Source organism: Mesorhizobium sp. M1348 (assembly GCF_040317925.1).
Lineage (GTDB): Bacteria > Pseudomonadota > Alphaproteobacteria > Rhizobiales > Rhizobiaceae > Mesorhizobium.
The window spans coordinates 1-114994 of the sequence record NZ_JAMYLH010000009.1 but is presented as its reverse complement, the minus strand read 5'-3'; the positions used below and the strand labels follow the sequence as shown (position 1 = coordinate 114994).

The following is a 114994-nucleotide window of genomic DNA, read 5'->3' as shown; positions in this document are numbered from 1 at the left end:
AAGCGTTCCGCGGCGAGAACTGGCTTTTGACGCTGGCGCTTGACGGCGGGCAAGAGGTTCTTGTCTGCATTCCGGCAGCGCTGGCCGGCGGCTGCGCCGAGCTTGCCGCCGGTCAGCGGATGATTGCATATGCACCAGCAGCGAAGGTACACGCGATACCGGGAGCGATGGCGTGACCGTCGTCCGGGATCCGGCGCTCGCGGCGGATGCGCGGCGCGAGCGGCGGTTTTTTCTTTCACTTTCGCTCCCGGCGCTGTTCATCGTTGGACTGGCGGCGATACTGCCCATCCTTTGGATCATCCGGCAATCCTTCCTGACCACCGGGGGTGAGTACACCGTCGGCAATTACCAGAAGGTCCTTTCGAGCGGACTGACATGGTCGGCGCTCGTCACGACCCTCGAACTGTCCTTGGGTACGCTGGCGGCCTGCATTGTTCTCGGCACCCCTCTGGCGCTGGCTCTGGCCAGCGTCAGACCAAGGCTGGCCAACGTGCTCATGGCGTTCGTCATGCTGCCGCTGTGGACCTCCATTCTGGTGCGTACCTATGGTTGGCTGGTGCTCTTGCGGCGCGATGGCCTGATCAACGCGGCTTTGACCGGTTCAGGCCTGACGGCGGAGCCATTGCCGCTGGTCTACAACTTCACGGGAACGCTCATCGGCATGGTTCACTACATGCTGCCGCTCTTTCTGCTGCCTGTTTATGCTGCGATGCGCGATATCGACCCAAATCTCATTCGCGCGGCAGCGAGCATGGGAGCCACTCTCAGGCAGGTCGTCCGCACAGTCATTATGCCGCTTTCGGCGGGCGGCATCTTCTCGGGTTCGATCATCGTCCTCATCTACGCCATAGGTTTTTTCATCACGCCGGCGGTGCTTGGCGGCGGCAAGGTAAATCCGCTCTCTACCCGGATCGAGCGTACACTATCGACCTTTCAGGACTGGGGGTCGGCGAGCGTCCTGGGCATTCTGCTCCTCGTTCTTATGGCGCTGATCGGTGTGATGTTGCTGGCGGCACGCCGCCTGATGGCCCAGAACACGGTGGAAGCCTCCCATGCTTGAAGCCTATCCGCAAAACAGGCTCGCCCGCATTTTGCTCTGGAGCTTTGCCGCTCTTGTCATGGCATTTCTGATGCTGCCGACGCTCGTGGTGGTGCCGCTTTCGTTTTCGGCGTCGAATCTCCTCGAGTTTCCGCCGCACGCCTACTCGTTGCGCTGGTATGAGAACTTCTTCGGCTCGGCAACGTGGATGGCTGCGCTCAGAACGAGTTTGATCCTTGGGACGTTGACGGCGTTGATCACGGTGCCATTTGCGCTGCTCGCCTGCATTTCGATGAATCGGCTGGGCGGAAAGACCGCTGCGACGATCCAGAGCGTCCTGCTAACCCCCTCGATCACTCCAGGAATCCTGCTTGCGATCGGCCTCTTCTTTGTGTTGGCTGCACAACATCTGATCGGAACGCTATTCGGTGTGCTGGTCGGACATGTGGTGCTGGCCGTTCCGGTCGCCTGCATTGTGTTGCTACCCGCGCTCGCCCGCTTTGACTGGAACCAGGTTCAGGCGGCGCGCAGCCTCGGTGCAAACTGGGCCAGAGCCATTGGCGGAATAATCGTTCCGCAACTTCGGATCAGCTTGCTGTCGGCGACATTGATGGCGTTCCTGACTTCGCTTGATGAGTCTGTGATTTCGATCTTCGTCGCAAGTGGTCGCAACAGCACGATGCCGAAGCTTATGTTCCTGTCGCTGCGCGATCAGATCGATCCGACCATTGCGGCGATATCGACATTGTGGACCGTCATCGTCGTGGCCGTCGTCCTGATTGTGACCCTTCGCCAAAAGTCCTGACCGAGACTGGAAACATGCCCACCAATCACCACGCAGCCGACGATCTGACGGATCATTCGACCGACATCCCTCAGGTAGGGTTGGCCATCATCACCGGGTCGGCAAACTGGGGGCTTGCCTTCCCGGAAGATGTCGAATTCGATGGTGTGCGCACCTTGCGGCGCGACATGAGTTTTGAAACGCCTTTCGGTCGCACCGACAACTGGAAGCTGCTCGAGTTCGATGCGTCGATCACCGCCGAAGGGAGAGCGAAGCGCGCGCTGTGCATGTACTCGCACGGCAATCCCCGCGACCGTATCGACCATTCCTGCCATCGCCGCGCGTTCTGGGTATTGATGCGGGCGGGTGTACGGCAAGTTCTCGCCTGCTCGACTGTAGGCGCCGTCAACAAGGCGATCCAGCCGGGCGACATGGTGGTGGCCGCCGACATCATCGAACTGACGCAGACCCCGTTTTCACTGCTTCCAGACCGCCAGAGCTTCGACTGTTCGGGCAAGCAAATCGTGTGTCCAAGATGTGCGGCGGTTCTGGTTGAAACGGCCCGCCGTCATTGGCCAGCCGAATGCCGCGTTTATGGCATCGAACAGCAGTTGGTGGCTGCCCATTGTTATGGACCCCGACTGACAACGCCAGCCGAAGCCTTGGCGTATCGGGGCATGGGGGCGGATGTACTCAACCATTCCATCGCCCCTGAGGCGACCCTGTCGCGCGAGATCGGCGCGTGTTTCGTGCCTTGCGCATTCGTGACGGCGGGCTTCAACGACTATATGGATCGCAATCGCCAGAAATTGCTGCAGGAGGACGTGCTGCCCAATCTCTCCATGACAGCCTCGCGGGTCGCCCTGGAGACCGCCGCGCGACTTCCCGCTGACCCGGAATGCTCCTGTCACGGCTTGAAGTCGCCTCAGCCGCAAGAACGCTCCAGCCGGTTCTGAGATAACCCTGGTGCGCCGGATAGCTGAAGCTCTGCCGCCGACCACGGACCCCGAGGGCGCTGCGCTGGGCATGTTCGCGACGCTCATCGGCGCGCTTCAACTGGCCCGCGCCTAGAAGGGACGGAATTGTCGGATCGTGTCCTTACAGCGGGAGCAGATGCCGCAAAGGCGCTGATGCGGGCGGGTTCATGACGAAGTGGCGTCCCGAGAGCCGTGGCCAAGGCCCGCGCAACCGAAGCGCAGGCCGCCATGCTCGAGGCGCTCGCCGCCGCCTAACGGCAAAACTCAATTAGCCACCTGCCGCCAATGGCCGAAATGGCCGAAACCTGTCGTTTGAATTGTCGTCAGAAACCATTCAGAGCACCAGGAGCGGACACGCCGTTGCCATCGGCTTCCGGCCCTTTGGCGTACATTGACTTGCCTCCTCCTTGATGGTTTCTGGTTTCCCGGAGGATCGAGATGGGTCTCTCAGCAGTGGTCTACAAGAGCGCCTCGGCTTTGGAAAAAGAGTTCCCCGGATATCACTTTCGGTGTGAACCGACGTCGGGAGAATGCGAGGTTATTTATCCTGACGGTGCACGAATTCCTCAGGATACCGTAACTGCCTGCGAGCGAAGGTTTGGGAACATCTCTCATATTGGAGTACTAAGGGAGACGATATTTGGATATCTCGGCAAGGGATCGGCTTTGGAGCGGCTTGTTCTCTATTCCGGCAGCCATGCCGGGGACGTGATCAAGGGTGCAAGCTTCGACGACCTTGAAGGAGAACTGAGACTTATCGAATCCAGCCCCGAAGCAGTTGTCAGGGAATTCGCCGATGAATTACTGGCGTTGATCAGCATGGCACGGCTTGAACAAAACCCCATCGTGTTTGTGTGAGCCGCCCAGCGTTGCAATCCTCTCAAACCGCTTTTTGACCCACTTGAGCCGTCGAGTGCAGGTTCGTGAATGTCCGCACTGGGTCAACTTGCGTCGCCAGATCAAAAGGTCCGACAAGAGTTCGAATTCGGTCGTTCGCTAAGGCAGCCTGAACCGGTATTCCGTCACATGATGGTAGATCTGGCCCGGCCATAGCGTGGCTTGCGGGAAATACGGCCGGTTCGGCGCATCCGGCCAGATTTGCGGCTCCAGGCAGAAGCCTGAAAACGCCTTGTACTGGCGTCCGCCCAATCCAGGCGAGGACGGCGCCAGATACTGGCCGGTATAGAGCTGGACGCCCGGCTCGGTGGTCCAGAGTTCCATCTCGACGCCGGAATTCGCCCCTTGCGCCCACGACGCCTGCTTCAGCGGACCGCGCGTCGAGGCGAGGCAGAAGTTCTGGTCGTAGGGGAGCTGCTCGCCTTCGGTCTCCATGCGCAGCGGCCGTGCCTGGCGAAAATCGAAGGGGGTGCCGTCGACCGGTTTGACCGTGCCTGTCGGGATCAGATCCGCGTCGACCGGCAGATAGGCGCCGGCATTCAGCATCAGCCGGTGGTCGAGAATGTCGCCGGTGCCGCCGTCATCCAGGTTGAAATAGGAATGCTGGGTGAGGTTGCAGAGCGTCGGCTCCTCGCAGGTGGCGGTCAGTTCGACGCTGAGCGTGCCGGGGATCTTCAGCCGGTAGGTGCAGGTCACGTCGAGCGCGCCGGGAAAGCCCATCGTGCCGTCCGGGTCATGCAGGGTCAGCGTGACAAAATCCCTGCCATGCAGCGAAACCGCCCAGGCGCGGCGCGAAAAACCTTGCGAACCGCCATGCAGCGTGTGCTTTTCGAGGAAATTTCGCTCGGTCTGGTAGCGTTTGCCGGCAAGCGTGAAGCGACCGTCGCGGATACGGTTGGCATAGCGCCCGACGACAGTGCCGAAGAAGGCGGTATCCGTCTCATAGTGCTCGAAACGGTCATAGCCGAGCACCAATGGCGCCTCGTGCCCGGCCAGGTGCAGATCCTGGATGATCGCGCCCAGGCCGATAATGTTGGCGGTGAGGCCGCCGCCACGGATGGTGAAGCGGCGGACTTCCTCGCCCGCCTGCGTCGTGCCGAAAACCTCGCCGTCCTTCATTGCCATGCTCGCAAGTTCGTTGCTCGATGCCAGCCTGGCCTTCCGAAGCGGCCCAGGATCGTTTTCGGCATTACCGCATGAGGCTTCTAGAGACCAAGTCCGCCGATACAGACATATTTGGTGTCGAGATAATCCTCGATGCCCTGATGTCCGCCTTCCTTGCCGAGGCCCGATTCCTTGACGCCGCCGAACGGTGCCTCAGGCGTGGTGATGAGCCCTTCATTGACGCCGACCATTCCGTACTTCAACCCTTCCATGACCCGGAAGGCGCGGCCGAGATCGCCGGTGTAGAAATAGCAGGCCAGGCCGAACTCGGTATCGTTGGCGAGTGCCACGGCCTCTTCCTCGGTCTCGAACTTGAACACCGGCGCCACCGGGCCGAAGATTTCTTCCTTCATGAAGCGCATCTTCGGCGTCGCATTGGCGATCACCGTCGGCTGGAAGAACGAGCCGCCGAGCGCGTGGCGCTTGCCGCCGGCGACGACCTTGCCGCCCTTGGCGGTAGCGTCGGCAATCAGCTCCTCGACCTTCTCCACCGCCTTCTCGTCGATCAGCGGTCCCTGCTGGACGCCGTCTTCGAGGCCGGAACCGACCTTCAGCCCGTTGCTGGCAGCAGCCAGCTTTTCGACGAACTGGTCATAGATGCCGGCCTGCACCAGGAAGCGGTTGGTGCAGACGCAGGTCTGGCCGGAATTGCGGTACTTGGCGGTGATGGCGCCAGCGACAGCCCGCTCGAGGTCGGCATCGTCGAAGACGATGAACGGCGCATTGCCGCCGAGCTCCATCGACACTTTCTTGACGGTCACCGACGACTTCTGGATCAGGATCTTGCCGACCTCGGTCGAGCCGGTGAAGGTGATCTTCTTGACCAGCGGGTTGGCACAGATCTCGTCGCCGATCTCACCGGCGGCGCCGGTCAGGATATTGATCACGCCATTGGGGAAGCCGACTTCCTCGGCAAGCGCGCCCCAGGCAAGGCCGGAATAAGGTGTCTGCGACGCCGGCTTGACCACGGCGGTACAGCCGGCGGCAAGCGCCGGACCGAGCTTGCGGGCCAGCATCGAGGATGGGAAATTCCACGGCGTGATGGCGGCGATGACGCCGACCGGCTCCTTGGTCACCAGGATGCGGCGGTCCGCCCAGGGTGACGGGACGACGTCGCCATAGGTGCGGCGGCCCTCTTCGGCGAACCACAATATGTAGGACGCGGCCGAGCCGATCTCGCCCTTCGATTCGAACAGCGACTTGCCCTGCTCGATGGTCAGCAGTTCGGCCAGCACGTCCTGATTGTCCATCATCGCGTCGTGCAGCTTGCGCAACAGCTTCGAGCGTTCGAGCGCGGTGGTCTTGCGCCATGTCTTGAAGGCAGCGTCGGCGGCTTCGATGGCGCGGCGGGTCTCGGCCTTGCCCGATTTCGGCACGGTTCCGATCTTGAGGCCGGTGGCAGGATTGTTGACGTCGACCGTCTGGCCTGAATCGGCCTGCACCCATTGGCCATTGATGAGATTGGCCTGCCGCATGAAATGGCTGGTTTTCTGAAGCATGATCTCGCCTCCGTTCGGCACCTGGCGGGCCGGTCGCTGATTTCGTGAATGGACGTGCGCGATAGCATCGCTAGAGCCACTGCTCTTAGCCCAGGGCAAGCCCCGCAAGCAATCACAAGATGGCATATAGGGTTTGGGCCAGCCAAAGCGAGAGCGATGCAGCCAAGGCTCCAGGGTATGTTGAGATTCAGGTCAGGCCGAGTCGAGAATGGTGGGTTCCGAGAACCGGAACGGAGCGGACATTGGGTCCGTGAGTACCGGAAGCGCAGGAAACCGCCGTTCGCAGGCCGGCATCACCTGAATATCAACATGCCCTACCCAAAAACATGGACGACCACGGTCAGCCAAAACGCAGTGGTCACGACCGCACAGGCGGTGGCGATGGTCATCTGGTTCGATGCCAGCGCCTGGCCGGTGTTGAACTGCACCGCGATGAGATAGGAATTGATGCCGGACGGCAACGCTGCAACCATGACCGCTACCTTGGCCGTCAATGGCGGCAGGCCGATCAGCCAGACCAGGCCGAGAACCAGCGCCGGCATCAGGAACAGTTTCAGCGCCGACAGCGCCAGCGCCGGCTTTACATTGCCGGAAATGCCGAAACGGCGCAGGCTGAGCCCCATGGCGAACAGCGCCACCGGGGCGGCCGTGCCGGCCAGCGCGTCGCTCAGCCGCGTCGCAAGCGCCGGCAGCGGCGCACCGGTGAAGCGCCACGCCAGCCCGGCCAGTATGCCGATGATCAGCGGGTTGATGAATACCCTCCTGAGAAAGCTCCTGACGACGCGGAGCGGATGCACAGGCTCGCTGCCGCCGCGGCCGAACATCTCGAACAGGATGATCGAGGCCATCATCATCACCGGCAGGTGAATGGAAACGAGCAGTGACAGCACTTCGAACCCGGCCGGCCCGAACACGCCGATGATGAAGGGCGCGCCGAGCAGGACAACGTTGGAGTAGGACGACGACACGCCGCCGACGACGCCGGCGCGGGCGTCTCGCCCGAAGACGCGCGTAATGACCAGATGGCCGGCGGCCCAGGTGAGCGCGACCGCCGCGAAATAGGCGCCCCATAGCGACCACGGCGCCACGCCGTGGAAATCAGCCTTTATCATGGTCTGGAACAGCAACAGCGGCATTGCCACGTTGATGGCGAATTCGGATACGCCCTCGCCGCTCGCCGGCTTCAGATAGCCGGTGAACCCGGCAAGATAGCCGAGCCCGACGAGACTGAAGACGAAAAGGACGGTTTCGGTAAGCGGAGACATAAACCTGAGGTAACGGCTTGTAATCTAAAGAGAAAAGTTATTGGTTCTATTGTCTTTCCAAAGCGCTTTCCAATAGGCGAACTTCTATTATCTAGCACCATTGTAACCACCACAACAAAAACCCCGCGCGAGGCGGGGTTTTGTCGTTGCGGTGCGGAAACGGGTCAGGCGGCGACCAGCACCTCGCCGAAAATCAGGAGGTCGCGCACCTCACATTCTTCGTGCCGCCGTACGCCATAACCCTCATGTCCCTTACTGCTACGCACTCGTGTCAGGACCTCGTGTCAGGACCGTTGAGGGGACTCTGAGGAAGCCCGTTCCTGCCACCACTCACCTGCCCGACGGCGAAGCAGGCATCATCGAAAACAACGAGATGTAGGGAGCGTGGCAGCAGTGGCCTACACCGTCAAGCACGCCCGACCGCCAAGATCATCAGCGCCATCCCAGGCATCGCGAAACGGATGTGGAGGGAACGCCACATGCAGCAACCGAACAACCCGCCGCACATCGTGCCGATGCGGAGGCGCGCATGAGCGTGGCCCTACTGATGCCGCGCGATCCGGTCCATGGGTGCGTTTGCTTCGGCCAACCTAGCCACCGCTTGCTCGACTTTTTGAGCCGAGGCGTCAGTGCGGCTGATGTGCCGGATCATTTGCTGCCTCAGCAGCGCGAGCCTTTCGGCGCGATAAACGTCGCCGTATCTCGCAGTTTCAAGGTGGAGGGTCGCGAGCCTCATGGCTACCGGCTCAAAGTGACTATCTGGGACAGCTCGGCGATGTCGCCATAGATCATCGAACCTTTGACGAGAAAACACTTGTCACCTAACACTTCGAGGAGCGAGTTTGACGCGGTGCAAACCGGCAGGTTCTTCGAATTGGCATACGTACCGCGCGTCGCGGTTTCGACCCTACGGTCCGCAGCTTCGGCATAGCTGACGCTGGTCGCGAGGATAGCGATAGCAAGGTGGCTCGGGGGTAAGTAAGGTCGCGACATGCATCAAATTTAGCACCGGCCCTTGATGGGCTTCGTCCATCGATTGGATGAAGCGTCACCTATATTAGCTACCACTTGACTGAGGCGCTGGCCGCTCCAGACTCATGGAATGGCGCGGGGCATGGGGATTGGAGATCTGGTGGCGATCAAGGCCACCGTCCGCAGACGGGTCACAGAGGACCACGTTAGCGTATCAATCCCTTCTTTGCATCAGGCCAAAGGGGGGCCCCTTTCAGCCCCCTCGTTCGAAAGTTGGCTTCCAATCGCGATTGCGCTGCCCGCTGCTGGCTTCGTAGTCAGGAATGATTGTGAAGAAGCATGGCGATGGACCGGCTGACGATCAGTATCGAAGCAACGGCGGAAAGCGCCATGATGGGTTTGAGATGGATGGACTGTTTAACGGTTCTCAGCAACCTTCCGCCCTCAGGGATCGCACCATTCGCACCACAATCGGATCGTACGGGATTTTTTCATCGCTGCTGTAATTTATGACAAAGAGCGCGGCACGGTCGTTGCAGACCGCAATGGCGCGGACGTATCGGATCTGTTCGTTCTTGATACCCGAGTAGCTGGCCCATCTCGGCGTGACGCGCCTATAGGTCAGTTTCCAGCCCTCCTTTTCATCCTCGACCATGCGGTGCTCGATCTCGGCGCGAAAACTGTGCGTGCCGAGCCTTGCGCCCCACACGGTAAGAAGGGCATCGTTTTCACCCCGAAATTCCGCGCCCTGATCCGAACGCTGCATCAGGACAAAGCCAGGGGGGACATCGAATATGAAGCCAAACTGCCTGAAGCCGAAAAGCTGCCACGCTTGCGCTTGGAGAAGCGTGCAGCAAAATAAAATCGAAACGAGGCTCAACAGAAAACGTGCCATTGGCATTAAATTAGCGTCGCGTCATATACTGTGCAGACCGGACAAGATTGGCGACAAAGAAAAAGTAGCAGACGACTTGCCGCTGAATTTCAGCCTCGTGCGCGAATGAAGCGGCCCGCTGCCGGGAGCAGCGAGCCGCACGAATTGGCCGGAAGACGGAGGGACCGGCCAGGGCACCAACGCGACGCATGCTCTGCTGGAGAAGGTTGGATTTCGGTTACTCTCCCTCCGCCAGATGCCATTCGCGTCGCAGCGTGGACAAGATGCGCGCCGCGCTCGAAGCGGCCGGTGTCGAGTTCATCCCGGAGAACGGCAGCGGCGCCGGCGTGAGGTTACGGAAATGACAGAGGCACTGCCCTATCTCGCCATCGTGACAAGCCTAGTGGCAGCCTGTCTCGGCATCCGTGCAGCAATTTCAGTTCGCGATAGCATGGACCATTTTATTGCCGATCTGCAACGTCAAGGCCGCTGGGCCGGGTGGGCAGCCGCGATGGCTGCAATATCGGTCGTGTTCCAAGCTGTGGATCGCCTGGCGCAATAGACCATCCTTGCGGGGGCGACGCTTTTAACGTTCTGTGCATGTCGGGGGGAAACACCATGCGCAAACGCTATATCTTCGTGGCTCTGGCTGTTGCCGGATGCCAGTCAACACCGGCTTATGTGGTCTTCAAGCCTGGTGTTGATCTCAACACAACCCAGACCGCGACAGATCAATGCAAAATCAACTCGTTCAGAGAGATTCCGCAGTCGCTGGCGACCGACGTTAACCCCGGCTACAACAATCCGGGCACGATCCAATGCAACACGTATGGCACTATGACGACCTGCAACCGGGTCGGAGCCATAAACATCCCCGCTTCGAGCACGACCTATGACGTGAATGCCGAACTGCGAGACCGGTACATTGTTCGCTGCCTGGAGGGCCAAGGATTCGGCGTCAAGCTTGCTAGGGCATACGCCCGCTGCACCTTGCTGCGTTTCTCATGCGCCAGGGCAGGCTCGGCCAACTCGTCTGGATACCCACCATCTTGCGCCCATGTGCGGAATGACGTGCGGAAGCCATGCACCGTGAATTTTTCCTTCGCAAGCAACTTTGCCATGGCAACTTCGCCGATCGGTCGACCGCGTCGCGCGCCCTTGAATACTAGCCCCTCGCCCGCCTCGCCAAGCGTGGCGATGGCTGCTTCGGTGAGCGGTATGCGGTGCTCGCGCGGTTCCTTCATCCGCGAAGCCGGAATAACCCAAACCTTCGCATCCATGTCGATCTCCGACCAGTCGGCGAAACGTACCTCCCCTGTACGGTTGGCATTCAGGATGAGGAACCGCAGCGCCCGCCCAGCCACAGTGTCAGGGATGCCGGCGAAGAACTTCGGCAGGTCGGCGTACGACATGGATTCATGGTTGCCCGCTGCTGCTTGAGTCCCGAGCGCCTTCTCGCGGGCTTTTGCGTCCATGCGTGCCGGGTTCGGCCCCGTGCGAAGCTCCATATCGGTAGCAAGTTCAAGCACTGCGGCGATGCGATCCAGCGTCTTTTTCGCCGTCTCGGCCTTCGCGTGCCATATTGGTTTCAGGACCCGCACAACATCGGCCCTGCGAATCTCGTTGATGGGCAGCTTTCGCAATCCTTTAGCGTGCACCTCGAGCGATGACTTCCAGCCGATCTCAGTCTTCCCGCCTCGCCATTGCGGCGCGTGATCTTTTATGTATTCGTCGGCATAGGTGCCGAACAAGGGGACGCGCTTGTCGACCTGCCGGAAGGATGCCTCCCTGAAGGGATCCTTCCCCGAATGGAGAAGCTTGCGCACCTCGTCGGCTTTCTCGCGCGCATCAGCCAGGCTCACCGCCTCCAGCGGACCGAGACCCATTTCCCGCCGCCGGCCATGACGTTGATAGATGAACACCCAGTACTGCTTGTCACCGCGGGGCATCAGCCACAGCCCGCCACCGTCGCCGATTCTGCCCTTTGCGGCTTTGACCATTCCGGCCGTTAGCTTGTAGCGCGCCATTATCTCTTCCTAATTCCTTTCCTAAGCTTACGATGGCATAGGCCAGGACGGGCCAAAAGGCAACAAGAGGGAAACATTATTGTAAATCAATGCGATGATTAGCATCTACGTCTTGCCGAGTGTCCCTCGTGGCCCGTTGCGGGCTGGTGCGTGGCCCCGGTAAGCGGAGACATTTTTCCCGTGATAGGCGAGCCCTGATCGCGGCGCAATCGCCCTTCCCTGACGAATGTACCGGCCAACAATCCGGCCGCTCGGATCTTGCCCGAATTTGCTCATGGTTGGATGCCAGCGCTATACAGGGCTGTAGGGGGAACACGCGGCGAATGGGCGCTGTCGGAAATCGGCATTTCTTCAAGCAGGGATGGCTGACGGCCTTCGTCGGCGCCCTGCTTTGCCTCGTGGTGGCCTCGGCTCATGCTTCGGAGCCGGCGAGCCTCAAGGGCGTGGCGCTGATCGTCGGCCAGTCGAGATACCAGCACATAGCGGCTCTTCCCAACCCCGCCAACGACGCCCGCGACATCGCCAAGATGCTGACCGATCTCGGCTTCGACGCGCGCAGCGTCACCGACCGCGATGCGGCAAAACTGAAGCGCGACCTCGAACGTTTCGCCGAGGATGCCGAGGACGCCGACGTCGCCTTGATCTACTATTCCGGCCACGGCATCGAGGCCGGCGGCGAAAACTATCTGGTGCCGGTCGACGCCGACGTTTCTTCATTGAAGGACGCCGATCAGGCCCTGGTGCCGATTTCCGCCGTCATGGACGAACTGAAGACGACCGTGCCGGTAACGATCATGCTGCTCGATGCCTGCCGCACTAACCCGTTTCCCGCGGATGCGGTGCTGCGCCGGGCGCCCACGGCCTCGGCCTCGCCGATCGGCGCCGGCGGGCTGGAGCCGGTGCGCGGCGCCAGGGCACTGGCGGACGCGACCGCGACGGAAAATCTGGGAACGGTGATCGGCTTTGCCGCCGAGCCAGGGCGGCCGGCACTCGACGGCATCGTCGGCGAAAACAGCCCCTACGCAGCGGCACTTCTGCGCCACCTCGCGGCAATGAAGGGCACAGAGTTCGGCTCGGTCATGCGCATGGTGACCGAGGAGGTCTATCTCGACACCAAGGCAAAGCAGCGGCCATGGGTCAATGAAAGCCTGCGCCGGCTGCTCTATTTCGGCGTAGCACCGCAGGAACCGACCGGCGACGACGGGCTGATCACCGGCGAGCGGCGGCAATTGCTGCTGACGATCGCCGAGTTGCCGAACCCCAAGCGGGCACAGGTCGAACTGGCCTCGCTGCAGGACGGCGTGCCGCTCGACGCGCTTTATGGCGTGTTGAAGGCGCTCGGCACCGAAAAGATGCCGGAGGACCCCACCGACCTGCAAAAGCTGCTCGATGCTCAGGCCGAGCGCCTGAAGAAGATGATCTCCGAGCGCAACGCGATGCGCACCGACGACCCCGAGATCAGCCGCCTTGTCGCCTCGGCCGACAAGGCGATCGGCCAGGGCGCTATCGTCACTGCGCGCAACTTCCTCGACCAGGCAGTGGGCCGGGTCGAGCAGGCCAGCGGCGTGGTCGACCAGGCAGAGGATCTGGTCAGGCAGAAGCGTCTTGCCGACGCGGCGATCTATGCCAGGCGCGCCGACGCTTCGGCGCTGGTCTTCGACTATCTGTCGGCCGCCAACGATTACGGCAAGGCCTTCTCGCTGGTCGAGAAATGGGACGACAGGCTGCGCTGGAACTACAAGAACCAGGAGGCGGAAGCGCTGAACGCGCATGGCAACGCCACCGGCGACAGGCAAGCGCTGCAGCGCGCCATCGACGCCTACCGTGTCATCCTGAACTTCATCCCTAATGGCGAGCAGAACCGCGATTGGGCGATCACCCGCAACAACATGGCGGTGGTGCTGCAGACGATCGGCGAGCGCGAGCGCGAAACCGACCGGCTCGAGGAGGCCGCGAAAATCTTTCGCGATTCGCTTGCCGTGTTCGAGCGCGAAAAGGACGACATCAACTGGGCGGCGGCTCAGAACAATCTGGCCAATGTGCTGCTGAAGATCGGCGAACGCGAGAGCGACCCGAAACGCCTGAACGAGGCGGTGGTGGCGATGCGCGCCACGCTGGAGAAGCGGCCGCGCGACAAAGTCCCGCTGGACTGGGCCGCCTCGCAAAGCAACCTTGGCCTTGCGCTTTACGCGCTTTCGGAGCGCGAACCGGGCGGCGAGCGCCTGACCGAGGCCGAGGCCGCCTACCGGCTGGCGCTTGAGGAATACACGCGCGAGAAGGCCCCCGTTCAGTGGGCGATGGTCCAGAACAATCTCGGCAACACACTGGTGTCGCTCGGCACGCAACGCAACGACAAGGCGAAAATCGACGAGGCAGCCGACGCCTTCCGCGCCGCGCTCGAAATCCGCACCCGCGACACCTTCCCGCTCTCCTGGGCAAGCAGCCGTCTCAATCTCGGTAACGCGCTGAGCAGTGCTGCCCGTTTCGACCTCGGCACCGGCCTGCTCGAAGAGGCGGCTGCCGCCTATGGCGACGCGCTGACCATATTCACACGCCAGCGTTTTCCGACGGATTGGGCTTCAGCGGAGAACAATCTCGGCTCGATCTACCAAACGCTCGGCCAGCGCACGCGCGACGCTGCCAAACTTGAGCAATCGGCCGCCGCATATCGGGCGGCACGGCGCGTCTATACCAAAAAGCAATTTCCGCTCGACTGGGCGATGACCCACTACAATCTCGGCAACACGCTGCAACTGCTCGGCGGCGTGACCGACAAGCCGGTGCACTATGAGGAGGCGATCGAGGCCTATCGCGATGCACTGCGCGAATACAAGCGCGAGACGACGCCGCGGCAATGGGCGCTGGCGCAGGCCGGCCTCGGCTCGGCGCTGCAATGGCTGAGCATGAGCGAGGCCGATCCCGGCAAACTGGCCACTTCGATCGCCGCGCGCCGGGCAGCGCTGGAGGTACTGACCTTCGAGACCTCGCCCGTCGACTGGGCGAACGCGCAGAACGGCATCGGCATGAGCCTGATCAATCTCGGCAATCTCGAACGCACCGGCAAATATCTGGATGAGGCCGAAGCCGCCTTCGAGGCGACACTCAAGGTCTTCACCCGCGAAGGCCAGCCGATGCAATGGGCCTTCGAGCAGAACAATCTCGGCGACGTCCACTGGAACCGCGGCAGCTATGGCGGCGGCAATGCCGAATACCACAAGGCGATCGAATTCTTCGAGAACGCCAAGCAGGGCTTTACCGAAGCCGGCTACACAATCCCCATCCCGCTGACCGACCGCAAGATCGATCTGGTGAAGAAGCAGATAGCGAAGAAATAGGCGTTTCGGCCGCAGGTTGCACTCGGCTTGTCTTTCAGCCGGCTTTGCCGTCCCTATATGCCGGTCACCGGGGACCTGCCTGCCGGTCACCCGAAAAGGATGTCTGATGCTTCGATTTGTGCTGGCGCTGCTGTTGCTTGCCGTTTCCGCCACAGCCCATGCGACGGAAGCCGGCTGGGCGCTGCTGCGCGACGGCGGGCATGTGGTCCTGCTGCGCCATGCCATGGTCACAGGCACCACCGATGCAGCCAATTTCGACCTCGGCAAATGCGCGACCCAGGTCAATCTCTCGGAGCGCGGCAAGCAACAGGCGCGCAAGATCGGCGCGCTGTTTGGCGCCCGCGCGGCACCGGTCGAGCGCGTGCTGTCCAGCCGCTATTGCCGCTGCCTCGAGACCGCCCGCATCGCTTTCGAAAGCGAGCCGGAGCCGTTCGCACCGCTTGACCTGCTGAAGACCGACGAAAAGGAGAAGGCCGCCCAGATCGCCGCGATCGTAGCCGAAATCCGCGGCTATTCCGGATCCGACAATCTGGTCATGGTCACACATCTCGAAAACATCAAGGAATTGACCGGCATCTCGCCGCGTGAAGGCGAAGCCGTGATCGTCGAGCCGCAGGGCGACGGCCTGCGGGTACTCGGCCGCGTTACGTTCTGAGGGGTCGTCGCTCCTCACGTCGAGCGAGATAGCTGTTGCCGAAATGCCACTGCCACGAGAAGTCGTGGTTGGATTCCGATCTGATCTTGCTCTGGCTGGGCAGCCAGCCCATCTGCGCGGGGCGTATCAGGCCTTTTCCTGCCCGGAAAAACCGATTAGACAGCGCCAAACACATGCGGACAGATTCCGCCCGCAATCGAAGGAAAAGCCCTTGTCCACCACGTTCGACAAAGTCGCCAAGATCATCGCCGACACCAGCGAGATCGACATCGAGACGATCACGCCCGAAAGCCACACCATCGACGATCTCGGCATCGACAGCCTCGACTTCCTCGACATCGTCTTTGCCATCGACAAGGAATTCGGCATCAAGGTGCCGTTGGAAAAGTGGACGCAAGAGGTCAACGACGGCAAGGCTTCGACCGACGACTATTTCGTCATGCAGAACCTGTGCGCCAAGATCGACGCGCTCGTCGCCGCCAAGAACGCTACCTGAGCACAGCGCTTGACGCGCCCGACCCACAACAGCCCCCCATGAACCCCCACGACGTCGTCATATCAGGCATCGGCCTTGTCTCGTCGCTGGGCGAGGGTCCGGATGCGCATTGGCAAAAGCTTGTCCAGCCGCGCCTTGAGCCGGTTCTGGAGGCCTCGCGCTTCTCGCCCTATACAGTCCATCCGCTGCCGGAGATCGACTGGAACCTGCAGATCGCCAAGCGTGGCGACCAGCGGCAGATGGAGACCTGGCAGAGGCTCGGCACCTATGCGGCCGGCCTTGCGCTCGACGATGCCGGCATCAAGGGCAATGACGAACTCTGCGCGACCATGGACATGGTGGTGGCCGCCGGCGGCGGCGAGCGCGACGAGGCGGTCGACGCGGCCATTCTCGCGGCATCGGAAAGCCGCAATGACCGCGACGTGCTGCTCAACGAGAAGCTGACCACCGAATTGCGCCCGACGCTGTTTCTGGCACAGCTTTCCAACCTGCTCGCCGGCAACATCTCGATCGTCCACAAGGTGACCGGCTCCTCTCGCACCTTCATGGGCGAGGAAGGTGCGGGTGTTGCCGCAGTCGAGACGGCAGCCGCGCGCATCCGCTCCGGCCAGTCGACGCATATACTGGTCGGCGGCGCTTTCCAGACCGAACATTCCGACATGCTGCTCGGCTATGAACTGGCCGGCTACCTGCATCGCGGTCCGTGGCGGCCGGTCTGGCAAAGGCAAGGTGCCGAAGGCGGCGGTGTGGTGACCGGATCCGGCGGCGCGTTTCTCGTCCTGGAGCAACGCGAGCACGCGGAAAGCCGTGGCCGGAAGATCTATGCGGAACTCGGTCCGGTCTTGTCCGGCCGTGCTAGGCGCCGGCGGGGCGAACTCGACGGTGAGATCGCAGCGCTGCTGAAGCAAGCCGCATTGCCGGACGGCGAACTGCTGGCGATCTCTGGCGCTTCGGGCGCCCATGTCGCGACCGCCGCCGAGAAATCGGCACTCGAGGCCAATCCGGCGATCGCCGCACGCGGCTTTTCGACGCTGACCGGCCACATGAAGGAAGCGCAGTTCCCCTTTGCTGTTGCGCTGGCGGCCCTGGCTGTCGACCGCAAGGCCGCCTACCCTGTCTTCGACGCCACAGTCGAAAAACCGTTTTCCGGCGTCCCGAAGACCGTCCTTGCAACGGCGATCGGCTATCACCAATTCGAGGGCATGGCGCTGATCAAAGCCGCCTAGAGCATCGGACCGAAAAGTGTGACGCGCTTTTCGGGCGATCCGACGCTCCAAGAGAAACAGGTTTTTGGACAACAAATGGCCAATCTGAACGACCACATGGGCAGGCCGATCGTCGCCGTCACCGGCATCGGCGTGGTGACGTCGCTCGGTGTCGGCAAGGCCGACAATTGGGCTGCACTGACATCAGGCAAATCCGGCATCCATCCGATCACCCGCTTCCCGGTCGATCATCTCAACACCCGCATCTCCGGCATGGTCGATTTCCTGCCGTCGAGTTCCAAGGGCGCCAGTCTCCTCACCTATGAGCTTGCCGAAACCGCCGCCCAGGAAGCGATGTCGGAGGCGGGCCTCGATGCCGGCGATTTCGGCGGACCGCTTTTCCTCGCTTCGCCGCCGGTCGAGCTCGACTGGAGCGAGCGCTTTTCGCTCTACAATTCCGACACGCACGACACCGGCGCCGAGAGGCTGCTACGGGTGGCGCGCGGCCTCAGGGAACTCGACATCTTCGAGACCACCCAGTTCGGCTCGATCGCCGACCGGCTTGCCGACCGTTTCGGAACGCGCGGCCTGCCGATCACGCTGTCGACCGCTTGCGCTTCGGGCGCCACGGCGATCCAGCTCGGCGTCGAGGCGATCCGCCGCGGCGAATGCGACAGGGCGCTGTCGATCGGCGCCGACGGCTCGGCGACCGCCGAAGCGCTGATCCGCTTCTCGCTTCTGTCCGCGCTCTCCACCCATAACGACATCCCCGAAAAGGCCTCCAAGCCGTTCTCCAAGGATCGCGACGGCTTCGTGCTCGCCGAAGGCTCGGGCGCCCTTGTGCTGGAATCGCTGCAGGCAGCAATTGCCCGCGGCGCCACCATTCTCGGCATATTGCGCGGCTGCGGCGAAAAGGCCGACGACTTCCATCGCACCCGCTCCAAGCCGGACGGTTCGCCGGCGATCGCGGCGGTGCGCGCCGCTCTTGCCGATGCCGGCTTGAGCGAAGACGGGATCGATTATGTCAACGCCCATGGCACCTCGACGCCCGAAAACGACAAGATGGAGCATTTGTCGCTGTCGACGGTGTTCGGCGAGCGGATCTCGTCGATGCCGGTCTCGTCGAACAAGTCGATGATCGGCCACACCCTATCGGCTGCCGGTGCCGTCGAGGCTGCATTTTCGCTGATGACGATGCGCGAAAGCGTCATTCCGCCGACCATCAACTACGACAATCCCGACCCGGCGATCGTGCTCGACGTGGTGCCGAACACCAAGCGCAACGCCGAGGTCGGCACCGTCCTGTCGAACTCCTTCGGCTTCGGCGGCCAGAACACCTGCCTTGTCATGGCGCGGGAACCGGTCTAAGCGACCGTTCCGCTCTAGCACTGTTGTCGTGCGCATGGTCCTTTCCGAAACGGTTCTCGGTCCTGCGCAACCTGGGATCTGGCATGCGCGCATTGCAACTTATCGAGGATCGCCGTCTTGAGACGGTGGACCTGCCGCCACCGCCGCCGCCTTCGCTCGGCGAGGTGACGCTGCGCATCAAGGCCGTGGCGCTGAACCATATCGACGTCTGGGGCTGGCGCGGCATGGCCTTTGCCAAGCGCAAGCTGCCGCTGGTCGTCGGCGCCGAGGCCTCCGGCGAGGTCGAGGCGGTCGGCCCCGGCGTTTCCAGCCTTGTGCCCGGGCAATTGGTGTCGATCTATGGCGCCCGCACCTGCGGTCTTTGCCGCGCCTGCCGCGAAGGCCGTGACAATCTCTGCGAGCATGTTTCGGGCGTTCACGGCTTCCATCTCGACGGCTTTGCGCAGGAAAAGATCAACCTGCCGGCGCGCCTGCTCGTCGCTGCCCCGCCCGGCGTGAGCGAGATCGGCGCGGCGGTGGCGCCTGTCACCTTCGGCACGGTCGAGCACATGCTGTTCGACAATGCCCGGCTGCAGCCCGGCGAGACGATACTGGTCCATGCCGGCGGCTCCGGCATCGGCTCCGCCGCGATTCAGCTGGCCAAGAAGATGGGCTGCACGGTCATCACCACCGTCGGCTCGAACGACAAGATCGACAAGGCAAAGGCGCTCGGCGCCGACCACGTCATCAATTACCGCGACGACCGCTTCGAAGGCGTCGTGCGCAAGCTGACGAAGAAGAAGGGCGTCGACGTGGTGTTCGAGCATGTCGGTGCCGACACCTTTGCCGCCTCGATGCTGTGCCTTAAACGCGGCGGCCGGCTGGTCACCTGCGGCTCGACCTCGGGCGTGTCGACGCAGATCAATTTGATGCAGTTGTTCCAGCAGCAACTGAACCTGCTCGGCTCGTTTGGCTGCCGCATGGAAAACATGGCCGACGCCATGCAGAAAATGGCGTCGGGCCTGGTCGCGCCGGTGATCGACACCGAGGTCGGCTTCGACGGCATCGATGCGGCGCTGAAGCGCATGGAAGGCCGCGACGTCTTCGGCAAGATCATCCTGCGCGTCGGCTGAAATGATCGGCAACGCCTTCAGGAAGATCCGCAGGGACGTGGGATTCCGCTATGGCAGGCGGCTTCGCCAGTTCAACTACTGGCTGGTCGCGCGCGTCGCGATGATCATCATCTCCGCGTTGCGCCTGCTGCCGCCCGACAGGGCGCTCAATTTCGCCGACAGCGCCGCCCGCCGCATCGGCCCTTGGGTGCAGCGTCACAAGGTTGCTGTCGACAATCTGCGCAAGGCCTATCCCGAAAAGAGCGACGCCGAGATCGAGGCGATCGCTTCCGACATGTGGGGCAACATGGCTCGCCTCGCCGCCGAATATATCTTCCTCGATGCTCTGTTCGATTATGATCCGGCTGCGACGAAGCCGGGCCGCGTCGAGGTCAAGGGCGTGGAGCATTTCGTGCGCATTGCCGGCGAGGACAAGCCGCACATCGTCTTCACCGGGCATCTCGGCAATTTCGAGCTGCTGCCAGTGGCGGCGGCGACCTTCGGCATGAACATCACGGCGCTCTTTCGCCCGCCCAACAACCCTTACCTCGCCGACTACATCCTCTCGACCCGCCGCTCGAGCATGGGATCGCTGCTGCCGTCTTCGACCGGCGCCTCGTTCGCGCTTGCGGCCATCCTCGAGAAAGGCGGCAATATCGGCGTGCTGGTCGACCAGAAATTCACGGGCGGGCTCGAGACGACATTCTTCGGCCGCCCGTGCGAGAGCAACCGGGTTCTCGGCACCTTGGCGCGGCACTACGATTGCGATGTCTACCCGGCGCGCTGCGTGCGCCTGCCGAACAACCGTTTCCGGCTCGAGATCGAGGACAAGCTCACCTTGCCGCGCACCGTCGGCGGCAGTGTCGACGTCCGCGCCACCACCCAGCTTCTCAACGACGTGGTCGAGCGCTGGGTGCGAGAAGACCCCGGCCAGTGGATGTGGTTCCACAAGCGCTGGGAGATCAGCGGCCGCAAAAAGCGTCGGCCGCCGACAGTGCGCGACAAAGCCGCCTGAGCGGAACCATCATTTGGGCACAAACGCTATTTTGTTCTTGCTTTGTGCCGGCAGCTATGCTACTAATCTCGCTATGGTGCCATTTGGCCCCGACGAACCCGCCGTTCCGGCGGGTTTTTATTTCGGGCCCAGGACAGGCCCTAATTCGTCACGAGGATCCGCGTATTGCCGAAGCCGGCTTTGCGCACCATCGAATAGAACGCGGCGGCGTTGCTGGGGTGGAGGCGCACACAGCCATGCGATGCCGGGCGCCCCAATTGCCGGATCGCGCCGGTGCCGTGGATAGCATAGCCGCCGCGGAAGAACACCGAATAGGGCATCGGCGACATGTCGTATTTGCGCGAATACCACATCCGGGCCGTCCGCTGTGGACGATAGCTGCCGCGCGGCGTGATGTAGCCTTTGCGGGCGGTGGAAACGCTCCACCGGTAATACGAAAGCCCGTATCTTACCGTCATCGTCTGTGAGGAAATATCGATGTTCGCGACCAGGCTGGCCGCCCGGCTCTCGAACGACGAACCGAAGAGCATCGCCATCAATGCCGCTGCCATGAGAACAGTGTTTTTCATGCAATCAAACCCCTTTGATGCCCCTTGCCTGCCTGCCGTCACGCTGTTCTCCAGCGTTTTGATGGCAAGCCAGCGAGCTAACACCCACTCCCTGACGATTTCACCAATCCAAAGCAGCGAATTTGAACGATTTCCCGCAATAGTTGCCGTAACGACACGCAATCGCCTGGCAATTCGCCATCGGGCTTGCAAAACCGCCTCATCCGCTGCTCAATTCACCGAATGAACGAACCGAACGAACGGCTCCTCAAGGCAATCGATGACCGAGCCGATGATCTGGTTGCACTGACCGCGGATCTGATCCGCTTTCCGACCATCAATCCGCCCGGCGAAGCCTATCGGCCATGTGCCGAATATATCGGCGCGCGGTTGAAGAAGCGTGGTTTTGAGATCGAATTCATCCGTGCCGAAGGGACGCCCGGCGACACTGACCGTTACCCGCGCGTCAACGTCGTCGCCCGTTTCGATGGCCGGGCGCCGGGTGCTTGCGTGCACTTCAATTCGCATATCGACGTGGTCGAGCCCGGCGACGGCTGGAGCCTCGATCCGTTCGCCGGCATCGTCAGGGATGGCAAGGTCTATGGCCGCGGTGCTTGCGACATGAAAGGCGGGCTTGCCGCCTCGATCATCGCCGCTGAAGCCTTCATGGAGGTCTTTCCCGATTTTCCCGGCGCCATCGAGATTTCGGGGACGGTCGACGAGGAGTCCGGCGGCTTTGGCGGCGTCGCCCATCTGGCCAAGCTCGGCTATTTCTCCAGGCCGAAGGTCGACCACGTCATCATTCCCGAGCCGCTCAACAAGGACCGCATCTGCCTCGGCCATCGCGGCGTCTGGTGGGCGGAGATCGAGACCAAGGGCGAGATCGCGCACGGCTCGATGCCGTTCCTCGGCGACAATGCGGTGCGCCATATGGGCGCCGTGCTGCGGGCCTTCGAGGATGAGCTGTTTCCGGCGCTCGACCGCAAGATGACGCGCATGCCGGTCGTGCCCGAAGGCGCAAAACGCTCGACCATGAACATCAACTCGATCCATGGCGGCCAGACGGAGGATTTCCGGCCCGGGCTGCCCTCGCCCAACGTGCCCGATTCCTGCCGGCTGACTATCGACCGCCGCTTCCTGCTCGAAGAGGATCTCGCTACGGTCAAGACAGAGGTGACCGATATCCTCGAACGGCTGAAGCGCGAGCGCAAAAAGTTCGACTACGAAATCCGCGATCTGATGGAGGTGCTGCCGCTGATGACCGAGCGCGATGCGCCGGTGGTTAAGGCGGTCGCGCAAGGCATCATGGAGATATTCGACCGCGAGCCGGATTATGTGATTTCGCCCGGCACCTACGACCAGAAGCACATCGCCCGCATCGGCCACATCTATGACTGCATCGCCTATGGCCCGGGCATTCTCGACCTCGCCCACCGGCCCGACGAATGGGTCGGCATTGCCGACATGCTGGACTCGGCAAAGGTGATGGCCATCGGCCTCGACGTGCTGCTGAGGGGCGCCGGCCCGCGATGATCCGGCGATGGGCGGAAAAACATTCCTCCCGGCGTCGGCGGACGGTACGAAACGCAATTTACTCGGCGGCGAATTCACGCTTCTATCCGCCGGGTTTGAGCACGTGTTTTAGCATATGGGGAGTTGCACGATGAAATTGTGGAAAACCATTCTGGCCGCTGCGGCGCTGGCGTTGGCGGCCGGAACCTCGGCGATGGCCGCGCGCACCGACCTGGTCATCGGCATTACGCTCGAGCCCCCGCATCTCGACCCGACCGCAGGCGCCGCCGCGGCGATCGACGAGGTGCTCTATGCCAATGTCTTCGAGGGCCTGACCCGCATCGGCCCGAACGGCGAAGTGCTGCCCGATCTCGCCGAAAGCTGGAGCATTTCCGACGACGGCAAGGTCTACACTTTCAAGCTGCATACCGGCGTGAAATTCCATGACGGCACCGACTTCAACGCCGACGACGTGAAATTCTCGCTCGACCGCGCCCGCGCCGACAATTCCGTCAACGCGCAAAAGGGCCTGTTTGCCGCCATCGACAAGGTCGAGGTCGTCGATCCCACGACGGTGACGGTCACGCTGAAGAACCCGCAGGGCTCCTTCCTCTACAATATGGGCTGGGGCGACGCGGTTATCGTGGCGCCTGAGACAGCCGACACCAACAAGGAAAAGCCTGTTGGCACCGGCCCGTTCAAATTCCAGAACTGGGCCAAGGGCTCATCGATCACGCTGGTCAAATCGGACAATTACTGGGGCGCCCCGGTGTTTCTCGACAAGGCCGAGTTCCGCATCATTCCAGATGCTGCCGCAGCCGTTCCGGCGCTGCTTTCCGGCGACGTCCAGGCCTTTCCGTTCTTCGACCCCGACAGCTTCGCCCAGATCAAGGACGACCCACGCTTCAAGGTGGTGATCGGCTCGACCGAGGGTGAAACCATCCTGTCGATCAACAACAAGAAGCCGCCCTTCGACAAGCTGCAGGTCAGGCAGGCGATTTCTTTTGCGCTCGATCGCAAGGCGATCATCGACGGCGCCTCGGCCGGCCTCGGCGTGCCGATCGGCTCGCACATGTCGCCCGCCAGCAAGGCCTATGTCGACCTCACCGGCCTCTATCCGCACAATGTGGAGAAGGCCAAGGAGTTGCTAAAGGAAGCCGGCCTGGAGAATGGCTTCAAGGCGACGCTCAAGCTGCCGCCGCCCTCCTATGCGCGGCTTGGTGGCGAGATCATCGCCTCCGAGCTTCGCGAAATCGGCATCGATCTCGAGATCATCCCGGTCGAATGGGCGCAGTGGCTGGACCAGGTCTTCACCAAGAAGGATTACGACCTCACCATCGTTTCCCATACAGAGCCCAATGACATCGATATCTATTCGCGCAAGGACTATTACTTCAACTACGACAATCCGGCCTTCGACAAGATCATCGACGAGCTGAACCTTACCTCCGACGAGGCCAAGCGCATTACGCTGCTCGGCGAGGCGCAGAAGGTCCTGGCCGATGACGCCGTGGTCGGCTTCCTCTACGAGCTGCCGAAGGTCGGCGTCTGGGACGCCAAACTGCAGGGCCTGTGGGAAAACGCCCCGATCCAGGCCAACGACCTGACCAACGTGAAGTGGACGGATTGAGGGGTCGCTGGGCAAAGAGGCGAAGCTTGCGTTCCCGCCCACCCCCCTCTGCCCTGCCGGGCATCTCCCCCTCAAGGGGGGAGATTGGCAGTTTCCACGCTGGCACTGTCCTTGCAACGCTAGTGGTTAGCGAAAGCGGCGATGAGGGCTCAATCTCCCCCCTTGAGGGGGAGATGTCCGGCAGGACAGAGGGGGGTGGGCGGGAACGCAAGCTTCGCCCGGTTTTGTCCGGCAACACAGCGGTTCCTCAACGTCCATGACCGCCTATCTCCTCAAGCGCCTCACCATCGCCGTCGTCACGCTGGTTCTGGCCTCCATGGTGGTCTTTGCCGTGCTGGAGATCATTCCCGGCGACCCGGCGCGGCTGATGCTTGGCCTGAACGCCAGCGCCGACCAGATCGAATTGCTGCGCAACCAGATGGGTCTCAACGCTCCCGTCGTGCTGCGCTATCTGCATTGGGCCGGCGGCTTGCTGAGCCTCGATTTCGGCCGTTCCTACACCTATTCGGTGCCGGTCATCGATCTGGTCCGTGAGCGCCTCGTCGTCTCTCTGCCGCTGGCACTGATGGCGCTGGCGCTGTCCACCGTCATTGCCATTCCGGTCGGACTGTTTTCCGCCAGCCGGCGCGGCCGCACCGGCGACACGATCGCGATGGGTGCCGCCCAGCTTGGCGTCGCCGTGCCAAATTTCTGGTTTGCGCTGATGCTGATCTATCTTTTCGCCGTCTGGCTGCGGCTGGTGCCTGGCGGCGGCTTTCCCGGCTGGGGCGCCGGCGTCTGGCCGGCGCTGAAATCGCTGCTTCTGCCGGCGGTCGCTCTCGCTCTGCCGCAGGCGGCAATCCTCGCCCGGGTCACTCGCTCGGCGCTGATCGAAGTGCTGAACGAGGACTACATCCGAACCGCCCGCGCCAAGGGCCTGCCCTACCGCCTTGTCTTGTGGCGGCATGCGCTGCGCAACGCCATGATCCCGGTGGTCACCATTCTAGGCCTGCAATTCGCTTTCCTGCTTGCCGGCACCATCATCATCGAGAACGTCTTCTATTTGCCTGGCCTCGGCCGGCTGGTGTTCCAGGCGATCAACCAGCGTGACCTGATCGTGGTCGAGAGCGTCGTCATGCTGCTGGTTGCCGCCGTCATCGTCGTCAATTTCGTTGTCGATCTCTCCTATGCGGTGGTCGATCCGCGCCTGAGAGGCAGGCAATGACGCTGCACATAGACATCCCCGACGAGAACCTTGCCAGCATCCTGGCCAAGGCGTTTCGAAACCGTTCGTTCCTCGCCGGCTTCGTCGTCACCGCACTGGTGGCTGCGGTCGCGATCCTCTCCTTCTTGTGGACGCCTTACGACGTCACCAGGCTGGTCATTTCCGACAAGACCCAGGCGCCATCGTTGGCGCACTGGTTCGGCACGGACCATTTCGGTCGCGACATCCTGTCGATGATCATGGTCGGCGCCCGCAATTCGATTGCAGTGGCTCTGGTGGCGGTCGGCATCGGCATGGGCATCGGTGTGCCGCTCGGCGCCTTTGCCGCGGCGCGCGGCGGCTTCGCCGACGACGTGCTGATGCGGCTGAACGACCTGGTCTTTGCCTTTCCGGCGCTGCTTTCGGCAATCATGATCACCGCCATCTTCGGGCCGGGCGCGTTCAACGCCATCATTGCCATCGGCATCTTCAACATCCCGGTGTTCGCGCGCGTGGCCCGGGCCGGCGCCTTGGCGATCTGGCCGCGCGAATTCATCCTCGCCGCCCGCGCCGCCGGCAAGAGCAGGACGCTGATCAGCATCGAACATGTGCTGCCCAACATCGCCACCTTGCTGCTGGTGCAAGGCACCATCCAGTTCGCGCTGGGCATACTGGCCGAAGCCGGGCTTTCCTATGTCGGGCTGGGCACCCAGCCGCCGATGCCGAGCTGGGGCCGCATGCTGTTCGACGCCCAGACCCGCATGGTGGTGGCGCCGTGGATGGCGATCTTTCCTGGCATGGCGATTGTCGTCACCGTGCTTGGCCTGAACCTGCTTGGCGACGGCATCGCCGACATCCTCGATCCGAAATCGCGGCGGCAGCGATGAGCCTGCTCGAAATCGACAAGCTGTCGCTGACCATCGGCGACACCGCTATCCTCAGAGACGTCGATTTTTCCGTCGCGGCCGGCGAAGTGATGGGGCTGGTTGGCGAATCCGGCTCCGGCAAATCGATGACGGCGCTTACGGTGATGCAGCTTCTGCCCTGGGCGGCACACGCCAGCGGCCGCATCACCTTCGACGGCATCGACATCCTTGCCGCCAGCGAGGACCAGATGTGCGCACTGCGCGGCGACGACATCGGCATGGTGTTCCAGGAGCCGATGACGGCGCTCAACCCGGTCAAGACCATCGGCGAGCAGGTCGCCGAGGGTATTCGCTGGCACACCAGGGCGAGCCGCGCCGACGCCGAGGAACGAGCGCGAAAAATGCTCGACCGGGTCGGCCTGCCGGCAGCACAATTCCCGCTGTCGCGTTATCCGCACGAACTCTCCGGCGGCCAGCGCCAACGCGTTGTCATTGCCATTGCCTGTGCACTGAAACCCAAGCTGCTGATCGCCGACGAGCCGACGACGGCGCTCGACGTGGTGCTGCAGGCGCAGATCCTCGACCTGCTGCGCGACCTCGTAGCGGAAAACCGCATGGGCCTTCTGCTCATCTCGCACGACCTCGCAGTGGTGACCGAGATGGCGGACCGCATCACCATCCTGCGCCATGGCGAGGTGATGGAGGCCGGCGATACCGCGTGCACGCTGTCCGAACAGCTTCATCCCTACACGCGACAGCTGGCGCAGGCCTCGATGCATGTGCCCGCGCGGGCCAAGACACATGAGGTCGGGCAAGGTAAACCTCTTCTTCAGGTAGACAGCGTGACGCGCGATTATCCGGGACGGCGCATAGCGCTGTTGAAACGCGCAGCTCCGATCCGCGCCGTCGACGATGTCTCGTTCTCGATTGCGCCCGGCCAGTCGGTGGCGCTGGTCGGCCGTTCCGGCTGTGGCAAGTCGACGCTTGCCCGCATGGTCCTGGCGCTGGATAGGCCGACCGCCGGGACGATCCGCTTCCGTGGCGACACCCTCACCGGCAAGAGCGAAGCGGAGCTGAAGCCGGCACGGCGCGACATGCAGGTCGTGTTCCAGGACCCGTATGGCTCCTTCGACCCACGCCAGAAGGTCGAAAGATTGGTGGCAGAGCCGCTGTATGTGCTGGAGAAGACGCCGGCGCCCGCCGCGCGGCGCGAGATGGTGGCGCGTGCGCTGCACGAGGTCGGCCTCTCACGAGGCGACATGGACAAATACCCGCACGAGTTTTCGGGCGGCCAGCGCCAGCGCCTGTCGATCGCCCGCGCCATCATCACCCGGCCGAAGCTGGTCGTCGCCGACGAGCCGGTCTCGGCGCTCGACGTCTCGATCCGCGCCCAGATTCTCGACCTGTTCGCCGAGCTCAACCAGAAACTCGGCATCGCCTATCTGTTCATCACCCATGATCTGACCGTCGCCCGCGCCATCACCGACGAAGTGATGGTCATGCATGACGGCAAGATCGTCGAGCGCGGCAGGACGAGCGAAGTGCTCGACCACCCGCAATCCGAAGCGGCCAAGGCGCTGGTCGCCGCCGCTCCCGATTTGCATCGGGCAATTGCGAAAAGACTGCAGGAACAGGGGTGAGCAGACTTTATTCGCTCGGCGCACGGGCGGGAGAATGGTCATTGACAGCAAACGGTTATGAAAGGCGCGACGGGCCGGAGCCTGATCGGGTTCCTCCGCTGGCCCTGGGCGGCTCCGCTGCTCTGTTCGGCGCGGGTGCCCTGCTGCTGTTCCTGACAACGCGGGTAGCCGTCCCGGCGTTCGTCTCCGCCACGGGGGCAGAGCCTGTGGCGATGTGGTTCCTGGCCGCAAGCATCGTCCTTTTTGGCCCTCTGCTTCTCGCAGCTGCCCTGCTGTTGTATCGGGAACGGCGTCTGCCGGGGTCGTTGGCCGCGCGGCTATGGCTTCGCCCGATGAATGGCGGCGACTGGCTCTGGGCTGTTGGAGGGCTGGCGGCCGTCGGCGTGCTGACCGGCGGCATCGGCGGCGCGCTCCGGATGCTGCAAGACGGGGCGAATTTCAATCCCTCGTTCATGGCTTTCGAGCCGCTCGGTCCCGGCCGCTACTGGATCCTCGGCGCGTGGCTTCCGTTTTTTGTGCTGAACATCGTTGGGGAAGAGTTTGTCTGGCGGGGGTTCGCGCTGCCGCGGCAAGAGATTGCTTTCGGCAGGCGAGCCTGGCTGGTCAATGGGATCCTGTGGTTGCTGTTCCACGCTGCCTTCCCCTGGCAAGTCCTGTTGACCCTTGTGCCGATCACGTTGCTGCTGCCCTATGTCGTCCAGCGGCGGCGCAGCACATGGGCCGGGATCGTTATCCACGCCGGGTTCGGAGCGATGGGCTTCCTGGTCCTGGCATTCGGGCTTGCTTAGCGCCCCCGACCTGCACCGGGCGGTCGCGAAACGGCTGCAGACGGCAAGGTGTTAGAACTATTGGCGACTTCTTTGGATGGTGAGTAAAACAATGTCATTAAAAAATATGGTTGTTAAGTTCACGTCAACGGAGGATACAAGTATAAGTTTGGTCAATAAAATTGAGTCTAACTTAGGTGACAATTTTGGTTACGACGGTTTTATACAAGAAACAATAGAGATTCTTGCTAGATATAGGCCTGGTGGTGGAGAATTTCTTTTTGACGTCGAGTTTGTTAGAAAGCGACTGATTGAGACAATGTCGTATTTGGAAAGAAAGTCTCCAATGTAAACAGCCTGATAGACGTTGCGAATATTTCAGCAGAAAAGTTTTCCAACACAATCTGTGTTGGCGTGCAGTCGAAGGCTGCAGATAAAACGTTGTCTGAATTACGGTGACAATGCACTTTTTTGCTGTGGTCGCTATCGCCGTGTAGACTGACCGTATGGCTCGAGTTGCATTGCTGCGTCGCCGAAATCGGCATCTGGGCGTAGTGCCCGATGCAGAACCGTGTGCGGCTGATCCTGATGTCGGCCGGGCCAAAGCCTGAGGCGCGCTTGCCAAAATGCACCGTACGTCCGACACCCGAAAGCGTTACGAATGTCAAAGGAGAACCGGCTGTCATCGTAGGCGGGACTGTTCGATTTGCCTGAAAGGCCGATAGTATCGGTTGGCCGGTCGGCAGCGACGCATTTTTAGACCGGATTGCCGAGCAAACCGGATAAGCTGTGAAACAGGAAAGACACGGCTGCCGGGAAAGGAAAAGTGCACTGTCACCGTAATTCTTATGTGAGTCTGGGGCCGGATGGTCCTGTCACTACGGGGACGACGGCGACGTTGGCGGGTGTGTGGAGAGGCTTTGATTTTGGTGGGCGTGTTGACCTGTCGCCCGATCCTGTGGGGGCGAAAGATGGTGACGATACTGAAGTGGATTGCCATCGCTGTACTTGGGCTGCTGGCATTGATGCATGCGGCACTGACTGCTTCACTGATCTGGCACATGTTCCGCTACGATGTACCCGGAGCTTGGATTGGGGAGCCCGAATTAGTCAGGCAATACCTGATTCCGCTGGCTTCCATTTTTGGTCTCTTGATACTGATGCGATACGCCAAGCCGACCGAAAGAAAGGCGTGCATCGCAGTTCTCGCTGCCGTTACTGTGTCCTTTGCGCTGTTTCTATTGTTGCATTTAACCGGTCGATTGACGATCAAATAGAGAGGACACCTGGGGCCCGCGCAGCGATTTTTGGCTGTTCTGCATGCTGATTTTTGCCTCTGATAGTGCTTCGCGCGGGTAGAATTTTGCGTTCGCGGCCTGCAAATTTTGTCATCGAATCCGGTTTGCGCGCACGAAATTTGGGCTCTCGCGGACAGTGGATTTTGCTCTTTCTCCGCTGCTTTTTTGTGTCGCTGTTTTGCTGCCCTGAGTGAACTTCCGTGAATTACGGTGACAGTGCACTTTTATCGCGTTCGCCCAGCTGATGCCTCAGTCTTGCGGCTTCACCACATCGACCGGACTGATGTCGAGCAGGTCGAGCGTGCGGCGCAACAGCTGCATCTCGCTCCCGGCAAGTTGCGAATCGGCCTTGGCGATCTCGGCCATGTGGCGGGCAAGCAGCTTGCGCCGCTCGACGTCGAGGTCGCGAAACTGGGCGACGGCCTGCGAGCCGTTGGTCTCGTAGCCGAACTCGTTGAGATATTCGATAACGCTGTCGATGCTGGTTTCGGGAATGCCGAAGGCGTCCCGGCAGATACGCCTGAAGGCGGTCATTTCGCTTTCGCTGACCGACCCATCGGCCAGGATCATGCGGAACAGCATCAGCAGCTCTGCCGACAGCACCGGATCGTCCGCGACTTTGCGCACGCCGGGATCGCCGTCGAAGATCGAGCGTATCTGGTCCAGCAATCCCATCGCCGTCAGCCCCTTCCGATTCGTCGGGAAGGTAGCGCGGAATCGGCTTGGCGCAAACGGGGTGCGCATGGTGGAACCCGCCATATTCTGTCGCCGGAAACTGCCGGCCAATCCGGCAAGCCGGCTGCGTGGGCTCATTGGTGTGTGACCGCGCGACTGATACTATGCCGCTGTACGAATCATGTTGAGGAGGGACCGAACATGAATCTTAGTGCGCCTACCCAGCTTATTTTCATCATATCCCTTGTCATCGCCATCATCGGCGTTCTCGCCGCGCTTGGCGTTCTTGCGTTTATCCCTTTGAATGCCGCGTGGATTGTCGTCATCGCCTACATTGTGCTGGCCGCCGGCTGCCTGATGCGCGGCGCTTAAACACGTCCAGACAATTCAGAATCTCAGGCAACTCGGAGCGCCCGGCAAAAAGCGGGGCGCTTTTGATTCTGCAGGATGGTCTGTTAGAATTCCTGGACGAGGGAAAGCACATGCCCGCCAGCGAAGACGGCAGCCCCCACGACAGAACAGGGCTCGATCGGTTCGAGATGGTGCGGCGCGCGCCCAGTCATCGGCTTCAGGGCGCCGTCACCGACATATGCGGCTTTCGCGAAACCATGCCAGGCCATTTCCGTGTCGTCGAATATGCCTCGCTGACCGTGCCGCTGGTCATCAGCTTTGCCGAACCCTTTGCCATCGGGCTCGGCAAGGACCCAAGCGACAATGACCGCTTCGGCAGTTTTGCCGCCGGCCTCTACGCCGGGCCGGTGGTGATCGAATCCTTCGGCGGCGCCTGTTGTGTGCAGATCAATTTCACGCCGCTCGGCGCCCGTCGCTTCTTCGGCCGGCCGATGAGCGAGCTGACCGACCGCATGGTCGGGCTCGATGACGTGCTTGGCGTTGAAGGCATCGCGCTTCGCGAAAGGCTTGGCAATGCACCGGATTGGAGCACACGCTTTGCCATCTCCGAGGCCTTCGTCGCGGACCGGTTGGCAACGGCGGACCGCACTCAAGCCGAAATAGCCTGGGCCTACCAGACGATCGTCACGACAGGTGGCCGGATTCGCGTCTCATTGCTTGCCAACAAGCTGGGTTGGAGCCGCAAGCATCTTGCCGGAAAATTTTCGGACGCGATCGGAACCGGCCCAAAAACGCTGTCGCGCATTGTCCGCTTCAACCATGCGCTCGGCCTGTCGAGACAGGTCAACAGCGATTGGGCCGACATCGCCGCCGACTGCGGCTATGCCGATCAGGCGCATCTGGTGCGCGAGTTCCGCGACCTCGCAGGCATAACGCCGACGGCGCTTGGCGCGAGGTAACATTTCTTCAAGACGCACGACCGGCCTTCGCCCAGACTGGGTTATCGACCAACCCGCTGAAGGAGATCAGCCATGCCGAACACCACCGAACCACCGCGGCTTTATCCGGCGCTGCGCTACAGGAATGCCGGCAAGATGATCGACTGGCTGGGCGAGGCCTTCGGCTTCAGCGTCCGCGCCCGCTATGGCGAAGGCGACGTGGTGCACCACGCCGAACTCGCATTCGGCTCCTCGATCATCATGCTCGGCACGGCGCGCGATGACGCCTACGGCAAGATGGTCGGTGCGCCCGGCTCTGGCGGCGGTACATCGATCTATGTTGCCGTCGAGGACGCAGACGCCGCATACGCTCGGGCAAAAACGGCCGGCGCCGAGATTCTGGAAGAACTCACCGACCGCGATTATGGCAGCCGCGAATTCATCTGCCGCGATCCGGAAGGCAATGTCTGGTCGTTCGGCACCTACTGGCCGAAGGCTGACGAAGCTGCCAGCTAACGCGCCAGCCCAAAGATGGCGTCGCAGTCGAGGTGGGTTTCCAGCTCGGCTGCGATCTCGTCCAGTGCCCGTTCGACCTCGGCGCGGTAGTCGATGCCGCCGCCCTTGACGCCGAGGCTTTCGAGGAATTTCGCCCGGAAGGCATCGGCGGAAAACAGCCCGTGCATATAGGTGCCTAATACCTTGCCGTCGACCGAGATAGCGCCGTCATCGATGCCGTTGATAACGGCGGACGGCCGCAGCATATCCGGACCGGTGGTGCGGCCGAGATGGATCTCGTAGCCCTCGAGCGGCAGATCGAATTGCACCGAGCGCGCGCTGACGTTGCGCACCGTCTTTTCCGGCTCCATCACCGTTTCGACGTCGAGCAGCCCGAGGCCTTGCGTCTCGGTAGCGCTGCCCTCGACGCCGTCGGGATCGCGCACGATATGACCGAGCATCTGGAAGCCGCCGCAAATGCCGACGATATGGCCACCGCGTTTCCTGTGCGCGGCAAGGTCGCGGTCCCAGCCGTTCTCGCGGAATTTCAGGAGATCGCCGATCGTCGACTTCGAGCCGGGAATGACCACCAGACCTGCATCCTGCGGCAGGCGCTGGCCAGGCGGCACGAACACCACCTCGACCTGCGGTTCGGCCTTGAGCGGGTCGAGGTCGTCGAAATTGGCGATGCGCGAGAGCACCGGCACGGCGATCTTCAGCGCGCGCTTCTCGCCGGACGACAGCCGTTCGAGCACGACGGAGTCTTCCGACGGCAGCCGCGCCGCCGCCTTCAGCCACGGCACGACGCCAAAACAGCGCCAGCCGGTGAATTTTTCGATCGCCTCGATGCCATCGTCGAACAGCGAGATATCGCCGCGGAACTTGTTGATGAGATAGCCGACGATCATGCGGCGGTCCTCGTCCGGCAGGATCAGGTGGGTGCCCGCGACCGAGGCGATGACGCCGCCGCGATCGATATCGCCGACCAGGATCACCGGCACGCCGGCGCGCGTCGCAAAGCCCATATTGGCAATGTCGCGGCTCCTGAGATTGATTTCGGCCGGCGATCCCGCGCCCTCGACAATGACCAGATCGGCGCCCTCGCCAACCTTTGCCCAGGAGTCCAGCACCGCATCCATAAGCCGGCCCTTCAGCGCCTGGTAGTCGCGCGCCCGCGCCTCGCCGAACACCTTGCCCTGCACGACGACTTGAGCGCCGACATCGGTCTGCGGCTTGAGCAGCACCGGGTTCATGTGGATGGTGGGCGGCACGCCGCAGGCGATCGCCTGCAGCCATTGGGCGCGGCCGATCTCACCGCCGCCTGAAACGCCGGGAATATCGGCGACGGCCGCGTTGTTCGACATGTTCTGCGGCTTGAACGGCCGCACTTTCAAGCCACGCTTCTTCGCCGCGCGGCAGAGGCCGGCGACGAGCACCGTCTTGCCGACATCCGAACCCGTGCCCTGCAGCATGATCGCCTTGGCCATATCAGCCCCTGCCCTGCGCAACGGTTCCGGTGATCGTCGACTTGGCCGCCAGTGGCCCACCGCGCCAGAGATAGAGCGCCAACAGCGGCTCCCTGCAGGTGCGCATGGCGTGGCTGACGTCAGAGGCATGGTGGATCACCTCGCCCGCCGATCGAAGGTGAAAACCGCCATCGCCCATGCGCCATTCGGCGCCGCCGGTCAGCGGGATGTAGATCTCCTCCGCGACGTGGTGGTGATCGGGGTAGACGATGTCGGGTCCAAGGATCAGCAGACCGCCGGCGACCTCTTCATTGACGAAATGGCCGCGTGTGCCGAACACCTCCAGCCAGCCGTAATTCTCCATGAAAATCCTGCCGAAATCCGCTTCACCATAGGTCTGGCCCCAGCGCAGATCGCCGCGACGCCCCGCAACCAGCCGCGCCAGCGGCTTGGCCGCAGCGGGAGCGAGTTCGACGATCCGGTCGAGCTGGACGAGACAAGGCAGTGCATGCGGCTCGAGCGGCCGGGCCGGCATGTCCCAGCCGATCCGGGCCACGGCGTCGCGCACCAGCGCATCGTCGAACGTCTGGAGATAGGCATGGAAGCGTCCAAGCAGTTCGTCGAAATTTGTCGTCACACTTTGCTCCAAAGCGCATCCGCGCACAGCGGCTGAGCAGACGGTCGGGTTGCGCGGCGGCATCATTGGTCTAGATTGGACTGAGCGCAAAGCCAAAAACGACAGGCCAGAAGGCCGGAAACATCAGGGAGCACGCCATGGACGCCGCTGTCGATGCGGGCACCAGCCAGTTCGAACTCAACGAGGACCAGCGCGCCATCCAGGAGATGGCCGAGGCCTTCGCCGCCGACCGTGTGGCGCCGAACGCACTCGACTGGGATCGCAACAAATATTTCCCCGCCGATGTGATCCGCGAGACAGGCCCTCTCGGCCTTGGCGGCATCTATGTCCGCGACGATGTCGGCGGCTCGGGACTCGGCCGGCTCGACGCCGTGCTGATCTTCGAGGCGCTTTCGCGCGCCGATCCGGCGTTTTCCGCCTTCATCTCGATCCACAACATGGTGGCATCGATGATCGACCGCTTCGGCAGCGACGAACAGCGCCGGCGCTTCCTGCCCAAACTGACCTCGATGGAATGGCTGGCCAGCTATTGCCTGACCGAGCCGGGTTCGGGCTCGGATGCGGCGGCGCTGAAGACGCGCGCGACAAAGAGCGGGGGCGACTATGTGCTGAACGGCGCCAAGCAGTTCATCTCCGGCGCCGGCGACAGCGACCTCTATGTCGTTATGGCGCGCACCGGGGCCGACGGGCCAAAAGGCATTTCCACCTTCGTCGTGCCGAACGATGCGCCGGGCCTTTCCTTCGGCGCCAACGAGCACAAGATGGGCTGGCACATGCAGTCGACCCGCCAGGTCGTTTTCGAGGATTGCAAGGTGCCGGCGGAAAACCTGCTCTCAGTCGAAGGCGCCGGCTTCGGCATCGCCATGGCCGGGCTTGACGGCGGCCGGTTGAACATCGCCGCCTGCTCGCTCGGCGGCGCGCAATCGGCACTCGACAGGGCGCTCGCCTACACCGCCGAGCGCAAGGCTTTCGGCTCGAAGATCAACCAGTTCCAGGCGCTGCAGTTCAAGCTCGCCGACATGGAGACCGAACTGCAGGCAGCGCGCATCTTTCTCTACACCGCCGCTTCGAAGCTCGACCGCAAGGCACCGGATGCCTCGAAATGGTCGGCTATGGCCAAGCGCTTCGTCACCGACACCGGCTTCAACGTTGCCAACGACGCGCTGCAACTGCATGGCGGCTACGGCTATCTGCACGATTACGGCATCGAGAAGCTAGTGCGCGACCTGCGCGTCCACCAAATCCTCGAAGGCACCAACGAGATCATGCGCGTCATCATCGCTCGCGCCCTGATCGGACGGTAAGGCAGTAGGCAGAAAGATGACCGCCAAGATCAAGGGCATCAGAAAAATGCTTCGCCAACTTATTAGCAAACTTGCGCCCGAATAGGTCGCCTACTGCCTACTGCCTACTGCCTACTGCCTACTGCCTACTGCCTACTGCCTACTGCCTACCCAAACCACGGAGTGCCATTATGACCACCATCGCCTTCATCGGCCTCGGCAATATGGGCAATCCGATGGCCGCCAACCTGGTCAAGGCCGGGTATGCCGTGCACGGCTTCGACCTGGTGCCGGAGAACCTCGTCATCGCCAGGGAGCACGGCGTCGTCATCATGGCCAATGCCGTTGCAGCGGTGAAGGATGCCGATGCGGTCATTACCATGCTGCCGGCCGGCAAGCATGTGCTGTCGGTTTACGCGGACATCGCGGCCAAGGCGAAAAAAGGCGCGCTGTTCATCGATTCCTCGACCATCGACGTCGAGTCGGCCCGAAAGGCCCATGCCATCGCCACCAAGCACGGGTTGCTGACGATCGACGCGCCGGTCTCCGGCGGCACGGGCGGTGCGGCGGCCGGCACGCTGACCTTCATGGCCGGCGGTTCGAAGGACGCCTTCGCCAAGGCCGAACCAATCCTCAAGCCGATGGCCGGCCGCATCGTTCATTGCGGCGACGATGGCGCCGGACAGGCGGCGAAGATCTGCAACAACATGATTTTGGGCATTTCGATGATCGGCGTTGCCGAGGCCTTCGTGCTGGCGGAAAAGCTCGGCCTGTCGCACCAGGCGCTGTTCGATGTCGCCTCGACCTCGTCCGGCCAGTGCTGGTCGCTGACCACTTACTGCCCGGTGCCCGGCCCGGTGCCGACATCGCCCGCCAACAATGGCTATAAGCCTGGCTTCGCAGCGGCACTGATGCTGAAGGACCTGAAACTGTCGCAGGAGGCCGCGCAGAGCGCCGGTGCGGTAACGCCGCTCGCCGCCGAGGCAGCCCAGCTCTATGCGCTGTTCAATGCACAAGGCAACGCCGGCGCGGATTTTTCCGGCATCATAAATTTCCTGCGCGGTGCCACGGGGTAAACTCCGAATTTCATCGTTTTTTCGATATCCTGATGCGGAAAGCTGGCAAGTTTAGGTTTGCTTAAGCTCTTGCTAACCTTGCAGTAACGATGTGCGTTTAAAACGGATTGCGAGGCGGACATCCGCCCGGCGCTCCGGATCAGGTCTCGCGTACCGGAGCCCGCAAGTTTCGCCGTAAGTTTCGCAAGTGTTTTGTTGGCGAAGCGCCATGCGTATCTGGCAAAGCCGCGCTCCGATGGAGCGCGGTTTTTGCGTTTCGGACTCTTCAAGGACAGTGAGACGATCGCCCTGGCGCGACTCCAGATGATCGTCAGCCTCGTGGCGGCGGTCCTGACCTACGTTGACGACCGGCGCGTCAGCTGCGCTACTTGCGTGCGAGCAAGACGTGAGCCTCTTGGGGGAATATCAGCTCCCCTCCAGTTGAATAGATTGCCAGCGAAGAACTTAGATCAGCCGTGATCGCTGCGATGACTGCGTCCCGATGTCCGGCCTCCATTCCGCTGACCAGCCCAGCCTGCGGAGTCGCTGCCAACTGTAATCGCACATATTGCTTTGACGAGGGGAACCGGATGTTCTGTGTCGTCGTGTGGATGGTCACCTGACGAAATCCCGCCCCGGCCACCAATCGGTAAAGCTCGTCCGCATCGGCGAGTGAATGCTCGGACCGTTTCGTTGCCGAAGCGCCGGGACCGAGGTGTCGATCCAAGGCATCCGCCAACGCCTTGGCCGCGGGAGTGTGCTCGATGGCGCTGAAAACGTTTAAGACCAGTCGGCCGTCAGGCACCAGAACCCGGAACATCTCACGTAGCGCACTCGATCGGTCCGGAAAAAACTGCAGTCCGAGCTGGCAAAGAACCAAATCAAAGGTGGAGTCAGGGAACGGCATTTCGAGCGCGCTTCCCTCGTGCCAGTCGATATGCGGTCCAGCACCTCTCGGGAGCGAGCGAGCAACGGCAAGCATGCCCGTGTTGATGTCGAGGCCGACGACCTGCCCATTTCCCATACGCTCGGCCGCCGAGCGTGCCACCACGCCGGTGCCGCAAGCTACGTCCAGAATCCGCTCACCAGATTGAGGTGCAGCACGATCCAAAAGGTCGGCAGCCCACTGGGCTGTGATTGCCGGAACCAGGTAGCGCTCGTAGAGTTCCGCAGCGCTGCCTTCCAGCTGCCACTGCTCTTGCTGGGCCATAGCGTCCCTCCCGGACCAGCCGTTCGGGCAACGGGCCGATCGGCGCTTCAAGCAGCCATCTTAAAGCACGTGTCTATCAACTAGCAACCGGACCGGGAAACATGGATACAGTGCAGATCGCTAGGACGATCCGCCCGCCACCCTAATGACACCTTTACTGCTGCTCGTTTCCATCGACGAGACGAATGGCAACATTCCACCCACAGCCGAATCCAAACCGAGGCACCATCGCCTTTCGGATCACTTGTTGAAGTCGACAGGACACGCCCCGCCATTTCCACCGGGCGGGCTCGAAGCTTGAAGGCAACTCGGTTGCAGACATAGTCTCGAAGACTATTTCGTTAAAGGCTATATGGCCGCACGAATCTCTTCACATATTGAGGTCCCGCAATGGCGCACGAGCCTCGAAAAAGACCATTATTCCGCAAGCTCGATAATCATCTATTACGCGTGAGCGATCTCGATGCAGCCGTATCGTTCTATGGGGATCGGCTCGGTCATGCCCTCGTTTGGCGGGACGATGAAGCCGCTGGCTTTGCGCTGCCGGAAACCGATGCGGAACTGGTTGTCCATCTTCATATCGGTCCCGAGACCGATATCCTGGTCGATAACGTGGACGACGCGTTTGAGGAATTCTTGGCCGCCGGCGGTGAGGCTGTGCAACCGCCATTCGAGATCGCGGTCGGACGGTGCGCCCGTGTCCGCGATCCTTTCGGCAACATAGTTGTGATCTTGGACCAATCGAAAGGGATGTTGGTCACTGACGCTAAGGGGCACGTCATCGGTGTCAAGGCGGGCCAGTGATCACGCGTGGTCGTCTATACCGCCAACAGCCTCGCCTGGCGAACGCTTCGCCATAAAGCGGCATTCAATCTCCGGGCGCCCGATTACCCGGGCGCCCGGCGATCGTTCCATCTTACCGCTTGCGCAAATCTGCCTCGGCCAGGTCGAGCGCCCTGCCGATGCGGTCGCAGGCCATGTCGATCGTCTCGCGCGTCCAGATCAGCGGCGGCGACAGGATCATCGTGTCGCCGGTGGCGCGCAGCATCATGCCCCGGGCAATCGCGTAGTCGCGAACCATCACCGCCGCGCTGCCGGCCGGCAGGAAGCGCTCCTTGGTTGCCTTGTCCTTGACGATCTCGATCGCTCCCATCAGCCCGAACGAGCGCACCTCGCCGACCAGATCGTGCCCACCGAGACGTTCCTGCAGCGCCCTGGCGAAGTAAGGCCCGGTATCGTTCCTGACGCGCTCGACCAAGCCTTCGCGCTCGATGATCTCGAGGTTCTTCAGCGCCACCGCGCAGGCCACCGGATGCCCGGCATAGGTGTAGCCGTGATAGAATTCGCCGCCCTTTTCGACCAGCGTCGCCGCGATGCGGTCGCCGACCAGCAGCGCCGACAGCGGCTGATAGCCAGAGGTCAGCGCCTTGGCCGTGGTGATGATGTCGGGCTCGACATCGAAGGCTTGTGCGGCGAACCACTCGCCGGTGCGGCCATAGCCGGTAATGACCTCGTCCAGCATCAGCAGGACATCGTATTTGCGGCAAATGCGCTGCACTTCCGGCCAATAGCCCATCGGCGGGATCTTCACCCCGCCTGCCCCCATCACCGGCTCGCCGATGAAGGCGGCCACCTTATCGGCGCCGGCTTCGAGGATCGCCTCCTCGACCGCTTTCGCCGCGCGCAGGCCGAAATCATGGTCGCTTTCGCCGGGCAGTGCCAGTTCATAGGCGTAGGGCATCATCACGTGGACGATGTTGGGCACGGCGCCGCCGAGCTGCTTGTGCATGAGATCCATGCCGCCGAGCGAGGCGCCGGCGATGGTCGAGCCGTGGTAGCCCATCTTGCGCGAGATGATGCGGTTCTTCTCGGGTCGGCCTTCAAGCACCCAATAGTGGCGAACAAGACGCAGCGCCGTGTCGTTGGCCTCCGAACCGGACGAGCCGTAGAACACCTGGTTGATATGCTTCGGCGCGATCTCCGCCAGTTTCTTGGCAAGCAGAACCGGCGTCGGCGTCGAGCATTTGAAGAAGGAGTTGTAGTAGGGCAATTCCTTCATCTGGGCGTAGGCGGCGTCGGCCAACTCGTCGCGGCCATAGCCGACATTGACGCACCACAGCCCGGCCATGCCGTCGAGGATTTCCGTCCCTTCGGAATCGTAGATGAACGGCCCGTTGGCGTGGGTGATGATGCGCGAGCCGGTCTCGCGCATCTCCTTGTGGTCGGTGAACGGATGAAGGTGATGCGCGGCATCAATCTGCTGAAGCTGCTTCAGCGAATAATTCTGGTAGGTCATGTCTGGTCTTTCCTCTTGAACCAATCCGGCAGCTTTCGCGCCGGGGCGGATTCGTCAGAGGACAGCGGGCGGCGAATAGCCGATGCGGGCGCAGAGCCGCAACAGCTCGGCGCGAAGCGTGCGCGACGACGGCGTCACCGCCACCCCAAATGCGCAACCCGATTTCGCCAGCCGAGCCATGCATGTACCTTAGGCTGCCTCGAGCCCTCAGTTCAAGCCGTGCCGGTCAAGCGACGCCGGTCAATTGGTGCCAGTCAGGGCCCGCTGCAGGAAGACGTACTTCATCGCCGCCTGTGCGGCCTGCGGCCGCCGATCGCCGCGTCCACCATGGCCGCCCTCGGTCTCCTCGAAGAACAGCGTCTTGCCGTGGCCGGCCGCCTGCAGCCGTGCCGCCATCTTGCGGGCATGCCCGGGATGGACGCGATCGTCGGCGGTCGAGGTCGTCAGCAACACTGGCGGATAGGCTGCATCCGTGTCTACATGCTGGTAGGGCGAATAGGCGGCGAGCCAGGCTGCCTCTTCCGGTTTCGCCGGATCGCCATACTCGGCCATCCACGACGCGCCGGGCGGCAGCTCGGTGTAACGCAGCATATCGAGCAGCGGCACGTCGATGATCACCGCGCCGAATAATTCCGGGCGCTGCGTCAGCGAGACGCCGGTCAGCAAGCCACCATTCGATCCGCCCTGGATGCCCAGCGTGGCGGGCGTAGCGATGCCGCGTTTGACCAGATCTTGCGCGACCGCAGCGAAATCGTCGAAGGCATTCTGGCGATTGGCCTTGAGCGCGGCCTGATGCCAGTTCGGGCCGAACTCGCCACCGCCGCGGATGTTGGCCTGCACATAGGCATTGCCCTTCTCCAGCCACAGCCTGCCGCGCACGCCGGCATAGCCGGGCAACAGCGGCACTTCAAAGCCACCATAGCCGTAAAGCAATGTCGGCACGGGTCCATCCAAGTCGCGCCGCCTGACCACGAAGTACGGGATCATCGTGCCATCCTTCGAGCGTGCCTCGAACTGTTCGGAGACCAGGGACGACGCGTCGAAGCGCGCCGGCTGCGATTTCACCGGTGCCAGCGTCGCGGCATTGTCGTCCGACCAGATGATCGAGCTCGGCGTCAGGAAATCGGTGAAGGAAAAGGAGACGCTGGAGCCGAAATGCTCGGCATGGCTGATGCCGACATTGCCGTTTTCGGGCAATGCAACGGGCTTGAACTCCCAGCCGCCGCCGCTGCGCTCGCCGGCGATGACCTTGCCGCGCACATTGTCCATCAAATTGATGAACAGCCGGTCCTGCGTGCGGGCAATGCCGGCAATCGAGACGCGGTGCGCCGGCTCGAGCACGGTATCGATGGATCCGAATAGCCCGGTTTCGATCCAGCGCTCGAAATCGAGTGAATAGAGCCCGTCGGGCTTGCACAGCGTGCCGTCCGGCGCCGTCCACGGGGTACGCACGCCGAAGACGAGCTGGCCCTTGAACAGCGCTGTATCGGTGACGTCGTCCGGCAGCGGGATGCGCCTGTTTTCGCCCGATGGCAGCCGCAGGAAACTGTGCGAGGCGAAGAAGTCGAGGGTCCGGGCGAGGAAGACATGGCGTTTGTCGCCGTCGAATTCGACGGACCCGCCGGCTGCGAGATCCTGCTTCAGCGCCTCGAAGATCGGCATCGCCTCGTCCAGTGGCGTGCCGCGCCGCCAAAGCTTGACCACGCGCGGATAACCGGACTGGGTCTTGTCGTTCTCCTCGAAGGCGGCGGAAACGATAACTGCGTCCTCGTCCAGCCAGCTAAAGCTCGATTTCGAGGCAGGAGCCCGAAAACCGCCATCGACGAAGGACCTGCTTTCGATATCGAATTCGCGCATCTCGCTGGCATCGCCGCCATCCGGCGACAGGCTGAGCAGGCAGCGGCTGAAGTCGGGGTAGAGCCGGCTGGCGCCGCTGAACACCCATTTCACTCCCTCTTCCGCCGCCAGACTGTCGAAGTCGATGATCGTCTGCCATTCCGGCTCGTCGGTCTTGTAGGATGCGACCGTGGTGCGCCGCCAGAGGCCGAGTATATTGGTCCGGTCCTGCCAGAAATTATAGACATGGCCGTTGATCGCAGCCCCGACAGCAATATTGTCCTCGGCCGTCATCAGGTCGAGCGCGGTCTGGAACGTTGCCTGATAGGATGGATCACCCTGCAATTCGGCGACCGTGATCTCGTTCTGGCGATGCACCCAGTCGAGCGCTTGCTTGCTGGTCCTGTCCTCCAGCCAGAGGAAGGGGTCTTTTGTCTCGCCGGCTGAACCTGGCTGCTTTTGAGTGATCGGCTCGGTCATGTGGTCTCCAAAATTCGTCAGGCTCGGTGCCACAAACATCGGCATGGCGCTACCGACATTCAACCGGAACACGTAAATACGAATGGTCGGAGATTGCCATGACAACGCTCTCTGCATGGACTGCGAGGAACCTCATGCAACGTCTGTACATTGCGACTGAGAAGTTTGATCCATCCCACGGCACGGGATGGGACAAGTACATGGAGTGGTCGGGCCTCACCCAATTGACAGAGGTCGTCTCTCTCGACGGCATGCTGTGCCCGACCGCACTTGGGGAGATAAAGGATAGCTACTGGCCCTACATCGTGAACGAAGATTTCATGCTGGATTTCTTCGTGGATCTGGGGTTTTTGCGTTCGCAATTGACCGATACGAGCAACCTTAACATCCTTGGCGTAATCCGAAGTCCTTCGGCGGATCTGCGCTCATTCGGTTGGGACGAGTTCACCTTCATGGGCTATGATCTGCTCGACAAGAACGTCGACATCAGCGCATTGACCAATTGCGGTGGTTTCCCCGACGTCTTCGCCAACGAAGAGCTATCCTGCGTTGGGCTGATAGACGACTTTGATCGCGCCGTTGAGATTCAGGAATTGCTGCACAAGACGCATCCCGAAGAACGCCACGCCGACTGTGACCTCTGGGCGGTCTTCAGGCGGCAAGACAATTGAGGATCTCAGCATCCGGTCGGAATCTCACACCATCCGCCTTCGAATAACGGTTACAACCGCCAGCGCCAGGCAAATGGCACCGAGCGTCATCGGCAGACCGCCTGCCCCAAGGACATCCATGGCGCTGCCCGCCAGCGGCGGCACGGCGATCCCGCCGACGCCCCACATCAGCGAGAAGGCGGCGTTGCCGGCGACCAGTGCCGAGCCGGTGAACCGCTCGCCGAGCTCGATGATCGACATTGTGTAAATCCCGTAGGAAACCGCGCCCCAGATGAAGACGCATGGCCAGATCAGCGGCGTCTCGATGAGAACCGGCAACAGCACGCATCCGAGCACCGTCACCGAAACACAGATGAACCGCACCAGCCGCGCCGTCAGCCGTTCCGCCAACAAGCCGAGCGGCACCTGCATAGCGATATTGCCGGCGATCATCACTGACAGCAGCGCCGACATGCGCGCTTCGGCGATGCCGTAATGTGTTCCATAGACCGGCAGTAAGGCGAGCACCGCCTGTTCAAAACCGGCGGCCACGACGACCGCCGATAACAACAGCCAAGCCTGCGGCACGAATCCCAGGACCGAAACCCGGTGCCCGCTCTCGTCGACCTTCGGCAGCCGTGCCAGCACAGAGGCTAGGCAGGCGCCGCAAAACAGGAAAGCGCCGATGCCGACCAGAAACGGCGGCCATCCCACGGTGCCGACCGCAAGCAGGCAAAGCGGCCCCGCCGCAAAGCCCGCCGAAATGATCGTCGAATAGATGCCCATGACGCGGCCGCGGCGTTCCGGCGGCGCCAGTGCGATCACCCAGACTTCGCTCAGCACGTAGAGCGGGTTGGTGACGGCGCCGATCAAAAAGCGCAGCGGAAACCACAGATAGACATTTTGCGTCCAGCCGATCAGCGCCAGCACCAGCGCGGAAAGTGCCGCGCAAATAAGCGCGGTGCGCCCTGCCCCGAAACGGCGCGCCAACGCCGGAACGAGCGGCGAAGAGACGATGAAGCCGATCGGCGTCATTGCCGCCGACAGTCCGATCATGGCCGGCGAGACGCCCTGGCGCTGCAGGATGAAGCTCAACAGCGGATAGCTCAGCCCTTGCGCGATGGCGAACACTGAGACGGTGGCGATCACGCCGGTGATCGCCGCCCATTGCACTGTCTCGCCGCTGCTTTGTTCCGCCCGCGCCATGATCCACACCAAATATCGGGCTGCAGCATTAGCGTTTCGGTTCCGTCACAGTAAGCACCGGCAACGAAAACCGCTTGCGCCAGCCGGAACGCGATCAAGAGGCTGACGATCCCGCCGGCTGCCCCCAGGGCATGTCGCTTCCCTCGTCCTAGTGGTCGCCGCCTCCGCAATGGCCGGCCAGCCGGCAGTCCATTATGCCGCCGCATTGCCGCAGCGTACGAGGACTATCATGACCGCCGCCCTTCAGCCCGCCGAACCGGCATTGGCAAACGATCGCGCCCGTCGCGGCGGCCGCGCGGGGAAGCGTGCCGGCGGATCGGCGGCGTTCGAGCAGCCGCCGTTTCGGCAGTTGAAGAACCCGCTGGCGCCGACCCGGCTGGTTTCCGACGACGAGCTGGAATCCATCCACCTCGCCTCTCTGCGCGTGCTCAGGGAAATCGGCGTCGACGTGCTGCATGACGAAGCCCGGCGCATCATGAAGGCGCATGGCGCCGATGTCCGCGAAGGCAGCGAGCGGGTGCGCTTCGACAGTGACATGATCCTGGAACTGGTTGCGCACTGCCCGCCGGAATTCACCATCCACGCCCGCAACCCGGCGCACAACGTGCGCTTCGGCGGCGATAATCTGATCATCTCGATGATGGCGTCGGCGCCCAATTGCTCCGACGTCGACCGCGGCCGCCGGCCGGGCAACCAGCAGGACTACCGCAACTTCCTCAAGCTTGCGCAGATGCACAACATATTGAACTGCACGGGCGGTTATCCGGTCGAGCCGATCGACATCCATCCGTCCGTCCGCCACCTCGAATGCATCCGTGACCTCGCCACGCTGACCGACAAGATGTTCCACATCTATTCGCTCGGCAAGGAACGCAATGTCGACGGCATAGAGATCACCAGGATCGCACGCGGCATCAGTCATGAGCAGCTGCTCGCAGAGCCGTCGGTGTTCACCATCATCAACACCAATTCGCCTCTCAAGCTCGACGTGCCGATGATGGAAGGCATTATCCAGATGTCGAGCAAGGGCCAGGTGGTCATCGTGACGCCGTTCACCCTGTCCGGCGCCATGGCGCCGGTGACGATTGCCGGCGCGCTGGTGCAACAGAATGCCGAGGCGCTGTCCGGCATCGCCTTCGCGCAGATGGTGCGCAAGGGCGCGCCTGTCGGCTACGGCGGCTTCACCTCGAATGTCGACATGAAGTCCGGCGCGCCGGCCTTCGGCACGCCGGAATATATGAAGGCGCAGCTGGTCGGCGGACAGCTCGCCCGCCGCTACAACATCCCCTACCGCACCTCCAACACCTGCGCCGCCAACACGGTCGACGCGCAGGCCGCCTATGAAAGCGTGTTCTCGCTGTGGGGCGCCATCCAGGGCGGCGGCAATCTGATGATGCATGCCGCCGGCTGGCTCGAAGGCGGCCTGCGCTGCTCCTATGAAAAGACCATCCTCGATATAGACCTGTTGCAGATGGTCGCCGAGTTCCTGACGCCGCTCGATCTTTCCGACGAAGCGCTCGGTTTCGACGCCATCCAGTCGGTCGGCCCCGGCGGCCATTTCTTCGGCACCCAGCACACGCAGGACCGCTACAAGACCGCCTTTTACGCGCCAATCATTTCCGACTGGCGCAATTTCGAGAGTTGGGCGGAGGCCGGGTCGCCGACGGCACTCGAAAAGGCCAATCGCGTCTGGAAGGAACGGCTGGCGTCCTATGAAGAGCCTTACATGGATCCGGCGATCCGCGAGGAGCTCAACGCTTTCGTCGACAAGCGCCGGGCCGAAGGCGGCGCGCCGACCGATTTTTGATCATCTGATGAGTAGTCGACCCCCACTCCGTCTTGATGGCAGGCTGGCCGAAAACATCGCCGTTTCCGATCTCCGCTTTGTTTTCGCGCCCCGCTCACTCGATTCAATCTCTTCAAAAACGGAACTATCTTCATGAAATCTCACGCAAAAGCGGTTGTTATCGGCGGCGGGGTCGTTGGCTGCTCGGTGCTCTATCATCTGGCCAAGGCTGGCTGGACCGACATCATGCTGATCGAGCGTTCGGAGCTCACTTCCGGCTCGTCCTGGCATGCGGCGGGCGGCTTCCATACGCTGAACGGCGATCCCAACGTCGCCAAGCTGCAGGCCTATACGGTGCAGCTTTACAAGGAGATCGAGGAGATTTCCGGCCAATCCTGCTCGCTGCACCTGACCGGCGGCGTGATGATGGCCGACACACCCGAGCGCATGGACTTCTTGCGGCTCGCCCACGCCAAGGGCCGCTATCTCGGCATGGACACCGAACTGATCACGCCGTCCGAAGCCAAGGCAATGTTCCCGCTGATGGACGAGACGAATTTCGTCGGCGCCATGTGGGATCCAGTCGAGGGCCATCTCGACCCTTCCGGCACCACCCATGCCTATGCCAAGGCCGCCAGGAAGCTGGGCGCCGAGATCGTACTGCGCAACCGCGTCGTGGAACTGACGCAGGAGGTCGACGGCACGTGGAACGTCGTCACTGAGCAAGGCACAGTCAAAGCCGAGCATGTGGTCAACTGCGGCGGCCTGTGGGCGCGCGAGATCGGCCGCATGGTCGGGGTCGAACTGCCGGTGCTGGCCATGGAGCACATGTATCTCCTGACCGAGCCGATGCCGGAGGTCGAGGAATTCAACAAGTCGACCGGCCGCGAGATGATCGGCGTGCTCGATTTCAAGGGCGAGATCTATACCCGCCAGGAGCGCAACGGCATCCTGCTCGGCACCTATGAAAAGGCCTGCAAGCCGTGGTCGCCGGTCAACACGCCGTGGGATTTCGGCCACGAACTGCTGCAGCCAGACATCGACCGCATCGCGCCGTCGCTGGAGATCGGCTTCAAGCATTTTCCCGGCATCGAGAAGGCCGGCATCAAGCAGATCATCAACGGCCCCTTCACCTTCGCGCTGGACGGCAACCCGCTGGTCGGCCCGGTGCAGGGCCTGACCAATTTCTGGTGCGCCTGCGCCGTCATGGCCGGCTTCAGCCAAGGCGGCGGCGTCGGCCTGGCGCTGTCGAACTGGATGGTCCATGGCGACCCCGGCTTCGATGTCTGGGGCATGGACGTTGCACGCTTCGGCGAATGGGCAACGCTGCGCTATACCAACGCAAAGGTGCGTGAAAATTATTCGCGCCGTTTCTCCATCCGCTTTCCCAATGAGGAATTACCGGCGGCAAGACCAGCGCAGACGACCCCGCTTTACGACACCATGCTCGCCAACAACGCCGTCATGGGCGACAGCTGGGGTCTCGAAACCCCCCTCTGGTTCGCGCCGAAAGGCTCGGAGCCGAAGGACATCGTGTCCTTCCACCGCTCCAATGATTTCGGCCCGATCGGCGAGGAGGTGCGCGCCACCCGCGAGAGGGTAGGCGTCACCGAGATCGCCAACTTCGCCAAATACGAAGTCTCCGGACCAGGGGCCGAAGACTTCCTCAACCGGCTGATGACCAATCGCATGCCGAAATCCGGCCGCATCGTGCTGACGCCGATGCTGAACGAGTTCGGCAGGCTGATCGGGGACTTCACCATCGCCAAGGCGGGCCCAAGGGGTGGGGAAGATCGCTTCATGATCTGGGGTTCTTCGGCAGCGCAAAAATACCACATGCGCTGGTTCGAGAAGCATCTGCCGAAGGACGGGAGCGTGCGCATCCACCGCTTCGACCAGACGCTGGTCGGCCTCTCCATCGCCGGGCCGAAATCGCGCGACCTGCTGCAGAAACTGGTCGATGTCGACATCTCGACCAAGGCCTTCCGCTTCATGGATTTCCGCGAGATGGCGGTCGGCGGCGCGCCCTGCATGGTCAACCGCATCACCTACACCGGCGACCTCGGCTATGAGATCTGGATGGCGCCTGCCTACCAGCGCCTGGTTTACAATGCGATCAAGGAGGCTGGCGAAGAGTTTGGCCTTGTCGATTTCGGCATGCGGGCTTTGCTCTCGATGCGCCTTGAGAAGAACTTCCCGACCTGGTTCCGCGAGTTACGTCCGATCTACGGACCGTTCGAAGGCTCGATGGACCGCTTCATCAAGCTCGAGAAGAACGACTTCATCGGCCGGGAAGCAGCGGCCAAGGAACAGGCAGAAGGGCCGAAACTGCGCCGTGTCTCCTTCATCGTCGATGCCGCGGATGCCGACGTCATGGGCGATGAGCCGATCTGGGCCAAGGTCGGCGGCAAGGATTACGGCACCGTGGAAAAGCCGCATGGCTATGGCGCGCCGCGCTTCGATGCGGGTGGTAACGAAGTGCGCGGCTCGAATGCCGCCGAAGGCGCGTCTGCCGTGCGCGGCATTGTCGACGGCGACTGGCGCGTGGTCGGCTGGGTCACCTCCGGCGGCTATGCGCATTATGTCGAGAAGTCGATGGCGCAAGGCTATGTACCGGCAGCGCTTGCCGAGAACGAGAGCGCCGGGCTGTTCGAAGTCGAAATTCTTGGACACCGGCGGCCGGCACGCATCAATGTCGAGCCGCCCTTCGACCCGAGCGGCGAAAAGATGAGGACGTAGGCGCAGCCAGCCGGTCGCATTGTGCGGAGCATACTCTTCATGCTAGCGCAGCCGGCAACACTCTGCTGGCAAGGGCGATGAGATTTCATTGAAGTACAATCTGAGATGGGCCGAGTGGCTGGCCGAGGGACGGATCGGCCCGTTCCCGGCGGCGATCGTCATGGTCACGGCTTACTTTGCCTTACAGACCGTCATACTATCCCTGTTGAGCTCTTGGGCGGGAACCGGCGTCGGCATCGATGATGCGGAGCAACTGATCTATGTTCCATATCTCTGGGCCGGATATGGCGGCTCACAACCACCCCTGTACACCTGGATCAACTGGCTGGCCGCGCATGTTTTCGGCACCAGTATCTTCACGCTGAAGCTCGTCAAATACTCCGTGCTGTTCCTTGCCGCCTGCAGCGTGTTCGCCGCCATGCGGCGGTTCGGCTACACCAAAGCGACAGCGGCGGCGGCCATGTTCGGCCTGTTTACGATCCCGCAGATCGTCTGGGAATCGCAGCGCGCCTTGTCGCATTCCGTCGCCGTCGTCGGCTTCTGCTCGCTGCTCCTGCTCGCCATGGCCTATCTTCTCGAGCGGCGAAGCATGATCGCCTATGCGGCGTTTGGCCTGGCCACCGCGGCGGCAATTCTTGCCAAGTATAATGATGTCTTCCTCGTGGTTGCCCTTGTTGCGGCCGTGCTGTCGCTGCGCGAATGGCGCAGCGCAATCCTTGATCCGAAGTTCGCCATCAGCATAGCGGTCGCGATATTAGTGCTGGCGCCAACCACCTATTGGAGCCTCATGCATCCCGCCGATTTATTGTCGAGAGGCGAGAAGTTCGGAATAGACTCGCAACAAGAGCGCATGGCGGCGGCCTTTATCGGCGCCGGCAAGTTTGTCATGGGGACCTTCAATTTCGCGGTCTTGCCGGTGCTCGTCTCCGCCCTGGCTTTCTGGCTGGCGAAGTTCCGTTTCTCCGAGCGGCACCCGAAACGTCCGGCCAGGGAAATTCTGTTGTGGCGTAGCTTGGCGCTCGGCTTGGCCATGCTGGCGATACTTGTGCTGGCCACCGGCGTGACGGTGGTCAAGGACCGCTGGCTGCTGCCGGTCCTGTTCATCTTGCCGCTGGCCATCGTCGCCACTATGGAACGGCTGGCGCCGCGCGGCAGGAATGCGCAGCTCCTGGTGATCTCGGCTGGAGCGATCATCGCCGTGCTGCTCGCCCCCGCCACCTGGTACGTCCAGATAAACGGGACCAGTGGACTGTCGCGCATGATCCGCGTGGATTACCCCGCCCTCTATCGCCAATTGACTGCGGACGGACCGGTCAAAACCGCAATATCTGATGGTGCATGGGTCGGAAATCTGCGGTTGGTCGACCAAAAACTGGTCGCACTTAACCAGGAAGTGCCTAATTTCGAAACGCTGATGCAGGAGCCGGCCGTACTCGTCTGGCTTGACCGCGACGATCCGCGGCCGGTCATTTTGGAGCAGCTCAAAGCGGCCGGCTATGAGCCGGACGGCCAGCCACGGCAAATGATGGTTCCGCTGTTGCGTGGCACCGACAAGTCCGCCCGGCCCGGCGCATTCGTCCGACTGAAGAGAATGGAAGGAGCCATGGCGCCCAAGAAAGGCGCTGGCGAAGGAGTCGAGGGTGGACAGGAACCCGAGTGACCGGCCCCGTCATCATCGCAAGATCATGCCGTTCGAGCCGGACAGCTCGATCGATGCGCTGCGCAAAAAATCGCGCCTGAAGGCCGCTGAACTCAACCAGCATCTGCTGGGCTATGGGGCGCTTGCGGAAGCCGAGTGGCAGGCGGCGGGCATTGCTGCTCCTGAGCTGCCCGCCATGCGCCGATACCGGCTCGAGCGCATCCGCGCCGAGCTGAAGCGCCGCGACTATGCGGGAGCCCTGCTCTACGATCCGGTCAACATGCGCTACGCGACTGATGCGACCAACATGCAGCTCTGGGTCGCGCACAATCCGACCAGGCATTGTTTCGTCGCCACCGATGGCCCGGTGGTGCTGTTCGACTATTTCTCCTGCGAGCACCTTTCCGACCATTCCGGCGTCGTCGACGAGGTGCGGCCGGCGGTGTCGTGGGCTTACCTCTACAGCGGCGAGCTGACCGGTCAAAAAGTCCGCCGCTGGGCAGCCGGCATCGCCGAGTTGGTATTGGAACATGGTGGCGGCAATCGCCGCATCGCAGTCGACCACATCAATCCCGAGGGCATCGAAGAGCTCGCCCGTCTCGGCATCTCGACCGGCAATGGCGAGGCGGTGATGGAAAATGCGCGGCTGATAAAATCACCCGACGAGATCCTTGCCATGCGCCGGGCGATCGTCGCTTGCGAGGCGGCGATGGGCGAGATGGAGCAGGCGCTGAGGCCTGGCATCTCCGAGAACGAATTATGGGCCGAACTCCATCGCGGCAACATCGCGCGCGGCGGCGAATGGATCGAAACCCGGCTCCTGTCGTCAGGTCCGCGCACCAATCCATGGTTCCAGGAGTGCTCGTCGCGGATGATCGAGGCCGGCGAGCTCGTCGCTTTCGACACCGACCTGATCGGTCCTTACGGCTTCTGCGCCGACCTTTCGCGCACCTGGCTTTGCGGTGACGCGCCGCCGTCGCAGGAGCAGCGCGACCTGTTCCGCATCGCCGCCGACCAGATCGCCTACAACACGGAGCTGATGCGGCCGGGCGTATCGTTTCGCGGCCTCGTCGAGCGCTCGTCAGTGCCGCCGGGAGACTGCTTCCCGGCCCGTTACGGGGTGCTCTATCACGGCGTCGGCCTTGCCGACGAATACCCGACTTTGCCGCATGCTAGCGACTGGACCGACGACACGCCCGACGGAATGCTCGAACCTGGCATGGTGCTGTGCGTCGAGAGCTATATCGGCCGGCTTGGCGGCTACGAAGGCGTCAAGATCGAAGAACAGATCCTGATCACCGAGACCGGCAGCGAGAAGCTTTCGACCTACCCGCTCGACAATCGGCTGCTTGGCGGCTGAGCGAAGCTAATGCATGTCGCGCAAAAGCATGCCCTCGGGCTTGACCCGACGGTGTGCAGCGGTTTTGCGATAACGACATGCATAAACAGGAATCTAAGTGCGTCGCATGAGGCCGACCGAACGCGACGCGCTTTACGTGAACGCGGCGATCGCTTCGCGCATCGCGGCGACGATCGTTTCCGGCATCGTCCTGGCGGTGATGAACGGCAAGCCTTTGCGCCGCCTTGTCCAGCCGACGACCGTCACCTTCTGCGCCGCAGGCTCGAAACGCTGCGCCAGCGCCCAGCTCTCGCAGTCGATCGCCGCCACATCTGCCCTGCCCTCGGCAACGGCAACGACCGAAGCGCGGTGCCCGCAGCTCTCGCTCAGCCCGGAAAAGATATCCAAACTCTCGCCCAATGCTTGCAGGTCGCGGGCTGGCGCGATGATGCCCGACATGGAATCGAGGCTGTTGAAGGTGAAACGCTTGCTGCGCAGCAGATCGAGCGGAATGACGGCGCCGCCGTCGGCCGGCGACCTTGCCGGCGGTGCCTCGCCCGCCCTCATGACGATGGCGCTCGAATAGAGTTCGCCCTGTCCACCCTCGAAGGCGTCGTAACGCGGCTGGCCGACGAGCTGGACACGCTGCGACAGGCCGAGTTCCATCGGTCCCCAACAGGTTTGCGCCAAGAGCAGCGCCGGATGCAGCCAGAGCTGGTGAAAATCCAGCTCGTCCGGCGGCAATGTCGCCGGATCGGGCGCGATGGGTTTTCCCTGATCATCGCGAATACCGCCAGGCACGGGGGGCAAATCGCCGGTGCGGCGGATGATCGTCTCCGGCGCATCGATGCCTTTTTGTCTGAAAGCATCGCGCAGCCGCGCCCATTGCGCGTCGACATCGTCCCGCGCTTCCGGCCAGTCGTACATCGGCAAAGCCGCAATGAATTCGCTCATGCCGGGATTTGACCGTTATGCGGGGAAATTGACAAGGTCAGGAAAGCGTCGTCCGCGCGGCACCGCCTGCAACAACGCAAGAATCATTCCTTCGGCGGCTCGGCGGGTACCGGCGCGCTGCCAAGCCCATTGAGGCTGCGTGCCCTGACGCGCGGCTTGAATGCGCGTCCTGGTTCCGGCATGCGCCGCAGCACGGGATGGACGATCGGCTCCTTCGCCTTGAAGGCATAGGCCTTGAGCAGCGCGAAATAGTTCGGATAGGCGTAGCCATTGTTCATCCGCAGCCACTCGTCGCGGCGGTCGCGAAACAGCTTCGGCAGCCTGTACCAGGCCACCGTCGGGCTCTTGTGATGGACGAAATGCAGATTGTTGTTGAGGAACAGGAAGGACAGCGGCGAGCGCTCGACGATGATCGTGCGGCCTTCCGGATGTTCCGACCATTGGTGCTCGGCGTAGGTGCGGATCGAAATCAGCGACTGCCCAAGCCACACCGGCACCAGTATGTAGAGCCATAACGGCATGCCGAAGCCGAACTGCACGACAGGCAACACCACGGCGAGGCCGATCGCGTGCAGCAGCCATGCCTTGCGGATGGAATTGTCGCCCGCGGCAACCTGCCTGGCGTCGTCGATGAAGAACCCTATGCAGGAAAGCCAAGGACCGAGCACCAAACGGCCGAGCATCGTGTTGTTGACCTTGAGCAAGAATTTCATCGCCGACGGCAGCTCCTCGTGCTGCCAGAGCGCCTTGTAATAGCTTTCGGGATCGTCGAGCGGATCGGTCAGGCGCTCGTCTGCATGGTGGCGCAGGTGAATGGTCTTGAACCGGCGAAACGGCCAGACAAGGCCAATCGGCAGGAAAACAAGGGCTTCATTGAGCCGCGCGTTCCGGGTTGGGTGGCCGTGCAGGACCTCGTGCATCAGCGAGGATTGCAGCGCCGCAATCAGGGTCAGAAAGGCGAGTGCCAGCAGCGGGTAGGATGGCCAGAGCAGAAAGCCGGTAGCGAGCCAGCCGCCGTAGCAGATAAGTGCGAGAAATACTGTCGGCCATTCGATGGCCGCTGCGCCGTGTCGCCTGTTGCCCATGCTCGTCATGCTATCGACCACTGCCTCCCAGTCGCCGGAACCCGTTTGATTCCTGACAGCATTGTGTCAGGAGCGTTGCATCGCTGCAACGCGATAAAGCGCACAAACTGTTGCGATTGCGCATTTTCAGCTGCAGATGTTATCTATTGTAAACAAGCTCGTAGATTCATTTGCGCTCGAAACGCCATGTAGACCGCTTCGGCGCAAAATTTTGCTCACGTCAGGGAGAGTAGAGATTTGGACAAGCGCGACCTGTCGACGATCTTTCGCGAGCGCCTGAAAATGCTCTTGACAAGGTCCGATTTGAACCAGTCGGCCTTCGCCGCCGCCGTTGGCATCGACCGTTCGGCGCTGTCGCAGCTGCTCTCCGGCGCCTCGACCCGCCTTCCCCGCGCCGAGACGCTGCTCAACATCGCCGCCGAATTCAAAGTCTCGCTCGACTGGCTGCTCGGCCTCAGCCAGGACGAGGGCGTCACCGGTGAAATCCGCGAGAGCCTTGAGATCGAGGAGGCGCCGGACGGCTTCGACCGCACGCTGCTGGCTCGCTGGCATGCCGAGGCGGCGGGAACGAAAATCCGCTACGTGCCGGCCGGCATTCCCGATCTTCTGCGCACCGAGGCGCTTGTCGACTACGAAGCCGTCATCGCCAACAAGAGCCGCGAAGCACAGGCCGGCGAAACGCAGTACCGCATCGACTACAACCGACGGCCCGAAACCGACATGGAAGTCTGTATGCCGCGCCACACGCTGGAGATCTTCGCGCGCGGGCTGGGCGTGTGGGACCGCTTTCCGGAGGCCGACCGCCACCAGCAACTCCTGCACATGGCGACACTGCTCGACGACCTCTATCCCACCTTCCGCCTGTTTCTCTATGACGGGCGGATGCGCTATTCGATCCCCTACACCATCTTTGGGCCTTATCGCGCCGCCATTTACGTCGGCGACATGTATCTGGTGCTGAACGCCACGCAGCCGATCCGCACCCTGACCAGCCATTTCGACAATTTGATACGCGCCGCGGACGTCAACGCGCATGAAGCGGCCAGCTTCACACGAAAGCTGGCGGAGATGCGATTTTGACCGGTTGCTCTCCGCGCCGACATTGACGGCACATAAAGAATTCTTTATATCCTTATCTCAGTTATTCTTCCGGGAAGGCGTATTTCACATGACCAATCCGATCGACGCTCTGCTTGCCGAAAAGGGCGTCCTGCTCGCCGATGGCGCCACCGGCACCAATCTGTTCGCCATGGGTCTTGAGGCCGGCGAGGCACCCGAGCTCTTGAACGAGACCGCGCCCGACACAATCACCAGCCTGCACCAGAACTTTGTCGATGCCGGCGCCGACATTATCCTGACCAACTCTTTTGGCGGCACCCGCCATCGGCTCAAGCTGCACCATGCGCAGGACCGGGTCTATGCGCTGAACAAGCGCGCCGCAGAGATCGCAAGCGCCGTTGCAAAAAAGGCTGGCCGCAAGGTGATCGTGGCCGGCTCCGTCGGCCCGACCGGCGAGCTGCTGGTGCCGCTCGGCGCCATGACCTATGACGAGGCGGTCGAGGCCTTTGCCGAGCAGATCGAGGGCCTGAAGGCCGGCGGCGCCGAAGTCGCCTGGATCGAAACCATGTCGGCGCCTGACGAAATCCGCGCCGCCGCCGAAGCCGCCATCCGCGTCGGCATGCCCTATACCTATACCGGCTCCTTCGACACCGCCGGCCGCACCATGATGGGGCTGCTGCCGAAGGACATCCACGGCGTCGTCGATGGCCTGTCGCAGACACCGCTCGGTGTCGGCGCCAATTGCGGTGTCGGCGCCTCCGACATTCTCGCCTCGCTGCTCGACATGACCGAGGCGAAGCCGGAAGCAACGGTGATCGTCAAGGGCAATTGCGGCATTCCCGAATTTCGCGGTGCCGAGATCTACTATTCCGGCACACCCGAGCTGATGGCCGACTATGTGCGCCTCGCCGTCGATGCCGGCGCCAAAATCGTCGGCGGCTGCTGCGGCACCTCGTTCCAGCACCTTGCCGCCATGCGTAAGGCGCTCGATGCGCACACCAAGTCGGATCGCCCGACCGTCGAGCAGATCGTCGAACGCATCGGCCCGATGCGCAACAAGCAGGCGACGGTCAACGTCGCCGAGACCAGCGAAGCCCGCCGCGAGCGGCGCCGCGGACGCGCCTGACGCTTTCGGCTGCGACGCGGTCCGCGCGAGGCGGTGCAGCCACGAAAAAAGGCCGGCAAGGTTTCCCTCGCCGGCCTGCCTCACCCGCCCGTAGGCCGGCTCCCCTATCAGAACGATCCCATCTGAAAGAAACCGGCCGTCATTGCCACTACCGGTTACCGCCGAGTGCCGAGGCAAGGCGCACAAGCGAGAGGAACTCGGACCGGTACCCAAACGGGTCGGCTCCTCTGGCGGCGGTGGCAATCTCCATGATCTTGTCGTAGCCGAACTTCGCGGTCGCATCCTCGTCGCGGAGCTTCTGGCCGAAGGCAGCGACGGCCACGGAGAAACGCTGGTCGGTACTGGCCTGGTCGAACGACGCCACTTCGTTGGCTGACGTCACCGGCGTGGTGATCAGCTTCGAAGTGTCCTCATTCGGCAGCTTGTAGCGGATCTTGACGAAGGCATATTCGTCGGCATTGGCGACACCGCCATTGTTCACCGAGGCCTGGCCATAGCGAAGCTGATCAATCTGTTCGCCGCCGCTGCCCTTAGGCGTGATCTCGTAGATCGCAGTGACCGAATGGCCTGAGCCGATCTCGCCGGCGTCGACGCGGTCGTTGTTGAAATCCTCGCGGTTCAACGCACGGGTCTCGTAGCCGATCAGCCGGTACTCCGAGACCTTGTTCGGGTTGAACTCGACCTGGATCTTCACGTCCTTGGCGATGGTGAACAGTGTCGAGGAGGCATCCTCGACCAGCACCTTCTCGGCCTCCGCCAACGTATCAATATAGGCAGCGGTGCCATTGCCGTTCTGGGCGATGGTCTGCATCATCTGGTCGTCCAGATTGCCGCGGCCGAAGCCGAACACCGACAGGAACACGCCTGTCTTGCGCTCCTTTTCGATCAGCCGCTTCAGATCGTCGTCGTCGGTCTGGCCGACATTGAAGTCGCCATCGGTGGCGAGCATCACCCGGTTGATGCCGTCCTTGACGAAGGATTTCTGCGCCAGCCTGTAGGCTTCCTTGATGCCGGCCTCGCCTGCTGTCGAGCCGCCGGATGTCAGATTGTCGATGGCAGCGAGGATCTTGTCCTTTTCCGAAGCCTTGGTTGGCTCCAGCACGGTACCGGCATCGCCAGCATAAGTGACGATCGAGACGGTGTCGTCGGGTCTCAGCTTGTTGACCAGCAGCCGGAAGGCCGATTGCAGGAGCGGCAGCTTGTCCTGCTCGTTCATCGAGCCCGACACATCGATCAGGAAGACCAGATTGGCCCTGGGCTGCTCGGCCGGCTTCACGTCGAAACCCTTGATGGCGACATGCATCAGCCTGGTGTGCTCGTTCCACGGCGTCGGCATGACGCTGACGGTCGAATTGAACGGCGTCGAGGCGGAGTCCGGGCCTTTCCAGTCATAGGGGAAGTAGTTGACCATCTCCTCGACGCGCACCGTATCGGCCTGCGGGATAAAACCTTCCTTCAGCGAGCGCCGGACGAAGGAATAGGAAGCGGTGTCGACATCGATCGAGAAGGTCGAGACCGGGTCTTCGAGTGCGGCATGCACCGGATTGGTCTTGAAATCCTCGACCCGGTCGCGGTTTTCCTCTTGCGGCAGCATCTGGTCGGCCGGCGCAGCGGCGGGCTGCTGTGCCATCAGCTTGGACTCGGCAACCGTGCCAGGCATGCGTCCGACCCGCGCACCGCCATCGACGGCCGGAGCCCCGGAGCTTGCACCGCCATTCAGCACAAATTCGCCACTCTGCGCCGGTTCGGGAGCATTGCGGGTGAGCACGTCCTGCTGTGTCAACACGCCGACTGCGGTCGACTCCGCTTTCGGCGGCGATGTCGGCACCACAAGCGCCTCGCCGGCGTCGCGGCTTTCGCTGTCGGCGTCCACCTTCTTCTGCTTATCTGCTTCGGCAACGACCGGCGGTTTGACGGTCGCCGGCTTGTCAGCCAGCGTTTCGGTGATCTTATCGTCCCCGCCGAATTCGGGGCCGCCGAATTTGGATTCTCCCAGCATATAGATGGTAGCGTATCCGGCGATCGGCAGGGCAACGAGCCCGGCAATGGCCGGCGTGGCGAAGAGTTTCTTTTGCATGATTTCGCTCCAGAGCCTTTGTGCTCGCTCTGTGAGACGAAGCCCGCCTGCCGATCCTTGGGCGGCCGGTAAAGTTTTTTCTTCCATGTCATAGGCGCGCAGCGCGGCCTGGAGGGCACGCGCCTTTGCATCCGCGTCGGGCGCCGGTGCTGCGATATCGCGCAGCCTGTTCAGTTGATTGTCGTCGACCATGGTCACACTTCCCCGGCTGAACGCATCAGCGTCTTCAACCGTTTCTTCGCCTCATGGATGTGCCAGGAAACCGTCGTCTCCGAGATCGCCATCGCCTCGGCGGCGGCTGCGTGGCTGAGCCCTTCGCCATAGACCAGCAGCACCGCGTCGCGCTGCTTGTCCGGCAGCTTGCGCACCGCTGCCCAGAGCGCCTCGGCCGGGTCTTCCGCCTCGGACGACGCCTCTCCTGAAATCAGTGCATAAGCGCCATAGGCATCGGTCTTGACAGTCTCGCGGGCGGTCTTGCGCATCATGTCGCGCGCGGCATTCAACGTCATGGTGTAGAGCCATGTCGTGAAGGCGCCGCTGCCGTGATAGTCGCGGATCGCCCGGCCGAGCCGAACGCACACTTCCTGGGCGATATCCTCGGCGTCGGCCTTTTTCCCGCACCAGCGATAGGCGGCGCGATAGACGAAACCGTAGTGCCTTTCGAGCAACTTGCCGAAAGCACCCCGGTCTCCGCCCTTCGCCCGCCCGATCAGTTCGGCGTCGGAGGCTTCGCTTTCGTCCAGCATCATCGCCATCATTTGCCTGTTGGACGAAGGCTAATGGCGGTTCCTTGGGGCGATGGAAAGAATTTTTTGGCGGGCTGTCACGTCGTAATGGTTGGCGTGCCTTGGCCGAGCGTCTCCGCAAACAGCGTCGTCAGCCGCTTCCAGTGGCGTTCGGCGCCGGCTGCATCGAAGGCACTATGGTCCGGCATGCACCAGCCATGCGCCGTACCGGCATAGTTCTCTATGACATGGTCGACTTCGGCGGCGCGCAGTGCTTCGGCCAGCCGCGCCGATTGCTCAGGCGGAAAGCTGCGGTCCACACCGGCAGTGCCGATATAGACCCTTGCCTTGACCGAGGCGGCCTTCCGGTGCGGACTGTCGGCGGCGTCACCAGCCAGATTACCGCCATGGAAACTTGCTGCGGCAACGATGCGATCGGGATAGCTGGCCGCGGCGTTCAGCGCCCGCGCTCCGCCCATGCAGTAGCCGACAATGCCGACCGGCCCGGTTAGGCCCTGGGCAGCGAGCACATCGAGGAAAGCGCCACTGTCGCGGATCGTCATCTCCTGGGTCGTGCCGCCGAGGAGACCTGTGATGGCGGCCTTGCTCCTCTCGTCGCCGAACGCAGTCTTGGGATCGAACGGACCGTAGGGCGCATTGCGGTAAAAGAGGTCCGGCACAAGCACCGCATAGCCCTCGCCCGTAAGCCGCTCCGCCATCTGATCGAGCGCCGGTCGCGGACCGAAAACGTCCATGTAGAGGATGATCGCTGCCTTGGCTGGGGCCGCCGAACGGAACAGCCGGGCCTTGGCAATGCCGTCGCTTGTCTTGATCTGCATCGCTTGCGTGGCCATCATCCGCTCCGTTGATCTGACGTGCGATAGATACCCGCTGCGACCGTTGCGGCAAGCTGTAATGAGGCGATCTGCTTCAAGATTTCGTGCGGCATTCGGCGACGCTACAGACGCGCGAATGCTGCCATGTGAAAGGCCTGAACCTCGGCCGGATAGCGATAATCGGCACCGTAAGGACAGGCGTTGCGATCGAGGCAGCCGCCGGTCCGGCAAGGCGCGCCGTTTTGCCCGCGCACATGGGCAAGACAGGTTTCATGTGCAAACCCATCCGCAGAATAAGCCTCGACCGGACAGGATCTCAGGCAAGGTTTTGCGACACATGTGTCGCAAAGGTGGATCGCCTCGTGAGGCTCTGAAAGTGCAATCCTATCTTCGAACAGCAGCGCGCCGCGATAGGCATGCCAGAGCCCGTATTGCGGATGCATGAGAATGCCGAGCGGCGACGGCTTCAGCCCCTCCGCACGCATCGCCCATTGCTGGAACGGCAGATAAGGCCTGTCGGACGGCGACACCGCGCGTGCCCCGAATCTTTCGGCCACGGCGCCGATCACTTCGCGAGACCAAGCGTCGAGCGGATCGTCGATCGGCTGTGACTGTCTCTCCAGCCAGCGCAGGAAGTGCGGCCAGGGTGCGGCACCTGCCTGGCCGACCAACAGGGCGGATCTGGCGGCAGCGCCGGAGAGACCGCTAGGTGTTTCCTCACCGCTCGCAAAATTGAAATCGCCGCGCAGGATGAGGCCGTGGGCGGAAAGCGCAACCGCGACTGTTTCAGTCATGCCGCGCTCGGGGATCATCCCTTCTTGTCCGGGTCGGAGAAGGCACTCCGCCAGACTTCCTTGTGAATGATGTTGGCGACTTTAGCCCCGCCTGATTCGGGCTCCTTTCAGGTGAAGGCGTCGGCCATCGACGCCTTCTTCCTGCCGATGAAGTCCTTCAGCCCGTCGTCGATGCCCGGGTCGAGATAAGGCGCCTCGTAGCTCTCCAGCCAGCGGCGGGCGAGCTCGTTGGCGCGCTGCGGCGCGGTTTTTTCGCCTTCGGCCAGCCACTGCTCGTAGGAATTGTTATCGGCGATGTTGGAGCGGTAGAACGCGGTCTGGAAATTCGCCTGGGTGTGATCGCAGCCGAGGTAATGGCTGCCTGGGCCGACCTGGCGGATGGCATCCATCGCCTGACCGTTTTCCGACAGGTCGACACCCTCGGAGAACTTCTGCGTCATGCCGAGCTGGTCGATATCCATCATGAACTTTTCGTAGCAGGAGGCGAGACCGCCCTCGAGCCAGCCGGCCGAATGCAGCACGAAGTTGGTGCCGGCGAGGATCGTCGAGTTCAGCGTGTTGGCGCTCTCATAGGCGGCCTGCGCATCGGGGATTTTCGAAGCACAAAGCGAGCCGCCGGTGCGGAACGGCAGGCCGAGCCTGCGGGCAAGCTGCGCCGCGCCATAGGAAACCAGCGACGGCTCCGGCGTGCCGAAAGTCGGTGCGCCCGACTGCATAGAGATCGACGAGGCGAAGGTGCCGAACAGCACCGGCGCACCGGGCCGGATCAGCTGTGTGAACGACGCGCCGGCCAGCACTTCGGCGAGAACCTGGGTCAGCGTACCGGCGACCGTCACCGGGCTCATCGCACCGGCAAGGATGAAGGGCGTGACGATGCAGGCCTGGTTATGGCGCGAATAGACTTTCAGCGCCCCCAGCATGGTCTCGTCGAAGACCATCGGCGAGTTGGCATTGATCAGGCTGGTCAGCACCGTGTTGTTCTCGACAAAATCGTCACCGAAAACGATCTTGGCCATCGCCACCGTATCTTCAGCGCGCTCGGGCGCGGTCACCGAGCCCATGAACGGCTTGTCCGAATATTTGATATGGCTGTAGACCATGTCGAGATGGCGCTTGTTGACCGGCACGTCGACCGGCTCGCAAACCGTGCCGCCCGAATGGTGGATCGACGGCGCCATATAGGCGAGTTTCACGAAATTCCGGAAATCCTCGATCGTGGCATAGCGCCTGACGCCGTCGAGATCGCGCACGAAGGGCGGTCCATAGACCGGCGCGAACACTGTCGCATTGCCGCCGATCTGCACCGAGCGCTCGCCGTTGCGGGCGTGCTGGGTATAGACGGACGGAGCGGTCTTCAACAGCGAGCGGCAGAGGCCCTTGGGGAAATGCACCCGCTCGCCCTTGACGTCGGCGCCCGCCTCTTTCCAAAGCTGCAGTGCCTCGGCGTCGTCGCGGAAGATGATGCCGATCTCTTCCAGCACCGTGTCGGTGTTCTTTTCGATCAGCGCCAGGCCTTCCTCGTCCAGCACTTCATAGACGTTGATCTTGCGCTTGATATAGGTGAGCTGTGTGCCGGGGCCGCCGCCCGAACGTGCAGCCCGGCGCGCTGCGGCGCCACCGCTGGCAGCGCGCCCGCGCCGTGCGTTTGACGCTTCCTGATCGACCGGCGCGTTCTCACTCATAATCGTTCTTCCCTGGCTTTCGTTCTGGCCTGATTTGCTTTGGCCGGGCTCTTGTTCCGGCCTGAAATCCGTTTGCGGCCGCATATTGCGGTCTCTGGCCGGATCGTAGCCATGCACCCTATTCGAAACGGCCCGCCAGCGCCAACGCCTGTCGCAAAATCGACAAGAATTCCAAGAGATTTACGGTCGCTTTCGTTTTGCGGGAAGTCGCAAATCAGCTATGGACAACCGGCCCGCGCAGGTTAGGTATTGACGCGATATTTTTAAGCTGCCGCGATAGTTGTAGCCGGCAAGGAGCCTGAGAAAAAATGGCCGACGACGAGATCATCCTTTCGGAACTCTCCGACGACGAGTTGGTGCAGCAGATGCACGACGATCTTTATGACGGGTTGAAGGAAGAAATCGAGGAAGGCACCAATATCCTTCTCGAGCGCGGCTGGGCGCCTTACAAGGTGCTAACCGAGGCTCTGGTCGAAGGCATGCGCATCGTCGGCGAGGATTTCCGCGACGGCATCCTGTTCGTTCCCGAAGTGCTGCTATCGGCCAACGCGATGAAGGCCGGCATGTTCATCCTGCGTCCGCTGCTTGTCGCCACCGGCGCGCCGAAGCAGGGCAAGATGGTGATCGGCACCGTCAAGGGCGACATCCACGACATCGGCAAGAACCTGGTCGGCATGATGATGGAAGGCGCCGGCTTCGATGTCATCGACCTCGGCATCAACAATGCGGTCGAAAAATATCTCGATGCCATCGAAAAGCACCAGCCCGACATCATCGGCATGTCGGCGCTGCTGACGACGACGATGCCTTACATGAAGGTCGTCATCGATACGATGAAGGAAAAGGGCATTCGCGACGACTATGTCGTGCTGGTCGGGGGCGCGCCGCTCAACGAGGAATTCGGCAAAGCCGTCGGCGCCGACGCCTATTGCCGCGACGCCGCGGTGGCAGTCGAGACCGCCAAGGACTTCATGAAGCGCAAGCACAACGTCCGCGCTTCGGCCTGAGCCAATAAGTCCGGCACCGACGAGAAAAGCCGCGCCTTGCAGTGCGGCTTTTTTATTCCCAAATGTTTAGAGCCGTGCAGATCAGGGTTTCTTGACGGTATCGTCAACTGCCTTCGCAGTGGATTTGAGATCCTTACCGACGCCGCGCACCGTGTTGGCGCAGGCCGAAACAGCCAAGGCGCAGGCGAGAATAGCGATTGGCGCAACGCGGAACAATTTCATGATTGGTGTCTCCCTCAGAATATAAATTCGCTGGACAGCAACGAAGATGGATTAGACTGGTTCCATGACTACCGCGCGAAAACAACAATCCGATCAAGGCGACAGGCTGCTCGTCATCGCCTGCGGGATGATTGCGCGCGAAGTTTTGGCGGTCAAGGAGCAGCTCGGGCTCGACCATCTCGACCTGACCTGCCTGCCGGCGGAGTTCCATTTCTATCCGGACCGCATCGCGCCGGCCATGGACAAGGCTATCGAGAAGGCCAAGACCGACGGCTACAGACACATCTTCGTCGGCTATGCCGATTGCGGCACGGGTGGCCTGCTCGATCGGATCTGCGAGAAGCACGATGTCGAGCGCATGGCCGGGCCGCATTGCTTTGCCTTCTACCAGGGCATGGATGCCTATGCGAAGGTCGCCGATGATGACATGATGTCGTTCTACATGACCGATTTCCTCTGCCGGCAATTCGATGCCTTCTTCATGAAGCCGCTCGGCCTGGACAAGCACCCGGAGCTGATCAAGGACTATTTCGGCAACTACGAGAAGCTGATCTATATCGCTCAGACCAACGACCCGGAACTCGACAAGGTCGCCGAAAAGGCGGCGAAAATGCTCGGCCTCGCCTATGAGCGGCGCTCGACCGGCTATGGTGACCTGACGAAGGAACTGGCCAGCGCCTCAGCACATTCGTAAAAAGAAATAGCGTCCTCTAAGCGTTTGCCGGAGGCTGCCGGTCATTTTCGCCCACCGCCTCACCGATCCGATGTGACATCGATAATGCGCCCGGTTTCCAGGCGGATCGGCCCCCGCGCGGTTGGATCTTTAAGCAATATTTCGGCAAGCATTGCATCGACATTGTCGAAATTACCTTGCAGAATTGACGGATCACTTCGCTCCCAATACTCCCCTTCATCGACGACATAGAGACTGGAGAACAAGCGAGTAATTTCGCGAAGAAACCTGATGATCTCGATATGAGCGCCTGAACCTGCAAACTGAGTTTTACAATATTGTTGAACGAAGAGGTGCTTGTCGAACTCAAGCCGCAGCGGCTCCGAATTGGGATGCGGTTGAAGCTCTATTCCAAACACAGGGCCAATATAGTCCACGTTTCGTTCATCAATGACTCGATTGAGCGTCTTCTCGCGCTCATCGATCTCGCGCACCGGCCAGTCTCGCGCAGTGGCGAACGCCTTGGCTTCGTGCAGCAAAGCAGCATATTGCTCGTGACCCCGTAACTGTCCTTCAAAGTGGATTGTTACTCCCAACTACCTCTCCCAGTGACGCGCAGTCCTGACGAATACCTGCGCTCTTATTCCGCCACAAGCCCGGCGAGCACATCGGCAAAGCTCGTCTTGCAGACGAAATCCAGCCGGTCCCTCGCCCGCGAGGCATCGTAGACCCGATCGATCGACGAAAACATCGTCCAGCCCTTCTTCAAGTAGAGTGCCGGATAATCCGGAAAATAGCGCGCGACGACCGACGGTGCGTCGGCGATCAATGCCGCGCAATCGTCGGGCTGGAACGGTGTTGGCGCCGAAATGATAAAGATGTCGAAGCCCAATTGCGGCGCTCTCTCCAGGGCAGCGATGTGGGCGTCGGCAGCATCCTCCACCGTCAGCCGGCGAAACAACAGCTCATTGGCCTTGGTGTTGGCGTCCGACTGTTCGATCACATGCGCCATATCGTCTACTTCGGGAAAGAAGCGGGCGGTGCGCAGTACGATCACCGGAAGGCCGAACTGCAAATGATAGAGCCGACAGAGGTGTTCGGCTGAAAGCTTGGTGACGCCGTAGATGTTGCGCGGTTCGGGCGACATGTCTTCCGTCAGCCATGCCGCCTTGCGCGCCCCGCCGGTGAAGCCGGTGCGGATGGCCTGGGTAATCATCAGCGATGTCGTCGACGTGAAGATGAAACGCTGAACCGCGAATGCTGCTGCCGCATCGAGCAGGTTGAGCGTGCCACGCATATTCGTCTCGACGAAATCCTCGTTGCGATGATGTTCGATGTCAGGCTTGTGCAGCGCGCCGCTATGGATGATGGCCTCAATGCGGTTCTCCTCGACCGCCCTCATGACCAGGTCGCGATCGGCGACTGAGCCGACGACTGGCGTATCCGAGGATGGGACGGGATCGAGGCCGGTGACGTCATGACCAAGAGCCCGCAGGCGCGGCGCCAAGGCGCTGCCCAGCCAACCCGACGATCCCGTCAGCAAGATCCGCATTCTTTCCACCTCGTTTCTGCTGTCGATGCTCAAGCACGGATGACAGAGCGCTGCGAAACATTAAGGTATGCGCCAGACAAGAAAACAGGCTGCTCCAGCCATCACAGGGAAACGCCACCAATGATCGCTCGCCTCATGTTTGCCGCGGCAGCTGTCCTCTGCTTGACGTTGCCCGCGTTCGCCGACGGCGAGGTGCAGAAACTGATCACGGCTGCCGACAAGGCGCGCCTCGACAAATATGGCGAGACGCGCAAGGCAGCGCTTAACGAGGCGAAGGCCGGCGATCCCGCCGAGGTCAAGCAGCTCGACGCCTTGCTGGCAAAGCCGCTGGTTTCCTTCTCCGACAAGGACCTGACCGGCAATTGGCAATGCCGCACCATCAAGGCCGGCGGATTGAGCCCGCTCGTCATCTATGGCTGGTTCAAATGCAAGGTGAGCGACGACGGTTCCGGCTGGAGACTGGAAAAGATCACCGGCTCGCAGCGCACCAAGGGCCGCTTCTTCGACGATGCCGAGAAACGCGCGATCTATCTCGGTTCCTTCTACGTCAACGACGATCCGGCAAAGCCCTACGGCAGCGGCCCGGAAAGCGATCAGGTCGGCTATGCCTTCCGCAACAGCGCCAGCGAATGGCGCATCGAGTTCCCGGCGCCCCACTACGAATCGAAGCTCGATATCCTCGAATTCAAGCGCTGAGCCCCCGATCACCAAGGGTTAACCCGGTCAACCTAGCATTCGCGCACAAAGAACAGCTCTTTGCGGGGGTCGCGAAGCATGGCACGGTCGAAAACAAACCCACGGCCGATCGTCGTCGTCACCGAAGGCGGCCCGCATATCTGGGCGATCGTCAACGCCATCGCCGACCACCTCGCGCCTGTCAGCGTCATCCTCGAAACCCCTGAATCCAAAAAGCAATTGCTTCTCGGGCGGGCGCGGCGGCAAGGCTGGACCTCGGCCGTCGGTCAACTCGGCACGATGATGCTGACCCGGCTCGGCAAGCACTTCTTCGCCGGCCACGCAGCACGGCTCGCCGCCGAGCAGAAGCTGCAAACCGAACCGAAGCCTGGGCAAAAGATCATCCAAGTCTCGTCGGCCAACGCGCCGGAGTGCCTGCAGGCGATCGAGGAAATCCAGCCGGGTGTCGTGCTGCTCGCCGGCTGCCGCTTGCTGTCGCGGCAGACGCTGGCGAAAATCCCTTGCCCGGTCCTCAACTACCATGCCGGCATCGCCCCGAAATATCGTGGCATGAACGGCGGCTATTGGGCGCTGGCTTCAGGCGATGCGGAAAACTTCGGCACCACCGTGCATCTGACCGACGCCGGCGTCGACACTGGCGGGGTGTTGCGGCAGGCACGCGGCAAACCCCAACCTGGCGACACTATTTCAAGCTACGCGTTGCGGCAGGCGGCATTCTCGCGCGACATCTGCGTCGAAGCGGTCAGGGATGCGCTGGCCGGCAAGCTCGGCACGGTGGATCCCGGCCTGCCTTCGAAACAATGGTATCATCCGACGGTCTGGTTTTATCTCTGGACCGGGATAAGGAACGGCGTCTGGTGACGCGCCGATTTACCGGACAGCCACCCACCACTAACATTGCATCATGAGCGACATCGACCACCGCACCATCATTGCCGGCCTTTCGGTCGAGGACCGTCGCGACCTCACCGCCAAGCTTGACCGGCCAGGCATTGTCCGGCTGGCCGGCCATGGCGGGCTGGTTATCCTGCTGGGCGCGCTGATCGCTGCCGGCATCCCGTTCTGGCCGCTTCTCGTCTTGCCGCAGGGAATCCTGATCGTCTTCTTCTTCACGCCGTTGCACGAGACCATCCATGAAACGGCGTTCAGAACGGCGTGGCTCAATCGCGCTGTTGCCGCCGTGGCCGGCTTCCTGATCCTGCTGCCACCCGCATGGTTCCGCTATTTCCATTTCGCCCATCACCGCCACACCCACGACCCGGACAACGACCCCGAACTGATGGCCCCGAAGCCGGAGACCATCGGCCAATATCTGCGCTATCTGTCCGGCGGCCCCTATTGGATAGCTATGGCTCGTGTGATCGCAACCAATGCGGCTGGTCGCAACCGCGACGGCTTCGTACCGGAAAAGGGTCGCGGCAAGGTGGTTGCCGAAGCACGGCTGTTCCTGATCGGCTATGCGGCGTTGCTGGCCGCATCTCTCGCCATGCAGTCGGCGCTGCTGTTGTGGGTCTGGATCGTGCCGGTGCTGGTAGGACAGCCGTTTTTGCGGGCCTACCTGCTGGCCGAGCACGCGTTGTGCCCGCATGTCGCCAACATGCTCGAGAACACCCGCACCACCTTCACCACAAGGCTGGTGCGCTTGGTGGCTTGGAACATGCCATACCATTCGGAGCACCATTCCTATCCGGCCGTTCCCTTCCACAGCCTGCCGCGCTTCCATGAGATCGTCGCGGAGCATCTACGCACGACCGAACGAGGTTACGTGCGCTTCCACAGGAAGCTGGTCGGCAGCTTCGATGGCCGCGCCGGCTGACCAGTGCTGGAAGAAACTCCGCTTTCAACCGCGGCCGTCGATTGCGTCGCTTTTGAAGGCCCCCGCGTCGTCCCATAACAAGCAGCCCAACAGCGCTTCCGGCAATGCTCGAAACCACTGCATCGGCCCAAAAGATCGGAATCGATCTTCGCAGGGCACGATGCAGCGGAGTTAGGTGGTAGAGCATCGTTTGTGCGTTCGATTGGACGCGCGGCGCCCTACAGGAGCAGGAATTCATGGCCGATCTGATCGTCGTCTTCTGGCGCGACATCCCCGCCCAGGTCATCGTCAAGAAGGGCCGGCAGAACGCCAAGCGCGAACTGCCGTTGCGCTTCACCGAGGCGATCGACATGTGCGCCATGCGCACTGGCGCCGGCGGCACCGACGACTATCTTGCCGAATGGCGCAAGGCAGAGCCCGTCCCAGTCAGTGACGATCTTGAAGCCGAGGCCGAGAAGGCTCTTCGGGAGCTCGATGCGAAATACGACCGTGAGCGGTTGGTCGCTCTGGTCAAGGCGGGCGGCAAAGAAAATGTCTGATCCCCAATCAATGCCGGCGACAACGGCTCAAGCCGGCGTGACCCAGGCGACCATCGTCAAGAAGGCGGCGACGAAATCCGACTACAAGCCGGCCGACGTATCGCCGCAGCGGCGCGTGCAGCGCTCGTTTGCGGTGCGGCTTTGGTCGGTGCGGCATTCGCGGCTGCTCGAATGGTTCTACGCCAGGTTCGCCGACATGTTCCTGACTCTCCACCCGCTATGGAAGGGCATCGGCTACAGCCGTGTCGAAGGGCCGGTGAAATTCGTCGAGAAGCGCGTCAAGGGCTTCATGTTCGACTGCCGCATGTGCGGTCAGTGCATTCTTTCCTCGACCGGCATGTCGTGCCCGATGAACTGCCCTAAGCAATTGCGCAACGGCCCTTGCGGCGGTGTGCGCGCCAACGGCAATTGCGAGGTCGAGCCTGATATGCCTTGCGTCTGGGTCAAGGCATGGGAAGGCTCGCAGAACATGGTGCATCGCGACAAGATTTTGGAAGTGCAGAAGCCGGTGGATCAGTCCTTGCGCGAAACCTCCGCCTGGCTGCGGGTGACCGCGCAGGCCGCGGCCGCCCGCAATGCGGCCCAGAATACTACGAACACCGGGGCGTCGGCATGATCGGCCGCCAGCCAGACGAGAATCCCGCCGGCATCCATTTGCCGCTCGATCCCCTGCCCGGTCACACCTCGCGCGGCCGGCTTGAGCGGGTCCTGCGACGCGGCGAGTTCGCAGTGACGACCGAGCTCAATCCGCCCGACAGCGCCGATCCGGAAGACGTCTACAACCGCGCCAGGATTTTCGACGGCTGGGTCGACGCGATCAATGCCGTCGACGCTTCCGGGGCCAACTGCCACATGTCGTCGGTCGGTATTTGCGCGCTGCTGACCCGCATGGGCTATGCCCCGATCATGCAAATCGCCTGCCGCGACCGGAACCGCATCGCCATCCAGGGCGACGTGCTTGGGGGTGCTGCGATGGGTGTTGCCAACATGCTCTGCCTGACCGGCGACGGCGTGCAGGCCGGCGACCAGCCCGGCGCCAAGCCGGTGTTCGATCTCGACTGCATGTCGCTGCTCGAAACCTGCCGCATCATGCGCGATAACGGCAAATTCCTGTCCGGCCGCAAACTCACGACGCCGCCGCAGCTTTTCCTTGGCGCGGCCATCAACCCGTTCGCGCCGCCGATCGATTTCCGTCCCTATCGGCTGGGCAAGAAGATCGCCGCCGGCGCGCAGTTCGTGCAGAGCCAGTACTGCTTCGACGTACCGATGTTCCGCGCCTACATGCAGAAGGTCCGCGATCTCGGCTATACCGAGAAATGCTTCATCCTGTGCGGCGTCGGGCCGCTCGCCTCGGCCAAGACGGCCAAATGGATCCGCTCCAATGTGCCGGGAATTCACATTCCCGATCAGATCGTCAAGCGCCTGGAAGGCGCCCAGGATCAGAAGAAGGAAGGCAAGCAGCTCTGCATCGACATCATCAATGAGGTGAAGGAAATTCCTGGTGTGTCCGGCGTCCATGTGATGGCCTACCGCCAGGAAGAATATGTCGCCGAGATCGTCGACGAATCCGGCGTGCTGAAGGGTCGCCGGCCGTGGAAGCGCGAAATCCGCCGCGACGACCAGCTCGTTGCCGATCGGCTTGACCACATACTGCATGACGACATCACCGAAACCCAGGTCGACATGGTCAAGACCGCGCATTGACGGCGCGAATCGTCAGCATTCGCTTGATCAGAAACAGATAACGATATAAAGAACTCTTTATATCACGATGGAGAGATTTCATGACCCGGACCATCGTCGCCTCGGCGACACGAGAAATCATCATCGGCTTCGATCAGCCCTTCTGCGTGATCGGCGAGCGCATCAACCCGACCGGCCGCAAAAAGCTGGCCGCCGAAATGATCGCGGGCAATTTTGAGACTGTCATCAGGGATGCGCTGGAGCAGGCCGCCTGCGGCGCAACGATGCTCGACGTCAATGCCGGCGTCACCTCTGTCAATCCGAACGAGACCGAACCCGGCCTGCTGGTGCAGACGCTGGAGATCGTGCAAGGCCTGGTCGACCTGCCGTTGTCAATCGACTCCTCCGTGACTGCGGCAATCGAAGCGGCGCTGAAGGTCGCCAAGGGCCGGCCTCTGGTCAATTCCGTCACCGGCGAGGAGGAAAAGCTCGAAGCCATCCTGCCGCTGATTAAGAAATACAACGTTCCGGTCGTCGCCATTTCCAACGACGAGACCGGTATTTCGATGGACCCCGATGTGCGCTTTGCCGTCGCCAAGAAGATCGTTCAGCGCTGCGCCGACTTCGGGATTCCGGCGCATGATGTGGTCGTCGACCCGCTGGTCATGCCGATCGGCGCGCTGGGCGATGCCGGCCGCCAGGTATTTGCCCTGCTACGCCGGCTGCGCGAGGAGCTCAAGGTAAACACCACCTGCGGCCTCTCCAACATCTCGTTCGGCCTGCCGCACCGTCATGGCATCAACGCCGCCTTCATCCCGATGGTGATCGGCGCCGGCATGACCTCGGCGATCATGAACCCGGTGCGGCCGCAGGAAATGGAAGCGGTGCGCGGCGCCAACGTGCTGAACGGCACCGACGAGAACTGCACCAACTGGATCAGGACCTACAAGGACTACAAGCCTGCTGAAGGCGGCCAGGCCGTTGCCGCCCGGACACAGGTCAACGCGCCGGGCGATGGCAATGGCAATGGCGGACGCAGGCGCGGCGGCCGCGAAGCGCGGATGGCCCGGGGTTGAGCCATGGCTTGGCCGACACGATATGGGGCCTAGGACTGGGGAGGAACCGAAACACAGCGGCATCGCTGCCGTGGCCAAGACCCGAGCAGCGTAGAAAGTAAAGTCTGGAACGTATGAACTCTCCCGTCAACATCACCGATCCGCTCGTGCTGTTCATGCCGTCCGGCAAGCGCGGGCGGTTTCCGGTCGGCACGCCGGTGCTGGATGCCGCGCGCCAGCTCGGTGTCTATGTCGAGAGCGTGTGCGGCGGGCGTGCCACTTGCGGGCGCTGCCAGATCGAGGTGCAGGAAGGCAATTTCGCCAAGCACAAGATTGTCTCTTCCAACGACCACATCTCGCCCAAGGGCGCGAAGGAAGAGCGCTACGAGCGCGTGCGTGGGCTGCCCGAACGCCGCCGCCTGTCCTGCTCGGCGCAGATCCTCGGCGATCTCGTCGTCGACGTGCCGCAGGATACCGTCATCAACGCGCAAACCATCCGCAAGGATGCCGACACCAGGGTCATCGCCCGCGATGCATCAATCCGCATGTGCTATGTCGAGATCGAAGAACCCGACATGCACAAGCCACTCGGCGACCTCGACCGCCTGAAAATCGCGCTGATGAAGGACTGGGGCCTCAAGAGCCTCGATTTCGATTTCCATCTGTTGCCGCAGGTGCAAGGCATTTTGCGCAAGGGCAACTGGACCGCGACCGCCGCCATCCACAAGGACACCGACAGCGAGACCGCGCGGGTCATCGCTTTGTGGCCCGGCCTCAAGAACGAGGCGTACGGGCTTGCCTGCGATATCGGCTCGACCACGATCGCCATGCATCTGGTGTCGTTGCTGTCGGGCCGCGTCGCCGCCTCGTCGGGTACGTCCAATCCGCAGATCCGCTTCGGCGAGGATCTGATGAGCCGCGTCTCTTACGTGATGATGAACCCGGACGGCCGCGAAGGCATGACGGTCGCCGTGCGCGAGGCCATTTCGGGCCTCGTCGACAAGGTCTGCGCGGAGGGCAACGTCCAACGCAACGACATCCTGGATTCCGTCTTCGTCGGCAATCCGATCATGCATCACCTGTTCCTCGGCATCGATCCCACCGAACTCGGCGGCGCACCCTTCGCACTTGCCGTCTCGGGCGCCGTGCACATAAAGGCATCGGACATCGGCCTGAAGCTCAATCAGGGCGCTCGCCTCTATATGCTGCCCTGCATTGCCGGCCATGTCGGCGCCGACGCGGCCGCGGTGACGCTGTCGGAAGGCCCGCACCGCCAGGAGGAGATGATGCTGATCGTCGATGTCGGCACCAATGCCGAGATCGTGCTCGGCAATCGCCAGCGGGTCGTGGCGGCCTCCTCGCCAACCGGCCCAGCCTTCGAGGGTGCGGAAATCTCCGGTGGCCAGCGTGCCGCACCGGGTGCCATCGAGCGCGTCCGTATCGATCCCGAAACGCTGGAGCCTAAATACCGCGTCATCGGCTCGGAACTCTGGTCCGACGAGCCGGGCTTCCTCGACAGCGTGCAGGCGACTGGCGTCACCGGCATTTGCGGCTCTGGCATCATCGAGGTGGTCGCCGAGATGTATCTCGCCGGCATCATCTCCGAGGACGGCGTCGTCGATGGATCGCTGAGCGCCAACTCGTCTCGCGTCGTCGCCAACGGCCGCACCTTCTCCTATGTGCTGAAGGAAGGCGAGCCCAAGATCACCATCACCCAGACTGATGTGCGCGCTATCCAGCTTGCCAAGGCCGCCCTTTATGCCGGCACCAAGCTTTTGATGGAAAAGCAGCACACCGATCATGTCGACCGCATCCACTTCGCCGGCGCCTTCGGCTCGTTCATCGACCCGAAATACGCAATGGTGCTGGGCCTGATCCCGGATTGCGACCTCGACAAGGTCTCGGCCGTTGGCAATGCGGCCGGCGCCGGCGCCCGCATGGCGCTGTTGAACCGTGGCTATCGCCGCGAGATCGAGGAAACCGTTAGCAAGATCGAGAAGATCGAGACGGCGCTGGAGCCGAAATTCCAGGAACATTTCGTTTATGCCATGGCGCTCCCGAACAAGATCGACCCGTTCCCAAAATTGTCGGCGGCGGTGAAACTGCCACCCCGCAAGACCGTCAGCGAGGACGGTGTCGCCGGTGACGCCGCCCCGCGCCGGCGCTCCCGCGAAGGCCACGCGGCCCGGCGTAGCCGGGAGTGAAGAAACGTCGGACGGTTTGAACGACCAATCAGATGCGCGACCACGCACCGATTTCCGCCCGCCCGATGACCACACTTCCGAGCGAAACGACCTCGTCGAGCATTCTTGGCGACAGGGTTTTGGTATCGATCTCGTCTTTGACGACGATTCCGAGACGCTCCATGTCTGGTAGCAGCGTCCGCACAAGATCAGCGACAAGATCGAGCTTGTCGGCATCCGCCGGGCCCGAACCGACAACGGATTCCAGCCGCATCGATGGCGGACGAATGCCGGCGTTCACAAATGCGATATGCAATTTCGGACCCATGCCGGTTTCGGCGCCGAGACGGCGAATGGTTTCGGCGCACAGCGCACAGCAGCGGTCGTAGAGCGGCGCAGGCGGCACCAAGCGCGCGCCAGCCCAATCCAACTCGTGGAAGACGATGATGCCGCCAGGAAGCAAATGGGTCTTCAGTTTGGCCAGGGCGGCCGCAGGATCAGGCATAAACTGCAGGACGTAGCGGCCAGCAATCGCGTCGACGGCCTGCGCCAGGCATATCTCCGTGGGATCCCCCATATCGAACGTCACATTGTTCAATCCGAGCGCGGCAACTCGACGCCGGGCGATGTCGAGCGCCGTGGCGGAAGTATCCATTCCGACAACCTTTCCCGTCGGGCCGACCAAATCGGCAAGCAGGATGGCGACATCGCCAGCTCCCGAACCGACGTCGAGCACGCGCATTCCGGGAGCAATTCCAGCCTCCATGAAAAAACGTCGCGTGATCGGGTCGATCAGGCGTGCTTGGGTACTGAGGCGCCGCAACTCCAGCTCGGAATGGCCGAGCGCATATGGCATTTCGCTGATTGCGTCGGCACTGCCCATCACAATCTCTCGTCTGTCGGCATGAAGACACTAACAGCGCCGGGCGCTGTGAACCAGCGGTCACAAGTTCCGGCCCACCGAGACGGTTATCCAGAAGGCGACAACGGCACTTCGCCCCAATTTCATTTGCATGCAAATGTTTCCGGATCAGCCCAGCCTGAAACAAACTGCCGTTTTCGTGAAATCCGCCAGATACATATGCGGTGCATTTAACCGGCATCGATGGCCGGTAGAGAACATCTCTTGTCCCGCCGCAACACTCAAAGGAGAGCACGATGTCGATGTTCGAAAGCCTCGGCCGCTATGGTGCGGCCATCAAGAAAACACGCGAAGCGCGCAAGTCGCTGCGCATCCTGAACAGCTTGCCGCCTGAGATCCAAAAGGACATTGGCTGGCCGGTGTCGCCGCGTTCGAGCGAAAAGCAGCTTTCGGTCGGCTGGGGCATGCAGCGCGGATGAAATTCATCGACAAATGCAAGCTGCTCGGTATTCGCCGGGGCCGCAATGCGGCTCCGGCTGCACCCAGCAATTGGCTGCGCGCCGCATTACTGCCCCGGCGTTGAGCTGCGCCGCTGGGCCAGCGACTTCATGGCCGGACGCTTTGTCGCCAGCCGGGATCAAACCACCGTGTTGAGATCGCATAAATCTTGACTTTTTTGGTGGCGACACAATCTTCGAAATAGTCGGGGGTTCTCTTAGTCGGCTCAGCCGAAGTCCGTGTATCTGCATGCCCAGCCTCAAAAGCCACGTCGTGTCGTTCGTCCTCAGGTACAGTCGCAAGAAGGCGTTTTCCAGCCCGGAGAACCTGCAGCGCTGGATCGCCTATGCGCGCAAGACTGAAAACCATCAGCCGCCTGCGTCGCTGCAGTCGCGCCTGGAGATCACAACCCGCACGATCAGCGGCTTCCCCGTCTACGAGATCGCTCCCCAGGCTGGCGAGCGGAGGCGGATTCTCTACCTGCACGGCGGCGCTTACGTCTTTGAAATCACACCCTATCATTGGCGGCTGATCGCCGACATGGCCGACCGTCTCGGGTTCGGCATCACCGTGCCGATCTATCCCATTGCTCCCGAACACGATTTCCACGCCATGTTCGGCATGGTCGGCGCCGTCTACCGCCAGATGTTCGGCGAAACCAGGGCGAATGACATCATCTTCATGGGCGATTCCGCCGGCGGAAACATGGCCGTCGTGCTGACCATGATGGCTGCGCAAGACGGCCTGCCCTTGCCATCACGCCACGTGCTGATTTCGCCCGGCCTCGACGTGTCGCTCGCCAACCCAGAAATGTATGAGGCTGAACGCAACGATCCGTGGCTAGGCATTGCTGGCGGCCGCGAGGCGATCCGGCTTTACAGCGCCGGCATAGATCCCACCGACTGGCGCATCAGCCCGGTTTACGGCGACCTGTCGGTGCTGCCCAAAACGCTGCTGCTGACCGGTTCACGCGATCTGCTCACCCCCGACAATCTGATCTTCGCGGAAAAGGCACGCGCGGCCGGCGTCGAAATTGAGGTCGTCCACGAGCAAGGCATGTTCCATGTCTGGCCGTTGATCGACATGCCGGAGGCGCGACGCGCGCGGGACAGTATAGTGGCCTTCTTGACCAACGAAACTGACAGTTACCATGCCACGGCAGGCGAGTTGTCGCTGCAAAGGACAGACCGCGACGGAACCCCTCGCGATCTGGTTGCGCCGCTCAGGTCGTAGTTTGGGTCAGAACTTCCCAGTTTCCCTGAACACCTCAAACGTCGCGCGGATATGGTCGGCGACTGCCTTCACCGGCGCGCTGGCGTCTGGCGTCACCACCATGGCGAGATTGTAGGTGCCGATGTCAGGCATGCCGTCCTTCGGGCACAGCTCGACCATGTCACTGCCGAGGAACGATTTCGGCAGCGGCGCGACTGCAAGATCCGCCATGATCGCGGCGCGCTGGCCGGCCGTGTGTGCGCTCATATAGGCGATGCGGTAGTTGCGGCCCTCGCGGCCAAGCGCCTCCAATGCCCCTGCCCGCCAGGCACAGCCCTCTTCCCACAATGAGACCGGCAGCGGCTCGCGCAGATGCGCGCAACCGCCCTTGGCACCGGCCCAGACGATCGGCTCTGTGAGCAGCACTTCGGCGCCGATCGCGCTGGTCTTGTAGGAGTTGGTTAGCAGCGTGATGTCGAGCGCCCGGTCGTCCATGCGCCGGCGCAAATTGACGCTCTGGTCGATGGTGACGTCGACCGCGATTGATGGATGCGATTGTGCGAACCGCTTCAGCACATGCGGCAGCACACGTTCGCCGTAATCGTCCGGCGAGCCGAGCCGCACCACCCCGACGATGTCTGGAATGATGAACTTCGACACCACCTCGCGATTTATCGACAGCAGCCGGCGCGCATAGCCGAGCAGCATCTCGCCATCGGTGGTCAGCGTCACCGAACGGGCGTCGCGCGCGAACACCGAGCGGCCGAGTATGTCCTCCAGCTTCTTGATCTGCATGGAGACGGCCGACGGCGTGCGGAAGACCGCATTGGCCGCAGTGGTGAAGCTGCCAGTCTCGGCGATTGCGACGAAAGTGCGCAGAACATCGAGATCGAGCAGCGGCAGCGGATGATTGAGTGGGGCGTTCATGGGAATCGACCTTCAATTTTTCTGATGCAAACCATCATTCCATTTCGTTTGATTGAACATCAGTTTGGGAGGATAGTCAACTCCATCGAAGGCAGGCTGCATCGAAGTGGTCCGGGAAACAACCATGACACGGACCTGCAATCGACACGAAATGAAGCTGAAACAAACCCGGTGTACCGCCTGACGCTGCAAGCGCCGGGAAAATCCCGGCCCAACGCGAAGGAGAATGAGATGTCTATCCTGTCATCCATCGGTCGGATCGCGACCGAATTCAGTGAGGCCCGCGCCCGCTACCAGACGGAACGCGCCATCCGCGCACTGCCGATTGAACTGCAGAAGGATATCGGCTGGCCCGAAGCTGCCGACGCCAAGGCCGGCACTCGCCATGGTGTGGGATCTTGGGCTGGAGCAAAGTAAACCGTGTGTATCAACAGCTGAAGGCCTGCCGCGCAGATCAGCCCGGCAGGCCTTTTTGTTTGTATTCAAATGATTTCCCCGAGCCATGTCGCCGCCGCATGACGCATATGAGCAAGTCGCATAGCAGCCCGCGCCGGCAATCAACACATTGTAAATAATCGAAAATCCTGGGCAGAATGCCCAAATTTGTCGCATTCCGTGTCGCTTTTCATATCAAGTGCTTCGCTTTTGCGATTTAGTTTCCCCTCACGTAAGCCTATATCATCATCAACAAACGAGCTGCCCCACTCCATCAAGCGAAGGCGACCCGTCTGAGCAACCGAATGGAGATGATCATGAAGCTTTTTGCCCGCCTCTTTGCCCGCCGCGAAATGAACCTGACGACCGCGCTCGAGCGCCAGCGCCTGGCCAACACCATGCCTGGCCAGACCGGCGCCATGGCTGCCGCGCGCCTCGGCTTTGTCGCCTGAGACAGCAAATCTTGGCGGAAGCAGCCTAGCGCTGCTTCGACGTCGATCCAGCGCCGCTTCGGCTTTGCCGAGGCGGCGTTTTCGTGTGCGCAGACTGCGTCGGCTCGTTTGGTCGATCCGGCGGCACATTGTGCCCTTCGCCGCATAGCGATTGCCCATTTGCGACCCATGTCGCAAATAAAGTCTTTCCGTTGCCATCTAGCCAATTGACAGGAAACGTTTTTCCTGATGTCGCTATGCTGATCGCGACATCCTGTTCGCGCCATTGCAGCGTGAGGATCTACCCGTGAACGTCGTAAAGCACCCGATCCGGCGATCGTTTGTATTCTTCCTGGTCCCCGATTTCACCATGATCGCCTTCGCGACGGCGCTCGATCCGTTGCGTTCGGCCAACCGCATGCTCGGCTATGAAGCCTATCGCTGGCGGCTCGCCAGCATCGACGGCAAGCCGGTGCGCGCCTCGAACGGCGTCGAATGCGCCGTCAACACCTCGCTGGAGGAAGAGCGCAAGAAAATGTCCGGACCGGACCGGCCGAACATGGCCATCGTCTGCAGCGGCATCAATGTCGAGCGCTATCAGAACAAATCGGCCTTTGCCTGGCTGCGCGAGGAGTACAATCGCGGCGTTGCCGTCGGCGGCCTGTGCACCGGCGCGCATATCCTGGCCGCCGCGGGCCTGCTGTCCAACAAGCGCTGCGCCATCCATTGGGAGAACCTGCCGGGCTTTTCCGAGGCGTTCCCCAAGGCCAATGTCTTCGCCGACCTCTTCGAGATCGACCAGAACATCTACACCTGCGCCGGCGGCACCGCCGCGCTAGACATGATGCTGAAGCTGATAGGCGACGATTTCGACGAGAGCCTCGTCAACCGCGTCTGCGAGCAGGTGCTGACCGATCGCGTGCGCAGCCCGACCGACCGCCAGCGCCTGCCGCTGCGCGCCCGCCTTGGCGTGCAGAATTCCAAGGTTCTGACCATTATCGAGCTGATGGAGGCCAATCTCTCCGAGCCGCTCTCGCTGATCGAGATCGCTGACCATGTCGACCTGTCGCGCCGGCAGATTGAGCGCCTGTTCCGCACAGAGATGGGGCGCTCCCCTGCCCGTTACTATCTGGAGATCCGCCTCGACCGCGCCCGGCACCTGCTGATCCAGTCGTCGTTGCCGGTGGTCGAAGTGGCGGTCGCCTGCGGCTTTGTTTCCGCATCGCATTTCTCCAAATGTTATCGCGAGTTGTACGCCCGCTCGCCGCAACAAGAACGCGTCGACCGCAAGCAGCTTCTGGCGGCTTGATCGGACCATCGGCTGAACGAAGCCTGCCTAGTCAATGCACTTCGGCCGTGCGCATCACCTCGACGCGGATGTCTTCCGTCAGCCGCGCCTTCAGTGCCGAAAACTCCGGGCTGGTCTTCAGCGTATAGTGGCGCGGATGCGGCAGGTCGACAGCGACATCCGACTTGATGCGGCCAGGCCGCGCCGTCATCACCACGACGCGCGATGCCATGAAGATCGCCTCCTCTATGTCGTGGGTGACGAACAGCACCGTCTTTTGCCGGCGCTCCCAGATGCCGAGAAGCAGTTCCTGCATCAGCCCGCGGGTCTGGTTGTCGAGTGCGCCGAACGGCTCGTCGAGCAGCAGGATCTCCGGATCGTTGGCCAGTGCCCTGGCGATCGCGGTGCGCTGCTGCATGCCGCCTGAAAGTTGCTTCGGCCAATGGTTCTCGAAGCCTTTAAGCCCGACGAGATCGACATAGGACGCGACGATATCGTGCCGCTCTCGTTCGGCCATTCCGCGCTCGCGCAGGCCGAAGGCGATGTTGTCGGCGACCGTCAGCCACGGGAACAGCGTATAGGACTGGAAAACCATGCCACGGTCTGGACCCGGCCGGTCCACCACCCTGCCGTCGAGCAGAACACGTCCCTCACTCGGCGCTTCGAGGCCGGCGACGATCCTGAGCAGCGTCGACTTTCCACAGCCGGATGGCCCCAGGATGGTGATGAAGTCGTTGGCAGCAACCGCCAGATCGACCGGCATCAGTGCCTGGACCGGCTGCCCGCCGCCGACACCGGCGAAGGTGCGCGAGACGCCTTCAATGAGCAGCTTGCTCACGCCAGGCTCCACGGAAACAGCCAGCGGTTGAGCGCCTTGAAGGCGAAATCAGACAGCAGCCCGATCAGGCCGATGACGATGATGCCGAAGATGATCTGCCCCGTTGCCAACCGCGACTGGCTGTTGATGATCATGTAGCCGATGCCCGACGACGAGCCGATCAGCTCGGCGACGATGACATAGGTCCAGGCCCAGCCGAGCACCAGGCGCAGGGTTTCGGCGATCTCGGGCGCATTGGCCGGCATGATCACGCGCCGCACGATGCCGTTGTCGGACGACCCAAGCGTATAGGCGGCCTCGACCAGGTCGCGCCGTGTGCCGCCGACCTTGACCGCGATGATCAGGATGATCTGGAACACCGAGCCGACGAAGATCACCAGCAGTTTTTCGAGCTCGCCGACGCCCGCCCACAGGATGAGCAGCGGGATGAAGGCCGATGCCGGCAGATAGCGGGCAAAGGAGACGAACGGCTCCAGGAACGCCTCCACCGGCTTCCAGGCGCCCATCACGATGCCGAGCGGGACGGCAACGATGGCCGCCATCAGAAACCCGCCGAAGACGCGCCAGATGGTGATGAGGATGTCGAGCCAGAAGCGGTCCTCGACCAGCAGCCGCCAGCCGTCTCTCACCATCGACAGCGGATCGGCAAGGAAAATGCGATTGACGTGGCCGCCAAGCGTGATCCACGCCCAGAACGCCACGAACAACACGAAGAACGAGATGCCGAGCACGGTTCGAGTGCCCGGCGAGACCGGATGCAAGGGGCGCGGCATCTTCGACCGTCCTCTGATCTGAATGAAAAAGCGGCGGCGCACGCGCCGCCGCCGGGCGACAATCCTGCCGGTTAGTCGGCGACGGCGCTGGTGTCGGCCAATGTCGAGACGTCGGGCGCTTCCTTGATCAAGCCCATCTGCAGCAGAAGCTCGCCGGCGGTCTTGGAAAAGTCCTGGAATTCCTTGGTGAAGAACTGCTTGTTTTCGGCCTTGTCGGCCCATTTCAGGTATTTGGCCGACTCTTCGAACTCCTTGGCCGACTGCTTCACGTCGGCGCCCATCGTTTCATAGGATTTCGCGGGATCGCTCTTGATCAGGTCGAGTGCCTCGAAATAGCTGTCGGCAAGCGCCTTGGCCGCATCCGGATTGGCCTTAAGGAACTCCGGCGTGCAGCCGACTGTATCGAGGACCATCGGATAGTCGAGAGTGGTCACAAGGATATGGCCCTGGTCGGACTTGTCGCGCACCGCCGAGATGAACGGCTCATAGGTCACCGCCGCATCGTTCTGTCCGGCGAGAAACGCCTGCGCCGCCGCGTCCGGCTCCAGGTTGACGACCGTCACGTCCTTGGTCGACATGCCGTTCTTGTTGAGCACCCAGGCCAGCATGAAATAGGGCGACGTGCCCGGCGCCGAGGACGCGACCGACTTACCCTTGAGATCGGCGACGGTCTTGATGTCGTTGCGGGCGACAATGCCGTCGGCGCCGTAGGACTTGTCGAGCTGGAATATCTGCTTGGTCGTCACACCATTGGCGTTCCAGACCAGCCAGGTCTCGACCGTGGTGGCGGCGCATTGCAGGTCGCCGCTGGCGATGGCGAGCGGCCGGCTGGCTTGCGGCACCTTCTTCAAGGTGACGTCGAGGCCGTGCTTTTCGAAGATGCCGGCCTGCTTGGCGAGGGTCAGCGGCGCAAAGCCGGTCCATCCACTGATGCCGATGCTAACCGATGTGGCGGCCATCGCCGGCGCGGACAATCCGACGGCAAGCGTCAAGCCTGCGGCAAGAATTCCGATCCTGTTCATCTCGGTTCCCCTTTTTATGTGTTCGGATGGGGAATTGTGTCACAGACGCCCACAGGCTTGTCAATGAAGCAGATGCTGCACTGCGGTATCTCACTACCGGCAGTAAACTTCGCCATTAGCGGGTGTTGTACATCCAGCTGCGATCGCGCCACATTTTTTCGCCGACCAGGCAGTCGGTGTCGGGGATGTCCTGTGCCAGCACCAATGGCGGATGCGCCGCCTCTTCGGCCGCTCGCTGCGGCGAGGCCGGACCAGCAAGCTCCAGCACCAGCTTGCGGCGGATTGCCTCCGGAAACTGCGTCCAGTCATTGACCGGGATCATGAAGGAGCCCGGCCCGCCGATGACGCAGTCGCTGTAGTAACGGTCGAGATTGTTGACATCATAAGCGCTGCTGAACCCGCCCCTGGTCATCAGCGGCAGGCCGTTGACGGTGATGCCCTGCTTGATCACGGCGTCGCGGGTGATATCGACAGGTGCGCCCTGGTTGTTGGGGCCGTCACCCGAAATGTCGATCACCCGCTTGACGCCCTGGAAGCCGCTTTCGGCAAAGAGATCGCTGGCGAATTCTAAGGCGCCGGAGATCGAGGTGCGCCTGGCACTGGCCGGCGGATGAGCGGAAAGCTGCGCTGCCAGCCGCTCAGCGTCGGCACGATTGGCGATCACCGTCCATGGCACCACGACTTGCTGCCAGGTCGCGCCAGCCCATTCGACGTAGGTGACGGCAATCTTGCCATGAGCGCCTTCGCCGATTGCCTGCAGGACATCGTCGTGCGTCAGCGCCGCCGCATAGCCATGACGCTGGATTTCGAGCTCGTCGGGCGACATGGACAAGGATACGTCGACTGCCAGCACCAGTTGGACATCAACCGGCTCGGCGGCGCGGGAGTTTGCAGTCAGCCACAGCGCCGACGCCAGCGCGGCGGCGCCCGAGACGAGATGTCTTGCACGGGCAAAAGCAGACATGCCGCACGGTAAGCGAAAATCGCCGATCGACAAAGAGAAAAGCCCGGTGGAGAGCCGGGCTCATCCGGTCACATTTTTGCGAACCGCCGGAAAATGAATTTCATTTGTGGATGCGGTGCCCGCCCCGTCCCCGCCACTCCACGGCCTTCTCGACATCCGTCTCAGGGAATGGGTCCGGCTTCGGTTTTCTAGTACCGACCCCGCGCGCTGCCCTCCAGTTCGGCTTGAATGACGGCGGAAGCCACAACAGAATACCTGCACCCGCGGCAGGCAAGATGATCGCAAAACGCAGAATTGAAAGTACGATGCCGCAGATGCCGACGATCTGCGCGGCCCGGCGGACGCCGAAGCGTCTCAGGAACAAATGTCTTGCAATCACGCCGCCATCCAGATCGTAGGCGGGCAGGATGTTGAGAACGATAAGCGACACGTTCAACAATGCGCCAATCCAAAGCGTCCATTCCAGAGGACCGGCCGACCTTGACGGCAGCCACCCGAATGGCCTTTCGGGCGCAACTGGGATGAGTTCTCCAAAAACCAGATAATAGGCCGCAGCGAAAAACGCGGCGAGCGCGACGTTCGCCAGGGGACCCGCTATCGCAATCCGCGCCCAGGCAGGCGATGGCGCTGCGGCGCGTTTGAAACGCGTGAGCCCGCCGAAGAGATATAATTCTATCCTGTCGGTGGCGACGCCTTGTCGGCGTCCGATCCAGGCGTGTGCCAGTTCGTGCAAAAATATCGACGCAAATAGAAGCGCTGCGAAGATAGAGGTATGGATCAGTGCATCCTTGGGTCGGCTCGCCCACTCGTTCAGGAAGGGCAGCACGATGGGAATTGCCAAGGTCCAGCTGACGCGAACCGGGATATTCCGGTTCAGCTGAAACACAAGCGCATCGTTTTTTCTGTCCCAGCCGATCCGCCGCAAAGGCACCCCCCAATCGCAGCGCGACGGTAAGCGAGAATCATCGCTCCACAAAGCGAAAAGCCCGACGATGAATCGGGCTTCTGCATTCAGGTCCTGCTGGCACTACTCGGGCTGCCTGTGTGGAGAATCGGCAAGCAAGCAACGTTCAGCTGCGCGGATTGAGGTTCTCCGGGTCGTAGAGCGGCCTGTAGCCGACGGCGGCCACTTCGACCGGGTATTTCTCGCCGAAATATTCGACGCTCAGCTTGCGGCCCTCCTGGCAATAAGCCCAGGGCAGGTAGGCGAGCGCGATGTTCTTGCCGAGGGTCGGACCATAGGCCACCGAGGTCGTGAACGACCGACGGCCGAGCTCGTCGACCAGCGTCTCACCGGTTTGCGGATCCATCACCGGCATCATGCCGACCGGATAGCGGGGAACGCCGTTGGAATCGGTATTGTCCGTCATGATAAGCGTGCAAAGCATGGCCGGCTGATGCGCCCGGGCGCGATATTCCAGATGCTTTGCCTTGCCGCAGAAATCGGCCTCCTTGACCTTCGGGCGGGCAAGGTCGGCTTCCAGCAGATTGTATTCGGTCAACAGATCCGCGTTCTGCAGGCGCAGGCTCTTCTCCATGCGGCGGCTGTTGGCATAGGTCTCGACGCCAAAGGCCATCACGCCGGTCGACCGCAGCGCGTCCCAGACGGCCAGGCCGTCCTCGTAGCGCATATGCAGTTCCCAGCCTTGCTCGCCGACATAGGAGATGCGGAAGGCGGTCACGTCCTTGCCGGCGATCCTGACGGGCTTGATCGCGGCAAAGGGAAAATTCTCAGGCGTCAGTCCGTCGGGGTTTTCCACGACCTTACCCAATGTTGCCCGCGCGTTCGGACCCCAGATGCCGACGGTCACATATCTCTCGGTCACATCGGTGACGGTAACGTCGAAGCCTTTGTCCTCTGCCGTCCGGCGCATGTACTGGAAGTCGCGCGGCCCGGCATCAGCGCCGTCGATGACGCGGCAGCGGTCGGCCATGCGGATGACGGTCAGGTCGGCGCGGACCATGCCTTCCTCGTCGAGGAAATGCGTATAGATGCCCTTGCCGATATTGCCGTCGCCGCCGATCTTTGCCGCGCACAGCCATTCCATCAGCGCGACATGATCGGGACCTTCCACGTCGTACATGGCGAAATGCGAGAGGTTGACGATGCCGCAATCCTCGCTCATGGCGAGATGCTCGGCATTCGAGACGCGCCAGAAATGGCGGTTGTCCCATTCGTTTTGGCGCACCGGCACCCGGTTGCCGTATTTCTCGAGCAAATGCTCGTTGGCGGCGTAGCCGTGGGCGCGCTCCCAGCCGCCGAGCTCCATGAAATAGCCGCCGAGTTCCTTCTCGCGCTCCCAGAAGGGCGAGCGGCGGACATTGCGGGCCTTGGAGAAGGGCTCACGCGGATGCACCGCCGGGTTGTAGACCTTCATCGCGGTTTCGGTGCAGCGGTCCCAGATGAACTGCTCTTTGGTCTGGTGCGGATAGAAACGCGAATAGTCGATGGCGTGGTGGTCGATCGCCGTGCGGCCGTCCGTCATCCAGTCTGCGATGAGCTTGCCCATGCCGGGGCCGTCCTTGACCCAGATGGCAACGGCATACCAGAGGCCCCTCACCTTCTGGCTTTCGCCCATCGATGGGCCGCCGTCCGCCGTCACCTGCAGCAGGCCGTTGAAGGAATGGCTCTCATTGTAGCCCAGCTCGCCCAGGATCGGCGTCAGTTCCATGGCGCGCTCGAGCGGCGCCAGGATCTGCTCCATGTCGAGATCGCGTTGCGACGGCGAAAGCCGCGCCTCGTTTTTCTCGAGAATATCGCGCGGATGGCAAAGGCGCGGATTGGTCTCTTCGTAATAACCCCATTCGATCTGCCCGCCTTCGGCGGTCTTGGGGTCGCCGGTATCGCGCATGTAAGCCGAGTTGCCCTGGTCGCGCAGCAGCGGCCAGCCGATCTCCTTGCCGGTGCCGGCGAACTCAGTGTACGGCCCGAAGAAGGTAAGCGGATGGTCGATCGGCATGACCGGCAGGTCCTCGCCGGCCATTTCCGCAATCAGCCGTCCCCAGATGCCCGTGCAGACCACGACATAGTCGGCCTCGATGGTGCCGCGGTCGGTCACCATGCCCTTGATGCGGCCGTTCTCGATGACGAGCGACCTGGCCGAGGTGTTGGCAAACGCCTTGAGTTTGCCGGAGGCTTCCGCCTGGTCGACAAGCTTGCCGGCGACGGTCTGCGAGCGCGGGATGACGAGGCCGGCGTCGGGATCCCACAGGCCGCCCTGTACGATCTGTTCTTCGATCAGCGGGAATTTTTCCTTGATCTCGGCGGGATCGATCAGGCGGGCGCGTGTGCCGAAGGCCTTCGCCGAGGCGATCTTGCGCTTGATCTCCGCCATGCGGGCGTCGTCGCCGACGCGGGCGACCTCAAGGCCGCCGATGCGCGCGTAGTGACCCATCTTTTCGTAGAAATCGATGGAATAGAGCGTCGTCCAGCACGACAGGAAGTCATGGCTGGTCGTGTAGCAGAAGTCGGAAGCGTGCGCCGTCGAGCCGATATCGGTCGGAATGCCTGATTTGTCGATGCCGACAATATCGTCCCATCCTCGCTCGATCAGGTGATGGGCGACCGATGCGCCGACGATTCCGCCCAGCCCGACGATGACGACCTTCGCCTTTTCCGGAAACCCTGCCATTGCCCGCGACTCCAAGATGCTATTGCGGCCGACTATAGGGCGGCGCGGCGGCGCGCTTGCAGCCTGTTTGCGACATCGCAAAAAAAGCCCGCGCCACCAGCCCGTCGAATGCAGTTAGACCTACGCCTACGCCTTCGCCCTGCTCAGTACGAAGGCGCTGCCAGAGGCCGTTCTGCGCAGCTTCGAAGAAAAGTGCATGCCTTCATCGCCGATTACCGATAGCAAATAAAAGGCCGGGCGTTTGCCCGGCCTTCAAAAATCCTGGCGTCGACTTTACTTGATGCGCGCGACGCCGCCCGAGATCTCAATGGTTTCCGAACCGGTCAGCGCCTCGAGGTCGCCATTCGGCAAGGTAACAAAACAGCCGCTCGGGCAAAATTCCACGGTTTCGCCGGCGGCCAGCGCCAGCTCGGTCTTGCCGCCGCCTTCCGTCACGATCAACGTGCGGGTCTCGGCGTCCTTGTTGACCGCGCTGGCGGCATGGGCCGAACCGCCCACGGCCAGAAAAGCGATGGCGGCGACGAGAGACTTCCACATTTTGCAATATCGGTGTTGCCACCGCCCCTGTTGCATTTCGCAAGGCATTCTCGCCGTTTGCAGGTGAGCTTATATGCAATGCAAGCTGAACGGCAACTGAATGCCGCATTCATGCCGCAATTGGTTTCCGAAGGCTTGAAGGCAAGCTCCAAACAGCTAGTCAGGATCGGGCTTCCGCACCTTGCGTCCCGACTTGGCGAGACGTTTCGCCTCGACCGCCGCAAGTGCTTTTGCTTGTTCCCGCTCGGCGAATTCGACTTCGATCTTGTCGTCGTCGATCGGCCACGCCTCGTGCTTTTTGGTCTCGACGACGGCGCGCGGCGTAGACGGAATTTCGATATGCTGGTCGGCGAATACATCGAAGATGGCAAAGCGGATGTCGTTCTGGACGATATTGCCACTAAGAACGTCTGCCAGGAACACGCGAATCTCGAATTCGAGCGCGGCCGGGCCGAAATTGGAAAACAGCACGAAGGGTTCCGGGTTTTTCAGCACCAACGGATGACTGCGCGCAATCTCCAACAGGACGCCATGCACGTGCTTAACGTCGCTGCCATAGGCGACGCCGACCTTGATGTCGACGCGGCCGAGCTTGTTGCGGTGCGTCCAGTTGCCGACCGCATTGTTGATCAGGTTTGAATTGGGCAGGATCACCGATTGCCGCTGGAACGTCTCGATCTCGGTGGCGCGTACGCTGATCTTCTTGACCGTGCCGCTGATGTCGCCGGCGACGATCCAGTCGCCGACCTTGAACGGCCGCTCGGCCAACAGGATCAGACCCGACACGAAATTCGAGACGACATTCTGCAGGCCGAAACCGATGCCGAGGGACAGGGCGCCGGCGACCAGCGCGAGATTGGAGAGGTCGATACCGGCCGCCGAGATGCCGACCAGTGCCGCGACCGCGACGCCCGCATAACCGACCGCCAGCCGGATCGAATTGCGCACGCCGGTGTCGACCCGGCCGCGCGCCATCACCGAGCCGTCGAGCCAGCCCTGGAACCAGCGCGTCAGGAAATAGCCGATGATGAAGACGACGACGCCGGTGAGGATGCCGGTGACCGAGATCGTCACCGAGCCGATGGTGAGGCCGGTCGCCAGCTTGTAGGCCCACGCCTGGATGTCGCCGGGCTGGAAGCCCCACATCAACAGGATCAGCGGCAGGAACACCAGCACGATCATGATGTTGATGGCCGCGCTGACGACAAGCCCGAGCTGGTCGAGCGCGGTCGCTTCATAGCTTGAATTGGCCGATAGCCAGCGCCCGATCGAAGTGTTGGCGAAACCGCCTTCCTCGCCGATCGCCCGCGCCGACAGGAAGCCGATATAGGCAGTGACCAGGATCGTGCCGGTGACCACGACCTGCACCGAGACGAAAATGGCAAGGCCGATAAAGCCGAGCAGCGCCGAGGCGACGGTGAATAGCCCCAGCGCGACGGCGGTGTAGCGCAGCCATGCCGGCCACGGGCGCCAGCTCCCGTCGGCAGCCTTGAACGGCTTCAGCAGGCCCATCAGGATCAGGATGACGCCGACGCTGATGGTGGCGACAAAGCTTCTGGCGATGGTCAGCGACAGCGGCGAGCCCATCTTGTCGTTGACGACCGACAGGAAATAATTGATGCCGATGGCGACGGCCATGGCAGTGGTCAGCCGCACCAGCCAGCGCGCCGGGCCGGTTTCGACAGGGATCAGACGCCAGTTCGGCAGCCGCGGTTCCAGCGCCGCATTGGTCAGCCGGTTGACGCAGAACACCACCGCGATAACGGCAACCAGCGCATTCAGGAAGATGCCGATGTCGCCGCGCAACACGTTATAGTAATTGAAGAAGAAAATGGTCGAGACAAGGAAGACGCCAACCGCCAGCGTCGGCAGCAATGTCGACCAGAACGCCACCGACAAGCGGCTGAGGTAGGAGGGATCCTCGACGGAAGGATCGGCTTCGAAGACGCGGCCGAACAGGCGCCGCCCGCCGACGAAAAGCACAGCAGCCAGCGCGAGCGCCATCAGGGCCGCGGCAAGAATGGCCTGGAACTTGAACTTGAAGGCGAAGCTCAGCCAGGACGACACCGCCTTATAGAAACTGGTAAATTCGTCGTTGGCGTCGGAAATGACCTCGGGGCTCAATGCATCCGACAGCACGTAGCGCTTGGTGAGCTGATTGCGGAACAGCTGGCTGCGCATGTTGCCGATCTGCTCGATCAGCCCGCTGATGCGGATCGACAGGGTTTGCGCCGTGGCGATGACGGCATTGATTTCGGCTTTTTCGGAGGCCAGCGCCTGGCGTTCGCCGGTCACGATATCGGGCTCGGCCGGCTGGCCCGCGGCCGGCGGCGGGCCCAGCTGCTCGAGCCGGCTGTTGATCTCGCTCAGCCGCGGTCGGAAAGCGAGCGCGCTGTTCAGCGACGCACGCGACATTTCTTCCAGTTGCAGCCGAATATCGACAAGGCTGGCGTCGTCGTCGCCGTCCTGCTGGATCTTCTTTTCGAGGTTGTCGGTCTTCGTCGTCAGGTCCTGGAGGATTTTCTGCTGATCGCTGGCCAGTCCCGCAGGCGCCTGGCTAAGCCCTTGCGCCACCGCTCGCAACGAAAGCGGCGCCGTGGCGACAACCGCCAGGACCAGAACGAAACGGAGCAGTCGGAAAAGCATGATTGTCTGGCGACTCACGGGCGATAAGGCGTTCTAAAGGCCCGCTCTTGATAAAGACCGACATATCTGGGGGCAAGCCGTCCCTGACGGCCCGCTTTCGAAGTCGGCCAATCGAAGTCGGGGAGTCGAAAAGCGATGGCGCAATCTTGGCTTTGCATTGGCGGCCTGCTCTATAGTCTGCCGCAAAGCCTGAAATGGATGACAATAAGAATGGCGGAATATTCGGCCTTTTCGCTTCTCAAGAACGCGCTGACCGGAAACAAGGACTGGAAGCCGGCCTGGCGCAAGCCCGACCCGAAAGCGTCCTACGACGTGATCGTCATCGGCGGCGGCGGCCATGGCCTGTCGACCGCTTACTATCTAGCCAAGGAGCACGGCATCACCAATGTCGCGGTGCTGGAGAAGGGCTGGCTCGGCTCCGGCAATGTCGGCCGCAACACCACGGCGGTCCGTTCCAACTATCTCCTGCCGGCCAACACGCGCTTTTACGAGCATTCGATGAAGCTGTGGGAGAACCTGGCCCATGACCTCAACTACAACGTCATGTTCTCGCAGCGCGGCTGCCTGAACCTCGCCCACACACCTGCCCAGCTCGACGACTATGCCCGGCGCGGAAACGCCATGCGCCATCTCGGAGTCGACGCCGAACTGATGACCACGGCCGAGATCGCGCGCCTGGTGCCGGCGCTCGACGTCTCAGCCACCGCGCGTTTCCCGATCGTCGGTGGCCTGATGCAGCGGCGCGCCGGCACCGCCCGCCACGACGCCGTCGCCTGGGGCTATGCGCGCGGCGCAGATCGCCGCGGCGTCGACATCATCGAAAACTGCGAGGTCACCGGCTTCCTGCGCGACGGCGACCGCATCACCGGCGTCACGACGACGCGCGGCGAAATCCGCGCCAAAAAGGTAGCGGTGGCGGTGGCCGGCAGCACCGGGCGGGTCATGGGACTTGCCGGCATCGAGACAATGCCGATCGAGAGCCACGTGCTGCAGGCCTTCGTCACGGAATCGCTAAAACCCTTCATCGATACGGTCCTGACCTTCGGCATGGGCCATTTCTATATGTCGCAATCGGACAAGGGCGGCCTCGTCTATGGCGGCGACCTCGATGGCTACAACAGCTACGCCCAACGCGGCAGCCTGCCGATCGTCGATGAGGTGATGAGCGAGATGCTGGCGCTGTTCCCGGGGCTCGCCCGCGTCCGCATGCTGCGCTCCTGGGGCGGTGTCTGCGACATGTCGATGGATGGCTCGCCGATCATCACCACCGGCCCGTTGCCGGGCATGTATCTCAATTGCGGCTGGTGCTATGGCGGCTTCAAGGCGACGCCGGCTTCCGGTTGGTGCTTTGCCTGGACCATCGCCAAGGACGAGCCGCACGATCTCAACGCGGCCTTCACGCTCGACCGCTTCTACCGTGGCCTGGTGATCGACGACAAGGGCCAGGGCGCCACGCCCCGGCTGCATTAGGCCATGATCCCGAAAAGTGGAAACCGGTTTTCGGAAACGATCATGGTCAAACGAGAAGTTTAAGAAATCCATGCTCATCACCTGCCCCTATTGCGGTCCGCGCGACGTGATCGAATTCACCTATCAGGGCGACGGCAACCGCCAGCGCCCACAGCCCGCCTCGCAGAACCTCGACGCCTGGAATGCCTATGTCTACGACCGGCTTAACCCGGCCGGGGACCACAATGAGATCTGGCAGCATTCGGGCGGCTGCCGCGCCCATCTCAGGGTCGTGCGCAACACGCTGACGCACGAGATCTCCGGCACCGCGTTCGCGCGCGGCGACCACAACTCGGTTGCGCGGCACCGGGCCGAGGACAAGCCATGAGCCCGCGCCGTACCGAGGCCGGCGGCCGCATCGACCGGCTGCGGACCATCCGTTTCACCTTCGACGGCGCGCCCTATACCGGCCATGCTGGCGACACGCTGGCTTCGGCGCTGCTGGCCAACGGCGTCACCCTGTTCGGGCGTTCGTTCAAATATCACCGCCCGCGCGGCGTGCTGACTGCCGGCGTCGAGGAAGCAAACGCGCTGGTCACCGTGTTGAGGGGCGAGGTTCGCGAGCCGAACATTCCTGCCACCATGGTCGAGATCTATGACGGGCTGGCAGCAATCAGCCAGAACCGCTTCCCCTCGCTTGCCTGGGACGTCAGCGCCGTCAACCAGCTCGGCGGCAAGCTTTTGTCGGCCGGCTTCTATTACAAGACTTTCATGGGACCGGTTATCGGTCCGCTGAAAGGCACGCGCTTCTGGATGTTCTGTGAGCATTTCATCCGCCGTGCCGCCGGCCTGGGCAAGGCAGGCACGGCTCCCGATACGGCGCGCTACGAACGTATGAATGCGTTTTGCGATGTGCTGGTGGTCGGCTCCGGCCCGGCCGGGCTGATGGCCGCCAAGGCGGCTGCCGATCAGGGTGCACGCGTCATCCTGGCCGAGCTCGAGCCGCATTTCGGCGGCTCGGCCAATTGGTCGGGCGAGACGATCGATGGCATGCCGGCCGCCGACTGGGTGGCCCGCGCCGCTGGCCAGCTTGAAGGCCGTGACAATGTCCGCCTGCTGCCGCGCACCACCGTCTGGGGCTATTATGACGGCAACACGCTTGCCGCGATCGAACGTGTCACCGACCACAAGGAAACGCCCGGCAAGGGCGAGCCGCGCCATCGCTACTGGACGATCCGCGCCAAATCGGTGGTGCTGGCTACCGGCTCCCTGGAGCGTCCGCTGGTCTTTCCAGGCAATGATCGGCCAGGCGTAATGCTGGCGCATGCTGCCGAGCGTTATGCCAATGAATATGGCGTGCTGCCCGGCGACAGGATCGGGGTGTTCACCAACAATGACAGCGCCTATCGCGCGGCCCTGGCGCTGAAGAAGGCCGGCGCCGTCGTCGTCGCCATCGTCGACGTGCGCCCGGAGCTTTCGAGCGAAATGCGCAAGCTGGCCCGCGAAGCGGAGGCCGAGATCTTTTCTGGCCACGCGGTGATCGCCACCGAGGGCGGCAAGGCGCTTTCCGGCTTCAAGGTGCAGCGCTTCGACATGGTCAACGGCGCGCTTTCCGGCGATGCGCGCAGCATCCACGCCGACTGCCTGCTGATGTCGGGCGGCTGGTCGCCGACCATCCATCTGGCCAGCCAGGCCGGCGCCAGAGCGGAGTGGAACGAAGCATTGCAAGCTTTCCTGCCGCCCAAGCCGACGACACGGCAATGGATCGGCGCCGGCGCCTTCACCGGCAGTTTCTCCACCGCCGAGGCGATCGCCGAAGGCCGCGCCGCCGGTCTTTCCGCTGCGGGCGCAACCGCCACGCCGGCGGCCTTGCCTGCCGTTGAGGCAGCACCTGGTGATCCCGATCCGGCGCCCGTGTTCGAGATCAAGGCCGAAGGAAAGAGCTTCGTCGATTTCCAGCATGACGTGACGGCGGATGACGTGCGGCTAGCGCATCGCGAAGGCTTCGTCTCGGTCGAGCATCTGAAGCGCTACACTACGCTCGGCATGGCGACGGACCAGGGCAAGAACTCCAACATACCCGGCCTCGCCATCATGGCCGAGGCGCTGGGCAAGCCGATCCCGCAGGTCGGCACGACGCGCTTTCGCCCGCCCTTTTCGGCGGTGTCGATCGGCTCGCTTGCCGCCGAACGCTTCGGCGATCTGAAGCCCGAGCGGCTAACGCCGATGCATGACTGGCACGTCGCCAACGGCGCCACCATGTATTCGGCCGGCCTGTGGTACCGGCCGATGATCTACGGCCATCCCGGCGAGACGATCGAGCAGGCCTATGTGCGCGAAGCGAGAGCCACGCGCGAGAGCGCCGGCATCGTCGACGTCTCGACACTGGGCAAGATCGCGGTGCAAGGCCCGGACGCTGCGGAATTCCTCGACCGCGTCTATACCAACATGTTTTCGACGCTGGCCGTCGGCAAGGCGCGCTACGGGCTGATGCTGCGCGAGGACGGTCTCGCGTTCGACGACGGCACCACGTGGCGCCTCGGCGAGCAGGATTTCCTGATGACCACCACCACCGCCAATGCCGGCAAGGTAATGCAGCATCTGGAGTATTTCCTCGACGTGATATGGCCGGAGCTGAAGGTCCACGTCACCTCGGTGACCGACCAATGGGCCGGTGCTGCCATCGGCGGGCCGAAGGCAAGGCAGATACTGGCCGCTTGCGTCAGTGGCACCGCCGTCGACAATGCCGCCCTGCCCTTCATGGGCATCGTCCACGGCGAGATCGCCGGTGTGCCGGTGATGATCTGCCGGCTATCCTTCTCCGGCGAAATGGCCTTCGAAGTCTATTCCGGCGCCGGTTACGGCACCCATGTCTGGGAGGCGCTGATCGAAGCCGGCAAGCCGTTCGGGCTGGTGACCTACGGGCTGGAGGCGCTGGGCACCATGCGCATCGAGAAAGGCCACGTCACCGGTGCCGAGATCGACGGCCGTACCACGGCACGCGACCTGCATCTCGACTGGATGCTGTCGAAGAAGAAGCCGTTCATCGGTTCGGCGATGATGGACCGCGAGGGGCTGATCGCACCCGACCGCCTGGAACTCGTGGGTATTGTCTCGCTGGACAACCAGCCGCTAAACGGCGGCGCGCACATCGTCGAGGAGCTTGACGAAGCCAATCCGCACGGCTCGCTCGGCCACATCACCGCTTGCTGCTATTCGCCGGCGCTGGGCAAATATATCGCGCTTGCCCTGATCAAGGGCGGCAAGGCGCGGCGCGGCACGCGCGCTTATGTCTCCGATCCGCTGCGTAACCGGTTCGGGCCGGTCGAGATCGTCTCCAACCACTTCTTCGATCCGGACGGGAGCCGCATGCATGGTTGAACGCCAATCACCGCTTGAGCCGGTGCTGCATCCAGGCTCGCATGGCAATTTCGAGCACGGTGTCGAAATCATCCTCTCCGAAACCAGGCAGGGTTCGATCCTGCAGCTCGCCGCCTGGCCCGGCGAGGAGAAGAAGTTGATGGCCGGCATCCATGCGGTCACCGGCCTGGCTTTGCCCGACGGTGCCGGCGGCGGTGTCACGGACGGCGTCAGGTCGGTGTTTGGCTTTGCGCCGGGAAAGTTCACTGTGGTCGATGAAGCCGAGGGATTGGCGTCGGCCTTTGCCAGTGTCGTCACTTCGGCCATCGGTACGGTGACCGACCTTTCGCACGGCCGCACCGCGATCCGTATCGCCGGGCCGAAGGCCGAGTGGGTGCTGGCAAAATTCTTCGCCATCGACTTCGCGCTGCCGGCGTTCCCGATCGGCGCCGGCCGCTCGACCATGCATCACGACGTCTTCGCGCAGATCCAGCGCACCGGCGCCGATCAGTTCGACATCTATGTGTTCCGCTCGTTTGCCCGCTCGTTCTGGAAGGCGCTCTGCCACGCCAGCGAGGAAGTCGGCTACGAAGTGCAGTAGCTAGACGGCGCGTCGTCACCTTACTCGGCGAACGTCACCCACTCTTCCAGCGGCGCGCGGTCGGTGCGGAAGGCATTTTCGGGCTTGGACGTATCCTCATGGCCGAGCGCCATGCCGCAGACGACGATCTCCTCGTCGGGGATGTTGAGCACCGGCCTGATCTGCCGGTGATAGGGCGCGAAGGCGGCCTGCGGGCAGGTGTGCAGGCCCCTGCCCCGCGCCGCGACCATGATGTTTTGCAGGAACATGCCGTAGTCGATCCACGACCCCTTGTTCAGCCGCCGGTCGACGGTGAAGATCATGCCGACCGGCGCATCGAAGAAGACAAAGTTGCGGTCATGCTGCGCACGCATCCTGTCGACCTCGCGCCGGCCGATGCCGAGCACGCCGTAAAGGCCGAAGCCGTTGGCCCGTCGTCGCGTCAGATAGGGTTCGAAGAACTGGTCGGGATAGTAGCGGTACTCGTCCCACTCGGCCTTTTCGGCGCGGATGCCCGAACTGAGGATGGCGTCGGTGATGCGCTGCTTGACCTCGCCTTTGGTCACATAGACCTTCCAGGGCTGCATGTTGGTGCCTGAGGGCGCGCGCGCCGCAACGGCGAGAATATCGCGGATGGTGTCGTCGTCGACCATGTCGGGTAAGAAGGCGCGTACGGACCGGCGCGAGGTGATCGCGTCATCGACGATCGCCGCCGCAATCCGGGAGTTGTTTTCCAGCATGGGCTGTCCCTTTGCGCATAATCCTGGAACCCGGCTATCCGGAAAGGATCATGCGCCGACTAGAAGTGATGGAGCATCCTTGCGAGTTTCTATGAACGCTCGACGCCCTATCCGCCTCGACCGGACGCCCCACTCGCCGCTCGTGCGCCGAGCCTTTGCCTGAACCGTCAAAATGGCGCAAGTAAATCTTGTGGGTTCATGAAAATCATCTTGATTTTTTCACAGACCTGCGGTCACATGAAATTTGCCAAGATTTTTTCATCGAGATTCTTCATTTTTCACAAAGCGATTCATTAAAGGGAGTGGCTTTGCCCTCGATCGCCGCAAGACCGGAACAAGATAACAGCGAACGGCTGCTGGCCGGCGACATTCGTGCGCTGCGCAAGGCGCGCGGCCTGACGCTTGCCGAAATCGGGCTGAAGCTCGGCCGTTCCGTCGGCTGGGTCAGCCAGGTCGAGCGCGGCCTGTCGATCCCCTCGCTCGGCGATCTCAGGGCCTTTGCCGAATTGTTCGGCGTGCCGGTCAGCCTGTTCTTCAGCCATGACGTGCCTGTCGAGACCGAACGCGGCGTGGTCGTGCGCGCCGGCAACCGGCGCACGCTTGGCACAAGCGATTCCGGCCTGGTGGAGGAGCTTCTGTCGCCGGATCTCGGCGGTAGCTTCGAGATGCTGCGTTCGGTCTTCGCCCCCGGTGCCGAGCTGAAGAGCGAGGCGCGCCGGCCGACCGAGGAAGCCGGTTACGTCGCGTCCGGCAGCTTCGATATCGAAATTGCCGGCGTCTGGCACCGGCTTGGAGAAGGCGACTCCTTCCGCTTTGACGGCAAGCCGTTCCGCTGGCGCAATCCTGGAGCGGAACCGGCTGTGGTGATCTGGGTGGTTTCGCCGCCCGTCTATTGATCTGGAGAAGAACATGGCCGGTTTGCCGACCACGGCACGCGTGGTGATCATCGGAGGCGGTGCCGTCGGCGCCTCCTCGCTCTACCATCTCGCCAAGGCGGGCTGGACCGACTGCGTGCTTCTGGAGAAGAACGAGCTGACTTCCGGCTCGACCTGGCATGCCGCCGGCAATGTGCCGACCTTCTCCTCGTCATGGTCGCTGATGAACATGCAGCGTTATTCGACCGAGCTCTATCGCCGGCTGGCCGACGAGGTCGGTTATCCCATGAATTACCATGTCACCGGCTCGCTCAGGCTGGCCCATAGCGCGGAGCGCATGCAGGAATTCCAGCGCGCCAAGGGCATGGGCCGCTACCAGGGCATGGACATCGACGTGGTCGGCCCGGACGAGATCAAGCGTCGTTATCCCTTCATCGAGACGCATGAGCTGAAAGGCGCGCTTTACGATCCGAATGACGGCGATATCGATCCGGCGCAATTGACCCAGGCGCTGGCTAAAGGTGCCCGCGACATGGGCGCGAAGATCATCCGCTTCTGTCCGGTCACCGGCGTGCACCGCGAGAACGACGAGTGGGTGGTCGAGACGGCGCAAGGCGAGATCCGCTGCGAGATCGTCGTCAATGCCGCGGGCTACCGCGCCGCCGAAGTCGGCAGGATGTTCGGCCGCGAGGTGCCGATGATGGTGATGAGCCATCAATATATCCTGTTCGAGGAAATCCCCGAACTGGCGGCGTGGTCGAAGGAACAAGGCAAGAAGCTGCCGCTGCTGCGCGACGTCGATACGTCCTATTATCTGCGCCAGGAAAAGAATGGCATGAATCTCGGCCCCTATGAGCGCAATGGCCGCGCCCACTGGGTCGGCCACAACGACCCGATGCCTGACGACTTTTCCTTCCAGCTGTTTCCCGACGATCTCGACCGGCTGGAACATTACCTCGCCGATGCCGTCGCCCGCGTGCCGATCCTCGGCACCGCCGGCCTGTCCAAGGTCATCAACGGGCCGATCCCCTATGCGCCGGACGGCAACCCGCTGATCGGCCCGATGCCCGGCGTGCCGAACGCCTTCGAGGCCTGCGTCTTTACCTTCGGCATCGCCCAGGGCGGCGGCGCCGGCAAGGTGCTGGCCGAATGGGTGACGCAAGGCCAGACCGAATGGGACATGTGGTCCTGCGATCCGCGCCGTTTCACCGCCTTTGCCTCGGCCCCGGATTATTGCGTCGCCAAGGGCATGGAGATCTACGGCAACGAATATGCCATCCAATTCCCGCGCCATGCCTGGCCGGCCGGGCGCGACCGCAAGCTGTCGCCGCTCCACGACCGCATCAAGGCACTCGGCGCCCGGTTCGACGCTTATAATGGCTGGGAACGCGCCACCTGGTATGCGAAGGCAGGCGACGACATCTCCGAAGAATCCACGCTGACCTTCCGCCGCGACGGGCCGTGGCAGCATCGCGTGCGCGAGGAATGCCTCGCCGTCCGCGATGCCGCCGGCATTTTGGACCTGCCGGGGTTTTCCCGTTTCAATCTCGACGGTCCGGGTGCAGCCGAATGGCTGAGCCTCCAGGTGACAGGCCTGGTGCCGAAACCCGGCCGCATCGGCCTCGTCTATTTTGCCGACGACAAGGGCCGCACCGTCACCGAAATGTCGGTGGTCCGCCACGACGAGAACCTGATGACGCTGATCACCGCCGCTGTTGCTCAATGGCATGATTTCGAATGGCTGAAGTCGCGCATCCCGAAGGACGCCACATTCAAGCTGGTCGACAGGACGGAGGAATACTCCACCCAGATCCTCGCCGGCCCCAACTCGCGAAACATCCTCGCCGAACTCTGCGCGGCCGACCTCACCCTGCCCTGGCTGACGCATCAGGAAACCAGTATCGCCGGACGTTGGGCAAAGCTGGTGCGCGTGTCCTTCGCCGGCGAGCTCGGCTGGGAAATCCACAGCAAGGTCGACGATACCTTAGGCATCTTCGACGCCGTCTGGGCGGCTGGGAAGAGGCATGGCCTAAAACCGTTCGGCATGTACGCGCTGGATTCGCTCCGGCTCGAAAAAGGTTACCGCACCTGGAAGGGCGACCTGTCGACCGACTATTCGATCCTGCAGGGCGGGCTGGAGCGCTTCGTCAGATGGGACAAGCCCGACTTCCGCGGCAAGGCGGCGCTGCAGAACGAAAAGCAGCAGGGCGTAAAGAAGCGCTTCGTCACGCTGGTCGTCGAAAACCCCGACGACTGCGATGCGCCCTACATGTCGACGCTGTGGCATGACGGCCGGATCGTCGGCGAGACGACATCCGGCGGCTGGGGTCATCGCATCGACAAATCGATCGCGCTCGGCATGCTGCGCGCCGACCTCGCCGAGCCGGGAACCGCGGTCGAGGTCGAGATCTTCGGCGAACGCTTCAGGGCGGTCGTGCAGAAGGATGAGCCGTTATGGGATCCAAAGAACGAGAGGCTCAGAGCATGAAGACAGTGATCCTCACCGATGGCGGCATGGGCCAGGAGCTGGTCCGCCGCAGCAGTTCCGAGCCGACGCCGCTGTGGTCGGCCAGGGTGCTGATCGATGAACCGAATCTGGTACGCGACCTGCACGCGGAATTCATCCGCGCCGGCGCCCGCGTCATCACCATCAACACTTATTCCGCCACGCCGGAGCGGCTCGCGCGCGAGGGCGCGGAAGAGCTGTTCAAGCCGTTGCAGAAGCGCGGCATAGAACTGGCAAGGCAAGCCCGCGACCAGGCTGGCGACGCCGCGATCGCCGGCTGCCTGTCGCCGCTGTTCGGCAGCTATGCGCCGGCACTGACGATATCCTTCCAGGATACGCTCGACATCTATCGCCGCATCGTTGCCGAGCAGGCGGACGGCGTCGATCTGTTTCTGTGCGAGACCATGGCGTCGGCCGAAGAGGCGCGCGCCGCCGTCACCGCGGCGTCGGAAAGCGGCAAGCCCGTATGGGTGTCGTGGACGCTTTTCGACCACGGCACGCCGCGCCTGCGCAGCGGCGAAGCCATTGCGGCGGCGTCGGGCGCTCTTGCCGGCCTGCCGGTCGCGGCCCGGCTGGTCAATTGCTGCCGGCCCGAAGCGATCGCTGCAGCGCTGCCTGAACTGATCGCTCTCGGCGGTCCGATCGGCGCCTATGCCAACGGCTTTACCTCGATTGAGGCGCTCAAGCATGGCGGCACCGTGGAAGTGCTGCACGCCCGCCACGACCTCGATCCGGATGCCTATGCCGGCCAGGCGATCGGCTGGGTCGAGGCCGGCGCCGGCATCGTCGGCGGCTGCTGCGAAGTCGGACCCGCCCACATTGCCGCGCTGCGCGACCGGCTCGAACAGGCGGGTTATGAAATTTCGGGAGTAGCATAATGCCCAGACCATCATCGCGCATTTCCGGCATCGTGCCTTCCGGCAAGGATGGCTGGGAGGTTCATTCCGCTGCCTGGGCGCGCAAGCAGGCGGGCGAGGACATCATCATGCTGTCGGTCGGCGACCACGATTTCGATACGCCGAGCGAGACCATCGAAGCCTGTGTGACGGCGGTTCGCGCCAGCAATCACCACTACACCCCGCTTGCCGGCGTTCCGCGCCTGCGCAAGGCGATGGCGGCGGCTTCGACGCTGTGCACCGGCGTTGCGACAAATCCCGACCAGGTCATCGCCACGCCGGGCGGGCAGGCCGCGCTTTACGCGGCCATTCAAGCGGTTCTCGACCAGGGCGACCATGCCATCGTCGTCGCGCCCTATTACGCCACCTATCCCAATACCTTCAGTGCGGCGGGCGCCGAGTTCAGCGTCGTCGAAACACCCGCCGAGGATGGCTTTCAGCCGCGCGCCGCCGACATTCGCGCCGCACTTCGGCCGAACACCCGCGCCATCCTGATCAACACGCCGAACAACCCGACGGGTGCCGTCTATTCGCGCGAGCGCCTGGAAGAGCTGGCGCAGATCTGCCGCGAGCATGACCTCTGGCTGCTGTCGGACGAGGTCTACTGGACGCTGGGCGGCGGCGAGCACGTCTCACCACGCTCGCTGCCCGGCATGCCAGAACGCACGCTGGTCATCAATTCGATGTCCAAGAGCCACGGCATGACCGGCTGGCGCATGGGCTGGCTGACCGGGCCCGAACAGATGATCTCGCTGCTGACCGACCTCAATCTGGTGATGACCTACGGCCTGCCGGCCTTCATCAGCCTAGCTTGCGCCGAGGCGCTCGAGAATGGCTACGGCGTCAAGGAGATCGCCGAGCGCTATGCCGCAAGGCGCGCCGTCGTTCTCGATGCCATGCGCGGCATGAACAACGTCACCGTGCGCGGCTCCGAAGGCGGCATGTATGTGATGCTCGACATATCGGCGATCGAGCCGGACGACGAAAAATTCGCCTGGGCCTTCCTCGACCAGGAAAAGGTCGGCGTCATGCCCGGCTCGAGCTTCGGCGAGGCTGCCGCCGGCCACATCCGCTTCAGCCTCTGCCAGCCTGAGCCGGTGCTGATGGAGGCTGCCACGCGCCTGCGCCGCTTCGCCTCCAGCTATCGCCGCGAGGCCGCATGAACGCCCTGCCCGCCAAAACCATCCCGACCAAAGCGAGGGCGGTCATCATCGGCGGCGGCGTCTCCGGCTGCTCGGTCGCCTATCATCTGGCCAAGCTCGGCTGGACCGATATCGTGCTGCTCGAGCGCAAGCAGCTGACGTCGGGCACGACATGGCACGCCGCCGGCCTGATCGGCCAGTTGCGCGGCTCGCAGAACATGACGCGGCTGGCGAAGTACTCGGCCGACCTCTACGTCAAGCTGGAGGCAGAGACCGATGTCGGCACCGGCATGCGCCAGGTCGGCTCGATCACCGTGGCGCTGACGGAGGAGCGCAAGCACGAGATCTATCGGCAGGCGTCTCTCGCCCGCGCCTTCGATGTCGACGTGCGCGAGATTTCGCCCAACGAAGTCAAGCAGATGTACCCGCATCTCAATGTGTCAGACGTGGTCGGCGCCGTGCATCTGCCGCTCGACGGCCAGTGCGACCCGGCCAATATCGCCATGGCGCTGGCCAAGGGCGCGCGCCAGCGCGGTGCGACGATCGTCGAGAACGTGAAGGTCACCAAGGTCCACACCAAAAATGGGCGCGTCACCGGCGTTTCCTGGGCGCAAGGCGACGAGCAAGGCCTGATCGATACCGATATCGTCGTCAACTGCGCCGGCATGTGGGCACGCGAACTTGGCGCCCAGAATGGCGTCACCATCCCGCTGCACGCCTGCGAGCATTTCTATCTCGTCACCGAGCCGATCCCCGGGCTCTCCCGGCTGCCGGTGCTGCGCGTGCCGGACGAGTGCGCCTACTACAAGGAAGATGCCGGCAAGATGATGCTCGGCGCCTTCGAGCCTGTGGCCAAACCCTGGGGCATGAACGGCATAAGCGAGGAGTTCTGCTTCGACCAGTTGCCGCAGGATATGGACCATTTCGAGCCGATCCTCGAAATGGGCGTCAACCGCATGCCGATGCTGGCCACCGCCGGCATCCACACCTTCTTCAACGGCCCCGAGAGTTTTACCCCCGACGACCGCTATTATCTCGGCGAGGCGCCGGAGCTTTCCGGCTACTGGATGGCGACCGGCTACAATTCGATCGGCATCGTCTCCTCCGGCGGCGCCGGCATGGCGCTGGCGCAATGGATCAATGACGGCGAAGCGCCTTTCGACCTCTGGGAGGTCGACATCCGCCGCGCCCAGCCGTTCCAGAAGAACCGCCGCTATCTCAAGGAGCGCGTCTCTGAAACGCTCGGCCTGCTCTATGCCGATCATTTTCCCTACCGGCAGATGGCAACCTCGCGGAACGTGCGCCGTTCGCCGCTGCACGAGCATCTGAAGGCGCGCGGTGCGGTGTTCGGCGAGGTCGCCGGCTGGGAACGCGCCAACTGGTTCGCTAGGCCCGGCCAGGAGCGCGAATACCGCTATTCCTGGAAACGGCAGAACTGGTTCGACAACCAGCGCGAGGAGCATCTGGCGGTCAGGAACGGCGTCGGCCTGTTCGACATGACCTCCTTTGGCAAGATCCGCGTCGAAGGCCGCGACGCCTGCGCCTTCCTGCAAAAGCTCTGCGCCAACGACGTGGACGTGGCGCCGGGCAAGATCGTCTACACCCAGATGCTCAACCAGCGCGGCGGCATCGAGAGCGATCTCACCGTCTCGCGGCTGTCCGAGACCGCCTTCTTCCTCGTCGTGCCCGGCGCGACGCTGCAGCGAGACCTGGCCTGGCTGAGAAAACATCTTGCCGACGAGTTCGTCGTCGTCACCAATGTGACCGCTGCCGAAGCCGTGCTTTGCCTGATGGGCCCGGATTCGAGGAAGCTGATCCAAAAGGTCAGCCCGAATGATTTCTCCAATGACAACAATCCGTTCGGAGCGTTTCAGGAGATCGAGATCGGCATGGGCCTGGCCCGCGCCCACCGCGTCACTTATGTCGGCGAGCTGGGCTGGGAGCTTTATGTCTCGACCGACCAGGCTGCCCATGTTTTCGAGGCTATCGCGGAAGCCGGCACTGACGCCGGCCTGAAGCTATGCGGCCTGCACACACTGGATTCCTGCCGCATCGAGAAGGCGTTCCGGCATTTCGGTCACGACATCACCGACGAGGACAATGTGCTGGAGGCTGGCCTTGGCTTCGCCGTGAAGACGGCCAAGGGCGATTTTCTTGGCCGCGATGCCGTGCTGAGGAAAAAAGAAAGCGGATTGAACCGGCGGCTGGTGCAGTTCCGTCTGAAAGACACGCAACCCCTGCTCTTCCATAACGAGGCGATCCTGCGCGACGGCAAGATCGTCGGCCCGATCACCTCGGGCAATTACGGCCATCATCTCGGCGGCGCCATCGGGCTTGGTTACGTGCCTTGCAAGGGCGAGAACGAAGCGGATGTGCTGTCGTCGTCCTACGAGATCGAGATCGCCGGCGAGCGCTTTGCGGCGGAAGCGTCGTTTAAGCCGATGTACGATCCGAAGGCGGAACGGGTGCGGATGTAGCGCGCCTCAGAACGCGTCCATCCTGGCCGCGACCTTCGCCACGAACCTCGTCCGCTTCTCGTCGGTCGACAGGTTCATCGAGTATTGCGCGAGGTAGGAAACCGACCCGCCAGGCTTGATGGTCGCACGCAGCACCCGCTTGACCAGCTTGCGCGGCGGGTCACCCATCAGCATGGCTCGGAACCGGCTGCCGCCATAGGTGGTGACCGCGACCACCTTGCGGATGTTATGTAGTGACGGCTGCACCTTGCCGTCGACCAGCTTGAACGACACGCCGGGCAGGAAGACGCGATCGAAAAAGCCTTTCAGAATGGCCGGATAGCCGAAGTTCCACACCGGAAACGACAGCACCAGCGCCTCGGCCTGCAGCAGGCGTTCGACGTAAGCCGCCGCCGGATCACCAGCACTGCGCTCGCCGTGGTAGGACAGCCGTTCGGCCCGCGTCAGCCTGGGATCGAAACCCTCGGCATAGAGATCGCAGTCGTCGACGACATGGCCGGCGGCCTTCAGGCGCTCGACGATGGTCCGGTGCAGGCCGGCATTGAAGCTGGTCTCCACAGGATGAGCGTAGAGGACGAGGACGTTCAACCAAGTCCTCGCAGGTCGGCGCGAGGCACCCCCCTCTGCCCTGCCGGGCATCTCCCCCTCAAGGGGGGAGATTGGCCGTCACCAATGCCTTCGCTCAACACCAACGCCGCAAGATTCGATAGACATCGAAACTGCCAATCTCCCCCCTTGAGGGGGAGATGGCCGGCAGGCCAGAGGGGGGTACAGCGCCATACGCCCGTCATCGTCTCAACCCGCCTTCTCCAGCCCCTTGAACAGGAACGACTTGCCGGAGCGATAGTCGTAATCAGGGTTTTCCCAGGCGATCATCTTGCCCGGATTGAGCAGCCCTTGCGGGTCGGTTTCGCGTTTGAAGGCGAGCTGCACCTCGTCGGTGCGCTTCATGCCGCCTTCTTCCAGCGTGTAGCGGTGCGGGTTGAAGATCCAGCAGCCATTGTCCTCGTGGATGCGGATGATCTCGTCCAGCCGCTCGGCCGTGGTGAATCGCACCAGCGGCAGCCCGGCGATACCGATGGCTCCGTCGAAGCGGATGAATTCGAGATGCGCCGGCACCTCGTCGCCGAAGCGTTCGACCATCGCCTTGACGTGACCGAGGTGGTCCGGCGACGGATAGCGGGTCTGCAGGTAGGTGATCGTCGGATCGACCCGGATGGCGCGCAACGTGGTGTGGTTCCAGGTCAGCTCATAGGCCGGCGGCAACCCCTTGAGATCGGCCTCCTTGTCGGCGCGGAAGACGATCTCGCCCTTGCTGCGCGTCGTGAAGGCGAGGAAGGCATCCATCGCATGCGGGGCGATCATGAGGACGACGATGCTTTGGCCGCGCCGGAAAAACCGCTGGTGGCGCTTGAAGTAATCGTATGGGATGGGTGCTGCGATCGGCGTGATCAGCTTCGCCAGTATGCCGTCCTGGATGGCGAGGTCGTTGCCGAAGCCGGCCGCATCCATGAAATCGTCGAAGCCGACGATGACGTCGATCCAGTCATAGCTGGCGGTCAGCGGCATCTCGACTTCGGTGATGATGCCGTTGGTGCCGTAGGCGTGCATGACCTTCAGCACGTCTTCGCCGGTGAGCTCCATGACACGTGGCTGTGCCTCCATCGTCACTGTCCTCAGCCGGATGACGTTGCCGAGGTCGCGCAGTCCGCCCCAGCGGATCGAGCCGATACCGCCGGAGCCGCCGGCGACGAACCCGCCGATCGATGCGGTGTTGTAGGTCGACGGCGACATGCGGAGTTCCTGGCCGGAATGCGCCCGCGTCGCTCTGTCGATGTCGGCGAGCACGGCGCCGGGGCCGGTGACGACACGGCCCGGCGCGATCGTCTTGACCGCGTTCATCTCGGCGAGATTGAGCACCACGCCGCCGGATAGGGGCATCGCCTGCCCGTAATTGCCGGTGCCGCTGCCGCGCGGCGTCACCGGCACGCCATGCCGATGGCAGGCGGCGAGAATGCGGACGACCTCGTCTTCGGTTTTCGGCGTCACGATCAGGTCACCGGTGACGTGCTCGAGCTGCTGCTTCAGCACCGGGCTGTACCAATAGAAGTCGCGGCTCTTCTGCTGGACGATCGCCGGATGGTCGTCGACCTTGAGGCCGTCCAGGTCGCGCTTGAGCGCCGCAATATCCATCATTCCACCATCAGATCATCGAGTTCGGCATAATCGGGCAGCTGGCGCTCGATCGCATGCCCGTCGCGCACGACGATGCGATCCGATTCGGGCCGCGACAGCAATTCCGTCCAGCTTCGCCCCCTGAAGACGACGAAATCGGCCGTCCCTCCGGCGGCAAGCGTGCCGAAACCATCGAGCCGCATCACCTTGGCCGGCGTCGCGGTCACAGCTTGCGGCCAGTCGGCAACGGGATGGTCGAGATGCAGGATGCGCGTCGCCATGCGATAGACCTCCAGCATATCGAGATCGCCATAGGCGTAGAACGGGTCGCGGGTATTGTCGGAGGCGACGGCGACGGCAATGCCGCGCGCCTTCATCTCGTGCAGCAGCGTCACCCCGCGCCAGCGTGGCGTTGTCTTGTCGCCGCGCCGGTCCTGCAGATAGAGATTGCACATCGGCAGCGACACCACCGCCAGGCCGGCCTTGGCGACCTTATCCAGCGTGTCGAGCACGTCGAGGTCGGGCTGGCGCGCCAGCGAGCAGCAATGGCCGACCAGGATGTTCCCGTCAAAACCGTTCCAAAGGGCTGCTTCGGCGATTTTCTTCAGCGATATCGCCGAGACATCGTCGGTCTCGTCGGCATGGAAATCGAGGTCGAGGCCATGCTTGATCGCCTGCTCAAACACCTGGTCGAGCAGTTCTTCGAGATCCGGCACCATATAGGTGACGACGCCGAGCACGCCCTTGGCGGCAGCCACCCGTTTGGCCAGCCTTTCGAACCATTTCCTGTCGCGCACGCCCTCGATGCCGAGCAGACAGGCCGCCTGCAGCTCGATGCGGCCGCGCCATTTTTCCCGCATCGTCTCGAACACCGGCCAGGAGATCTCTTCCTGCGGCGCAACGCTGTCGAGATGCGTGCGCAGCGCCTTGGTGCCATACGCATAGGCCGAGCGCAGCGAAAAATCCATGCGACGGGCAACGTCGTCGGCGCTCCAGCGCGCCGCGCGGTCGGCGCCGGTCGCATTCAGCGCGCCCATGAAGGTGCCGACGGGGTTGGGTTTTCGGGGCCAGATATGGCCCTTGTCGATATGGGTGTGGCAGTCGACGAAGCAGGGCAGCACGATTCGGCCGGCGAGGTCGATTGCGTCTGCCGGTGCATTGGATCGGCTATGTCCGACAATATTGGAGATTCTGCCGTCTGCGACGGCGATATCGGCAAGCGCAAATCCGTCGGCGTCGAAGCCTCCAGCAAGGCCCGGCGTCAGCGACGCGTGAAGCCGGACTTTGGAAAGATGGTAGGAACCAGAAGCTGGTATCAAGGCGTACCCCCCTCTGTCCTGCCGGACATCTCCCCCTCAAGGGGGGAGATTGGCAGCTTCGCCGATGGTGTTCGTCTTGCAACGTTGGTAATTGGCGAAATCCTGGATGGCATCCAATCTCCCCCCTTGAGGGGGAGATGTCCGGCAGGACAGAGGGGGGTGCTGGCGCTGCCCACCATCACCGCTCCTGCCTCAGCGCGCTCTCGTGCCAGCGCCGCAAAATGAGATGCGAAATCAGCGACAGCACCAGGAAGATCAGGATGCCGGTGAGCGAGATCAGGATCAGCGCAGCGAACAGCCTTGGTGCGTTGAGCCGGTAGCCGGCCTCGATGATGCGCGAGGCGAGGCCGGACGACTGGCCGGTGGCGCCTGCAACGAACTCGGCCACCACCGCGCCGATCAGCGACAGGCCGCCGGCGATCTTCAGCCCGCCGAGGAAATAAGGCATCGCCGCCGGCAGCCGCAGATAGCGCAGTTGCTGCCAGCGGGTGGCGCCGTTGAGCTTGAACATGTCGCGCAGATTGCGGTCGACGGAATTGAGGCCGAGCGTGGTGTTGGAGAGGATTGGGAAGAAGGCGACGATCCAGGCGCAAAGCAGCAGCTTCGTCGTCTGGTTGTCGACATAGATGTTGATCAGCGGAAAGATCGCGACGATCGGCGTCACCTGCAGCACGATGGCGAATGGAAAGAACGACATCTCCACCCACTTCGACTGAGCGAACAGCACCGCCAGCCCGACACCGCCGACCACGGCGAGAAGCAGGCTCAAGAAGGTGATCCTGAGCGTCACCAGCAGCGAGGAGAACAGCAGCCAGGCATCGTCACGCAGCGTTTGCAGCACCACGCCGGGACGCGGCAGGATGTATTTCGGGATGTCGTTCCAGACGCAGACGCGGTCCCACAGCCAGATCGCCAGGATCATGATCGCCAGCGGCAGCAGCCATCTGCCGATCCGCTCGAAGCGCTCCTGGCGAACGCGGCGCGCCTCCTCCGGGTCGAGCGCCAGCACTTGTTCTTCAATGGCCGTCATGATGCGGTCCGGCAGTTGAGTTTATGGCGCCGATCAGCACGTCGGACGCCTGGCGGCAGAGCGCGGCATAGTCGGGCGAGGTGCGAAATGCCTCGTCGCGCGGATAGGGCGCGTCGACGGCAAGCTCCGCGAACACCCGGCCCGGCCGCGCCGCCATGACGACAACGCGGTTGGAGAGGAAAACGCTTTCGAAGACGCTGTGGGTGACGAAAACGACGGTAAAGCGCTCATCCTGCCATAGCTCCAGCAGATCGTTGTTGAGCTTGAAGCGGGTGATCTCGTCGAGTGCCGCGAACGGCTCGTCCATCAACAGAATCCGCGGCTTGGTCACCATGGCCCGGGCAATCGAGACGCGCATCTTCATGCCGCCTGACAATTCGCGCGGCACGGCATTCTCGAAGCCGGTCAGGTGAACCCGCGCCAGCATCTCCATCACCGCCGGCGCCGCCTTGGCCCGCGACACGCCCTTCAGCCGCAGCGGCAGCCAGACATTGTCGAAGACGTCGGCCCAGGGCAGCAGCGTCGGCTCCTGGAAGACGAAGCCGATATTCGAACGGTCGCCGATATTCGAACGATCGCGGGCGCCGCTGCCGCGCCAGTCGAGCACGCCCGAGGTCGGCGTCGACAGGCCGGCAATCAGCCGCAATGCCGTCGATTTGCCGCAGCCCGACGGCCCGAGCAGGCTGAGGAAATCGCCTCCCCGGATCGTCAGCTCGACATTGCTGAGCGCGGTGACGCCGTTGGAAAAAACCTTGCCGACGCCACGCAGCGCCAACAGCGTCGGCCCCGGTACACTTCCTGGCTGTTGCGCCACTTTCTCCAGCTTCACGGCCTACTTCTTCAGGTCGAGCCCGACGCTCTTGTTGACGAAGGAAAGCGTGTAGGCCTTCTTGATGTCGACGCCCGCCGGCGCGACCTTGGCCTTGACCATCTTGTCGTAGAAACTCTCGATGCGTGCGTCGGTCATGGCGCCGATGCCGAGCTTTTCGCTGTCGCCGGAATCGACCACGCCGAATTTCTTCAGCTGCTCGATCGAGAAGGCGATCTGCTCATCCGTCATGTCCGGATTTTCCTTCTTGATCATTTCGTTGGCGGCCTTGTTGTCACCGTAGAGATAATTGTACCAGCCCTTGGCCGACCCATCGACGAAGCACTGGACCACCTCGGGCCGCTTGTCGATCGTCTCCTGCATGGTCTCGACCGTCGTTGCATATGTGTCCCAGCCATAGTCGGCCAGCAAGAACTGGTTCGGCGTGAAACCGCCCTGCTTCTGGACAGCGAATGGCTCCGAGGTGACGTAACCCTGCTGGATCGACTTCTTGTTGGCGATGAACGGCGCCGGGTTGAAGGTGTAGGGCACGCGCTTGGCTGCGTCGAAACCCAGGTCGGTGACCATCCACTGGAAGAAGGTCTGCGCACCTTCGTCGCCGAGGATGTACTGGTCGGCGTTCTTCAGGTCTTCCCATTTGTCCAGCCCCTGCCCGGGATGGGACATGATGACCTGCGGGTCCTTCTGGAAGTCGGCGGCCACGACGCGCATCGGTATGCCTTGCTGCACGGCATCGAAAGCCGACAGCAGATTGCCGCCCATGTAGAAATCGATCTTGCCGGCCAGCAGTAGCGGCCGGCCGCTGACCTGTGGGCCGCCCTGCATGATCGTCACGTCGATGCCGCAGGCGGCATAGGTACCATCCACCACGGCCTGGTAGTAGCCGCCATGCTCCGGCTCGGCCAGCCAGTTGGTGCCGAAGGTGACTTTTTCGTTCGCTGCCGCGGCAAGCGTACCTGCGCCAAGCAGCACGATCACGCCGGCCGAAATCTTGAGTCTTCCGTACATCCAGACCACCCTTTGTTCGCTCCGGCGCATCTCGCGCCGGGCTAGACACCATTGTTTCAAGAAGCAAGACACATGCCACCGGCGCGTTGCGTCGGGACCGCCCGCTTGTGCAATGCCCGCCTGTGCAATGGCGGCGCGAAGGCCGGACGGGTCATGCTGTACGAAAGGCATCGTGCCTATTTTTTGATCGCCTGTCCACAATCGCCCTCGTGACATGCACCGCCATCTTGATGCCCGCCTACATCCAGCTTTACGCTGACGAGAACCGGAGATTGCCATGTTCAAATTTCTCACGCCGAAGTCGATCAAGCCGCCCTTCGCCCGCTACAGCCACGGCGTCGAGCTGCCGCCCGGCAAACGGCTGGTGCTGTGTTCGGGCCAGGTCGCCATCACAGCGGACGACCAGATCCCCGAGGAGCCCGGCGCACAGGCCGAGCTCTGTTTCCAGAACATAGCGGCGATTCTCGGCGAGGCCGGGCTCGGCCTGTCCGACATCGTCCGCATCAATGCCTATGTCACCGACCGCGCGTTCCTGCGGCCCTATATGGAGGTTCGCGACCGGCTGTTCGCCAGCCCGGCGCCGGCCTCGACGCTGATGATCGTGTCCGGCTTTGCCCGGCCGGAATTCAAGGTCGAGATCGAGGTCATTGCGGCGGGATGAGCAGCGCTGGCCAGCGGCTGGAATCGACAGGGCGATGATCTCAAGTTACACGACAAAGGTTGGCGCCGCCCCTCATCAAGCGCGCATTCAGTCTCTCTTTGAGGTTCAAAATGGCCGGGACAAAAAAACGCGTATGGTGGGGTGACTACCGGACCACCGAATACGCGACCATCGATCCGGAGGCGACCATTGCCGTTCTGCCGCTGGCAGCGATCGAACAGCACGGGCCCCATCTGCCGGTTTCGACCGACACCTCGATCATGAACGGCATGCTCGACACGGTGATCGCCCGCCTGACCGGCGATCTCGACATCCGCATCCTGCCGGTGCAGGCGATAGGCAAGTCGAACGAGCATTTGCATGCGCCCGGCACCCTCACCCTGCCGGCGACGACCTTGGTCGAAGCATGGACCGAACTCGGCCTGTCGGTCGCGCGCGCCGGCATCCGAAAACTGGTCGTCGTCAACTCGCATGGCGGCAATGAGGAGATCATGGGCATTATCACCCGCGAATTGCGCGTGCGGGCAAAGATGCTGGCGGTAAAGACCAGCTGGCAGCGTTTTGGCCGGCCGGCCGGCATGTACACCGACCTCGAAGACCGCCACGGCATCCATGGCGGCGACGTCGAGACCTCGCTGATGCTGCATTTCCGGCCTGACCTCGTCGATATGGCCAAGGCCGATAATTTCGTGTCCAAGGTTGCCCGTGCCGAAAAGGAATTTTCGCTGCTGCGCCAAACCGGAACGCACGCCTTCGCCTGGATCGCCAGCGACCTCAACCCGAATGGCGTGGTCGGCGACGCCACCATTGCCACCGCCGAAAAAGGCCGGCTCACCGCCGAACATCAGGCCGACGGCTTCATCGGCCTGCTGAAGGACGTGCGCAAGGCCAAGCTGGCGGACTGGCTGGCTTAGCGCTGTGTTGTTATTCAGCGAAGGCTGGAGCGCTCGGATGTCACGGCATGGATCCTAGGGTCTCCGCTACGTCGCTTTGCTCCTGCTCCGCCCTAGGATGATGAAAGCATGGGATTAAACGCTAATCGCGAATGTCGAGATTGGCACTGGGGTTAGCATTTGCGGGATGACGGCCAACGGGAAATCGCAAACTTCGAGATTAGCTGAAACGTCTTTCACTTCGTCATCCTCGGGCGGAGCAGGAGCGAAGCGACGCGAAGACCCTAGGATCCATGCCGTTACCGTGGCCGAAGAGTGCGGCGATCCACGATTGCCGCGCCGTCTCGATGGGCCGATTCTAGCCCTCGATCTTCAGCGCAAAAGGCGTGCCCTCAAACGCCTCGGCACCGCGCCCGATCGCCTCGATGGCGCGGCTCATGCGGCCGTTGCGCTCGAGCAGCGCGTCGGCGATGGCAATCAGCCGCGGATTGGGTGTCGCCGTGGGCGACAGCCTGCGCAGAGTCTCGGCCAATTCGGCCTCGTCGCGCTTCGGCGCCAGCGCTGCCGCGATGATGTAGGCCGAGGCGGTCGAGCGGCTGATGCCGGCATAGCAGTGCACGACCAGCGGCCGCGAGCGGTCCCATTGGCGCGCAAAATCGAGCAGGTTCAAGACATGCTCCTCGCCCGGCATCGTCATGCCCTCTTGCGCCACCGCAATGTCGTGCATGACCAGGTGCAGATGGTTTTCCCTGGTGATCGAGGCCGGTCGCACCACCTCCGTTCCGGCGGCGAGCAGCGAAAGCAGCCGCCCGGCCCCGGTCTTCGTCACCGTTTCCTCGACTTTGGACAGCGAACAGACGTGGATCATTGGGTCGTTTCTCCCTTGGCATTATCGTCGCGCCGCGAGGCCCAGCCGGCAAGCGCCGATTCGAGCCGCCGCCATTCTTCGTCGGCTCCCGGCAGGCCGGCGCGCAGCACATCCGGCCGGCCGGCGAAATGCCGAAGCAGGATGCCGCGCTGGCCAAGCGCCGAAAACAGGCCGGCGGCGTTCGGCAGCCTGATATAGCGGAACAGCGTGGTGCCGCCGGCGACGGGCACGCCGAAGCGGCCGAACAGCGTATCGAGTCGCGCAGCGTCCTCGACCAGACGGCGCCGCATCCCGGCCTGCCAGCCGGTGTCGGCAAGCGCCCTTATGCCATATTCGAGCGCCGGCCCGGCAACCGCCCATGGCCCGAATTGCGCCTCTAGCCGCTCGACCGTCAGCGCATCGGCCACTGCAAAGCCAAGCCGCAGGCCGGCCAGGCCGAAGAACTTGCCGAACGAACGCAGCACGACGATGCCGCCCTGGTCAACGTCGCCGGCCAGGCTTTCGCTGCGCGGGCCGACATCCATGAAGGCCTCGTCGACGACCAGCAGCCCACCTCTGGCGCGTAATGTCCCGGCAAGTCGAAGCAATCTTTCGCGCTCGACGACGCGCCCGTCCGGGTTGTTGGGATTGACGACGACGGCAAGGTCGACCGCCGCCAGGGCTTCGAAATGATCGACTTCAGCCGCCGCATGGCCTGCGATCGCCGCTGCCCGCCGATGCTCGGCATAAGTCGGCCCGAGCACCAGCGCCGTGCCCGGGCTGACCAGGGAAGCGACGCGGGGCAACAGGATCTGCGTGCCGGGCGCCGCTGCGACATTCGCCGCCGACGGGGCGCCATAGGCGCTTGCCGCGAGTTCAGCCAAGTCGCGGGCACGCGTGGCTTCCGGCAATCGCGACAGGGCGGTGGCGGGCAAATCGAAAAGCGGGTAGGAGTGCGGATTGATCCCGGTCGAGAGGTCGACGAAAGGCAGCGGCGCGTGAGGGAAAAGCGCCCTCGCCCGGCCAAGGCTTCCGCCGTGGTCCACTGCCGCCGTCACTCCATCAAGAGACTTCATGTCGATCCTGATCACTTTCCTGTCGCTGGCCATCGAACTTGTACTCGGCTACCCGGCCTGGCTCTTCGATGCCATTGGCCATCCCGTCACCTGGTTCGGCAGGCTGATATCCTTTCTCGACCGCAGGCTCAACCGCGCCACTGATTCCGACGCCCACCGTCGCCGCTGGGGCGTCGTCGCGCTGCTGGTGATCGTGCTGGTGCCGGCCGCCCTCGCCTTCTGGATCGAAGCCTTGCTTTGGAGCATTCCCCTCGGCTTGTTGGTCACCGCAATCCTGGCGACGTCGCTGCTGTCGCAGAAGAGCCTGGCCGAGCATGTCGAAGCGGTGGCCGACGCCCTCGACAGCGGCGGACTGGACATGGGCCGCATTGCCGTCTCGCGGATCGTCGGCCGCGACCCGGAAAAGCTCGACAGGGCCGCTGTCTGCCGCGCCGCGATCGAAAGCCTGGCCGAGAATTTCTCCGACGGTGTCGTCGCACCGGCCTTCTGGATCGGCATTGGCGGGCTCGCCGGCGGCGTCGCCTACAAGGCCGCCAACACCGCCGATTCGATGATCGGCCACCGCACCCCGCGCCACGAAGCCTTCGGCTGGGCGTCGGCGCGCTTCGACGACTGGATCAACCTGCCGGCGTCGCGGCTATCGGCGCTTCTGATCGTACTCGCCGCTTTCCTGGTCAAGGGCGCCGACGCCAAAGCCGCCTGGCACGCCGTGCGGCGCGATGCGAAAAAGCACCGCTCGCCCAATGCCGGCTGGTCGGAAGCAGCGATGGCCGGCGCGCTCGGCCTGGCGCTCGCCGGCCCCCGTTCCTACGATGGCGTCATGGTCGAAGACGCATTGATGGGCGAAGGCGGCCGGCGCGACGACGTCGAGAGCACCGACATCCGGCGGGCGCTGAAACTCTACCGCGTCGCCGACTTGCTGCTGATTGCGCTGTTCGGGGTAGTCGCAGTGGTTGTCATACTGGCGTGACCTGCGCTCGAGATCGAGCGCAAACAGAAAACCCGCCATGCGGCGGGTCGTTGGAGCCAATTAGCACCATAACCAAATTAGTAGCATAGCTGCCGGCACAAAGCAAGAACAAAGTTGCTCCTTCAGCGTTGGAACGCGGCTTTA

At 62.6% G+C, this 114994-nt stretch carries 104 protein-coding genes and 1 pseudogene (1 of these 105 cut by a window edge); 62 read left to right on the top strand and 43 right to left on the bottom strand.

Going from position 1 to position 114994, the window contains the following annotated elements:
• The 5 genes from NKH13_RS17550 to NKH13_RS17530 form a co-directional block, all read left to right on the top strand.
• A protein-coding gene (locus tag NKH13_RS17550) for an ABC transporter ATP-binding protein (RefSeq protein WP_352719609.1) crosses the window boundary here: on the top strand, positions 1–176 show its 3' portion. The gene continues 862 nt to the left of window position 1, outside the view; the window shows 176 of its 1038 coding nt (coding positions 863–1038); its start codon lies off the left edge, out of view; it ends in the stop codon at positions 174–176.
• Complete coding sequence (locus NKH13_RS17545; protein WP_352719611.1) at positions 173–1060, top strand: ABC transporter permease; 888 nt, start codon at positions 173–175, stop codon at positions 1058–1060. The genes NKH13_RS17550 and NKH13_RS17545 overlap by 4 nt, the downstream gene beginning before the upstream one ends.
• Positions 1053–1844, top strand: a complete 792-nt coding sequence (locus NKH13_RS17540) for an ABC transporter permease (protein WP_352719613.1) — start codon at positions 1053–1055, stop codon at positions 1842–1844. The genes NKH13_RS17545 and NKH13_RS17540 overlap by 8 nt, the downstream gene beginning before the upstream one ends.
• Positions 1845–1924: 80 nt before the next feature.
• Positions 1925–2779 carry a phosphorylase family protein gene (locus NKH13_RS17535; RefSeq protein WP_352719615.1) on the top strand — a complete coding sequence of 285 codons (855 nt, stop codon included), beginning with the start codon at positions 1925–1927 and terminating at the stop codon, positions 2777–2779.
• 459 nt (positions 2780–3238) lie between these two features.
• On the top strand, positions 3239–3658 hold the full coding sequence (locus NKH13_RS17530; RefSeq protein ID WP_352913304.1) for a hypothetical protein: 420 nt from the start codon (positions 3239–3241) through the stop codon (positions 3656–3658).
• 138 nt (positions 3659–3796) lie between these two features.
• On the opposite strand, the gene NKH13_RS17525 is transcribed toward NKH13_RS17530, so the two are convergent.
• From NKH13_RS17525 to NKH13_RS17515, 3 genes are all read right to left on the bottom strand, one after another.
• Positions 3797–4822, bottom strand: coding sequence for an aldose epimerase family protein (locus NKH13_RS17525; protein ID WP_352719619.1), 1026 nt, complete (start codon positions 4820–4822; stop codon positions 3797–3799).
• 80 nt (positions 4823–4902) lie between these two features.
• The gene (locus tag NKH13_RS17520; RefSeq protein WP_352719621.1) at positions 4903–6360 is read right to left on the bottom strand and encodes an NAD-dependent succinate-semialdehyde dehydrogenase; all 1458 of its coding nucleotides are present in this window, start codon (positions 6358–6360) and stop codon (positions 4903–4905) included.
• A gap of 314 nt (positions 6361–6674) precedes the next feature.
• Positions 6675–7625, bottom strand: coding sequence for an AEC family transporter (locus NKH13_RS17515; RefSeq protein ID WP_352719623.1), 951 nt, complete (start codon positions 7623–7625; stop codon positions 6675–6677).
• 529 nt (positions 7626–8154) lie between these two features.
• Here NKH13_RS17515 and NKH13_RS17510 point away from each other — a divergent pair.
• Positions 8155–8412, top strand: a complete 258-nt coding sequence (locus tag NKH13_RS17510) for a hypothetical protein (RefSeq protein WP_352913302.1) — start codon at positions 8155–8157, stop codon at positions 8410–8412.
• A 612-nt stretch (positions 8413–9024) separates the two neighbouring features.
• On the opposite strand, the gene NKH13_RS17505 is transcribed toward NKH13_RS17510, so the two are convergent.
• The gene (locus tag NKH13_RS17505; protein ID WP_352913300.1) at positions 9025–9492 is read right to left on the bottom strand and encodes a hypothetical protein; all 468 of its coding nucleotides are present in this window, start codon (positions 9490–9492) and stop codon (positions 9025–9027) included.
• A 263-nt stretch (positions 9493–9755) separates the two neighbouring features.
• On the opposite strand from NKH13_RS17505, the pseudogene NKH13_RS17500 reads away from it, so the two are divergent.
• Both NKH13_RS17500 and NKH13_RS17495 read left to right on the top strand, forming a co-directional pair.
• Positions 9756–9836: pseudogene (locus NKH13_RS17500) on the top strand (transcriptional regulator); the annotation flags it as partial.
• Positions 9833–10033 carry a hypothetical protein gene (locus NKH13_RS17495; RefSeq protein ID WP_352913298.1) on the top strand — a complete coding sequence of 67 codons (201 nt, stop codon included), beginning with the start codon at positions 9833–9835 and terminating at the stop codon, positions 10031–10033. The pseudogene NKH13_RS17500 and the gene NKH13_RS17495, both read left to right, overlap by 4 nt.
• 328 nt (positions 10034–10361) lie before the next feature.
• Here NKH13_RS17495 and NKH13_RS17490 read toward each other — a convergent pair whose 3' ends face one another.
• The gene (locus NKH13_RS17490; protein WP_352913296.1) at positions 10362–11498 is read right to left on the bottom strand and encodes a tyrosine-type recombinase/integrase; all 1137 of its coding nucleotides are present in this window, start codon (positions 11496–11498) and stop codon (positions 10362–10364) included.
• Between the two features lie 323 nt (positions 11499–11821).
• On the opposite strand from NKH13_RS17490, the gene NKH13_RS17485 reads away from it, so the two are divergent.
• The 7 genes from NKH13_RS17485 (at position 11822) to NKH13_RS17455 (ending at position 20663) form a co-directional block, all read left to right on the top strand.
• Positions 11822–14833 carry a caspase family protein gene (locus NKH13_RS17485; RefSeq protein ID WP_352913294.1) on the top strand — a complete coding sequence of 1004 codons (3012 nt, stop codon included), beginning with the start codon at positions 11822–11824 and terminating at the stop codon, positions 14831–14833.
• 106 nt (positions 14834–14939) lie between these two features.
• Positions 14940–15488 carry a histidine phosphatase family protein gene (locus tag NKH13_RS17480; RefSeq protein ID WP_352913293.1) on the top strand — a complete coding sequence of 183 codons (549 nt, stop codon included), beginning with the start codon at positions 14940–14942 and terminating at the stop codon, positions 15486–15488.
• Between the two features lie 211 nt (positions 15489–15699).
• Complete coding sequence (locus tag NKH13_RS17475) at positions 15700–15984, top strand: acyl carrier protein (protein ID WP_352913292.1); 285 nt, start codon at positions 15700–15702, stop codon at positions 15982–15984.
• A gap of 38 nt (positions 15985–16022) precedes the next feature.
• The gene (locus NKH13_RS17470; protein WP_352913291.1) at positions 16023–17210 is read left to right on the top strand and encodes a beta-ketoacyl-ACP synthase; all 1188 of its coding nucleotides are present in this window, start codon (positions 16023–16025) and stop codon (positions 17208–17210) included.
• 75 nt (positions 17211–17285) lie between these two features.
• Positions 17286–18557, top strand: coding sequence for a beta-ketoacyl-ACP synthase (locus NKH13_RS17465; protein ID WP_352913290.1), 1272 nt, complete (start codon positions 17286–17288; stop codon positions 18555–18557).
• An 83-nt stretch (positions 18558–18640) separates the two neighbouring features.
• Positions 18641–19669: a zinc-binding dehydrogenase gene (locus NKH13_RS17460; protein WP_352913289.1), complete on the top strand. Its 1029-nt coding sequence runs from the start codon at positions 18641–18643 to the stop codon at positions 19667–19669.
• Between the two features lies 1 nt (position 19670).
• The gene (locus NKH13_RS17455) at positions 19671–20663 is read left to right on the top strand and encodes a lipid A biosynthesis lauroyl acyltransferase (protein ID WP_352913287.1); all 993 of its coding nucleotides are present in this window, start codon (positions 19671–19673) and stop codon (positions 20661–20663) included.
• 140 nt (positions 20664–20803) lie between these two features.
• Here NKH13_RS17455 and NKH13_RS17450 read toward each other — a convergent pair whose 3' ends face one another.
• On the bottom strand, positions 20804–21232 hold the full coding sequence (locus NKH13_RS17450; protein ID WP_023676467.1) for a L,D-transpeptidase: 429 nt from the start codon (positions 21230–21232) through the stop codon (positions 20804–20806).
• 222 nt (positions 21233–21454) lie between these two features.
• Here NKH13_RS17450 and NKH13_RS17445 point away from each other — a divergent pair, with 222 nt between their 5' ends.
• From NKH13_RS17445 to NKH13_RS17415, 7 genes are all read left to right on the top strand, one after another.
• Positions 21455–22744, top strand: a complete 1290-nt coding sequence (locus NKH13_RS17445; protein ID WP_352913285.1) for an acetylornithine deacetylase/succinyl-diaminopimelate desuccinylase family protein — start codon at positions 21455–21457, stop codon at positions 22742–22744.
• A 130-nt stretch (positions 22745–22874) separates the two neighbouring features.
• Complete coding sequence (locus NKH13_RS17440; protein WP_352913283.1) at positions 22875–24353, top strand: ABC transporter substrate-binding protein; 1479 nt, start codon at positions 22875–22877, stop codon at positions 24351–24353.
• 256 nt (positions 24354–24609) lie between these two features.
• Positions 24610–25557 carry an ABC transporter permease gene (locus NKH13_RS17435; protein WP_352913281.1) on the top strand — a complete coding sequence of 316 codons (948 nt, stop codon included), beginning with the start codon at positions 24610–24612 and terminating at the stop codon, positions 25555–25557.
• Positions 25554–26423, top strand: coding sequence for an ABC transporter permease (locus NKH13_RS17430; protein WP_352913280.1), 870 nt, complete (start codon positions 25554–25556; stop codon positions 26421–26423). Before NKH13_RS17435 ends, NKH13_RS17430 begins: the two co-directional genes overlap by 4 nt.
• Complete coding sequence (locus NKH13_RS17425) at positions 26420–28042, top strand: ABC transporter ATP-binding protein (protein WP_352913278.1); 1623 nt, start codon at positions 26420–26422, stop codon at positions 28040–28042. The genes NKH13_RS17430 and NKH13_RS17425 overlap by 4 nt, the downstream gene beginning before the upstream one ends.
• Positions 28043–28254: 212 nt before the next feature.
• A complete protein-coding gene (locus NKH13_RS17420) occupies positions 28255–28830 on the top strand; it encodes a CPBP family intramembrane glutamic endopeptidase (RefSeq protein WP_352913276.1) in 576 nt (191 codons plus the stop codon).
• A gap of 899 nt (positions 28831–29729) precedes the next feature.
• The gene (locus NKH13_RS17415) at positions 29730–30086 is read left to right on the top strand and encodes a hypothetical protein (RefSeq protein WP_352913274.1); all 357 of its coding nucleotides are present in this window, start codon (positions 29730–29732) and stop codon (positions 30084–30086) included.
• Positions 30087–30356: 270 nt separating this feature from the next.
• Here NKH13_RS17415 and NKH13_RS17410 read toward each other — a convergent pair whose 3' ends face one another.
• Complete coding sequence (locus NKH13_RS17410) at positions 30357–30782, bottom strand: TerB family tellurite resistance protein (protein WP_352719749.1); 426 nt, start codon at positions 30780–30782, stop codon at positions 30357–30359.
• Positions 30783–30983: 201 nt separating this feature from the next.
• Between NKH13_RS17410 and NKH13_RS17405 the strand changes: the two genes are divergently transcribed.
• From NKH13_RS17405 to NKH13_RS17395, 3 genes are all read left to right on the top strand, one after another.
• Entirely contained in the window at positions 30984–31154 is a 171-nt protein-coding gene (locus NKH13_RS17405; protein WP_023676480.1) for a hypothetical protein, read from the top strand.
• Between the two features lie 110 nt (positions 31155–31264).
• Positions 31265–32092, top strand: a complete 828-nt coding sequence (locus NKH13_RS17400) for a helix-turn-helix domain-containing protein (protein ID WP_352913272.1) — start codon at positions 31265–31267, stop codon at positions 32090–32092.
• A 72-nt stretch (positions 32093–32164) separates the two neighbouring features.
• Positions 32165–32587, top strand: a complete 423-nt coding sequence (locus tag NKH13_RS17395; protein WP_352913271.1) for a VOC family protein — start codon at positions 32165–32167, stop codon at positions 32585–32587.
• Here NKH13_RS17395 and NKH13_RS17390 read toward each other — a convergent pair.
• The gene (locus NKH13_RS17390) at positions 32584–34053 is read right to left on the bottom strand and encodes a cobyric acid synthase (RefSeq protein WP_352913269.1); all 1470 of its coding nucleotides are present in this window, start codon (positions 34051–34053) and stop codon (positions 32584–32586) included. The genes NKH13_RS17395 and NKH13_RS17390 overlap by 4 nt on opposite strands.
• A 1-nt stretch (position 34054) precedes the next feature.
• Positions 34055–34669 (bottom strand): dimethylsulfonioproprionate lyase family protein, encoded by a 615-nt coding sequence (locus tag NKH13_RS17385; RefSeq protein ID WP_352719656.1) that lies wholly within the window; start codon positions 34667–34669, stop codon positions 34055–34057.
• 137 nt (positions 34670–34806) lie between these two features.
• Here NKH13_RS17385 and NKH13_RS17380 point away from each other — a divergent pair, with 137 nt between their 5' ends.
• Together NKH13_RS17380 and mmsB are read left to right on the top strand one after the other, a co-directional pair.
• Positions 34807–35973, top strand: coding sequence for an isobutyryl-CoA dehydrogenase (locus NKH13_RS17380; protein WP_352913268.1), 1167 nt, complete (start codon positions 34807–34809; stop codon positions 35971–35973).
• A gap of 170 nt (positions 35974–36143) precedes the next feature.
• Positions 36144–37028 carry a 3-hydroxyisobutyrate dehydrogenase gene (gene mmsB, locus NKH13_RS17375; RefSeq protein ID WP_352913266.1) on the top strand — a complete coding sequence of 295 codons (885 nt, stop codon included), beginning with the start codon at positions 36144–36146 and terminating at the stop codon, positions 37026–37028.
• 364 nt (positions 37029–37392) lie between these two features.
• Here mmsB and NKH13_RS17370 read toward each other — a convergent pair whose 3' ends face one another.
• Positions 37393–38217, bottom strand: a complete 825-nt coding sequence (locus NKH13_RS17370) for a methyltransferase domain-containing protein (RefSeq protein ID WP_352913264.1) — start codon at positions 38215–38217, stop codon at positions 37393–37395.
• Between the two features lie 390 nt (positions 38218–38607).
• Here NKH13_RS17370 and NKH13_RS17365 point away from each other — a divergent pair, with 390 nt between their 5' ends.
• Positions 38608–39021, top strand: a complete 414-nt coding sequence (locus NKH13_RS17365) for a VOC family protein (protein WP_156948098.1) — start codon at positions 38608–38610, stop codon at positions 39019–39021.
• Positions 39022–39133: 112 nt separating this feature from the next.
• Here the strand turns inward: NKH13_RS17365 and NKH13_RS17360 are convergent, their stop codons facing one another.
• From NKH13_RS17360 to NKH13_RS17350, 3 genes are read right to left on the bottom strand one after another with little or no spacing between them, the layout of a single operon-like run.
• The gene (locus tag NKH13_RS17360; RefSeq protein WP_352913262.1) at positions 39134–40513 is read right to left on the bottom strand and encodes an aspartate aminotransferase family protein; all 1380 of its coding nucleotides are present in this window, start codon (positions 40511–40513) and stop codon (positions 39134–39136) included.
• A gap of 54 nt (positions 40514–40567) precedes the next feature.
• Positions 40568–40693, bottom strand: a complete 126-nt coding sequence (locus NKH13_RS17355; protein ID WP_084641091.1) for a capsid protein — start codon at positions 40691–40693, stop codon at positions 40568–40570.
• A 60-nt stretch (positions 40694–40753) separates the two neighbouring features.
• Positions 40754–42829, bottom strand: a complete 2076-nt coding sequence (locus NKH13_RS17350; RefSeq protein WP_352913260.1) for a prolyl oligopeptidase family serine peptidase — start codon at positions 42827–42829, stop codon at positions 40754–40756.
• Positions 42830–42927: 98 nt separating this feature from the next.
• Here NKH13_RS17350 and NKH13_RS17345 point away from each other — a divergent pair, with 98 nt between their 5' ends.
• Positions 42928–43500 (top strand): hypothetical protein, encoded by a 573-nt coding sequence (locus tag NKH13_RS17345; protein ID WP_352913258.1) that lies wholly within the window; start codon positions 42928–42930, stop codon positions 43498–43500.
• A gap of 24 nt (positions 43501–43524) precedes the next feature.
• Here the strand turns inward: NKH13_RS17345 and NKH13_RS17340 are convergent, their stop codons facing one another.
• Complete coding sequence (locus tag NKH13_RS17340) at positions 43525–44685, bottom strand: MFS transporter (protein WP_352913256.1); 1161 nt, start codon at positions 44683–44685, stop codon at positions 43525–43527.
• A 229-nt stretch (positions 44686–44914) separates the two neighbouring features.
• Between NKH13_RS17340 and NKH13_RS17335 the strand changes: the two genes are divergently transcribed.
• From NKH13_RS17335 to NKH13_RS17320, 4 genes are all read left to right on the top strand, one after another.
• Complete coding sequence (locus tag NKH13_RS17335; RefSeq protein WP_352719668.1) at positions 44915–46492, top strand: trimethylamine methyltransferase family protein; 1578 nt, start codon at positions 44915–44917, stop codon at positions 46490–46492.
• A 132-nt stretch (positions 46493–46624) separates the two neighbouring features.
• Positions 46625–49210, top strand: coding sequence for a GcvT family protein (locus NKH13_RS17330; RefSeq protein WP_352913254.1), 2586 nt, complete (start codon positions 46625–46627; stop codon positions 49208–49210).
• 88 nt (positions 49211–49298) lie between these two features.
• Entirely contained in the window at positions 49299–50870 is a 1572-nt protein-coding gene (locus NKH13_RS17325) for an ArnT family glycosyltransferase (RefSeq protein ID WP_352913253.1), read from the top strand.
• A 25-nt stretch (positions 50871–50895) separates the two neighbouring features.
• A complete protein-coding gene (locus NKH13_RS17320) occupies positions 50896–52209 on the top strand; it encodes a M24 family metallopeptidase (RefSeq protein ID WP_352913413.1) in 1314 nt (437 codons plus the stop codon).
• Positions 52210–52341: 132 nt separating this feature from the next.
• On the opposite strand, the gene NKH13_RS17315 is transcribed toward NKH13_RS17320, so the two are convergent.
• Entirely contained in the window at positions 52342–53142 is an 801-nt protein-coding gene (locus NKH13_RS17315) for a phosphate/phosphite/phosphonate ABC transporter substrate-binding protein (protein ID WP_352913252.1), read from the bottom strand.
• A gap of 83 nt (positions 53143–53225) precedes the next feature.
• The gene (locus NKH13_RS17310; RefSeq protein ID WP_352913250.1) at positions 53226–54236 is read right to left on the bottom strand and encodes a fatty acid desaturase; all 1011 of its coding nucleotides are present in this window, start codon (positions 54234–54236) and stop codon (positions 53226–53228) included.
• 228 nt (positions 54237–54464) lie between these two features.
• On the opposite strand from NKH13_RS17310, the gene NKH13_RS17305 reads away from it, so the two are divergent.
• A complete protein-coding gene (locus NKH13_RS17305; RefSeq protein WP_352528189.1) occupies positions 54465–55307 on the top strand; it encodes a helix-turn-helix domain-containing protein in 843 nt (280 codons plus the stop codon).
• Between the two features lie 88 nt (positions 55308–55395).
• Positions 55396–56412 (top strand): betaine--homocysteine S-methyltransferase, encoded by a 1017-nt coding sequence (gene bmt / locus NKH13_RS17300; protein WP_352913249.1) that lies wholly within the window; start codon positions 55396–55398, stop codon positions 56410–56412.
• Positions 56413–56560: 148 nt separating this feature from the next.
• On the opposite strand, the gene NKH13_RS17295 is transcribed toward bmt, so the two are convergent.
• From NKH13_RS17295 to NKH13_RS17275, 5 genes are all read right to left on the bottom strand, one after another.
• Positions 56561–58681, bottom strand: a complete 2121-nt coding sequence (locus NKH13_RS17295; protein WP_352913247.1) for a vWA domain-containing protein — start codon at positions 58679–58681, stop codon at positions 56561–56563.
• A gap of 2 nt (positions 58682–58683) precedes the next feature.
• Positions 58684–59244, bottom strand: coding sequence for an RNA polymerase sigma factor (locus tag NKH13_RS17290; protein WP_352913245.1), 561 nt, complete (start codon positions 59242–59244; stop codon positions 58684–58686).
• Positions 59245–59312: 68 nt separating this feature from the next.
• On the bottom strand, positions 59313–60068 hold the full coding sequence (locus NKH13_RS17285; protein WP_352719682.1) for a dienelactone hydrolase family protein: 756 nt from the start codon (positions 60066–60068) through the stop codon (positions 59313–59315).
• Positions 60069–60172: 104 nt separating this feature from the next.
• Positions 60173–60844 (bottom strand): hypothetical protein, encoded by a 672-nt coding sequence (locus tag NKH13_RS17280; protein ID WP_352719684.1) that lies wholly within the window; start codon positions 60842–60844, stop codon positions 60173–60175.
• 107 nt (positions 60845–60951) lie between these two features.
• On the bottom strand, positions 60952–62526 hold the full coding sequence (locus NKH13_RS17275) for a trimethylamine methyltransferase family protein (RefSeq protein ID WP_352500948.1): 1575 nt from the start codon (positions 62524–62526) through the stop codon (positions 60952–60954).
• Between the two features lie 308 nt (positions 62527–62834).
• Here NKH13_RS17275 and NKH13_RS17270 point away from each other — a divergent pair, with 308 nt between their 5' ends.
• Positions 62835–63533, top strand: a complete 699-nt coding sequence (locus NKH13_RS17270; RefSeq protein WP_023676506.1) for a cobalamin B12-binding domain-containing protein — start codon at positions 62835–62837, stop codon at positions 63531–63533.
• Between the two features lie 81 nt (positions 63534–63614).
• On the opposite strand, the gene NKH13_RS17265 is transcribed toward NKH13_RS17270, so the two are convergent.
• The gene (locus tag NKH13_RS17265; RefSeq protein WP_292654758.1) at positions 63615–63755 is read right to left on the bottom strand and encodes an EncA/B family entericidin; all 141 of its coding nucleotides are present in this window, start codon (positions 63753–63755) and stop codon (positions 63615–63617) included.
• A gap of 64 nt (positions 63756–63819) precedes the next feature.
• Here NKH13_RS17265 and NKH13_RS17260 point away from each other — a divergent pair, with 64 nt between their 5' ends.
• Complete coding sequence (locus NKH13_RS17260; RefSeq protein ID WP_352913242.1) at positions 63820–64449, top strand: DUF1638 domain-containing protein; 630 nt, start codon at positions 63820–63822, stop codon at positions 64447–64449.
• A 59-nt stretch (positions 64450–64508) separates the two neighbouring features.
• Here the strand turns inward: NKH13_RS17260 and NKH13_RS17255 are convergent, their stop codons facing one another.
• The gene (locus NKH13_RS17255) at positions 64509–65024 is read right to left on the bottom strand and encodes a hypothetical protein (protein WP_352913241.1); all 516 of its coding nucleotides are present in this window, start codon (positions 65022–65024) and stop codon (positions 64509–64511) included.
• A 44-nt stretch (positions 65025–65068) separates the two neighbouring features.
• A complete protein-coding gene (locus NKH13_RS17250; RefSeq protein ID WP_352913239.1) occupies positions 65069–65980 on the bottom strand; it encodes an NAD-dependent epimerase/dehydratase family protein in 912 nt (303 codons plus the stop codon).
• A 120-nt stretch (positions 65981–66100) separates the two neighbouring features.
• Between NKH13_RS17250 and NKH13_RS17245 the strand changes: the two genes are divergently transcribed.
• From NKH13_RS17245 to NKH13_RS17210, 8 genes are all read left to right on the top strand, one after another.
• Positions 66101–66676: a DUF4893 domain-containing protein gene (locus NKH13_RS17245; RefSeq protein WP_352913238.1), complete on the top strand. Its 576-nt coding sequence runs from the start codon at positions 66101–66103 to the stop codon at positions 66674–66676.
• 78 nt (positions 66677–66754) lie between these two features.
• On the top strand, positions 66755–67537 hold the full coding sequence (locus NKH13_RS17240) for a formyl transferase (protein WP_352913236.1): 783 nt from the start codon (positions 66755–66757) through the stop codon (positions 67535–67537).
• Positions 67538–67580: 43 nt separating this feature from the next.
• Positions 67581–68492, top strand: a complete 912-nt coding sequence (locus tag NKH13_RS17235) for a fatty acid desaturase (RefSeq protein WP_352913234.1) — start codon at positions 67581–67583, stop codon at positions 68490–68492.
• Between the two features lie 236 nt (positions 68493–68728).
• Positions 68729–69031 carry a virulence factor gene (locus tag NKH13_RS17230; protein ID WP_292654739.1) on the top strand — a complete coding sequence of 101 codons (303 nt, stop codon included), beginning with the start codon at positions 68729–68731 and terminating at the stop codon, positions 69029–69031.
• Positions 69024–69647 carry a methylenetetrahydrofolate reductase C-terminal domain-containing protein gene (locus NKH13_RS17225; RefSeq protein WP_352913232.1) on the top strand — a complete coding sequence of 208 codons (624 nt, stop codon included), beginning with the start codon at positions 69024–69026 and terminating at the stop codon, positions 69645–69647. The genes NKH13_RS17230 and NKH13_RS17225 overlap by 8 nt, the downstream gene beginning before the upstream one ends.
• Positions 69644–70735, top strand: a complete 1092-nt coding sequence (locus NKH13_RS17220) for a methylenetetrahydrofolate reductase (RefSeq protein WP_352913230.1) — start codon at positions 69644–69646, stop codon at positions 70733–70735. Before NKH13_RS17225 ends, NKH13_RS17220 begins: the two co-directional genes overlap by 4 nt.
• A gap of 80 nt (positions 70736–70815) precedes the next feature.
• Positions 70816–71790, top strand: coding sequence for a methyltetrahydrofolate cobalamin methyltransferase (locus tag NKH13_RS17215; RefSeq protein WP_352467721.1), 975 nt, complete (start codon positions 70816–70818; stop codon positions 71788–71790).
• 113 nt (positions 71791–71903) lie between these two features.
• Positions 71904–73973 carry an ASKHA domain-containing protein gene (locus NKH13_RS17210; protein ID WP_352913228.1) on the top strand — a complete coding sequence of 690 codons (2070 nt, stop codon included), beginning with the start codon at positions 71904–71906 and terminating at the stop codon, positions 73971–73973.
• Positions 73974–74001: 28 nt separating this feature from the next.
• On the opposite strand, the gene NKH13_RS17205 is transcribed toward NKH13_RS17210, so the two are convergent.
• Positions 74002–74835, bottom strand: coding sequence for a class I SAM-dependent methyltransferase (locus tag NKH13_RS17205; RefSeq protein ID WP_352913227.1), 834 nt, complete (start codon positions 74833–74835; stop codon positions 74002–74004).
• 275 nt (positions 74836–75110) lie between these two features.
• Between NKH13_RS17205 and NKH13_RS17200 the strand changes: the two genes are divergently transcribed.
• Both NKH13_RS17200 and NKH13_RS17195 read left to right on the top strand, forming a co-directional pair.
• Positions 75111–75293, top strand: a complete 183-nt coding sequence (locus NKH13_RS17200; protein WP_352467719.1) for a hypothetical protein — start codon at positions 75111–75113, stop codon at positions 75291–75293.
• Positions 75294–75561: 268 nt separating this feature from the next.
• On the top strand, positions 75562–76545 hold the full coding sequence (locus NKH13_RS17195; RefSeq protein ID WP_292654722.1) for an alpha/beta hydrolase: 984 nt from the start codon (positions 75562–75564) through the stop codon (positions 76543–76545).
• Between the two features lie 6 nt (positions 76546–76551).
• Here the strand turns inward: NKH13_RS17195 and NKH13_RS17190 are convergent, their stop codons facing one another.
• On the bottom strand, positions 76552–77451 hold the full coding sequence (locus tag NKH13_RS17190) for a LysR substrate-binding domain-containing protein (RefSeq protein ID WP_352913224.1): 900 nt from the start codon (positions 77449–77451) through the stop codon (positions 76552–76554).
• A gap of 231 nt (positions 77452–77682) precedes the next feature.
• Here NKH13_RS17190 and NKH13_RS17185 point away from each other — a divergent pair, with 231 nt between their 5' ends.
• The 3 genes from NKH13_RS17185 to NKH13_RS17175 all read left to right on the top strand — a co-directional run bounded on the left by NKH13_RS17185 (position 77683) and on the right by NKH13_RS17175 (position 79626).
• A complete protein-coding gene (locus NKH13_RS17185) occupies positions 77683–77868 on the top strand; it encodes a hypothetical protein (protein WP_352452109.1) in 186 nt (61 codons plus the stop codon).
• Positions 77869–78203: 335 nt separating this feature from the next.
• Positions 78204–78338: a hypothetical protein gene (locus NKH13_RS17180; protein ID WP_013894968.1), complete on the top strand. Its 135-nt coding sequence runs from the start codon at positions 78204–78206 to the stop codon at positions 78336–78338.
• Positions 78339–78687: 349 nt separating this feature from the next.
• Positions 78688–79626, top strand: coding sequence for a GlxA family transcriptional regulator (locus tag NKH13_RS17175; RefSeq protein ID WP_302895626.1), 939 nt, complete (start codon positions 78688–78690; stop codon positions 79624–79626).
• A 31-nt stretch (positions 79627–79657) separates the two neighbouring features.
• Here NKH13_RS17175 and NKH13_RS17170 read toward each other — a convergent pair whose 3' ends face one another.
• The 8 genes from NKH13_RS17170 to NKH13_RS17135 form a co-directional block, all read right to left on the bottom strand.
• On the bottom strand, positions 79658–80443 hold the full coding sequence (locus NKH13_RS17170) for an ABC transporter ATP-binding protein (protein ID WP_352913222.1): 786 nt from the start codon (positions 80441–80443) through the stop codon (positions 79658–79660).
• Entirely contained in the window at positions 80440–81216 is a 777-nt protein-coding gene (locus NKH13_RS17165) for an ABC transporter permease (RefSeq protein ID WP_292654712.1), read from the bottom strand. Before NKH13_RS17165 ends, NKH13_RS17170 begins: the two co-directional genes overlap by 4 nt.
• 71 nt (positions 81217–81287) lie before the next feature.
• Complete coding sequence (locus NKH13_RS17160) at positions 81288–82238, bottom strand: ABC transporter substrate-binding protein (protein ID WP_352719712.1); 951 nt, start codon at positions 82236–82238, stop codon at positions 81288–81290.
• Positions 82239–82353: 115 nt separating this feature from the next.
• Entirely contained in the window at positions 82354–83202 is an 849-nt protein-coding gene (locus NKH13_RS17155; protein ID WP_352719713.1) for a DUF1194 domain-containing protein, read from the bottom strand.
• Between the two features lie 100 nt (positions 83203–83302).
• Positions 83303–84127, bottom strand: a complete 825-nt coding sequence (locus NKH13_RS17150; RefSeq protein WP_352719714.1) for a site-2 protease family protein — start codon at positions 84125–84127, stop codon at positions 83303–83305.
• A gap of 145 nt (positions 84128–84272) precedes the next feature.
• The gene (locus NKH13_RS17145; RefSeq protein ID WP_352719715.1) at positions 84273–86834 is read right to left on the bottom strand and encodes a GcvT family protein; all 2562 of its coding nucleotides are present in this window, start codon (positions 86832–86834) and stop codon (positions 84273–84275) included.
• A 273-nt stretch (positions 86835–87107) separates the two neighbouring features.
• Positions 87108–87371: a hypothetical protein gene (locus tag NKH13_RS17140; RefSeq protein ID WP_023676533.1), complete on the bottom strand. Its 264-nt coding sequence runs from the start codon at positions 87369–87371 to the stop codon at positions 87108–87110.
• 156 nt (positions 87372–87527) lie between these two features.
• The gene (locus NKH13_RS17135; RefSeq protein ID WP_352719716.1) at positions 87528–90017 is read right to left on the bottom strand and encodes a mechanosensitive ion channel family protein; all 2490 of its coding nucleotides are present in this window, start codon (positions 90015–90017) and stop codon (positions 87528–87530) included.
• A gap of 210 nt (positions 90018–90227) precedes the next feature.
• Between NKH13_RS17135 and NKH13_RS17130 the strand changes: the two genes are divergently transcribed.
• From NKH13_RS17130 to NKH13_RS17115, 4 genes are all read left to right on the top strand, one after another.
• Positions 90228–91487: a sarcosine oxidase subunit beta gene (locus NKH13_RS17130; RefSeq protein WP_352719717.1), complete on the top strand. Its 1260-nt coding sequence runs from the start codon at positions 90228–90230 to the stop codon at positions 91485–91487.
• A gap of 70 nt (positions 91488–91557) precedes the next feature.
• Positions 91558–91854, top strand: a complete 297-nt coding sequence (locus NKH13_RS17125) for a sarcosine oxidase subunit delta (RefSeq protein ID WP_352719718.1) — start codon at positions 91558–91560, stop codon at positions 91852–91854.
• Positions 91851–94847: a sarcosine oxidase subunit alpha gene (locus tag NKH13_RS17120; protein WP_352913217.1), complete on the top strand. Its 2997-nt coding sequence runs from the start codon at positions 91851–91853 to the stop codon at positions 94845–94847. The genes NKH13_RS17125 and NKH13_RS17120 overlap by 4 nt, the downstream gene beginning before the upstream one ends.
• Entirely contained in the window at positions 94840–95427 is a 588-nt protein-coding gene (locus NKH13_RS17115) for a sarcosine oxidase subunit gamma (RefSeq protein WP_352913215.1), read from the top strand. Before NKH13_RS17120 ends, NKH13_RS17115 begins: the two co-directional genes overlap by 8 nt.
• A 20-nt stretch (positions 95428–95447) precedes the next feature.
• Here the strand turns inward: NKH13_RS17115 and NKH13_RS17110 are convergent, their stop codons facing one another.
• Complete coding sequence (locus NKH13_RS17110; RefSeq protein ID WP_352719721.1) at positions 95448–96146, bottom strand: nitroreductase; 699 nt, start codon at positions 96144–96146, stop codon at positions 95448–95450.
• A 308-nt stretch (positions 96147–96454) separates the two neighbouring features.
• On the opposite strand from NKH13_RS17110, the gene NKH13_RS17105 reads away from it, so the two are divergent.
• The 5 genes from NKH13_RS17105 to NKH13_RS17085 are packed head-to-tail and all read left to right on the top strand — an operon-like array spanning position 96455 to position 104042.
• Positions 96455–97042, top strand: a complete 588-nt coding sequence (locus NKH13_RS17105) for a helix-turn-helix domain-containing protein (protein ID WP_352913213.1) — start codon at positions 96455–96457, stop codon at positions 97040–97042.
• A 13-nt stretch (positions 97043–97055) separates the two neighbouring features.
• On the top strand, positions 97056–99509 hold the full coding sequence (locus NKH13_RS17100; RefSeq protein ID WP_352913211.1) for a GcvT family protein: 2454 nt from the start codon (positions 97056–97058) through the stop codon (positions 99507–99509).
• A complete protein-coding gene (locus NKH13_RS17095) occupies positions 99506–100405 on the top strand; it encodes a homocysteine S-methyltransferase family protein (protein WP_352913209.1) in 900 nt (299 codons plus the stop codon). Before NKH13_RS17100 ends, NKH13_RS17095 begins: the two co-directional genes overlap by 4 nt.
• Complete coding sequence (locus tag NKH13_RS17090) at positions 100405–101586, top strand: pyridoxal phosphate-dependent aminotransferase (protein WP_352913208.1); 1182 nt, start codon at positions 100405–100407, stop codon at positions 101584–101586. Before NKH13_RS17095 ends, NKH13_RS17090 begins: the two co-directional genes overlap by 1 nt.
• Complete coding sequence (locus tag NKH13_RS17085; protein WP_352913206.1) at positions 101583–104042, top strand: GcvT family protein; 2460 nt, start codon at positions 101583–101585, stop codon at positions 104040–104042. Before NKH13_RS17090 ends, NKH13_RS17085 begins: the two co-directional genes overlap by 4 nt.
• Positions 104043–104048: 6 nt before the next feature.
• On the opposite strand, the gene NKH13_RS17080 is transcribed toward NKH13_RS17085, so the two are convergent.
• From NKH13_RS17080 to NKH13_RS17055, 6 genes are all read right to left on the bottom strand, one after another.
• The gene (locus NKH13_RS17080) at positions 104049–104630 is read right to left on the bottom strand and encodes an NAD(P)H-dependent oxidoreductase (protein WP_352913204.1); all 582 of its coding nucleotides are present in this window, start codon (positions 104628–104630) and stop codon (positions 104049–104051) included.
• A gap of 207 nt (positions 104631–104837) precedes the next feature.
• Positions 104838–106235, bottom strand: coding sequence for an FAD-binding oxidoreductase (locus NKH13_RS17075; protein ID WP_352913412.1), 1398 nt, complete (start codon positions 106233–106235; stop codon positions 104838–104840).
• A complete protein-coding gene (locus tag NKH13_RS17070; protein ID WP_352913202.1) occupies positions 106235–107536 on the bottom strand; it encodes a cytosine deaminase in 1302 nt (433 codons plus the stop codon). The genes NKH13_RS17075 and NKH13_RS17070 overlap by 1 nt, the downstream gene beginning before the upstream one ends.
• A gap of 178 nt (positions 107537–107714) precedes the next feature.
• The gene (locus tag NKH13_RS17065; RefSeq protein WP_352913201.1) at positions 107715–108566 is read right to left on the bottom strand and encodes an ABC transporter permease; all 852 of its coding nucleotides are present in this window, start codon (positions 108564–108566) and stop codon (positions 107715–107717) included.
• Positions 108553–109395: an ABC transporter ATP-binding protein gene (locus NKH13_RS17060; RefSeq protein ID WP_352913199.1), complete on the bottom strand. Its 843-nt coding sequence runs from the start codon at positions 109393–109395 to the stop codon at positions 108553–108555. Before NKH13_RS17060 ends, NKH13_RS17065 begins: the two co-directional genes overlap by 14 nt.
• Positions 109396–109398: 3 nt before the next feature.
• On the bottom strand, positions 109399–110403 hold the full coding sequence (locus tag NKH13_RS17055; RefSeq protein WP_352913197.1) for an ABC transporter substrate-binding protein: 1005 nt from the start codon (positions 110401–110403) through the stop codon (positions 109399–109401).
• 277 nt (positions 110404–110680) lie between these two features.
• Between NKH13_RS17055 and NKH13_RS17050 the strand changes: the two genes are divergently transcribed.
• Together NKH13_RS17050 and NKH13_RS17045 are read left to right on the top strand one after the other, a co-directional pair.
• Positions 110681–111064, top strand: coding sequence for a RidA family protein (locus tag NKH13_RS17050; protein ID WP_292662997.1), 384 nt, complete (start codon positions 110681–110683; stop codon positions 111062–111064).
• A gap of 110 nt (positions 111065–111174) precedes the next feature.
• Positions 111175–111978, top strand: coding sequence for a creatininase family protein (locus NKH13_RS17045; protein WP_352913196.1), 804 nt, complete (start codon positions 111175–111177; stop codon positions 111976–111978).
• Between the two features lie 337 nt (positions 111979–112315).
• On the opposite strand, the gene NKH13_RS17040 is transcribed toward NKH13_RS17045, so the two are convergent.
• Both NKH13_RS17040 and cobD read right to left on the bottom strand, forming a co-directional pair.
• On the bottom strand, positions 112316–112825 hold the full coding sequence (locus NKH13_RS17040) for a tyrosine phosphatase family protein (RefSeq protein ID WP_352913195.1): 510 nt from the start codon (positions 112823–112825) through the stop codon (positions 112316–112318).
• A complete protein-coding gene (cobD, locus tag NKH13_RS17035) occupies positions 112822–113880 on the bottom strand; it encodes a threonine-phosphate decarboxylase CobD (protein WP_352913194.1) in 1059 nt (352 codons plus the stop codon). The genes NKH13_RS17040 and cobD overlap by 4 nt, the downstream gene beginning before the upstream one ends.
• On the opposite strand from cobD, the gene cbiB reads away from it, so the two are divergent.
• Positions 113879–114850, top strand: a complete 972-nt coding sequence (gene cbiB / locus NKH13_RS17030) for an adenosylcobinamide-phosphate synthase CbiB (protein WP_352913193.1) — start codon at positions 113879–113881, stop codon at positions 114848–114850. The two genes, cobD and cbiB, sit on opposite strands and share 2 nt — an antisense overlap.
• Positions 114851–114994: the final 144 nt, after the last annotated feature.

Coding starts and splice junctions, on each gene's coding strand:
- NKH13_RS17540 (WP_352719613.1), top strand. CDS start 1,053: ATGCTTGAAGCCTATCCGCAAAACAGGCTCGCCCGCATTTTGCTCTGG.
- NKH13_RS17530 (WP_352913304.1), top strand. CDS start 3,239: ATGGGTCTCTCAGCAGTGGTCTACAAGAGCGCCTCGGCTTTGGAAAAA.
- NKH13_RS17525 (WP_352719619.1), bottom strand. CDS start 4,822: ATGGCAATGAAGGACGGCGAGGTTTTCGGCACGACGCAGGCGGGCGAG.
- NKH13_RS17520 (WP_352719621.1), bottom strand. CDS start 6,360: ATGCTTCAGAAAACCAGCCATTTCATGCGGCAGGCCAATCTCATCAAT.
- NKH13_RS17515 (WP_352719623.1), bottom strand. CDS start 7,625: ATGTCTCCGCTTACCGAAACCGTCCTTTTCGTCTTCAGTCTCGTCGGG.
- NKH13_RS17510 (WP_352913302.1), top strand. CDS start 8,155: ATGAGCGTGGCCCTACTGATGCCGCGCGATCCGGTCCATGGGTGCGTT.
- NKH13_RS17505 (WP_352913300.1), bottom strand. CDS start 9,492: ATGGCACGTTTTCTGTTGAGCCTCGTTTCGATTTTATTTTGCTGCACG.
- NKH13_RS17495 (WP_352913298.1), top strand. CDS start 9,833: ATGACAGAGGCACTGCCCTATCTCGCCATCGTGACAAGCCTAGTGGCA.
- NKH13_RS17490 (WP_352913296.1), bottom strand. CDS start 11,498: ATGGCGCGCTACAAGCTAACGGCCGGAATGGTCAAAGCCGCAAAGGGC.
- NKH13_RS17485 (WP_352913294.1), top strand. CDS start 11,822: ATGGGCGCTGTCGGAAATCGGCATTTCTTCAAGCAGGGATGGCTGACG.
- NKH13_RS17480 (WP_352913293.1), top strand. CDS start 14,940: ATGCTTCGATTTGTGCTGGCGCTGCTGTTGCTTGCCGTTTCCGCCACA.
- NKH13_RS17470 (WP_352913291.1), top strand. CDS start 16,023: ATGAACCCCCACGACGTCGTCATATCAGGCATCGGCCTTGTCTCGTCG.
- NKH13_RS17465 (WP_352913290.1), top strand. CDS start 17,286: ATGGCCAATCTGAACGACCACATGGGCAGGCCGATCGTCGCCGTCACC.
- NKH13_RS17460 (WP_352913289.1), top strand. CDS start 18,641: ATGCGCGCATTGCAACTTATCGAGGATCGCCGTCTTGAGACGGTGGAC.
- NKH13_RS17455 (WP_352913287.1), top strand. CDS start 19,671: ATGATCGGCAACGCCTTCAGGAAGATCCGCAGGGACGTGGGATTCCGC.
- NKH13_RS17450 (WP_023676467.1), bottom strand. CDS start 21,232: ATGAAAAACACTGTTCTCATGGCAGCGGCATTGATGGCGATGCTCTTC.
- NKH13_RS17445 (WP_352913285.1), top strand. CDS start 21,455: ATGAACGAACCGAACGAACGGCTCCTCAAGGCAATCGATGACCGAGCC.
- NKH13_RS17440 (WP_352913283.1), top strand. CDS start 22,875: ATGAAATTGTGGAAAACCATTCTGGCCGCTGCGGCGCTGGCGTTGGCG.
- NKH13_RS17435 (WP_352913281.1), top strand. CDS start 24,610: ATGACCGCCTATCTCCTCAAGCGCCTCACCATCGCCGTCGTCACGCTG.
- NKH13_RS17430 (WP_352913280.1), top strand. CDS start 25,554: ATGACGCTGCACATAGACATCCCCGACGAGAACCTTGCCAGCATCCTG.
- NKH13_RS17425 (WP_352913278.1), top strand. CDS start 26,420: ATGAGCCTGCTCGAAATCGACAAGCTGTCGCTGACCATCGGCGACACC.
- NKH13_RS17420 (WP_352913276.1), top strand. CDS start 28,255: ATGTGGTTCCTGGCCGCAAGCATCGTCCTTTTTGGCCCTCTGCTTCTC.
- NKH13_RS17410 (WP_352719749.1), bottom strand. CDS start 30,782: ATGGGATTGCTGGACCAGATACGCTCGATCTTCGACGGCGATCCCGGC.
- NKH13_RS17405 (WP_023676480.1), top strand. CDS start 30,984: ATGAATCTTAGTGCGCCTACCCAGCTTATTTTCATCATATCCCTTGTC.
- NKH13_RS17400 (WP_352913272.1), top strand. CDS start 31,265: ATGCCCGCCAGCGAAGACGGCAGCCCCCACGACAGAACAGGGCTCGAT.
- NKH13_RS17395 (WP_352913271.1), top strand. CDS start 32,165: ATGCCGAACACCACCGAACCACCGCGGCTTTATCCGGCGCTGCGCTAC.
- NKH13_RS17390 (WP_352913269.1), bottom strand. CDS start 34,053: ATGGCCAAGGCGATCATGCTGCAGGGCACGGGTTCGGATGTCGGCAAG.
- NKH13_RS17380 (WP_352913268.1), top strand. CDS start 34,807: ATGGACGCCGCTGTCGATGCGGGCACCAGCCAGTTCGAACTCAACGAG.
- mmsB (WP_352913266.1), top strand. CDS start 36,144: ATGACCACCATCGCCTTCATCGGCCTCGGCAATATGGGCAATCCGATG.
- NKH13_RS17370 (WP_352913264.1), bottom strand. CDS start 38,217: ATGGCCCAGCAAGAGCAGTGGCAGCTGGAAGGCAGCGCTGCGGAACTC.
- NKH13_RS17365 (WP_156948098.1), top strand. CDS start 38,608: ATGGCGCACGAGCCTCGAAAAAGACCATTATTCCGCAAGCTCGATAAT.
- NKH13_RS17360 (WP_352913262.1), bottom strand. CDS start 40,513: ATGACCTACCAGAATTATTCGCTGAAGCAGCTTCAGCAGATTGATGCC.
- NKH13_RS17355 (WP_084641091.1), bottom strand. CDS start 40,693: ATGGCTCGGCTGGCGAAATCGGGTTGCGCATTTGGGGTGGCGGTGACG.
- NKH13_RS17350 (WP_352913260.1), bottom strand. CDS start 42,829: ATGACCGAGCCGATCACTCAAAAGCAGCCAGGTTCAGCCGGCGAGACA.
- NKH13_RS17345 (WP_352913258.1), top strand. CDS start 42,928: ATGACAACGCTCTCTGCATGGACTGCGAGGAACCTCATGCAACGTCTG.
- NKH13_RS17340 (WP_352913256.1), bottom strand. CDS start 44,685: ATGGCGCGGGCGGAACAAAGCAGCGGCGAGACAGTGCAATGGGCGGCG.
- NKH13_RS17335 (WP_352719668.1), top strand. CDS start 44,915: ATGACCGCCGCCCTTCAGCCCGCCGAACCGGCATTGGCAAACGATCGC.
- NKH13_RS17330 (WP_352913254.1), top strand. CDS start 46,625: ATGAAATCTCACGCAAAAGCGGTTGTTATCGGCGGCGGGGTCGTTGGC.
- NKH13_RS17320 (WP_352913413.1), top strand. CDS start 50,896: ATGCCGTTCGAGCCGGACAGCTCGATCGATGCGCTGCGCAAAAAATCG.
- NKH13_RS17315 (WP_352913252.1), bottom strand. CDS start 53,142: ATGAGCGAATTCATTGCGGCTTTGCCGATGTACGACTGGCCGGAAGCG.
- NKH13_RS17310 (WP_352913250.1), bottom strand. CDS start 54,236: ATGACGAGCATGGGCAACAGGCGACACGGCGCAGCGGCCATCGAATGG.
- bmt (WP_352913249.1), top strand. CDS start 55,396: ATGACCAATCCGATCGACGCTCTGCTTGCCGAAAAGGGCGTCCTGCTC.
- NKH13_RS17295 (WP_352913247.1), bottom strand. CDS start 58,681: ATGGTCGACGACAATCAACTGAACAGGCTGCGCGATATCGCAGCACCG.
- NKH13_RS17290 (WP_352913245.1), bottom strand. CDS start 59,244: ATGGCGATGATGCTGGACGAAAGCGAAGCCTCCGACGCCGAACTGATC.
- NKH13_RS17285 (WP_352719682.1), bottom strand. CDS start 60,068: ATGGCCACGCAAGCGATGCAGATCAAGACAAGCGACGGCATTGCCAAG.
- NKH13_RS17280 (WP_352719684.1), bottom strand. CDS start 60,844: ATGACTGAAACAGTCGCGGTTGCGCTTTCCGCCCACGGCCTCATCCTG.
- NKH13_RS17275 (WP_352500948.1), bottom strand. CDS start 62,526: ATGAGTGAGAACGCGCCGGTCGATCAGGAAGCGTCAAACGCACGGCGC.
- NKH13_RS17270 (WP_023676506.1), top strand. CDS start 62,835: ATGGCCGACGACGAGATCATCCTTTCGGAACTCTCCGACGACGAGTTG.
- NKH13_RS17265 (WP_292654758.1), bottom strand. CDS start 63,755: ATGAAATTGTTCCGCGTTGCGCCAATCGCTATTCTCGCCTGCGCCTTG.
- NKH13_RS17260 (WP_352913242.1), top strand. CDS start 63,820: ATGACTACCGCGCGAAAACAACAATCCGATCAAGGCGACAGGCTGCTC.
- NKH13_RS17250 (WP_352913239.1), bottom strand. CDS start 65,980: ATGCGGATCTTGCTGACGGGATCGTCGGGTTGGCTGGGCAGCGCCTTG.
- NKH13_RS17245 (WP_352913238.1), top strand. CDS start 66,101: ATGATCGCTCGCCTCATGTTTGCCGCGGCAGCTGTCCTCTGCTTGACG.
- NKH13_RS17240 (WP_352913236.1), top strand. CDS start 66,755: ATGGCACGGTCGAAAACAAACCCACGGCCGATCGTCGTCGTCACCGAA.
- NKH13_RS17235 (WP_352913234.1), top strand. CDS start 67,581: ATGAGCGACATCGACCACCGCACCATCATTGCCGGCCTTTCGGTCGAG.
- NKH13_RS17230 (WP_292654739.1), top strand. CDS start 68,729: ATGGCCGATCTGATCGTCGTCTTCTGGCGCGACATCCCCGCCCAGGTC.
- NKH13_RS17225 (WP_352913232.1), top strand. CDS start 69,024: ATGTCTGATCCCCAATCAATGCCGGCGACAACGGCTCAAGCCGGCGTG.
- NKH13_RS17220 (WP_352913230.1), top strand. CDS start 69,644: ATGATCGGCCGCCAGCCAGACGAGAATCCCGCCGGCATCCATTTGCCG.
- NKH13_RS17215 (WP_352467721.1), top strand. CDS start 70,816: ATGACCCGGACCATCGTCGCCTCGGCGACACGAGAAATCATCATCGGC.
- NKH13_RS17210 (WP_352913228.1), top strand. CDS start 71,904: ATGAACTCTCCCGTCAACATCACCGATCCGCTCGTGCTGTTCATGCCG.
- NKH13_RS17205 (WP_352913227.1), bottom strand. CDS start 74,835: ATGGGCAGTGCCGACGCAATCAGCGAAATGCCATATGCGCTCGGCCAT.
- NKH13_RS17200 (WP_352467719.1), top strand. CDS start 75,111: ATGTCGATGTTCGAAAGCCTCGGCCGCTATGGTGCGGCCATCAAGAAA.
- NKH13_RS17195 (WP_292654722.1), top strand. CDS start 75,562: ATGCCCAGCCTCAAAAGCCACGTCGTGTCGTTCGTCCTCAGGTACAGT.
- NKH13_RS17190 (WP_352913224.1), bottom strand. CDS start 77,451: ATGAACGCCCCACTCAATCATCCGCTGCCGCTGCTCGATCTCGATGTT.
- NKH13_RS17185 (WP_352452109.1), top strand. CDS start 77,683: ATGTCTATCCTGTCATCCATCGGTCGGATCGCGACCGAATTCAGTGAG.
- NKH13_RS17180 (WP_013894968.1), top strand. CDS start 78,204: ATGAAGCTTTTTGCCCGCCTCTTTGCCCGCCGCGAAATGAACCTGACG.
- NKH13_RS17175 (WP_302895626.1), top strand. CDS start 78,688: ATGATCGCCTTCGCGACGGCGCTCGATCCGTTGCGTTCGGCCAACCGC.
- NKH13_RS17165 (WP_292654712.1), bottom strand. CDS start 81,216: ATGCCGCGCCCCTTGCATCCGGTCTCGCCGGGCACTCGAACCGTGCTC.
- NKH13_RS17160 (WP_352719712.1), bottom strand. CDS start 82,238: ATGAACAGGATCGGAATTCTTGCCGCAGGCTTGACGCTTGCCGTCGGA.
- NKH13_RS17155 (WP_352719713.1), bottom strand. CDS start 83,202: ATGTCTGCTTTTGCCCGTGCAAGACATCTCGTCTCGGGCGCCGCCGCG.
- NKH13_RS17145 (WP_352719715.1), bottom strand. CDS start 86,834: ATGGCAGGGTTTCCGGAAAAGGCGAAGGTCGTCATCGTCGGGCTGGGC.
- NKH13_RS17140 (WP_023676533.1), bottom strand. CDS start 87,371: ATGTGGAAGTCTCTCGTCGCCGCCATCGCTTTTCTGGCCGTGGGCGGT.
- NKH13_RS17135 (WP_352719716.1), bottom strand. CDS start 90,017: ATGCTTTTCCGACTGCTCCGTTTCGTTCTGGTCCTGGCGGTTGTCGCC.
- NKH13_RS17130 (WP_352719717.1), top strand. CDS start 90,228: ATGGCGGAATATTCGGCCTTTTCGCTTCTCAAGAACGCGCTGACCGGA.
- NKH13_RS17125 (WP_352719718.1), top strand. CDS start 91,558: ATGCTCATCACCTGCCCCTATTGCGGTCCGCGCGACGTGATCGAATTC.
- NKH13_RS17120 (WP_352913217.1), top strand. CDS start 91,851: ATGAGCCCGCGCCGTACCGAGGCCGGCGGCCGCATCGACCGGCTGCGG.
- NKH13_RS17115 (WP_352913215.1), top strand. CDS start 94,840: ATGGTTGAACGCCAATCACCGCTTGAGCCGGTGCTGCATCCAGGCTCG.
- NKH13_RS17110 (WP_352719721.1), bottom strand. CDS start 96,146: ATGCTGGAAAACAACTCCCGGATTGCGGCGGCGATCGTCGATGACGCG.
- NKH13_RS17100 (WP_352913211.1), top strand. CDS start 97,056: ATGGCCGGTTTGCCGACCACGGCACGCGTGGTGATCATCGGAGGCGGT.
- NKH13_RS17095 (WP_352913209.1), top strand. CDS start 99,506: ATGAAGACAGTGATCCTCACCGATGGCGGCATGGGCCAGGAGCTGGTC.
- NKH13_RS17090 (WP_352913208.1), top strand. CDS start 100,405: ATGCCCAGACCATCATCGCGCATTTCCGGCATCGTGCCTTCCGGCAAG.
- NKH13_RS17085 (WP_352913206.1), top strand. CDS start 101,583: ATGAACGCCCTGCCCGCCAAAACCATCCCGACCAAAGCGAGGGCGGTC.
- NKH13_RS17075 (WP_352913412.1), bottom strand. CDS start 106,235: ATGGATATTGCGGCGCTCAAGCGCGACCTGGACGGCCTCAAGGTCGAC.
- NKH13_RS17065 (WP_352913201.1), bottom strand. CDS start 108,566: ATGACGGCCATTGAAGAACAAGTGCTGGCGCTCGACCCGGAGGAGGCG.
- NKH13_RS17055 (WP_352913197.1), bottom strand. CDS start 110,403: ATGTACGGAAGACTCAAGATTTCGGCCGGCGTGATCGTGCTGCTTGGC.
- NKH13_RS17050 (WP_292662997.1), top strand. CDS start 110,681: ATGTTCAAATTTCTCACGCCGAAGTCGATCAAGCCGCCCTTCGCCCGC.
- NKH13_RS17045 (WP_352913196.1), top strand. CDS start 111,175: ATGGCCGGGACAAAAAAACGCGTATGGTGGGGTGACTACCGGACCACC.
- NKH13_RS17040 (WP_352913195.1), bottom strand. CDS start 112,825: ATGATCCACGTCTGTTCGCTGTCCAAAGTCGAGGAAACGGTGACGAAG.
- cbiB (WP_352913193.1), top strand. CDS start 113,879: ATGTCGATCCTGATCACTTTCCTGTCGCTGGCCATCGAACTTGTACTC.
- cobD (WP_352913194.1), bottom strand. CDS start 113,880: ATGAAGTCTCTTGATGGAGTGACGGCGGCAGTGGACCACGGCGGAAGC.